Raw genomic sequence first — 114963 nt, forward strand, 5'->3', positions numbered from 1 at the left:
CGGGGCGAGATCCTCCCGCAGCTGGGCCAGCTCGGCGTGCAGCGCGTCGTCGGCGGCGACGTCGGTGGGGGAGAACATCTCCGCGAGCTGCCGCCGGCTCGCCGCCACGTCGCTGCCGGCCAGCAGGTACGGCGAGCCGAGCCCGCCCGGCGTGGGCAGGAAGTAGTGCGGGTCGCGGCGCAGCACCGGGATGGTCACGTCGAGCGTGGCCAGCAGCTCCGGCGGCATCAGCCCGAGCAGGTACGACCCGGTGGAGTGACGCAGCCCCGGCACCTTCGGGAACGGGTTCTCGGTGCGGGTCGCCCCGCCGATCACGCCTGACGCCTCCAGCACCAGCACGTCCAGGCCGGCGCGGGCCAGCAGGATCGCCGAGACCAGGCCGTTGTGCCCGGCGCCGACCACCACGACGTCGGCGCGGGACGGCAGCTCACTCGCGTCGCTCATGGCGTGCCGGCTGGGCATGCGCTCACGGCCCTCGCTTCGCTCGGTGCGTTCGCTCATGCCGCGGAGCGTAGCGGCGACGGGTCCCGCGCGGGAGGGTTCGCGGCGGGGCGCTACCGTTCCCGGCATGTCCCCGGCTGTCCAGATCGCGCTCGCGGTGGCGCTCGTCGTGGTGGTGCTCCTCCTCCTGCTCGTGCTGCGGCGCGACCGTCCCCGGGACCTGGTCGCCCCGGACCGCCGGGCCGGCGACGGGCAGGCCGAGGTGCTCCGGCTGGCCCGCGCGGGGCGTACGGTCGAGGCGGTCAAGGTGCTGCGCGAGCAGACCGGGCTGTCGCTGCTGGACGCGAAGCGGGCGGTGGACGCGCTGGCGGCCGGCGGATCCTGGTCGCCCGGCCCCCCGGCGCCCGGAAAGGGCGTCGACGAGGCAGTGCGGGCCGAGGCCGCGCGGCTGCTGTACCGGGGCAAGAAGATCCAGGCGATCAAGGTGGTGCGCGAGCACACGCACATGTCGCTCGCCGACGCCAAGCGGTACGTCGAAGGGCTCTGACGCCGGACGGCCGTCACCCCGCGTTCACTCTATAGTGGCGGTGGTCGATGCATTTCTCGTCCTACCGTCGACGGGACACCCACCGCCTCCGGGAAGGTCACCCCCGATGGATCGTCGTACCGTGCTGCGTGCCACCGCCGTCGGTGGCGCCGCCGCTTTCGCCGGTGGCCTCTGGGCCGCCGCTGCCGCCCCGGCCCAGCCCGCCCAGCCCGGTCCCGGCCCGTACGGCGACCTGCTGGCCGCCGACGCCAACGCCCTCCAGTTGCCGGCCGGCTTCACCAGCCGGGTGATCGCGCGGTCCGGGCAGCGGGTCGTCGGCACCTCGTACACCTGGCACCCGGCGCCCGACGGCGGCGCCTGCTTCCCGGCCGGCGACGGCTGGATCTACGTCTCCAACTCGGAGGTGCCGCTCGTCGGCGGCGCCTCGGCGGTGCGGTTCGCCGCCGACGGCGCGATCGCCGCCGCGTACCGGATCCTCGGCGGCACGAACGTCAACTGCGCGGGCGGGCCGACCTCGTGGGGGACGTGGCTGTCCTGCGAGGAGGTGCCGCTGGGCCGGGTCTTCGAGACCTGGCCCGAGGGTGGCCGGTCCGGCGAGGAGCGGACCCGGATGGGCCGCTTCAAGCACGAGGCGGCGGCCTGCGACCCGGTGCGGCGGGTGGTCTACCTGACCGAGGACGAGGGCGACGGCTGCTTCTACCGGTTCGTCCCGGACACCTGGGGCGACCTGCGCACCGGCCGGGTGCAGGTGCTCTGCGCCCCGGACGGCCAGGTGACCGGGCCGGTGACCTGGCGGGACCTGCCGGACCGCGACGGGTTCCCGGTGCCCACCCGCTACCAGGTCGGCGCCGCGCAGACGTTCGACGGCGGCGAGGGCTGCTGGTACGCCGACGACACCTGCTGGTTCACCACGAAGGGCGACAACCGGGTGTGGGCGTACGACGCGGTGAACCAGCGGCTCGACCTCGCGTACGACGACTCGCTGGTGCCGACCGGTGCCGCGCCGCTGACCGGCGTCGACAACATCACCGGCACCGCCGGAGGCGACCTCTACGTGGCCGAGGACGGCGGCAACATGGAGATCAACGTGATCACGCCGGCCGGTGTGGTGACCCCGTTCCTGCGGCTGCTCGGGCAGTCCGAGTCGGAGATCACCGGGCCGGCGTTCTCCCCGGACGGCAGTCGCCTCTACTTCTCCTCGCAGCGCGGCACCAGCGGTGCCCGGGCCGGGACCGGCGGCATCACGTACGAGGTACGGGGCCCGTTCCGGCGCTGACCGCAGCCGTCAGGCGCGGGCCGCCACCCGGGCGGCCCGCCACCGGCTCGCCGCCAGTGTCGCCGAGTAGCCGGACAGCACGATCACGTGGAACAGATAGAGCCACAGCAGCACCGCCACGCCGCCGCCGATCTCGTCGAACCCGCCGAACGGCACGCCCAGGTCCAGCGGCAGCGAGCAGAACAGCACGAACCCGTGCAGGAAACCGGACAGGTTCGCCGCCGTGAACGAGCCCAGGGCCACCGTGACGAGCCAGTCCGGGGAGGCCGGGCCGACCACCCGGAACACCCAGATCAGCACCGGCGTGAGCACCAGCCACACCGCCAGGAACGACAGCACCACGCCGAGCGCGCCGACCCAGCCGCCCTGGCGTACCAGGCGGGTGGTCAGCGGCAGCCCCAGCAGGATCGACAGCAGCAGGACCGGGGCCGGCGCCAGCAGCGGGAGCAGCAGCAGGCGGCCCCGCCAGCCGACGAGCGCACCGGACTCGGCGCGCGGCTCGGCCACCGAGACGAACGCGCGGCGCAGCCCTTCCCCGTAGAGCGAGGCAGGCAGCAGCGACGCCAGCGCCAGCAGCGGGGTCAGCCCCAGCCCGGCCTCGACGAGCGCGGCCGCCGCCCGGTGCGCGCCGATCTCGGTGGGCAAGGTGTCGATCGCGTACCCGGTCAACCGCCGCACCCGGTCCGCCCCGGCGAGCAGCCCGGTCAGCCAGATCGCCAGCAGCGCCACCGGCACCACGGCGATCGCGCCGTAGAAGGTGATCGCGGCGGCGTGCAGCGACAGGTCCCGGCCGCGGACCGGCTGGAACGCCGCAGCCGTGATCCGCCTGGTCCGTTCCCACCCGTCGCCCATCGCCCTGTCGTTCCCCGTACGACCCCGCGCCACGCATTACGATCCGGCGGCATGACGATCGCCACGACCGACCGGCTGGTGCTCCGCGACTGGACCGAGTCGCCGGACGACCTGGCCCGGGTCTACGACATCTACTCCCGGGACGAGGTGATGCGCTGGCTGGGCGGCGGCAAGGGGCGGATGACCGACCCGTCCGAGGCGCGCGAGCGGGTCCGGATGTGGCACGAACGCTGGGCTCCGTACGGCGGCCGGTGGGGCCTGTGGGCGATCGAGCCGCGCGACGGCGGGCCGGTGGCGGGGAGCATCCTGCTCAAACCGCTGCCGGGACGCGACGGCGTCACCCTGACCGACGACATCGAGGTCGGCTGGCACCTGCACCCCGACGCCCAGGGCCGCGGCTACGCCACGGAGGCGGCCCGCGCGGTGCTGGAACGCGAGTTCGCCACCGGCACCCCGAGGGTGTACGCGGTGGTGATGGCCGGGAACGACCCGTCGATGGCGGTGGCCCGGCGCCTCGGCATGACGCACGCGGGCGTGCGCACCGACTGGTACGGCGGGGTCGAACTGGAGACCTTCGTCCTGGAGCGCCCCGCCTGAGCCGTGCCGTTGGCAGTTCGCCCTCGGCCTCCTACGGTGGTGGGGACACGGGGGAGGCACGGATGGTCGACGGTGGCGACGCAGCGCGTTGGCTGCACCTCCACGCCGCCCGGGGCGGCCCGGACGACCTGTCGCTCCTGGTGAACCGGGTCGCGCCCGCCATCGGGGCCACCGACATCGTGATCTACCTGGCCGACTACACGCAGTCCTCGCTCGTACCCCTGGTCGGCGCGGGCGCGCCTCGGGACGAGCTCACGATCGAGACGACGCTGGCCGGCCGGGCGTTCACCGGCCTCCAGGTGCAGCGCGCTCCCGACCGCCCGGACCGGCTCTGGGTGCCCCTGCTGCTCGGCTGCGAACGGCTGGGGGCGCTGGAGATCGTGTCGTCGCGCGCCGGCGACCCCGCGCTGGACCGGCCGGCCTGGGAGGTGGCGGTCGCCGTCGCTCAGGTCCTGGTGAACCGCCGGCTCTACGGCGACGTCGTGGAACGGATCCGCCGTCGCCTGCCGATGCAGGTCGCCGCCGAGACCGTGTGGGGGCTGCTGCCGCCGCTGACCTTCGCGACGGACGAACTGGTGATCACCGCCATCCTCGAACCGTGTTACGACGTCGGCGGGGACATCTTCGACTACGCGCTCAACGGTGACGTGCTCAGCGTCGGGCTCTTCGACACCTGCGGGCACGGGATCAAGGCGAGCGCGATGGCCTCGCTCGTGGTCAGTGCGTACCGCAACGCCCGGCGCACCGGTCTCGACCTGGTCGACACGGCGATCAGCATCGACAGGTGGGTCCGCTCCGAACACCCCGGCCTGTTCGCGACCGCGCTGCTCGCCGAACTCGACCGGCGGACCGGCGTGCTGCGGATCATCAACGCCGGCCACCCCGGCGCCATGCTGCTGCGGGACGGCAAGGCCGTCCGGGCACTGCCCGGACCGACCGCGCTGCCGCTCGGGCTGGGCAACCTGTCGACGCGGCGCCCGCGGGCGCACGAGGAGGCGCTGCATCCGGGCGACCGCATCCTCGCCTACACCGACGGCATCACCGACGCCCGGGGCGACGACGGGGAACGGTTCGGGCTGGACCGGCTCGTCGACTTCGTCGAGCGTTCCCTCAACGAGCGGCTGCCCAGCCCGGAGACGATGCGCCGGCTGGTGCGCGCCGTCCTCGCCTACCAGCAGGACCAGCTCGACGACGACGCCACCGCGCTGTTCCTGGAGTGGCAGCCCTCGCATCTGCCCTTGGGGCACCTGGAGCACCTCACCGCGCCCGACGGAACGATCGCGCCCTCGTAGCCTCACGAGGAGGCGCCGCAGGCGTGATCGACACCGGTTCGCCGAAGTGGTGGCATCGCGGCAACCCTGATGCCGCCACCTCGGGGAAGTGGAGTGGATCATGTCGCCGGGCACTCCGGGACGAACGGGGTGAGGCGCTGGGGAACAATGGTCCGGTGACCACTCCCCGAGATCTCGTGCTGCTCGGCTCGACCGGCTCGATCGGCACCCAGGCCATCGACATCGTCAAGCGCAACCCGGACCGCTTCCGGGTGGTGGCCCTCGGCGCGGGTGGCGGCAACGTGGAGTTGCTCGCCGCGCAGGCGCTGGAGCTGGGCGTGGAGGCGGTCGGTGTGGCCCGCGCGTCCGCCGCGCAGGATCTTCAGCTCGCGTTCTACGCCGAGGCGAGCCGGCGTGGCTGGGCCACCGGCGACTTCAAACTGCCGAAGATCGTGGCCGGGCCGGACGCGATGACCGAGCTGGCGCAGTGGCCGTGCGACGTGGTGCTCAACGGGGTGGTCGGCTCGCTGGGCCTGCCGCCGACGCTGGCCGCGCTGCACGCCGGTCGTACCCTCGCGCTTGCCAACAAGGAGTCCCTGGTGGCCGGCGGCCCGCTGGTCAAGGCCGCCGTCTCGCGACCGGGGCAGATCGTTCCGGTGGATTCCGAGCACTCGGCGCTGGCGCAGTGCCTGCGCGGCGGCGCCCGGGGCGAGGTACGGCGGCTGGTGGTCACCGCCAGCGGCGGCCCGTTCCGGGGGCGGCGGCGTGACGAGCTGACCGCCGTGACGCCGGAGCAGGCGCTGGCGCACCCGACCTGGAACATGGGCCCGGTCGTCACGATCAACTCCGCCACGATGGTCAACAAGGCGTTGGAGGTGATCGAGGCGCACGAGTTGTTCGACGTGCCCTACGCCGACATCGAGGTGATGGTCCACCCGCAGTCGGTGATCCACTCGATGGTCGAGTTCACCGACGGGTCCACGCTCGCCCAGGCCAGCCCGCCGGACATGCGACTGCCCATCGCGCTGGGTATCGGCTGGCCGGACCGCGTACCCGGCGCCGCCGCGGCCGTCGACTGGACCACGGCCCACACCTGGGAGTTCTTCCCGCTCGACGACGCGGCGTTCCCGGCTGTCGCGCTGGCCAAGGCGGCGGGCGAGGCCGGGCGCTGCCGCCCGGCGATCTACAACGCGGCGAACGAGGAGTGCGTGGCGGCGTTCGTCGCGGGCCGGCTGCCGTTCCTCGGCATCGTCGACACCCTCCAGCGGGTGCTGGAGGACGCTCCCGATTTCGACGAACCAGGTACCGTCGAGGACGTGCTCGCCGCCGAGTCGTGGGCACGGGCGCACGCCCAGGAGATCATCGTCGGGTCGGTGGAAGGAGCTCGATGAGCTATCTGCTCGGGGTGGTGCTGTTCGCCCTGGCGATCCTCATCTCGGTGAGCCTGCACGAGGCGGGGCACATGCTCACCGCCAAGGCGTTCGGGATGAAGGTCACCCGCTACTTCGTCGGCTTCGGCCCGACGCTCTGGTCGTTCAAGCGGGGCGAGACCGAGTACGGCATCAAGGGCATCCCGCTCGGCGGCTTCTGCAAGATCGTCGGCATGACCCCGCAGGACGACGACGTCGAGCCGGGGGACGAGAAGCGCGCCATGTGGCGCTATCCGGTGTGGAAGCGGACGATCGTGATGTCCGCGGGCTCGATCACCCACTTCGCCCTGGCCCTGATCGCGCTCTGGATCATCGCGGTGTCGGTGGGGCTGCCGAACCCGAAGTTCCCCAGCACCGAGGCCGGCTTCCGGGCCGAGCCGGCGGTGATCGCCATCGCGCCGTGCGTGGTGGTGGAGAACGCGGCCCGCGCCTGCGAGTCCGGCGACCCGGCCAGCCCGGCCGAGAAGGCCCAGCTCAAGGACGGCGACCGGATCACCGCGGTGAACGGCAAGCCGGTCTCGACCTGGGGCGACATGCTCGACGTGGTCCGGGCCACCCCGCCCGGCACGGCCACCGTCGCCTACGTGCGCGACGGCAAGCCGGCCGAGGCGCGGGTCGACCTGGCCTCGGTGCAGCGTCCGCCGCTGGGCGACCCGAAGGGCGCCGCCTCGGCGGTCTCCGCGCTCGGCGTGGCGCTCTCGCCCAGCACCCCGACCCGGGTCGAGTACGGCCCGGTCGCCGCGTTCGGCGCCACCGCCGACTTCACCGGCACCATGGCCGTGCAGACCGCGCACGCCATGCAGCGCATCCCGCAGAAGGTGCCCGCGTTGTGGAACGCGATCACCGGCGGCGAGCGTGACGTGGACACCCCGATCAGCGTGGTCGGCGCCAGCCGGCTCGGCGGCGAGGCCGTGGAGAACAACGCCTGGCTGGTGTTCTTCATGCTCTTCGTGTCGCTGAACTTCTTCATCGGCGTGTTCAACCTGCTGCCGCTGCTCCCGCTGGACGGCGGCCACATCGCCATCGCCTGGTTCGAACGGGCGCGGTCCTGGCTCTACGCGCGCATCGGCCGCGCCGATCCGGGGCGCGTCGACTACCTCAAACTCATGCCGTTCACGTACGCGGTGATCCTGATCGGTGGCGCGTTCACGCTGCTGACGGTCACTGCTGATGTCATCAACCCCATCACGCTCTTCTCAAGGTGAGTGCCTGAAGTGACCGCTGTCAGTCTCGGTATGCCCCCCGTACCGCCGCCGCCGCTGGCCCCGCGCCGGGCCAGCCGCCAGATCATGGTCGGTTCGGTGCCGGTCGGTGGTGGCGCGCCGGTCTCGGTGCAGTCCATGACCACCACCCTCACCGCCGACGTCAACGCCACGCTCCAGCAGATCGCCGAGCTGACCGCGTCCGGCTGCCAGATCGTCCGGGTCGCCGTGCCGTCGCAGGACGACGTGGAGGCGCTGCCGGCGATCGCCAAGAAGTCGCAGATTCCGGTGATCGCCGACATCCACTTCCAGCCGAAGTACGTCTTCGCGGCGATCGACGCCGGCTGCGCCGCGGTCCGGGTGAACCCGGGCAACATCCGGCAGTTCGACGACAAGGTCAAGGAGATCGCGCGGGCCGCCGGCGACGCGGGCGTGCCGATCCGGATCGGCGTCAACGCGGGCTCGCTGGACAAGCGCCTGCTGGCCAAGTACGGCAAGGCCACCGCCGAGGCGCTGGTGGAGTCGGCGCTGTGGGAGTGCTCGCTGTTCGAGGAGCACGGCTTCCGGGACATCAAGATCTCGGTCAAGCACAACGACCCGGTGGTGATGATCCGCGCGTACCGGCTGCTGGCCGAGAAGTGCGACTACCCGCTGCACCTCGGCGTCACCGAGGCGGGCCCGGCGTTCCAGGGCACCATCAAGTCGGCGGTGGCGTTCGGCGCGCTGCTGGCCGAGGGGATCGGCGACACCATCCGGGTCTCGCTGTCCGCCCCGCCGGTCGAGGAGATCAAGGTCGGCAACGCGATCCTGGAGTCGCTGGGCCTGCGCGAGCGTGGCCTGGAGATCGTCTCCTGCCCGTCCTGCGGCCGGGCGCAGGTCGACGTCTACAAGCTGGCCGAGGAGGTCACCGCCGGGCTGGAGGGCCTGCCGGTGCCGCTGCGCGTCGCGGTCATGGGCTGCGTGGTGAACGGTCCGGGTGAGGCCCGCGAGGCCGACCTGGGTGTGGCCTCCGGCAACGGCAAGGGCCAGATCTTCGTCAAGGGCAAGGTGGTCAAGACCGTGCCCGAGGCGCAGATCGTGGAGACGCTGATCGAGGAGGCGCTGCGGATCGCCGACGAGATGGGCGCCGAGATCCCCGAGGAGCTGCGCGACCTGGTGCCGGGCGGCGCCACAGTCACCGTGCACTGATCTGTTCTCCGCGTCGTCGTGCGGCCGTCCCCGTCGGGGGCGGCCGCACGCGCCGTCTCAGGGCCGGGGCACGGCGGCGAAGGGGGAGAGGGTGAACCAGCCGGGCGCGGCGCGCCGCAGCGCCTCCGGCCCGGCCACCTCCACCGCGCCGCCGCGCAGCGCCGCGGCCCACTCCAGGTCGCCCATCCAGACCTGGACCAGCGCGCGCAGGTCCGCCGTGACGGTCACCGCCACGTCGTGCCCGGGGTCGATGTCGCAGACGTCGGCTTCGCCCGCGGCGATCACCATCCACCAGTCGCGCTGCGTCGTGGGCACGTCCCGGAAGCAGAACCGCACGACGGTACGCCCCGGCGGAACAGCGTCGTGGTCGACGTGCCGGTGCATGTCCCACAGCAGCAGCTTCGGGTCGAGGTCGGCGTCGCCCAGTTCGCCGATCCAGCGCACGCCCCAGGCGCCGAGCGCCTCCAGCACGGGCCGCAGTTCGCGTCCGGCGGCGGTCGGGACGTAGCGCACGTCCGCGCCGTCGACCCGCCGCTCCACCACCCCGGCGCGGACGAGCTGGTGCAGCCGGCGGGACAGCAGGGTCGGTGACATCCGGGGCAGGCCCCGGCGCAGCTCGTTGAAGCGTTCCGAGCCGCTGACCAACTCCCGGACCACGAGCAGCGTCCACCGCTCGTCGAGCAGTTCCATGGCCTTCGCCACGGGGCAGAACTGGTGGTAGGAGGCCCCCATGGCGGGCACGCTACGCCCGGCTCGCCACCCCGGCCAGCGGCCTGTCGGGAGCGGTACAGATCTCGTACTGGGGGCCGGGTCGTCCGCTGCCTAGCGTCCTGTGCAGGGACGACTGTGAGGAGCGACTGATGATCGAGGAACGGGAACAGGACGCCGCGGTGAAGGCCCGGCACCGCGCGATGTGGGCGATGGGCGACTACGCCGCCGTGGCCGCGCAGGTGATCCCGCAGCTGGGGGCGACGCTGGTCCGGGCCGCCGGGGTGGCGCCGGGCATGCGGGTGCTGGACGTGGCGGCCGGAACCGGCAACGCGGCTCTGCCGGCGGCCCGGGCCGGTGCGGAGGTGGTGGCCGGCGACCTCACCCCGGAGTTGCTGGCGATCGGGCGGGCGGAGGCCGAGCGGGAGGGCTTGACGCTGACCTGGGAGGAGGCGGACGCGGAGGCGCTGCCGTACGCGGACGCCGCGTTCGACGCGGTGCTGTCGTGTGTGGGCGTGATGTTCGCGCCCCGGCACCGGGCCGCAGCCGACGAGGTGCTGCGGGTGTGCCGGCCGGGCGGGACGATCGGCCTGGTCAACTGGACTCCGCAGGGCTTCGTGGGCCAGTTGTTCGCGGCCATGCGGCCGTACGCGCCGCCACCGCCGCCGGGTGCGCAGCCGCCCCCGCTCTGGGGCGACGAGGAGCACGTCCGGGAGTTGTTCGGTGACCGGGTCGACGCGCTCACGCTGAGGCGCGACGCCGTGGTGGTGGACCGGTTCGCCACGCCGGGGGAGTTCCGGGACTTCTTCGCCACCCATTACGGGCCCACAGTGGCGGTCTACCGGGCGAACGCGGGCGACCCGGAGCGTACGGCCGGGCTCGACCGCGCGCTGACCGACCTGGCGGCCCGGCACCTGGACGGCGGCGTGATGCGCTGGGAGTACCTGCTCGTCACCGCGCGCCGCGCCTGACGGCACGCCGGTCGTCGTCCGGCCGGCGTGCCGTCGCGGCGGCGGTGCTCACTCGGACTCGGCGAGGATGGCGTAGAGCTTGCGCCGGGTCTCGTCGAGCACCTGGGCGGCCCGGGCGCGCTGGTCGTCGGTGCCGGTGGTCATGACCTGCCGCAGCGCCTGCATGGCCTGCGCCCCGGCGTCGCGGATGTCGTGCCAGCTGTTGACGGTCTGCTCGGCGAACTCCGCCCAGGGCGGGGTCTGCGCCGCGTCCGCCGCCTCGGCCTGCCCCTGCTCGGTCAGCGCGAACCGCTTGCGCCCGCCCTCGGAGTCGGCGGCCGTGGCGATGACGCCCTCGTCCTCCAGCAGTTGCAGCGTCGGGTAGATCGAGCCGGGGCTGGGCCGCCAGGCCCCGCCGGTGCGGGAGTCGATCTCCTGGATCATCTCGTAGCCGTGCATCGGCCGCTCGGTGAGCAGAGCCAGCACCGCGCCGCGCACGTTCGGCCGCCGTCCGCGGCCCCGGCCGCCGCGGCCCCGCCCGCGACCGTGCGGTCCGGGGGAGAAGGGCGGCGGACCCGGGGGTACGGGCGGGAAGCCGAAGCCGCCGTGGCGGCGCATCTCGTCGTGCATGGCGTGCATGCGTCGATGGAAACTCATCAGTGGTTCTCCTTCTGTCGTCGTATCACTGATGCATCAACGATATATCGGCAATGCATCGCCGACAAGACGTCACGTAAGCCGGGCTGAAAACCGTACGTACGTACTGTTAGGCTGTCGGCGTGCGCCTGCTTCCCGAACCGGGCCCATCCCGGACGCTCGCCCTCTCCACGCTCGTCAACACCGTCGGGCGGGGCACGTGGCTCACCGCCAGCGCGCTGTTCCTCACCCGGTCGGTCGGGCTGACGGTGGCCCAGGTCGGGGTGGCGCTCACGCTCACCGCGCTGGTCAGCCTGGTGGCGAGCACCCCGATGGGCTACCTCGCCGACCGCCTCGGCCCGCGCGGACTCCAGATGGCCGCGCTGCTCGCCTCGGCCGCGTGCACGGCCGCCCTGGTCACGGTGCGCTCGTTCACCGGCTTCCTGGTCGTCGGCATGCTGATGGCGGTCGCCGACGCGGGCACCCGGGGCGCCCGCGGAGCCCTGATCGCCGGCGCCGTCCCGCCCGACCAGCGGGTCCGCACCCGTGCCTACCTGCGCGCTGTCACCAACGTGGGGATCTCGGTGGGCACCGTGCTGGCCGGGTTCGCGCTCGCCGCCGACACCCGCGGCGCGTACGTCACGCTGATCCTGCTCGACGCCGCCACGTACGTGCTGGCGGCGGCGGTGCTGCTGCGGCTCCCGCCGGTGCCGCCGGTGCCCGCCCCGGCGCACGGGCCACGGCTGATCGCGCTGCGGGACCGCCCGTTCCTCGCCTTCACCGTGCTGGACGGGCTCATGTCCATGCACTTCTCGCTGATCAACATCGCCCTGCCGCTGTGGATCGCCGGGCACACCAGCGCGCCGAACTGGCTGATCTCCGTCTGCCTGCTCGTGAACACGGTGGTGGTGATCCTGTTCCAGGTCCGCGCCTCGCGGGGCACCGAGGACCTGACCGGCGCGGGCCGGGCCGCCCGCCGGGCCGGTGTCCTGCTCGCTGCCGCCTGCGCGCTGTTCGCCGCAGGGGGCGGCGTACCGGTGGCGGTGGCGGTGCCGCTGCTGCTGGCCGGCGCGCTGGTGCACGTCGTGGGGGAGCTGTGGCACGCGGCGGCCGGCTGGGGCATCTCCTTCGGCCTGGCCCCGGCGCACGCGCACGGGCAGTACCAGGGCGCGTACGGGATGGGCATGCAACTCGGCTCGATGGTCGCCCCGGTGGTGGTGACCACGCTCGCGATCGGCTGGGGCGTACCCGGCTGGCTGGTGCTCGGCGTGGTGTTCCTGCTGCTCGGCGCGCTGGTGCCGCCGGTGGTGCGGTGGGCCGCCCGGACCCGGCCGGCCGCGCCCGAACCGGTGCCGGTGGCGGCGGGCTGAGGGCCGTGCGGCAGGTGCCCGGTCGGCCCGCGCGCGCCGGGGTGGATCTGGCAGGCTGGTAGCCGTGCTCACCATGCCGGTACGCCAACTGGGGGAGTCGGAGCGCCGCGCGGTCGAGCGGCTGCTCGACCTCGACCCGTACGCCGGCGCGCAGGTCGCCGAGCGGGTGGCGGCACGCGGGCTGGCCTGGTGGCGGGCCGAGGCGCGGATCCTCGGGTACGGCTCCCGCCGGCACCTGGAGTCGATCTGCTGGCTGGGCGGCAACCTGACCCCGGTGCTCGCGTCCGAGTCGGCGGTGACCGCGTTCGCCGACCAGTTGAGCGCCGAGGAGCGGCTCTGCTCCTCGATCGTGGGCCGGGCCGACGCGGTGCTCGGGCTCTGGGACCGCCTCTCCGCGCACTGGGGGCCGGCTCGGGACGTACGCCCGAACCAGCCGCTGCTGGCGACGGACGCGCTGCCCGCCGTGGCGCCCGACCCGCACGTGCGGCGGGTGCGCGGCAACGAGGTCGACCGGCTGTTCCCGGCGGCGGTGGCGATGTACACCGAGGAGGTCGGGGTGTCGCCGCTGGCCGAGGACGCCGGGCGCGGCTACCGGCGGCGGGTGACCGAGCTGGTGCGCGCCGGCCGCGCCTACGCCCGCTTCGTCGACGGGCGGGTGGTCTTCAAGGCGGAGCTCGCCGTGGTGACCCGCCGGACCGCGCAGGTGCAGGGCGTCTGGGTGGCGCCCGAGTGGCGCGGCAGGGGCATCGCCACCGCCGCGATGGCGGCAGTGGTCCGCGACGCGCTGGAACGGGTCGCGCCCACGGTGAGCCTCTACGTCAACGACTTCAACCTGCCCGCCCGCCGGGTCTACGAGCGCTGCGGCTTCCGCCCGGTCGGCACGCTCGCCACAGTGCTGTTCTGAGCATCACTCCCGCCAGACGTCCCGAACCGGACACCCAACGCTATGCTGGGCATGTTTTTAGACTGACTAGTCAGTTCGGAATTCGGGAGCGGAATGAACATCGTCGAGGCCGTCGGCCTGGGCCTGCGCACCCGCCGCGGCTGGGTCTACCGGGACGTCGACCTCACCGCCGCGAGCGGTGAGCTGCACGCCGTCACCGGCCCACCCGGCAGCGGACGCACCTCGCTGCTGCTCGCGCTGGCCGGGCGCTTCCCGCACAACCACGGCGAGCTGCGCCGCCGCGGCCCGGCCGCGCTCGGCCAGGTGGCCGGCGTGCACGAACCCGACCCGACGCTCACCGTCGCCGAGCACATCACCGAACGCCTGCTGCTGCTCGGCCCGGTGCCACGCCGCCGGCGCCGCCTCGTGCCGGTGGCAGCGGTCCGGGCCCGCCGGGCCTACCGCCGCGACGCCTACGCCGCCGCCATCGCCGGCGCCGGACTCACCGACGCGCCCCTGGACCCCGACCGGTACGGCCGCGACCTCACCCCGGTCGAACGCCAGGTGCTCGGGCTGGTGCTCGCCAGCCTCGGCGGCCCCAGCCTGATCGTCGCCGACGACGTGGACGCCGGCGCCGACCGCCCCGAGCGGGAGTGGATGTGGGGCGCGCTGGAACGCCTCGCCGACCAGGGGTACGCCGTGGTCGCCAGCGCCCGCGCCGTCGAACCCGGAGTGGCCGCCACCGTGCACCGCATCGGCGACCCGGTCCCGCCCGTCCCCGCCCTGACCGTCCCCACCGAGCCCGCCGAGGTGCCCGCATGAGCGTCCTGCGACTGGCCCTGTTCGAGCTGCGCCGGATGACCCGGGGCCGGCTGCCGCGCGCCGCGCTCGCCGTGCTCACCATCGTCCCGCTGCTCTACGGCGCCCTCTACCTGTACGCGTTCTGGGATCCCTACGGGAAGATGGACCGGATCCCGGTCGCCCTTGTCAACGCCGACCGCCCGGCCACCGCCGGTGACGGCAGCGAGGTGCACGCCGGCCGCGACCTCACCGAGAAGCTGCTCGACCGCAAGGTGTTCGGCTGGACCGTCACCGACCAGGCCGACGCCACCAAGGGGCTGCGCGACGGGCGCTACCACCTGGTCTTCTCCATCCCGGAGGACTTCTCCGCCACGCTCGCCGCCGGTCCGGAACCGGACCGCCCGGCCCGGCAGGGCGAGCTGAAGGTCGTCAACGACGACGCCACCAACTACCTCTCCGGCCTGCTCGCCCGCTCGGCGTTCAGCGAGATCCGGGCCGCAGCCGCGCAGAGCACCGCCGCCACGTACTTCGACAAGATGCTGATCGGCTTCACCGACGCCAAGGCCGAGACCGGACGCGCCGCCGACGGCGCCGGGAAGATCGCCGACGGGCTCGGCAGCTCCCAGCAGGGCGCGGGAAGGATCGCCGACGGGCTCGGTGACGCCGAGGACGGCGCCGGGCAGCTCGCCGGTGGGCTCAACCAGTCCGTCCAGGGCGCGGACAAGCTCGCCAAGGGCCTCGACCAGCTGCGGACCGGTGCCGCCCAGCTCGCCGACGGCGCCGGCCGCGCCGCCACCGAGACCAAGGCCGCCGCGGCCACCGTGAACGCCGCCGCCGACAAGTACGAGCCGGTGCTGCGCCGCAACGCCGACAAGATCGAGAAGGCGGCCACGCTCGTCGCGGACGGCGCGCAGCAGCTCGCCGCCGGGCTGGACGCGCTGCCGGGCAAGGCCGCCGAGGTGGTCGCTACCGCCGAGGAGATCCGCGACCGGCTCGACGCGGTCGCGAAGGAACACCCCGAGCTGGCCGACAACCCCGACTTCGCCGCCGCCCGCAAGGCCGCCGACCGGGCCGTCACGCAGGCCCGCTCCGTGGTGGCCGCGCTGGACAAGACCGACATGGCCACGCTGCGCAAGCAGATGACCGACGTGTCGAAGACCGCCCGCGAGGTGGCCTCCGCCGCGCCGCACCTGGCCGACGACGTCGCCTCCGCCCGTGCGAAGGTCAACGAGCTGGCCGGCGGGCTCGCCACACTGGCCCAGGGCAGCGCCAAGCTCCGCGACGGGCTGGGCGACGCGTCGACCGGCGCGAACGAGCTGCGCGGCGGCCTCTACCGGCTCGCCACCGGCGCCCGCCAGCTCGACGGCGGCCTGGCCCAGCTCGGCAGCGGCAGCAACCGCCTGGTCGACGGGCTGACCCGGCTGGAGGGCGGCGCCGGCGACCTCGCCGACGGGCTCGCCGCCGGGGAGCGGAAACTACCCGGGTACGACGACGCGGCCACTCGCGCCGGCGTCCTCGGTGACCCGGTCGGCCTGATCCGCGACTCGCAGAACCCGGCCGGCTCGTACGGCGTGGGCTTCGCCCCGTACTTCCTGTCGCTGGCGCTCTGGGTCGGCGCGATGATCACGTACATGCTGTTGCGGCCGGTCAACCGCCGACACGTGATGTCCGGCGCGCCCGGCTGGCGGGTCGTGCTCGCCGGGTGGCTCCCGGCCGCCGGCATCGGCCTGGCCCAGGTCACTGTGCTCTACACGGTGGTGACGCTCGGGCTCGGGCTCGACCCGAGGCACGGCCCGGCCACGTTCGGGCTGCTCGCCCTCACCTCGCTGGCGTTCACCGCGATCATGCAACTGCTGGGCGTGGCGCTCGGCCCGGCCGGCCGGCTGGCCGCGTTGGCGCTGCTGATGCTCCAGCTCACCTCGTCCGGCGGCACCTACCCGGTGCAGACCTCGCCCGGCTTCTTCCAGGCCATCCACCCCTGGCTGCCGATGACGTACGTGGTGGACGGCCTGCGGCACACCATCAACGGCGGTACGACCGCCCCGGTGGTCACCGCCGCGCTGGTGCTGCTCGCGTTCGGGCTGGGCGCGATGGCGCTGACCGTCGGCGCGGCCCGCCGGTCCCGCCGGCTGACCCCGTCGAGGCTGCACCCCGAACTGACCATGTGAGGATGAGCCGGTGACGGACGGACGGACGCGCCGGCGCGAGGACACCCGCCAGCGCCTCTTCGTGGCGGCGGTGGACCTCATCGCCGAGCAGGGCTTCTCGGCGACCACTGTGGACGACATCGCGGCCCGCGCCGGCGTGGCGAAGGGGACCGTCTACTACAACTTCCAGTCCAAGACCGTCCTGTTCGAGGAGCTGCTGCGGCACGGCATCGGCCTGCTCACCGCCGAGTTCCGGGCCGCCGTCGACGGGCTGCCGCCGCTGGAGGCGCTCGGCGCGCTGGTCCGCGCCCAGCTGGAGTACATCCGCCGCTACCGCGCCTTCGCCCAGCTCCTGCTCTCGGAGATGTGGCGGACCAACAGGGAGTGGCAGCAGACGCTGCGGCTGCTGCGCGGCGAGGCCATCGCGGTGATCGCCGACACCGTGAAGGCCGGCGTGGACAGCGGCGACCTGCCCGCCGACCTGGACGTGCGTACCGCCAGTTCGGCGCTGTTCGGCGTCGGGCTGGTGGTGGCCGTGGACTGGCTGGTCTTCTCGCCGGAGCGGCCGATCGACGAGGTGCAGGAGTCGCTGCTCGGCATCGTCCGGCGGGTCGCCCGGACCTGACCAGCGGCCGGTAATTCGGTTGATTCCGGGCCGCCGGAAGGGTGAGGGTGAGGGCACCGCCCCCACCGATCCGAGTCCGGAGGACCTTCCATGCGCCTGCTCCGAGATCTCTGGGCCACGGCGCCCCGGCGGATGACGGCGGTCCTGCTGCTGATCGTGCTCGGCGCCGCCGGCCAGGCGGCCGCCTCCGCGCTGGCCGGGCCGGTGCTGGTGCACCGCTCGTCCGGCTGGTTCGTCGCGCTCGCGGTGGCGCTCGTCGCCGCTGTCGTCACCGACCTGCTGATCGGCCTGATCATGGCCCGGCTCACCGCCGACTGGTCGGCCGACGTGCGGCGGCGGCTCTGCCGGGTCGCGCTCGGCCAGGACCTGCCCACCCTGGAGACCACGCCGGTCGGCGAACTGCTCGACCGGATCGACAACGACGTCTACCAGGTCGCCGCCGAGATGCGGAACACCGGCGTACGGCTGGCGCAGGGCCTCGCGGTCTGCGTCCTCGCGACGGTGAGCGCGCTGATCGTCTGGTGGCCCGCCGGTGTCGGCATGATCGTGGTCACCTCCCTGCTCGCGGTGACGCTGCGCCGCCCGACCGCCCGGATCGCCCCGGCCCGGATGGCCGAGGAGGAGGCGTGGTCCGACCTCGCCGCCGTGATGGAGGAGGCGGTGCACGGGCAGGACGACGTGCGCACCAGCCTCGCCCGGCCGTACGTGCTGCGTCTCTACGCCCGCCGCGCGGCCGAGGTGATCGCCCGGTGCGTCCGGGTGTTCCGGCTCTCCGCGCGGGTCACCGCGATCGCCGCCGGCGCGGTCGGGCTCGGCGTCGCGGGCGTGGTGCTGGGCGGCGCGTGGGCGCTGGCCACCGGCCGGGTGGACGCCGCGCGGCTCACCGCGATCTGGCTGCTGGCCGTCGCGTTCGGCGCGACTGTCGAGCAGATCGCCCGCTGGGTGCCGCACCTGCAACAGGCGTTCGGCGCCTGGGGCCGGGTGCAACTGCTCGCCGGATCGCCGCAGGAGCCGGACGGCGGCGACGCCCCGGTCGACGGCGACCTGACCGTGCGCGGGCTCACCTACCGCTACCCGTCCGGCGGGGACGACCGCGGTCCGGCGCTGCGCGACGTCCACCTCGACTTCATCCGCGGGCGCTCGTACGCGCTCGTCGGGCGTACCGGCTCGGGCAAGTCGACACTGGCCAAGGTGCTCACCCGGGCGGTCGACGTGCCGCGCGGCACGGTGTTCCTCGGCGGCGCCGACCTGGTCGACCTGGACGTGGAGGAACTGCGCCGGTGGATCGCCGTGGTGCCGCAGCGCACCGAGATCCTGGCCGGCACGCTCGCCGAGAACGTGGCGCTGTTCGACCCGGAGCTGCTGGACGCCGCCGAGCGGGCGCTGGCCGAACTGGGCCTGGCCGGCTGGATCACCGAGCTGCCCGACGGCGTGCACACCCGGCTCGGCGACGGCGGCTACGTGCTCTCCGCAGGGCAGGAACAACTCGTCGCGTTCGCCCGCATCCTGGTCCGCGACCCGCACGTGGTGATCCTCGACGAGGCCACCGCGCGGCTCGACCCGGTCACCGAGAACCGGGTACGCGAGGCCACCGAACGGCTGCTCACCGACCGGATCGGCATCGTCATCGCGCACCGGCTCTCCTCGGTGCGCCGCTGCGACGAGGTGGTCGTGATGGCCGACGGCGCGGTGCTGGAGGCCGGTCCGCTGCGCGAGTCGGCCCGCTTCGCCGAGCTGCTCGCCACCAGCCACGCCGGGGCGTACGCCGGAGTGGGCGCCCGGCGCGGCGGCGGGGACCTGCTCGACGCGCCCGCCTGGGACGACGCGCCCGCCACGCCGACCGCGCCCGCGACGCGGCCGGCCGCAGTGCCGCGCGCCGACCCGCCACCGGCGCCGCCCGCACCGCCCGCGCGGACCATGCGGGAGATCTTCCGGCTGGCCGTCAACGATCCTCGATTCGGCCTGCTCTCGGTCGGCCTGTTCGTCGTGATGACGGTGCTCGGCCTGGACGGCGCGGTCCTGCCCTGGCTCTGGGCCGACCTGGTCGGCGGCGGCGACCCGTGGCTGCCGGCGCTGGGCATCGTGGCCGCGCTGCTGGTGGTGCTGCCGCTGCCGTACCTGACGAACCTGTGGTTCCCGCAGTGGTGGATCCGGCAGATGCTGCGGATCAGCGCCCGGCTGGTGCACGGGCAGACCGGCGCGCGCCGGGTCAGCGGGCACACCCCGGCCGAGGTGGTGGCCCAGGGCGGCGACACCGACCGGGTGGTGCACCTGGCCGACAACCTGATGGACCAGTTCATCTCGCTGGTCATCGTGGTCGCCATGACGCTGGTGACCGGCAGTCTCGTACCGGCGATGTTCTTCGTCGGCACGATGGTGGTCTCCGGGCTGGCGGCGACGCTGTTCGGGCCCCGGCTGGAACGCACCGCGGCCGGCACGGTGAAGGCGCGCGCCGCGTTCGCCACCGCGCTGGTCTCCGCGCTGTCCGCCGCCCGTACGGTGAAGCTGGCCGGCGCGACCCGCCCGGTGCTGCGCCACCTCGCCCGGCTGGACGAGGTCCGCAGCGAGCGGCAGCGACGCGAGATCGCCATGCAGGTGTGGGCCCGGTCCACTCCGTCGGTCGCCAGCGGCCTGCTGCCGATCGGCGCGTGGGCGCTCTACCTGGCCGGTGAGCTGTCGGCGGGTGCCACGCTGGTGGCCGTGTCCACCCTGGGCGCGGCCCGCTGGTTCGCGTGGACCACCGCGTCGCTGGTGTCGCAGTACCCGTCGGCGCGCGTGTGGACCAAGCGGACGGTGGCGATGACCGGCGAGGCCGTGTACGCGGCGCCGGTGCCCGGCCTGGACCTGGTCGCCGGCACCGCGCCCGCGCCCGAGCCGCCGCCCCGGCACCCGCTGCGCCGCCTGGAGCTGGCCGGCTTCGGCGCGCTGCACTCCGACGGCACGCTCGCCGTCCGCGACGTCGACCTGGTGGTCGAGCGCGGGCAACTGGTGCTCGTCGTCGGCCCGGTGGGGTCCGGCAAGTCGTCGCTGTTGCGCGCGCTCGCCGGGATCGTGCACCACGTCGGCGAGCTGCGCTGGAACGGCGACCCGGTCACCGAGCCGGAGATGTTCCTGCGTCCCAACCAGGTCGGGTATGTGGGCCAGCTACCCCGGGTGCTCTCCGGCACGGTGGCCGACAACATCGCGCTCGGCCACCAGGTGGACGCCGCCGGGGCGGTCACTACCGCCCAGCTCGAACACGACCTGGCCGCCGCCGGGGGCGGGCTCGGGCTGCTGATCGGGCACAAGGGCACCCGGCTGTCAGGCGGTCAGCTCCAGCGGCTGGCACTGGCCCGGGCGCTCGCCCCGCGTACCGAGCTGCTGGTGGCCGACGACGTGTCGTCGGCGCTGGACGTCAGCACGGAGCTGGCGCTGTGGGCGGCGTTGCGCGAGCACGGGGTGACTGTGGTCGGCTCGACCGCGAAGCGGGCCGCGCTGGTCCGGGCCGACCACGTGGTGGTGCTGATCGACGGCACCGTGGCCGACCAGGGCACCTGGACCGACCTGGAACCCCGCTGGAATCACCTGGCCGGCTGACCGCCCCCGCCCCACCGGGCGGGGGCGGGACCGGTCAGAAGGCTCGGGTGTACTGGTCGGGCCAGGCGGGGGTGGCGCCGAGCTTGGCGGCGGCGCGGCGCGGCCAGTACGGGTCGCGCAGCAGCTCGCGGCCCAGCAGCACCAGGTCCGCCTCGCCGCCGGCCACGATCTGCTCGGCCTGCTCGGGCTCGACGATCAGGCCCACGGCGCCGGTCGGCACCCCGGCGTCGCGGCGGATCCGGGCGGCCAGCGGCACCTGGTAGCCGGGTCCGACCGGGATGGACGCCTGGACGGCCGCACCGCCGGAAGAGGTGTCGATCAGGTCGACTCCGGCGGCGGCCAGTTCCCCGGCGAGCACCACGCTGTCCTCGACGGTCCAGCCGCCGTCGGTCCAGTCGGTGGCGGAGATCCGGGTCAGCACCGGCACGGCCTCGCCGACGGCGGCGCGTACCGCGCGGGCCACCTCCAGGGTGAGCCGCATCCGGGCGGCCCGGTCGCCGCCGTAGCCGTCGGTGCGCCGGTTGGTCAGCGGGGACAGGAACTCGTGCAGCAGGTAGCCGTGCGCGGCGTGGATCTCCACGGCGGCGAACCCGGCGTCCAGCGCCCGCCCGGCGGCGGTGGCGAAGGCGTCCACCACCGCGGCGATGCCCGCCTCGTCCAGCGCTGTCGGTGTGCGGTACTCCGGCACGAACGGCTGGTCGCCCGGGCCGACAGGGGTCCAGCCGCCCTCGGCGTCCGGCACGCCGCCGCGTGCCGGTGCCCACGGCCGGTACGTGGACGCCTTGAACCCGGCGTGCGCGAGCTGCACGGCCGGGACCGCGCCGTGGGCGGCGACGAACGCGGTGATCGGCCGCCACGCGTCGACGTGCGCGCCGGACCAGAGCCCGGTGTCCTGCGGGCTGATCCGGCCCTCGGGCACCACCGCCGTCGCCTCGGTGATGACGAGCCCGGCCCCGCCGACCGCGCGGGAGCCGAGATGGACCCGGTGCCAGTCGGTGGGCAGGCCGTCCGGCCCGGCGCTGTACTGGCACATGGGTGCCAGCGCGATCCGGTTGGGCAGCGTGACGCCGCGCAGGGCGAGCGGGGTGAACAGGACGCTCATTCTCGGATCCTCCGGTCATGGCAACGGGTGCGCCCCGTTTCGAGGGACGCACCCGAAGAGGTGTGGATCAGGCGGGTACGGGGTCGAGCCGCTCGGTCTCGGCGGGCTCGATCAGGTCGCGCTTGCCGGCCGAGTCGTACGCGGCCCGGTCGAGCGTGCCCTCCCGGGCGGCCACGATGGTCGGCACCACTGCCTGCCCGGCCACGTTCGTGGCGGTACGGATCATGTCCAGGATCGGGTCGATGGCCAGCAGCAGACCGGCCCCGGCCAGCGGCAGGCCCAGCGTGCTCAGGGTCAGCGTCAGCATGACGATCGCGCCGGTCAGGCCGGCGGTGGCGGCCGAGCCGACCACCGAGACGAACGCGATCAGCAGGTAGTCGGTGACGCCCAGGTTCACGCCGAACACCTGCGCCACGAAGATCGCGGCGAGCGCCGGGTAGATGGCGGCGCAGCCGTCCATCTTCGTGGTGGCGCCGAACGGCACCGCGAAGGAGGCGTACTCGCGGGGGACGCCGAGGCGCTCGACCGAGCGCTGGGTCACCGGCATGGTGCCCACCGAGGAGCGGGAGACGAACGCCAGCTCGATGGCGGGCCAGGCGCCGGCGAAGAAGCGCAGCGGGTTGAGCTTGCCGGCCACCGCGAGCAGCACCGGGTAGACCACGAACAGCACCAGCGCGCAGCCGACGTAGACGGCGGTGGTGAACTTCGCGAGCGGGGCGAGCAGGTCCCAGCCGTACGAGGCGACGGCGTTGCCGATCAGGCCGAGCGTGCCGATCGGGGCGAGCCGGATGACCCACCAGAGCGCCTTCTGCACGATCGACAGCAGCGAGCGGTTGAGCGCCACGAACGGTTCGGCGGCGTCGCCGACCAGCAGCGCGGCGGCGCCCACCACCAGGGCGAGGAAGACGATCTGCAGGACGTTGCCCTCGACGAACGCGCCGACCGGGTTGGTCGGGACGATGCCGGTGAGGAAGTCGATCCAGGAGCCGGTGGTCTTCGGCGCGGTGGCGCCGGCCGGGTCCAGGTTGACGCCCCGGCCGGGGTCGGTGAGCAGGCCGATGCCGATGCCGATGCTCACCGCGATGAGCGCGGTGACGCCGAACCAGAGCAGCGTCTTGACGGCGAGCCGGGCGGCGTTGGCGACGCCGCGCAGGCTCACCACGCTGACCACGATGGCGGTGAAGACCAGCGGCGGCACGGCGAGCTTGAGGAGCTGGACGAAGAGGCCGCCGACGGTGTCGAGCGTGCTGGTCAGCCAGGCGAGGTCGGCGGCGCGGGCGAGGAAACCGAGCGCCACGCCGAGCACGAGGCCGAGCAGGATCTGGACGGAGAAGGGGATTCTGCGCAGGGCGGAGGTCATGAGGACGAATCCAAGGTCTGGAGAGGGAAGGCGGGCGTCGGGGCGTGGAGCTACGCCGGACAGACGCCGCTGGCCTGCCGTCGCAGATCGACGTACAGGCGCTCGGTGAGGCACCAGACATTGGTCATCGTCGCGACACGTTACTCCCGCCCCGGGCCGGAACGGAAGGACCGTCGCCGGTGAGGCTCCTTACAGCCAGGTAGCCGGAGGTGACCAGTCCCCAGGCGGCGACCACGACCAGCAGCACCCGCTCCGACACCCCGAGCAGCGCGCTGCGCCCGACCAGCAGCAGCGCCGCCGCTACTACGGCGGCCACCGGCAGCGCCACCGCCGCGCCGACCGCGGCGATCCGCCGCAGCCCCTGGTCCGCGGCCGGGGAGAACAGCAGTACGAGCATGGCGAGCACCACAGCGGCGGTCGCCGCGATGCTGGCCCCGCCGTGCACCAGGTCGGCCACCGTTGTCGCCTCGAACGGCGGCAGCGGGCAGCCCTCGCTGCACGTGACGGCGCCGGAGAGCACCGTGGCGACCGCGCCGACGCCGAGCAGCCCGGCCGCCGCGCGCACCCCCGGCGGCAGCGCCCCGGCGAGCAGCAGCAGCGACGCGGCCACCGAGAAGATCCCGATCCGGTACGCCCCGGCGTACCCGCTGTCGGTGATGCCCGCCTCACTCACGTACGCGATGGGTCCGGGACCCGGACCGGCGATCACCGCGACAGTCACCGCTGCCGCGCCGGCGGCCAGGCAGACGGTGGCGAACGCGGCGGCGATCCGGCGGGCTGTGTCCTCAGCCACGTCCGTGCGGGGTGGTCCAGCCGGACAGATCCGGCCCCAGCGGCACGATCCGGGTCGGGTTGATCATGTCGTGGGTGGCGTAGTAGTGCCGCTTGATGTGGTCGAAGTCCACCGTCTCGCCGAAGCCCGGCGTCTGGAACAGGTCCCGCGCGTACGCCCACAGCACCGGCATCTCGGTGAGCTTGCGCTGGTTGCACTTGAAGTGGCCGTGGTACGCCACGTCGAAGCGCACCAACGTGGTGAACAGGCGCACGTCCGCCTCGGTGATCGCGTCGCCCATCAGGTAGCGCCGCCCGGCCAGCCGCTCGCTCAGCGCGTCCAGGCGGGCGAACAGCGCGGTGAACGCCTCGTCGTACGCCTCCTGCGAGGTGGCGAAGCCGCACCGGTAGACGCCGTTGTTGACGTCCCGGTGGATCTCCGCCATCAGCGCGTCCATCTCCGGGCGCAGCTCGACCGGGTAGAGATCCGGGGCGTCCGGCGCGTGGAACCGTCGCCACTCGGTCGAGAAGTCCAGCGTGAGCTGCGGATAGTCGTTCGTCACGACCCGTCCGGTGAGCGTGTCCACGAGCGCCGGCACCGTCACCCGGCCGGTGTAGTCCCTGTCGGTGGACAGGTACGCCTCGGACAGGAAGCCGATGCCGAGCACCGGGTCGAAGCCGTCCGGGTCGAGCGCGAACCGCCAGCCCCGCTCGTCCCGGATCGGGTCGACGGTGCCCAGCGAGATCACCTCGTCCAGCCCGAGCAGGCCGCGCACGATCCGGGCCCGGTGCGCCCACGGGCAGGCCCGGCACCAGATCAGCCGGTAGCGGCCCGCCTCCAGCGGCCAGCGTCCCTGCTCGTCCGGCCCGCCGCCCTCGGCTGATGTGGAGTGCGGGGTGACCCGGCCGGTGAACCGGTTGGGCTGGCGGACGAACGCGCCGCCGCCGCTGGTCTCTGCGCTGAACTGGGCCCCGGACATGCGGCAAACCTATCCGCTCCGGTCACGGATATCCTGGCGCCGGGTACCCCCGCGACCCGCCGACCGACCCCTTCCCACCCCCGAAGGACGTACGCGCGATGACAGTGGCCTATCTCGTTGCCGGAGTCCGCACCCCGATCGGCCGGTACGCCGGCGCCCTGGCCGGGGTCCGCCCCGACGACCTGGCCGCGCACGTCGTCCGCGAGCTGGTGGCCCGCCACCCGTCTGTCGACTGGGCCCGCACCGACGACGTGATCCTGGGCTGCGCCAACCAGGCCGGCGAGGACAACCGCAACGTGGCCCGGATGGCCGCGCTGCTCGGCGGCCTGCCGGTGGAGGTGCCGGGCAGCACCGTCAACCGGCTCTGCGGCTCCGGCCTGGACGCGCTCGCGTCCGCCGCCCGCGCGATCGTCGCCGGTGAGGCCGACCTGGTGGTGGCCGGCGGCGTGGAGAGCATGAGCCGGGCGCCGTTCGTCATGCCGAAGGCGGCCACGCCGTTCGCCCGCACCGCCGAGGTGTACGACACCACGATCGGCTGGCGGCTGGTCAATCCGCTGATGCGCAAGGGCTGGGGCATCGACTCGATGCCGGAGACGGCCGAGAACGTGGCAGCCGAGTTCGGCGTGGACCGGGCCGCGCAGGACGCCTTCGCGTACCGGTCGCAGCAGCGGGCCGCCAAGGCGCAGGCCGACGGCCGGCTGGCCGAGGAGATCGTCCCGGTGACGGTGCCCGCCGGCAAGCGCGAGACGAAGCTGGTCGAGGCCGACGAGCACCCGCGCGAGACGTCGCTGGAGAAGCTCGCCGCGCTGCCCACCCCGTTCCGCGAGGGCGGCACTGTGACCGCCGGCAACTCGTCCGGCGTCAACGACGGCGCCGTCGCGCTGCTCGTCGCCTCCGCGGCCGCCGTCGAACGCTACGGCCTCACCCCGCTGGCCCGGGTACGCGGCGCCGCGTCCGCAGGCGTACCGCCACGGATCATGGGCATCGGCCCGGTCCCGGCGACCCGCAAGCTGCTCGACCGGACGGGCCTGTCGCTCACCGACGTGGACGTGATCGAGCTGAACGAGGCGTTCGCCGCGCAGTCCGTCGCGGTGCTGCGCGAGCTGGGCCTGCCGGAGGACGCCGAGCACGTCAACCCCGGCGGCGGGGCCATCGCGCTGGGTCACCCGCTCGGCGCCAGCGGCGCCCGGCTGGCGTTGACCGCCGCGCTGGAACTGCGCCGGCGGGGTGGCCGGCGGGCGCTCGCCACCATGTGCATCGGCGTCGGCCAGGGCATCTCGCTGCTGCTGGAATCGGCCGACTGAACCGGGCCGGCGGCATCGCCTCCAGTGGATCTCCCGAACCCGGCCGTACCGGCCTAGAGTGGTCTGGACCACATGATCCGCCATCGACGGCGGACGACGACCTGGGGGACCGAGCGATGCAGACGCCGGAGAGCCTGCCCACCGAGATCGACCTGAGCCGGCCGAGCGCCGCCCGGGTCTACGACTACTTCCTCGGTGGGGCGCACAACTTCGAGATCGACCGGCAGCTCGCCGAACAGATCGCGGCCATGACGCCGAACCTGGCCGCCACCATGCGCTCCGGGCGGGAGTTCCTGCGCCGGGCCGTACGGGTGCTGCTCGACGCCGGCATCGACCAGTTCCTCGACATCGGCTCCGGCATCCCCACCGTCGGCAACGTGCACGAGGTCGCCCAGGCGGCCGACCCGGACGCCCGCATCGTGTACGTCGACATCGACCCGGTCGCCGTGGCGCACAGCCACGAACTGCTCGCCGGCAACGACCGGGCCACCGCGGTCCTGGCCGACCTGCGCGAGCCGAAGCTGATCCTGGACCACGCCCGCGCCAGCGGCCTGATCGACTTCGACCGGCCGCTGGGCATCCTGCTCGCCGGTGTGGTGCACTTCGTGCCCGACGCCGACCGCCCGGCCGACATCCTGGCCACGCTGCGCGCCGCCGCCGCGCCCGGCAGCTACCTCGTCATCTCCCACTCCACGTTCGAGGACCAGCCGCAGGAGATGCTGGACGCGCAGCGGCTGTCGGCGCGTACCGCCACCGAGATCACGCTGCGCTCGCGGGCCGAGATCACCGGATTCTTCGGTGACTGGACGATCCTCGAACCGGGCGTGGTGCACATGCCGCTGTGGCGGCCCGAATCCCCGTCGGACGTGGACGAGCACCCGGAGCGGTTCGGGGCCTTCGGCGGCGTTGCCCGGCACGACCGCGCAGCCGGCTGAGCCCATGCGCGCCCCGGACAGCGACGGGGGAGACGTCAGCCGGCCCGGCGCCGCCGCGTACGCCGCCGAGTGGGCTCGCGCGGTGCGCCGCATCGGGTTCGTGCCGCTGAGCGCGGCCGAGACCGAGCGCCTGCTGGTGCCGCTCACCGAGCGGCTCGGCGAGGCCCTGCTCGCCCCCACCTTCTCCGCCCGTCCCGCGGAGGAGGTGGGGCGTGCCCTGGTGCAGGCGCACCTCACCGAGCCGGGCGTGCTCGACTGGTCGGTGCAGGCGCTCGGTGACCGGTTCCTGCCCTGGGTGCTGCCGTCGCGGACGGAGTCGCCGGAGCTGCGCGAGCGGGTCGCGCTGCTCCAGGGCGCGTTCGCCGCCGGGTTCGCCCGCGCGCTGCGCGACCGGGTCTTCAGCCAGCAGGAGCGGATCGCCCGGTCCGCGTGGCAGGCCCGGGACACCGTCGAGCAGGCGCTGCGGGACAGCGAGGCGCGTTTCCGGGCGGTCTTCACCGGCGCCGCCATCGGCATCGGCATCGCCGGCGTGGACGGGCAGATCATCGAGGTCAACCAGTCGTTCGCGGACATGCTCGGCTACGCCGTCGCGGAGATGCGGCGGATGAACGTGTCGGCGTTGTTCCACCCCGACGACGCGGCCGGGATGTGGGAGCTGTACCAGGAGCTGATCGAGGGCAAGCGGGACAGCGCGCGGGTGGAGAAGCGCTACTACCGCAAGGACGGCAGCGTGGTCTGGACCGACCTCGCGGTCTCGCTGATCCGGCACGACGACGGCCGGCCCCGGTTCACCGTCGCCATGGTGGAGGACATCACCCAGCGGTACGAGTTGCAGCAGCGGCTGCGTTTCCAGGCGCTGCACGACCCGCTGACCGGCCTGCCCAACCGCACGCTGTTCTTCGAGAAGCTCGGTGACGTCTTCGACGGCGCCGGCCCGGAGCAGCGCGTCGGGCTGTGCTTCATCGACCTGGACGGCTTCAAGGCGGTGAACGACAGCCTCGGGCACGACCTGGGCGACCGGCTGCTCAAGGTGATCGCCCGCCGGCTGAGCGACTGCGTGGCCGGGCGCGGCCACCTGGTGGCCCGGATGGGCGGCGACGAGTTCGTCATCCTGGTCGACTCCGACGGCGGCATCGACGACGCGGTGGAGGTCGCCGAGCTGGCCCTGGCCGCGGTGTCCGCGCCGGTGCACGTCGGCGACCAGCAGCTCGCCGTGTCGGCGAGTATCGGCATCGTGGAGTGCCCGGCGGCGGAGACGAGCGTCGGTGACCTGATGAAGGCCGCCGACACCACGCTCTACTGGGCCAAGGCGGAGGGCCGGGGCCGCTGGGCGGTGTACGACCCGGAGCGCAGCGCCGCCGACATCGCCCGGTCCGCGCTTGCCGCGAATCTGCCCGCCGCGCTGGACCGGGGCGAGTTCGTGCTGCACTACCAGCCGATCGTGTCGCTGCTGGACGGCACGATGGTGGCGGTCGAGGCGCTGGTGCGCTGGCAGCACCCGGAGCTGGGACTCATCGGGCCGGACCGGTTCATCGGGCTGGCCGAGGAGACCGGCCTGATCGTCCGGCTCGGCGCCTGGGTGCTGCGTCAGGCGTGCCGCGACGCCGAGTCGTGGCGGCGCGCGTACCCGGACACCACGCCGGTGGTCAGCGTCAACCTGGCCGCCCGGCAGGCCGACGACCCGGCCATCGTGGAGACGGTGGCGGAGGCGTTGCAGCACACCGGCCTGCCGGCCGAGCTGTTGCAGCTGGAACTGACCGAGAGCGCCGTGATGGGCAGCGCCGGCGAGCCGCTGCGGACGCTGCACCAGCTCGCCGGACTCGGGCTGCGGCTGGCCATCGACGACTTCGGCACCGGCTACTCGAACCTGGCGTACCTGCGGCGGCTGCCGATCCACTGCGTGAAGCTGGCCGGCCCGTTCGTCGAGGGGATAAAGGGTGACGGCGGGGACGTGGTCGCCGACCACCGGGACGAGCGGATCGTGGACGCGCTGGTCCGGCTGGCGCACGCGCTGGAGCTGTCGGTGACGGCCGAGGCGGTGGAGACCGAGGTGCAGGCCGAACGGCTGCGCGCGCTGCGCTGCGACACCGGGCAGGGCCGGCTGTTCGGCGCCCCCATGCCCGCCGACGGCATCCGCGCCCGCCTGGGCGGGTAAGGAAGGGCCCCTCTCAACGCCTCCGGTAGAGGAGGGGCCCCGCTTGACACCTCCCGCGTACGCGGCAGGCGAGGAAGGGAGAACCGGTGAGCCTCACCGATTCGCAGGCCGTGGTGTCGGTGGTCGCCGCGCTGGCGATCGTCGCCGGCCTGGCCGGGGTGGTGGTGCCCGGGTTGCCGGCGCTGCCGCTGTGCTGGGGCGGCGTACTGGTGTGGACGCTGTTCGGCGACGCCGGACCGGGCCGCTGGGCGGTGCTTGCCGCCGCCACGGCGATCGCCGCCGGCGGCACCGTGCTCAAGTACCTCTGGCCGGGGCGCAACCTGAAGCGGACCGGCGTGCCCACCACCTCGCTGCTGGCGGGCGGGCTGCTCGGCTTGGTCGGGTTCTTCGTGATTCCGGTGATCGGGCTGCCGATCGGCTTCGTCGGCGGCATCTTCGGCGCCGAGCGGCTGCGGCTCGGCGACACCCGGCTCGCCTGGCCGGCCACGGTGCAGGCGCTCAAGGCGGCCGGGCTGTCGATGGTCCTGGAGTTCACCGCCGGCCTGATGATCGCCGCGCTGTGGGTCGCGGGGCTGCTGTTCGTCTGACCGTCGCCGGGCCACCCGGCGGCCACCTCACCGGTACGGTCGACCGGATGCGGACAACCGTCCTGGGCGGCCTCGGCGCCTACCCCACCGCCCACCAGCCCTGCGCCGGCTTCCTCGTCGAACACGACGGCTTCCGGCTGCTGATCGACCCCGGCTACGCGACGCTGCAACCGTTGCTGGCACTCACGAGGGCGGAGCACGTCGACGCCGTCTACGTCAGCCACGGCCACCCCGACCACTGCGCGGACCTGCAACCGCTGATCCGCGCCCGGGTGCTCGCGAACCGGTCCGGGCCGCCCCTGCCGGTGTACGCCCCCACGGGCAGCCTGGCCGGACTGCTAGCGATCGACGAGCCGGGCCTGCTCGAACCCGGGTACCGGCTGACCGGGTTCACCCCGGGGGAGATGCTGCGTCTGGGGCCGTACGAGGTGCGGACGTTCGCGTTGCCGCACTGGGTGCCGAACGCCGGCGCCCGGTTCTCGGCGGCGGGCCTGGTGCTCGCCTACACCGGGGACACCGGACCCAGCCCGGCGCTGGTGGAGCTGGCCCGCGACGCGGACCTGCTGATCGCGGAGGCGACCTATCCGGACGACATCCCGCAGCGGCACGAGGGCAACCTGTCCAGCGCCGTCGAGGTCGGCCGGTACGCCGCCGAGGCCGGGGTGCGGCGCCTGCTGCTCACCCATCTGTGGCCGGGGACGGAGCCGCGGGAGGCGCTGGCCGCCGTACGGCGCGGGTTCGCCGGACCGGTGGAGGTGGCCGCGCCCGGGCTGACGGTGACCGTCGGCCGGTAGGGAGCGGCGGCGCGGGGCGTCCGGAGGGTACGGCCGATCACCGTACTTCAGTGAGAGAGAGGTGGACGCCGCGCGCCGCCGCGGACCGGGCGTTGCCGAGCGCCCGGTGCCGGCCCGTCGGGTCGGGCCTGGTCACGCCCACAATGATGCCCCGGGTGGGACCGGGCGACAACGCAATTACCGGGGTACGTATTGACCGCCTTGATCGGCCGGGAGCACACTGCGAGCACTCGCACGAGCATCGCCTCGAGGAGGTGTGCAGTGGCCACGACGCCCGCGCCGACCGCCGAGCAGCCGATGGACGACGACGCCCGACGACTCGCCGAACTCGGCTACAAGCAGGAGCTGCGCCGCAAGTGGAGCGGCTTCTCCAACTTCGCGATCTCGTTCTCCATCATCTCGATCCTGGCCGGCTGCTTCACCACGTTCGGCCAGGCGTGGAACAACGGCGGCCCGGTGGCGATCTCCTGGGGCTGGCCGCTGATCTCGCTGTTCATCCTGATCATCGGCTTCTGCCTGGCCGAGCTGGTGTCGGCGTACCCGACAGCGGGCGGGATCTACTGGTGGGCGGCGACGATGGGCCGGCCGGTGCACGGCTGGTTCACCGGCTGGCTCAACCTGATCGGGCTGGTCGCGGTGACCGCGTCTGTCGACTACGGCTGCGCCACGTTCCTCAACCTGACGCTGTCGGCGCTGTTCGACGGCTGGGCCGGCACCGGGCACCAGACGTTCGGGCTGTTCGTGGTGATCCTCGCGCTGCACGGGCTGATCAACATCTACGGGCACCGGATCATCGACGTACTCCAGAACGTCTCGGTCTGGTGGCACGTCGCCGGCGCGGCCGCCGTGGTGCTGATCCTGGTCCTGGTCCCGGACAACCACCAGAGCTTCCAGTTCGTGTTCACCGAGCGGTTCAACAACTCCGGCTTCGGTGACGGCGACACCGGCGGGCTGGCGTTCTGGTTCTACGTGCTGCCGCTGGGCTTCCTGCTCACGCAGTACACGATCACCGGCTTCGACGCCTGCGCGCACGTCTCCGAGGAGACCCGGGGCGCGTCCAAGGCCGCCGCGCAGGGACTGTGGCGGTCGATCTTCTACTCGGCGGTGGGCGGCTGGATCCTGCTGCTGGCGTTCCTGTTCGCGGCCACCGACGTGGACGCCATAAACGAGGCGGGCGGCTTCTCCGGGGCGATCTTCGAGAGCGCGCTGACGCCGTTCTTCTTCAAGGCCGTCATCATCATCTCCACCATCGGGCAGTTCTTCTGCGGCATGAGCTGCGTGACGTCGATGTCGCGGATGGCGTACGCGTTCAGCCGGGACCGCGCGGTGCCCGGCTGGAAACTCTGGTCGAAGGTGAACCGCAACGGCACGCCGGTGAACGCCATCATCGGCGCGACGCTGGCCGGGCTGGTGCTCACGCTGCCCGCGCTCTACCAGCGCGGCGGCATCCCGGTCGCGTTCTACGCGGTGGTGTCGGTCGCGGTGATCGGGCTGTACCTGTCCTTCATCATCCCGATCTTCCTGCGGCTGCGGATGGGCGACCGGTTCACCCCGGGCCCGTGGACGCTCGGCCGCCGCTACAAGCTGCTCGGCTGGATCGCGGTGGTCGAGATCGCCGTCATCTCGGTCTACTTCGTGCTGCCGATCGTCCCGGCCGGTGTGCCAGGCAACCCCGACTTCAGCTGGACGGCGGTGAACTACGCGCCGATAGCGATCGGTGGCGTGCTGCTCGGCGTCGCGATCTGGTGGTACGCCTCGGCCCGCAAGTGGTTCACCGGCCCGCGCCGCACCGTCGACCAGGCCGAAGCCGAACCCGAGCCCGCCGAGCCGTCGTAGCTGTCGGTGGGTCCTGCCATCATCCGGCCATGGACTCGGAAGCGGTGGTACGCGCGTTGTGGGATCGCATGCAGGCCCGGGACTGGGCCGGCGTCGGCGACCTGCTGGCCGACGACGTGGTCGTCGAGTGGCCGGTCAGCGCCGAGCGGATCGTGGGCCGCGACAACTACGTGAAGGTCAACGCCGAGTACCCGGAGGGCTGGTCGATCCGGGTGCTGCGGGTGGTGGCGTCGGGCGACACTGTGGTGTCCGAGGTGGAGGTGCCGCACGAGGGGATGGGCGTGCACCGGGTCGCGTCGTTCTGGACCGTGCGCGACGGGCGGATCATCGACGGCCGGGAGTACTGGACCGCCCTCGGCCAGGACCCGTCCCCGCAGTGGCGAGCGGCCTGGGTCCAGCCGATGTGAGCGCCGGGCCGTCCGGCGACCTTGGCGATGGCTCGTCGGTCAGATCGCAGGACCGATCTGCTTGGCCAATGCGAGGAAGGACCGCCACGAAGACGGCGTGACGTGGAGGGTGCCGCCGTCGCGGTTCTTGCTGTCGCGCACCAGCACCACTCCCGGCAGGTTGTCGGCCACCTCGACGCAGTCGGTGTTGCCGCTCCGGGTCGCCTTTCGCCAGGTCGCGCCGCTCAGATCCATGACGTCTCCACCTCTTTCAGAAGCTCGAGAGACTGCCGGCGGGGCAAAGCTTCACTCCGGATCATCTCCCATCTCGACTGAAGCGTAGCCACGTCGGCGTCGCCGTCGATCACGCTCGTGGTGAGCTGGCATTCCATGCTGGCGACCCAGCCACCCTCCGCGCCTCTCGCCAGAGTGAACGGACCGGACAAGCCGATGTGCAGCCCGACCTGTAGTGGAAGCACGTGGATACTGATGTGCGGGCGCTCGGCACAGACGACCAGGTGCTCGATCTGCTGAGCCATCAGGCCGCGGAAGCTCTCTTCGCGGCGGTGCAGCATTCCCTCGTCGAGTACAGCGATGAGCTGGGGCGGAGATGGCTGCCGCAGGACTTCCTGGCGATCCATGCGGGCTGCCACGCGGCTCTCCACGTCGGCGTCGCTGAGTAGGTCGTCACAGCGAATCACCGCTCGGGCGTAGTTCTCCGTCTGGAGCAGGGCTGGAATGAGAGTCGGGTGGAAGCACCGGAGCTGGCGAGCGTTGCGTTCGGCATCGAGCCATGGTCTAAGCCAGGACGGCAAGCCCTCGCGTTCGGCCATCTTGAGCAGGGACACGAGCAGGCCGCCGGAGTTCAGCACCTCGTCGGCACGAGCCAAGAAGAGCCGGTCGTACGGACGGCTGCCGGTTTCGACGGCGGACACCATTGACGGGGAGTAGTGGACCAGCCGGCCGAATTCCTCCTGATTGAGACCGGCAACGTTCCGTAGTCGGCGGAGCTGCGCACGGATCAACTCTGCTGTCTGTTCCTCCACAGTTCCTCCACAGTCCGTGCGTGAATTTCATTCGACATCTGCCGGCGGTGCCGGTACTTCACTGGTGCGCCGTGACCAGGCTCGATGCCTTCCGACCGTAGTGGTGTCCTCACCAGACTGTCACGCAAGCGGATCCGCTCGTCGCAGGCGAGCACGGGCGGATTCCAGCCCGGGGCCGCCCGGTCCCGACGATGCCGGGCGGTCCCCTCCATCAACGAGGAGGCCGATATGCGTGTCCGATGGTTCCGGTGCCGTACCCGCGAGCTGCCCACCCTGCCGAAGCGCGAACCCGGCGGCAATCTGCCGGCCTGGATGCGTGAACCGACCCGGCCGTTCCCCACGGTTCGCCCAGGCAGCCCGGGGCGTCTGACGCCGGCGCAGGAGTGGCGGGCGAACGGGGGCCGTTGGTGACGGCCCTGGTCGGTGTGCTCAGCGCCATCGGGCACGTCGGGTACCAGCCGGACTGGGTATGCGAGCGCTGTCAGGAGCCGTGGCCGTGTCCCGCCCTGCGACGCATTCCGCGTGATCAGCTCGATCCGGCAGCGCTCATCCGAATGATGGCGTTCCTCGTGCGCGGCGCGATCCGGGATCTGCGTGGCCGAGTCGAGGGGCCGGAACCGCCCGAGATCGTCCGGCGGTTCTTCTGGTTCCTTCCGCTCAGCGACGACGAGGCTCGTGCAATCGCTCGAAGGCTGCGGTGATGGGCCGGCGCGTGGTTCCGCACCTGCCTGTGCGCCCGCTCTGGCGGTGCCGCAACTGCGGGGCGGAGTGGCCCTGCCAGCCGGCCCGGCTGTCGCTGCTCGTCGAGTACCGGGAGGACCGCACCGCGCTGCTGCTCTATCTCGGCGGGCTGATGACCGAGGCGCGGGAACAACTCGCCCGCTTGAATCCCGACCACGCGCCGGACCTGCACCGCCGTTTCCTGGCCTGGGCGCGGGTTCGTGGCTGACGCGGGGTGGGCTGTCCGCGTACCGAAGGGGTCAGATCGTGGGGCGGCGGTGGGTGAGCGGGAAGCGGAGGATGCGGTCGTCGCCGGCCGCCGGGGTGCCGCGGCCGTCGCGGTTGCTGGTCGCCACCCAGAGCGCGCCGTCCGGCGCGACCTCGACGGTACGCAGGCGGCCGTACGTGCCGACCAGCTCCGCCACCGGTACGCCGACGCGGCCGGCGGCGTCGACGGGCACCGCCCAGAGCCGGGCGCCGCGCAGCGCGGCGACGTAGAGCGTGCCCCTGGCGAACGCGGCGCCGCTCGGGGACGCCTGCGCGGGCGGCCAGACGACGACCGGGTCGCGGTACCGGGGATCACCGGCGACGCCCTCGACGATCGGCCAGCCGTAGTTGCCGCCGGGCACGATCCGGTTCACCTCGTCCCAGGTGCTCTGCCCGAACTCGGTGGCGAACAGCCGCCCCTGCCGGTCCCAGGCGAGGCCCTGCACGTTGCGGTGGCCGTAGCTGTAGACGAGTGAGCCGGGGAACGGGTTGCCGGCCGGCACGCCGCCGTCCGGGCGGATCCGCAGGATCTTGCCGTTTCGGCTGGTCAGATCCTGCGCGCGGGCGGACACCCCGGCGTCGCCGATTCCGGCGTAGAGCATGCCGTCGGGGCCGAACGCGATCCGGCCGCCGTCGTGGACCGCGCTGCGGGCGATGCCGCTCACCAGCACCTGCGGTGGCTGGGACGAGCCGAGGCGGAACCGGACGATCCGGATGTCGGCAGCGGTGGTGTAGGCGGCGTAGACCCACCTGTCGCGGCGGTACCGGGGGAGACCGCGAGCCCGAGCAGGCCCGCCTCGCCGCCCGCGGCCACGTCGGCGATCCGGGCCACCTGCCGGGCCGGGCGACCCGGGCGTACGCGCAGGATCGTGCCCTGGTCCCGCTGCGCGACCAGGGCGCTGCCGTCGGGCAGGAAGGCCAGCCCCCACGGCGCCTCCAGCCCGGTCGCGACGACGCGAGGGCGGGTCAGGTCGTAGCCGGACCAGCCGGCGCGCAGGTCGAGCGCGACCGGGCGCTGGTGCGCGTCGGCGGGGACCGGCAGGTCCGGGCCGTCCGCGGCCGGGCGGCCGGTGGGCCGGTTGCCGGCGTGGGCGTCGGTCGCGGCCAGCACGATCGCGAGGACGGCGGCGACGACCGCGACGGTACGACGGCGCATGTGCACTCCCCGGTTTCGCACCCGGCCTCGCCGGGGCATTGACGGTGATCCGGTTTGCCAGTAGACCTTGGTGATGGAGGCCCCTGATGAAACCAACGCCGCTCTCGCTGGAACAGTTGCGGGTCGCCGTCACCGAGGGTGAGATCGACACGGTGGTGCTCGCGCTCACCGACATGCAGGGCCGCCTGCAGGGCAAGCGGTTCCACGCGCCCTACTTCCTCGACCAGGTGGTCACGCACGGCAGCGAGGGCTGCAACTACCTGCTCGCCGTGGACGTCGACATGAACACCGTCGACGGGTACGCGATGTCGAGCTGGGAACGCGGCTACGGCGACCTCGCCATGCGCCCCGACCTGGACACGCTGCGCCGGACGCCCTGGCAGCCCGGGTCCGCGCTGCTGCTGGCCGACCTGGAGTGGCTGGACGGCTCCGGCCCGGTCGTCGCCTCACCCCGGCAGATCCTGCGCAAGCAGCTCGACCGGCTGGCCGCGCACGGGCTGACCGCGTACGCCGGCACCGAACTGGAGTTCGTGCTCTACCGCGACTCGTACGAGGAGGCGTGGCGGCGCGGCTACCGCGACCTGACCCCCGCCAACCAGTACAACGTGGACTATTCGCTGCTCGGCACCGCCCGGGTCGAGCCGCTGCTGCGCCGTATCCGCACCGAGATGGCCGGCGCCGGGCTCACCCCGGAGAGCGCGAAGGGCGAGTGCAACCTCGGCCAGCACGAGATCGCCTTCCGGTACGACGAGGCGGTGCGCTGCGCCGACCACCACGTCATCTACAAGAACGGCGCGAAGGAGATCGCCGCCCAGGAGGGTATGGCGATCACCTTCATGGCGAAGCCGAACGAGCGGGAGGGCAACTCCTGCCACATCCACTTCTCGCTGCGCGACGCCTCCGGCTCGTCGGCGATGCTGGGGGACGGACCGGCGCACCTGAGCGTCACCGGGCAGCGGGTGCTGGCCGGGCTGCTCGCCACCATGCGCGAGTTCAGCCTGTTCTTCGCGCCGAACATCAACTCGTACAAGCGCTACCAGCCCGGCTCGTTCGCGCCGACCGCGCTGCGCTGGGGCACCGACAACCGCACCTGTGCGCTGCGGCTGGTCGGGCACGGGCAGGGGATGCGGGTGGAGAACCGGGTGCCGGGGGCCGACGTCAACCCGTACCTGGCGATCGCCGCGCTGGTGGCCGGGGCGGTGCACGGCATCGAGAACGAACTGGAGCTGGCGGACGAGTGCACCGGCAACGCGTACGACGACCCGGACGCCGAGCGGGTGCCCACCACGTTGCGTGACGCGCTGGACCTGTGGCAGCGCTCGGAGGTGGCCCGGGAGGCGTTCGGCGACGAGGTGGCCGCCCACTACGCCAACCAGGCGAAGGTCGAGCTGACCGCTTTCGACGCCGCGGTGACCGACTGGGAGCTGACCCGTGGCTTCGAACGCCTCTGACCCCGCCCCCTCCCCCTCCCCCTCCCTCGCCCTCGCGCCCTCCCTCGCCCCCGCGATCTTGCACTTGCGGCCCCCGTGGAGGGCGTTATGCGGCTTTCGTCGGGGCAGCAACTGCAAGATCGCCGAGGTGAGAGGGAGGGGGACGCGTGGGTGAGGTGATCTCGCCTGTTGACGGGGCGGGGATCGGGGTTGTTCCGGGGTGCTCCGTTGAGGACGTGGATGCGGCTGTCGCGCGGGCTTCCGCCGCGTTCGAGACGTGGCGTCGGGTGGCGCCGGGGGATCGGGGGCGGCTGCTGCGGCGGTTCGCCGCCCAGGTCGACGCCCATCTCGAGGAGCTGGCTCTCCTGGAGGTACGCAACGCCGGGCACACCATCGGCAACGCCCGCTGGGAGGCGGGCAACGTCCGCGACGTGCTCGACTACTACGCGGGCGCGCCGGAACGGCTGACCGGCCACCAGATCCCGGTGCCCGGCGGGCTCGACGTCACGTTCCACGAGCCGCTGGGCGTGGTCGGCGTGATCGTGCCGTGGAACTTCCCGATGCCGATCGCCGGCTGGGGATTCGCCCCGGCGCTCGCCGCCGGCAACACGGTGGTGCTGAAGCCGGCCGAGCTGACCCCGCTCACCGCGCTGCGCCTGGCCGACCTGGCCCGCGACGCCGGCCTGCCCGACGGCGTGTTCACCGTGCTGCCCGGCCAGGGCAGCGTGGTCGGCGAACGGTTCGTCACCCACCCGGCGGTCCGCAAGATCTGCTTCACCGGTTCGACCGAGGTCGGCACCCGGATCATGGCCGGCTGCGCGGCCCAGGTGAAGCGGGTGACGCTGGAGCTGGGCGGCAAGTCGGCCAACATCGTGTTCGCCGACGCGGACCTGGAGAAGGCGGCTGCGACCGCGCCGTACGCCGTCTTCGACAACGCCGGCCAGGACTGCTGCGCCCGCTCCCGGATCCTGGTCCAGCGCCAGGCGTACGACCGCTTCCTCGAACTGCTCGAACCGGCCGTACGGGCGGTGCGGGTGGAGGACCCGGGCCTGGACACGGCCGAGATGGGCCCGCTGATCTCCGCCGCGCACCGGGACCGGGTCGCCGGGTACGTCGACGGGGCGGACGTGGCCTTCACCGGCGCGTGCCCCGACGGCCCCGGATTCTGGTACGCCCCGACGGTGCTGCTCGCCGGCTCCCCGGCCGATCGGCACTGGCGGGAGGAGGTCTTCGGCCCGGTCGTCTCGGTGCTGCCGTTCGACGACGAGGCGGACGCGATCCGGCTCGCCAACGACACCGAGTACGGGCTCTCCGGCTCGATCTGGACCCGGGACGTCGGGCGGGCGGTGCGGGTGGCCCGCGCCGTCGACTCGGGCAACCTCAGCGTCAACTCGCACTCCTCGGTGCGCTACTGGACCCCGTTCGGCGGGATGAAGCGTTCCGGCCTGGGCCGGGAGCTGGGTCCGGACGCGCTGCACGCCTTCACCGACGTCAAGAACGTGTTCATCGGCACCGAGGAGTGATCACAGTGCAGGGACGGCTTTCCGACCGGGTGGCGGTCGTGACCGGCGCGGGCAGCGGCATCGGGCTGGCCACCGTACGGCGTTTCGCCGCCGAGGGCGCCCGGGTGGTGTGCGTGGACATCGACGCCGACGCCGGCACCCGGGCCGCCCAGGAGGTGGGCGGCGAGTTCGTCGCCGCCGACGTGGCCGACGAGACGGCGGTGCGCGACCTGTTCGACGGGGTGGTGCAGCGGCACGGCCGGGTGGACGTGTCGTTCCACAACGCGGGCATCTCGCCGCCGGACGACGACTCGATCCTGGAGACCGGCCTGGACGCCTGGGAACGGGTGCTGCGGGTCAACACGACGAGCGTGTACCTGTGCTGTAAGTACGTCATCCCGCACATGCGCCGGCAGGGCAAGGGCTCGATCATCAACACCGCCTCGTTCGTGGCGCTGATGGGCGCGGCGACGTCGCAGATCGCGTACACGGCGAGCAAGGGCGGCGTGCTGGCGATGACCCGGGAGCTGGGCGTGCAGTTCGCCCGCGAGGGCATCCGGGTCAACGCGCTGTGCCCCGGGCCGGTGGCGACGCCGCTGCTGCTGGAGCTGTTCGCCAAGGACCCGGAGCGGGCGGCCCGGCGGCTGGTGCACGTGCCGATGGGCCGGTTCGGCGATCCGACCGAGATCGCCGCCGCGGTGGCGTTCCTCGCCAGCGACGACGCCTCGTTCATGACCGCCGCGCAGTTCGTCGTCGACGGCGGGATCACCGGCGCGTACGTCACCCCACTGTGAGCGCGAGAAGGCCGGTCATCGGCATCACCGCGTACGTCGAGCCGGCCGGCTGGGCGGTGTGGCGGGACGTGCCGGCGACGCTCGTGCCGCACGCGTACGTCCAGGCGGTCACCGCGGCGGGCGGCCGGGCCGTGGTGCTGCCCCCTGACGACGCCGACGCGGACGTGCTGGGGCTGCTGGACGGGCTGCTGCTGGCCGGCGGCGCGGACGTCGGCCCGGAGCGGTACGGCGAGCCGCCGGACCCGCGTACCGAGAGCCGGCCGGAGCGCGACGCCGGGGAGACGACGCTGCTGACCGCCGCGCTCGCCGCCGACCTGCCGGTGCTGGGCGTGTGCCGGGGCATGCAACTGCTGGCGGTGGCGTACGGCGGCCTGCTGCACCAGCACCTGCCGGACGTGGTCGGGCACGACGGGCACCGTCCCGCGCCGGGCGTCTACGGGTCGCATCCGGTGCGCTTCGCCGCCGGCAGCCGGACCGCCGAGGTGATGGCCGGGGTGGACCGGGTCAACTCGTACCACCATCAGGCGGTGGCCGACCCCGGCGGCCTGGCGGTGACCGGCTGGGCCGACGACGGGGTGGTCGAGGCGGTGGAGGATCCGGCGCGGCGCTTCGTGCTCGGGGTGCAGTGGCATCCGGAGAACGAGCCGGACCCGCGGCCGGTGGCCGCGCTGGTCAGGGCCGCGATGTCGGCCAGATCACACACCCGCGTTTCGTAGGTGCGCGGACAGCCGAATCGACGGTCCCGCCGACCCGGCGAGGGCCGCCCGAGTCGCCCCGGAGCGTCGGTTACGCCAGGATGACACGGAGGTAAGCAGCGTCGAACGGTACGGGTGCGTTACGTTGCTCGTCCGTCGGGGTAGTAGGCGGGGACGGTCGGCGTGACAGCGCCGACCGTCGTGATCATGGCCGGAGCGGGAGGCTGCATGGGCTCGGCCCAGGGGGGCGGGGGCGACAGTCGTTCGTCCCCGGCGGCCGGCGAGGCGTCACTGTCGCCGCTGCTCGCCGCGGCGTTCGCGGCCGGCGGCGAGATGGGCGAGCGGCTGCGCGCCTTCGACTGGCCCGCCACCCCGCTCGGCACCCCGGACCGCTGGCCCGCCGCGCTCAGCCACGCGATGAGCACCATGCTGTCGTCCCGCGCCCAGATGGTGGTGTTCTGGGGCGAGCAGCACCTGGCCTTCTACAACGACGCCTACCGGCCCACCATCGGCGACAAGCATCCCGCCGTGATCGGGCAGGCCGCGCACCGGCACTGGGCCGAGACCTGGGACGTGCTCGGCCCGCTGCTGGATGGGGTGCGCCGCACGGGCGTGCCCTACCGGGGTGAGAACCACCCCTTCGTGCTGAACCGGCACGGCTTCCTGGAGGACGTCTACTTCGACGTCTCGTACGACCCGATCCGCGACGTCGACGGCACCGTCAGCGGGATCTTCTGCTTCGTCAACGAGACCACCGGGCGGGTACTCGGCGAGCGCCGGCTGCGGGCCCTGGCCGAGCTGGGCAACGAGCTGGGCGACGTGCCGAGCATGCGCCGACTGGGCCGGGCCGTCGCCCGGGTGCTCGACGCCCACCGCGCCGATGTGCCGTTCAGCGCGCTCTGGTTCCACGACGAGACCGGGACGCTCGTGCCGGCGGGCTGCGCAGGCGTCGATCCGGACACCGTCGCCGGCCCGCCGCCCGGGCTGCCCGACGGCGAGCCGCTGACCGCACCGCGCTGGGTCGCCACCGCCGACCTGCCCGGCGCGGTGCCCCCGGACGCCGCCGACCAGGCGCTCCTGCTGCCGCTGACCGCCACGAACGAGCCGGCCGGCGCGCTGCTGCTCGGGGTGTCCCGGCGGCTGCCGTTCACCGACGACTACCGCGACTTCGCCGACCTGGTCGCCGCGCAGGTGTCCCGGGCGGTGGGCAAGCAGCGGGCGTACGAGCAGGAACGCGCCCGCGCCGCCGAGCTGGCCGCGCTGGACCGCGCCAAGACCAGCTTCTTCGCCAACGTCAGCCACGAGTTCCGTACCCCGCTCACGCTGGTCCTCGGGCCGCTGGAGGAGATGCTCGCCGACCGGGAGCTGCCCGAGCGGTACCTCGACCGGCTCACCGTCATGCACCGCAACGGGCTGCGCCTGCTCAAGCTGGTCAACACGGTGCTCGACTTCTCCCGGCTGGAGTCCGGCCGGCTGGCCGCCCGCTACCAGCCCACCGACCTGTCCGACTACACCTCGCGGCTGGCCAGCACCTTCCGCTCGGCCACCGAGCGGGCCGGGCTGCGCCTGGTGGTGGACTGCCCGCCGCTGCCCGCGCCGGTCTACGTCGACCGGGACATGTGGGAGAAGATCGTCCTCAATCTGGTGTCGAACGCGGTCAAGTTCACCTTCGACGGCGAGATCCGGGTCCGGGTCCGCGCGACCGACGGCGCCGCCGTCCTGGAGGTGACCGACACCGGCGTCGGCATCGCGCCGGAGGAACTGCCGCAGGTCTTCGAGCGGTTCCACCGGGTGGCCGGCGCCCGCTCCCGTACCCATGAGGGGACCGGGATCGGGCTCGCCCTGGTCCGCGAGCTGGCCGAGATGCACGGCGGCACGGTGACCGCGGACAGCGTCGTCGACCGGGGCACCACCTTCACGGTGACCATGCCCTTCGGGTACGCGCACCTGCCCGCCGACCGGGTGGCCACCCTGTCGCCGGTGCCGCTGAGCGAACCGGAGCAGGCCCGCCTGTACGTCGCCGAGACGGCGCTCTGGACCGACGAGGTGGCCCGCCCCATCGGGCTGCCGGAGCCGTCCGGCTCACCCGGCGGGTCCGGCCGGATCCTGTTCGCCGACGACAACCCCGACCTGCGCGAGCACGTCGTCCGGCTGCTCTCCCCGGCGTACGAGGTGGTGGCCGTGCCGGACGGCGTGGAGGCGCTGCGGCTGGCCGTCGAGACCCCGTTCGACCTGGTGCTGACCGACGTGATGATGCCCCGGCTGGACGGCTTCGGGCTGGTCGCCGCGCTGCGCGCCGAACCGGCGACCCGGCACGTGCCGATCGTGCTGCTCTCCGCGCGGGCCGGCGCCGCCGAGGAGGTCGCCGGCCTGTCCACCGGCGCGGACGACTACCTGACCAAGCCCTTCTCCAGCCAGGAGCTGGTGGCCCGGGTGCGGGCCAACGTCGAGCTGGGCCAGTTGCGCGGGCAGATCATCCGCCGCCTGCGGGCCCTCGCCGACGCCGCCGTGGAGATCAACACCGCCCGGTCCACCGCCGAGGTGGTGCGGGTGGCCGCCCGGCACGCGCTGCGCCTGGCCGAGGCCGGCCGCGTCCGGGTCACCGCCACCGGGGCCCGCCACGAGGAGGACGCCGGCGGTGACCTGCCCGTCGAGCCGACCGTGGTGCTGCCGCTCACCGGCACCGCCGGCGAGCAGCTCGGCGAGCTGCGGGTGTGGCGTCGCGAGGGCGGCGGCACCGAGGAGGCGGCGCTGACCGGACTGGCCCGGCTGATCGGCGTACGGCTGGAGAACGCCCAGCTCTACGAGGCCGAGCACCACATCGCCACCACGCTCCAGCACAGCCTGCTGCCGCGTACGCTGCCGCAGTTGCCCGGCGCGGTGATCGCCAGCCGCTACCTGCCCGGCAGCGCGGACGTGGAGGTCGGCGGCGACTGGTACGACGTGATGGCCACCGCCGACGACGACCTGGTGCTGGTCATCGGCGACGTGGTGGGCAAGGGCGTGCGGGCCGCCGCGGCGATGGGCCAGCTCCGCAACGCGCTGCGGGCGTACGTCCTGGAGGGCTACGACCCGGGTGAGGCGCTGACCCGGCTCAACCGGCTGGTCCACTCCGCCGGCAGCGGCTCCTTCGCCACTGTGGTCTGCCTCGGCTTCTCCCCGCGCACGGGCAGGATCCGGTACGCGAGCGCGGGCCATCCCTCACCCCTGCTGATCCGAGGAGACGACGTGGCGTTCCTGCACGATCGGGCCCTCGGACCGCCGATCGGTGCGATCCCCGGCGCCGTCTACCCGGCCGCCGAAGGCGAACTCGCGCCGGGCAACCGGCTCCTGCTCTACACCGACGGCCTGATCGAGGACCGGTCCGCGGGCATCGACGCCGGGCTGGGCCAGTTGCGGGCCGACGCGACGGCGCGCGCCGGGCACGTGGCGGACCTCGTCGACGCCGTCATGGCCCGGGTGGCCGAGCGGTCCCGGCATGACGACGTGGCGGTGCTCGCGCTGGAGGCGGCCGAGCTGAACCGGTTCGCGCTGCGCCTGCCCGCCGACCCGACCCGGCTCAGCGTGCTGCGCAAGCGGCTGGAGGACTTCCTCGTCGCCCACCACGTCGGCGAGACCGACCTGTTCGACCTGACCGTGGCGGTCTCCGAGGCGGCGGCGAACGCGATCGAGCACCCGGTCGACCCGGTGGACCCGACGATCGAGGTCGAGGTGACGATCGCCGACCGTACGGTCACCGCGACCATCCGGGACAGCGGACGCTGGCGGGAGTCGAGCGGGTCGACCTTCCGGGGACGCGGGCTGGCGCTGATCCAGGCGCTGGGGGAGATGAACGTGACCCGTACCGCGAACGGCACCGAGCTGACGCTGCGCCGCCGGCTGGCCGACTGACACCGGCGCGGCGGCGCAGCGGCGCCTAGAGGGTGACCTCCGCGTCCTCCGCGAGTGTGAAGAGCCCGGCGTCGAACACCAGCTTCACGAGCTTCGTCCCCTTCGGTACGTCGAAGTAGACGTTCGCCTTCACGGCGTTCCCCGGGTTGATCTCGTCGAGGAAACCCTCGCCGCTCTCGTTGCCGTAGATCGCGGCTTCGCCGTCGGCCTCGTACTCCCGGCCGGTCGCGTCGAGGGCGCTGACGGTGCCGTCGGCGTGGAACAGCTTCGCCTTCTTGGTGACGTTCTTCGCGGTCAGAACGACCCGGCAGAAGCTGCCCTGGGCCTTCTTGTTCAGGAAGTCGCTGCCCACCTTGGCGATGCCGCACTTGATGCTGTGCGCGGTGAACTCGAAGTCGCCGCCGCGCACCGTGTCGCCGATCCGGTAGGCCTTCGGCGCGTCGGCGGGCTTCTCGCTCTTGGCGGGCGGGGGTGCGGCGGCCGAGGTGGGAGCGGAGGTCGTGGTCAGCCCGGCGCCCTCGGCGGCGGGGGCGACGGGAGCGCTGCTACCAGCCGCGTCCGGGCTCTTGTCGTCGCCGGTCAGGGCGAGCAGGGCCGGCCCACCGCAGCAGAACACCACCACGACGGCGACGCCGATGAGCACCGGCATGAGCCAGTTCTTCTTCTTCGGCGAAGGTCCGAAGCCGGGCTGGCCGGGCGGCGGCGGATACGCGCCGGGCGGACCGGGCGGCGGCGGGTAGGAGCCCGGAGGACCGGGCGGCGGGTACGAGCCAGGGTCATGTGGTGCGGTCATGGTGATGCGCTCCCAGGTGATGTGCCCCCGCGCCAGAATTCCACGGCAGTCGTACCGGTCCGGCCGGAACGGGCGAGTGCGCCTCCGGAATCCGGACAGCTTCCGCGCCGTCAGGGCCGGGCGAGCCAGTCCTGGTCGCCCAGGCCGGAGATGTCCAGCACGCGCCGGACCTGCGGCGACGGCAGCACGGTCAACGCGTCCGGGTACCGCTGGGCGAGCCGGACCACCGCGTGGATGGCTGCCGAGTCGAAGAAGGTGACCGCCCGCAGGTCGAGCGTGAGCTGCTTGGCGGGCTCGCGGAGCGCGGTCTGGAACATGGTGTCGGCGGTCGCCATGTCGACCTCGCCGGTCACCTGGACGCGCAGTTGGTCGCCGTCGACCTGCGCCGTCACGAAGAAGACGGGCGCCGCGCCCCCTTGATCCACGGAGCAACAATGGCACAGCGTTTGCGGCACGGCAACAACCTGCCCGGCGGGCCTGTGGCGGGGGGCACACCGGCCCCGGCGATAGGCTTGCGCCATGACCGTCCGTGCGCCGCTGACCCCCGGCACGCTCTCCCCGTGGCGAGCGGTCCCCGCCCACATCCCGCGCCCGGAGTACGTGGGTAAGAAGCGTCCCCAGGAGTGGCGCGGCTCGCACGTGCAGACGCCGGAGACCATCGAGAAGATGCGCGTGGCGGGGCGTCTCGCCGCCCAGGCCACCCAGCTCGCCGGGGAGCACTGCAAGCCCGGGGTGACCACCGACGAGATCGACAAGGTGGTGCACGAGTTCCTCTGCGACCACGGCGCCTACCCGTCGACGCTCGGCTACCGAGGCTTCCCCAAGTCGTGCTGCACCAGCCTCAACGAGGTGATCTGCCACGGCATCCCGGACACCACGGTGCTCCAGGACGGCGACATCATCAACGTCGACGTCACCGCGTACCTGAACGGCGTGCACGGCGACACCGACGCCACGTTCTGCGTGGGCGAGGTGAGCGAGGAGGCCCGCCTTCTGGTCGAGCGGACCCACACGGCGATGATGCGCGGCATCAAGGCCATCGCGCCGGGCCGGCAGATCAACGTCATCGGCCGGGTGATCGAGTCGTACGCCAAGCGCTTCGGCTACGGCGTGGTCCGCGACTTCACCGGGCACGGCATCGGCGAGGCGTTCCACAGTGGCCTCTACGTGCCGCACTACGACAGCCCGCGCCCCACCGACGTGATGGAGCCCGGCATGACGTTCACCGTCGAGCCGATGATCACGCTCGGCACCTACCAGTACGACATGTGGGACGACGGCTGGACGGTGGTCACCAAGGACCGCCGGTGGACGGCCCAGTTCGAGCACACCATCGTCGTGACCGACGACGGCTACGAGATCCTGACGCTGCCGTGACCGACACCCCTGCGGCACTGCGCGAGGCGCACCACGCGGACGTCTCCGGCGGCTGGCTGCGTCCGGCCGTCTTCGGCGCGATGGACGGGCTGGTCACGAACATCGCGCTGATCGCCGGTGTGGGCGGCGGCGGGGTGTCCCCGCGCAGCGTGGTGCTCACCGGCACGGCCGGCCTGGTGGCCGGCGCCATCTCGATGGGCCTGGGCGAGTACACGAGCGTCCGGTCCGCGAACGAGCAGGTCGCCGCCGAGGTGGCCAAGGAGCGGCGCGAGCTGGAACGCCACCCGGAGGCCGAGGCCCGGGAACTGGCCGACGCCTGGGTCGCCCGTGGACTGTCCCGCGAGCTGGCGACGCAGGTCGCCGAGGCGGTACGCGCCAACCCGGAGGAGGCGCTGCGGGTGCACGTACGGGAGGAACTGGGCGTCGACCCCGACGACCAGCCCAGCCCGTGGGCCGCCGCGATCTCGTCGTTCATCTGTTTCTCGATCGGCGCGCTGGTGCCGCTGCTGCCGTACCTGCTCGGCTTCACCAGCCTCTGGCTGGCGCTCGGCGTCGGCGGCGTCGGCCTCTTCGTCGCCGGTGCGATCGTGGCCCGGTTCACCAACCGCGCCTGGTGGCGTGCCGGTCTGCGGCAGTTGCTGCTCGGCGCGCTGGCGGCCGGCGCGACCTACCTGATCGGCGCGCTGATCGGCGTCGGCGGCGGCATCGGCTGACGGTCGGCCGTCGGCGGGCCGTCAGCCGGACAGCAGGTCGTCGATGGTGCCGTCGACCGGCCGCCCCCGGGCGGCCAGTTCCTCGGCCTGGCGGGTCAGTGCCGCGCCCACCTCGGTCATGTCCGCCCCGGCCAGCCCGGTACGCCGCACCGCGTCCCCGGGGTCGCGGAAGTAGGTGCGGCTGAACAGCCCCTGCACTGTCGCGGCGGCCAGACGCGCCTCGCCGAGCATGAGCAGCGCCTGGTCCGTCTCGTACCACTCGGCCAGCCGCAACGCGCGGGCGTGCGCCGCGCTGCCCCGGTACCACGCCTGCCGGGCGGCGCCGGTGAACTCCGCCGGCCGGGCCCGCGCCAGGCGCGCCAGGTGCTCGTCGCGCAGCTTCGGCAGCCAGCCGGTCGGATCGTGCAGGGCGCGGGTGGTGACGTACCGGTCCGCGGCCAGGGGCCAGCGGGACGTGATCGTTGTCGCCCGGCGCAGGTAGTCGTCCGCCCCGGCCACGGTCAGGTCGACGAGTACGCCGTCGACCCGCCGGGTGGCGGGCGGCGGTCCGGCGCCGGGCCGGTAGGTGACGACGAGCAGGCCGACCTCGCGGTCCCCGCCGCCGTCGTCGTCGCCGTGCGCGAGCGGACCGTGTACGGCGACCGCCAGCACGTCGGCCGGGAACCGCCGCAGGACGGCGTCACCGACCCGCTCGGCCACCTGCCATCGCGGGTCGTCCAGACGCCGCTCGGCGTTCACGTCGAGCGCCACGGTCCACCTCCGACAGATCGCCTGCGGCAACCCTAGCCAGATCGGGACCGGCAGCCCGGGCGACGCGGATGTCGGATTGTGCGCGGCTACGGCCGGCGAGGACGCTCAGGCGTTCGGGACCAGCCGGAACACGCGGATCTCGCGGCCACCGGCCCGCTCGACGTACGTGCGGTACGCGGGCCACTCCTGCACCAGCCGCTGGAACAGCCGTTCCCGTTCCTCGCCGGTGACCTGCTGGGCGGTGACCGGGATCCGGCGTCCCTTGACGTCCACCTCGGCGGCCGGGTCAGCCATCAGGTTGAACGTCCAGGACGGCTGGTGCTGCTGCCCCCAGTTCGAGCCGATCACCACGTAGGCGTCGCCGTCCGGGACGTACACCAGGGGGTTGCTGCGGGGCTTGCCGGAGCGGCGGCCGGTGGAGGTGAGCACCAGCGTGGGCACGAGCCCGAAGGCGACCACGCGGCCCTTCGTCATCCGGCCGACCAGCCGGTCGGCCGGGACGAGCAGGCGCATGGTGGCGCCGAACCAACGCTGGTGACCGAGACGGCGGGTGAGGGTTCCCAGGGCTGACATCCGACAAGTGTGCCGCCCGCGTCGTGCCCCGTCATCCCTCGGACGGTCAGTCAGTCGAGCCGGCGTTCGATCGGCAGGCGGGACCGGGTGAGCAGGGCCGCGCCGCCCATCGCCACCAGCGGCACCACGACCAGCACGGCGAGCGTCACGCCGGGCACCGTCACCGGGTACGGCGGCTGCACCGGCCAGGACTCGGCGTACCGCTGGTTGAGCGCGGCGAGGACGACCACGGCGGAGCCGAGCCCGGCGACGATGCCCAGCGCCGAGCCGAGCACCGCGATGACCCCGGCCTGGCAGAGCGACAGCAGGCGGCGTACCCGGGGATCGGCGCCGACCGCCGCGAGCGTGGACAGGTCCCGGCGGCCCTCGGCCGCGGCGAGGCCGGTGGCGACCGCGGCCGCGCCGAGCGTGATCACCCCGGAGGCCACCGCGAGCAGGAGCAGCATCGGGCGCTGGTCCGACGGCGGGTCGGCGGTCGCCACCTGCGCCGACATGGGTCCGATGTCGAACAGCTCGTCGGTCAGCATCTCCATCTGCCGGTCGGTGGGCGCGCCGGCGGTGTCCAGCAGGTAGCCCATCGGCACGGCGGTCAGGCCGAGCGCGTCCGCGGCGGCGGGGGAGAGCACCAGCCGGTCGACTGTGAGACCGCCGCGCAGCGCGTACGCGGGCAGGGCACGCCCGGTGGGCGGACCGCCGGAGTTGTAGTTGACCTCCACCCGGACCTGCCCGTCCACCACCCGCCGGGCGTCGGTGACCACGACGCCGCCGGCGGCGAGCGTCCGGCGCGCGGCGGCCAGCTCGTCGTCCGGCGCGCCGGTGAGCGCGGGCAGCGCGGTGCCGTCGTCCACGAGCGCCGGCAGGTAGACGTCGACGGGTTCCTGGAAGGGGCTCACGCAGCGCGGATCCCGCCGGGCCGAGTCGGGGATGACCGGGTCGGAGGAGCTGTACGGGCACTGCCGCGCCTGCGGCATGAGCGCGTAGGGGGTGCAGTCGTCCTTCTCCCGGACGTCGCCGGCGCAGCCGGGGATCGCGACGGACACCACTGTGGCGTCGGACAGGACCGAGCGGGCCCGGCCGGCCACGACCTCGGCCGAGGCGGGGTCCGCCGGGGTCTCACCGGAGTGGGTGAGCAGCACGTTCCCCGGCGGCAGGCCGGGTTGCCAGAGTTCCCGTGAGCGGGTCTCGTCGCTCGCCACGTAGACGCCGAGCGCGACGCTTCCGGCCACCGCCGCCATCACCGCCGAGATGGCGGGCGCGGCCGAGGACCGGTTGCGGCTGGCGTCGCGCAACGCGAGCCGGGGGGTCAGCGGCAGCAGCCGGCCGGCCCGGCCCAGCACGCCGACGAGCGACGGGGTGCAGAACACCAGCCCCAGCTCGCCCAGGGCGACCCCGGCCAGCACTCCGGTCTGCGAGGTGCGGCCCGCGGCGAACGCGGCGATCGCGGTCCCGGCGACGGTGAGCGCCACCCCGACCAGCAGCCAGCGGCGGCGTGGCCGGGTCGCGTCGCGCCGGCCGGCCAGGCCGGTCGCCACGTCCTGCCGGGCCGCCGCCCAGGCCGGCGCCATCGCCGCGAGTACCCCGGCCAGCACCGCGGTCGCGGCGATCGCCACCAGCGCGGCCGGGAAGATCCGGTACGCCCCGAGGCGCTCCCCGAGCAGGTACTGCTCGACGATCGGCCGGCCGGCGAACGCTGCCCCGATGCCGAGCAGCATGCCCAGGGCGGCCCCGCCGGCGCCGAGCACCACCCCGTCGGCGAGCACGATCCGGCGCAGGTGGGAGGCGTCGCCACCGGCCACCGCGACGAGTGCGAGGTCCCGCCGCCGGCGCCGGACGCTCACCGCGAAGGCCGGGCCGACCAGCAGCACCACCTCCAGCAGGCCCAGCCCGCCGACGACTCCGATGACGCCCGCCTCGTCGGCGTCCGGTACGGACATGCCGCGGGTGAACTCCTGCCGTCCCGGCAGCGGGCTGCGGGCGACGACCTGGACGCCCTGCGCGTTCAGCCGGTCCACGAGCCCCGGTTCCAGCGGGCCGGGCAGGTCCACCAGCCAGGTGTCGCTGCCGGCCATGCCCTCCGGGGTCACAGCGGGCAGCGTGATCACGTCCCGGAGGTTGTCCGGATACTCCACCACCCCGACCACGCGGTACGTGGCACCGTCGATGGTGCGTACCGGGTCGCCGATGCGGGTCTCCAGCCGGCGCAGCGCCGTCGGGCTGACCGCGATCTCGTCGGGGCGTACCGGCGGCCGGCCGTCGCGTACCCGGGCCAGCGGCCGGGTGAGCGGGTCGGTCAGGTCGACGGCGCGCGCCTCCAGCGACTCGACGTGCCGGTCGACCCGGGTCGAGAACGTCATCCACCAGCGGGTGCGGGCCAGCCGGCTGCCCTCGGGCAGCAGCGCGCGCACCTCCTCGGCGGTCGCCGGGCGGGTCCGGGACACCCAGTCGCCCTGGACCGGCCAGGCCGACTCGCCCCAGGCGTCCTGGGTCACCGGCGTCAGGCTGTCCCAGCGCAGGGCGACGTCGGCGCCGCCGAGCTGGCGCTCGATGCGCTCGGCGCGGGTCAGATCCCCCATGTCGTAGCTGACCGCGGCGAAGCTGAGGCCGAACACCGGCAGCGCGATCATCACCAGCACCAGCAGCGTGCGCCGCCGGGCCCGCCGGGCCTCCCGGCGGGCGATCCGCAGCGCGGTCCGCCACGACCCGCGTACGGCGGCGAGGCGGCCGCCGGTCACCGGCTGCTGCCGCTGAGCAGGTGGTCGACGCCGATCAGCGGGGCGGTCGAGTCGACCATCACCCCGTCGCGGAGGAAGACCACCCGGTCCGCCCAGCCGGCGTGCCGGGCCTCGTGGGTGACAAGCACCCCGGCCGCCCCGGCGTCCACCCGGCGGCGCAGCAGGTGCAGCACCGCCTCGCCGGTCTGCGAGTCCAGCGCGCCGGTCGGCTCGTCGGCGAGGACCAGGCGGCGTTCGCCGACGAGGGCCCTGGCGATCGCCACCCGCTGCTGCTGGCCGCCGGACATCTGGTCCGGGAAGCGGTCGGCCAGGTCCTCCAGGTCGACCTCGCGCAGCGCGGCCAGCGCCAGCTGGCGGGCCGCCCGTACGCCGGTGCCGTCCAGCTCCAGCGGGAGCGCCACGTTCTCCACGGCGGTCAGGCTGCCGAGCAGGTTCAGGTCCTGGAAGACGTACCCGATCCGGCGGCGCCGCAGCCGGGCCAGCTCGCGGGCGGACAGCCCGACCAGCGCCTCACCCACGACCACGACCTCGCCGCCGGTGGGCCGGTCCAGGCCGCCGGCGAGCGCCAGCAGCGTGGACTTGCCGGACCCGGAGGGGCCCATCACCGCCACGAGTTCACCGGCCCGCACGGTCAGGCTCACGCCGCGCAGCGCGTGCACGGCGGCCTCACCGGCGCCGTGGGTCCGGCGGACGTCACGCAGTTCCAGCACCCCGTCGATCGGGTCCATCAGCGCCTCCCGTGCCGGGTCACCGGCGGGCTTCGTCGCCGGCCCGGTCCACCGCCTCGGGGTGGTCGACCGCCCGGATCGGCGCCGGGCGGTGCCGGACCAGGCTCGTCTCGCAGTGGTCGAGCCACCGCACCTCGGCCTCGGTCTGGAAGATCATCGCGTCCAGCACCAGCCGCCAGGGTAGATCCTCCGGCTTGTCGCTCGTGTACTTCAACCGGGTGAACTCCTGGAGCGCGCGCATGGTCGCGGTGCGCTGGGTCTGCACCACCGACCGCACGTCGACGCCGGGGGTGGTCAGCGCCAGCGCCAGTTTGATGGACAGCTCGTCCCGGGGGCGGTCGGCGCGGCTGATCGGCGTGGCGAACCACAGTGCCAGGTCCGCCCGTCCGGCGTCGGTGATCTCGTACGGCCGCTGCCCGCTCTCGTTCTCCGGCAGCGGGCGGACCAGTCCGTCACGTTCCAGCCGGGCCAGCGTCGTGTAGACCTGTCCGATGTTCAGCGGCCAGGTCGACCCGGTCGACTCCTCGAACGCGGCGCGCAGTTGGTAGCCGTACATCTGGCCGCGTTCGAGCAGGGCGAGCAGGCCGTGACGGATGGACATGACCGCGAGTATGCATACCTGGTATGCGCAACGCAACCGGAGGGTTCCGCCGGGTGACCGGCGCCGCGCTCAGGCCGGGCGGCCCGGGAACGGAACGGTGACCGGCGTCACCCCCGCCGTACGCCGCCAGCGGGTGGCGCGCAACGCGCAGTCGGTGAGCGCGGCGAGCGCGGTGTTCCGGTCCGCGCCGGTGGTGTGCGGCAGCGCGGCCCGCCAGTGCCCGGCCGTCCGCTCCTCGATCTCCACCGCCAGGCGCAGCGCGCTCGCCCGGTCCGTCACCGGGTAGGGCAGCGCGTACCCGGCCCGGTCGGCGGGCACCTGCCCGGAGCCCTCGGCGAGTTGCAGCAGCAGCGCGTCGCGGCGGGACCGGTGGGCCGCCTCGGCGGCGCGGGCCGCCGTACGCGCCGCCTCGGTCAGGTGCACGCCGATCACCCCGTACGCCCAGATCGCCGCGTACTCGGCGGCGAGCGCGTCGGCGAGCGCGGTGGCCGGGCCGGTCGTCGGGTTCACGCTGAGCCAGCCGGGCATGAACTCACGGCCCTCGCTCCGCTCGGTGCGTTCGTTCACTTGAGCGCCTCCACGTGTGTGGCCCGCGCCGCGGCGATCGAGCCGAGCAGCGCGGCCCGCTCGGCCGGCGCTGCCGCGCACGCCTTGGCCGCGTTCGTCCGGCCCTCCTGCTCGGCCCGGCGCAGCTCGGTGAGCACGGCGTCGGGCGCGCTCGCCGAGCCGCCGGGCGCCGGTGTGCCGGAGGGCGCCGGCCGGCCGATCACGCGGCGTAGCTCCTCGGCGTGCGCCCGGTGCGCGTCGGCGATCGGGGTGAGCCGCCCGGCCAGCGCCGGGTCGGCGGTGGCGGCGGCCCGGTAGCGGGCCTCCAGCGCGAGCGCCTCGGCCACCAGCGGTTCCAGCGCGTCCGGCTCCGGTGGCGCCTCGTCGCGGTCGAAAAGATCACAGCCGGTCAGCGGCGCGGTCGCGCCGCCGATCGCCACGAGCCCGCCGGCGCGCAGCAGCCAGCGCCGGGAATGCCCCGCTCTGACCTGGTCGGATGGTGTTCTGCCGATCCCCACCTGACAGAGTCAACACCATTCGCGCCGTCTCGTGGGTCAGGGTCTCGGTGCGCCGCCGGGTCCGTCGGCGGTCGTTAGCGTTACGCTCTGCGCAACCACCGGGCGCGGACGCCCCGGTGGCGCGCCGGTATGGCGGGCCGATCGCCCGCACCGGCCAGGGACAACACGGCCCGCGGGTCGTGGCAACAGCAGGAGAGGTGCGCGCAATGACGCAGCGTGGCCGTGCCACCCGGTCGACGGGGCCCGCCGGGCGGCCCCGCCGCTCCGACGGGCCCCGCGGCACGGACCGGAGCGGCGCACCCCGCGGCGATCTCGCCGCCCGCCGCAACCGGCTGCGCGAGGTGATCGAACCGGTCGTCACGGCGGCCGGTTACGACCTGGAGGATCTCTCCGTCTCCCGCGCCGGCCGCCGGCACGTGGTCCGGGTGATCGTGGACGCCGACGGCGGGATCAACCTGGACGCCGTGGCGGACGTCTCCCGCGCGGTCTCGGCGGCGCTGGACGCGGCCGAGGAGGCCGGCGGCGACATCGTGGCCGGCGAGTACCAGCTGGAGGTCAGCTCGCCCGGCGTGGACCGCCCGCTCACCCTGCCCCGGCACTGGCGGCGCAACGCCGGGCGGCTGGTCAAGGTCACCGTCCGCGGCGACGCGGGGGACCGCCAGCTCACCGGCCGGATCACGGCCGCCGACGACGAACGCGTGGTGCTGGAGACCGACGCCGGCCCCGCCGAACACCCGTACGCCGAACTCGGGCCCGGCCGGGTCCAGGTGGAGTTCAACCGCCTGGACGACCTGGCCGACGAGGACTTCGGTGACGACACCGACGACGACGAAGATCTGGAGGACGAGGAGAGGTGAACATCGACCTCGCGGCGCTGCGCGCCCTGGAGCGCGAGCGGGAGATCCCGTTCGACACGATCCTCGCGGCGATCGAGACCGCGCTGCTGACCGCCTACCGGCACACCGACGGCGCCGAGCCGCACGCCCGGGTGGAGATCGACCGTAAGAGCGGGGCCGCCTCGGTCTACGCGCAGGAACTGGACGCCGACGGCACGGTGACCCGGGAGTGGGACGACACTCCGCACGACTTCGGGCGGATCGCCGCCATGACCGCCAAGCAGGTGATCCTCCAGCGGCTGCGGGAGGCCACCGACGAGGTGCACTTCGGCGAGTACGTCGGCCGCGACGGTGACCTGGTCACCGGCGTGGTGCAGGCGCACGAGACCCGCCGGGAGAAGGGCATCGTCAGCGTCGACCTGGGCAAGCTGGAGGGCGTCCTGCCGCAGTCCGAGCAGGTCCCCGGCGAGCGGTACGAGCACGGCGAGCGGATCCGCTGCGTGGTCGTGCACGTCGCCAAGGGCATGCGCGGCCCGCAGATCACGCTGTCCCGGTCGCATCCCGCGCTGGTGAAGAAGCTGTTCGCGCTGGAGGTGCCGGAGATCGCCGACGGCACCGTGGAGATCGGCGCGATCGCGCGTGAGGCAGGTCACCGTACGAAGATCGCCGTGCGCTCGACCACCTCCGGCGTCAACGCCAAGGGCGCCTGCATCGGCCCGATGGGCCAGCGGGTCCGGGCCGTGATGAGCGAGCTGCACGGCGAGAAGATCGACATCATCGACTGGTCGGACGACCCGGCCACCTTCGTCGGCAACGCGTTGTCGCCGGCCAAGGCGCTGCGGGTCGAGGTGGTCGACCTGGCCTCCCGTACCGCCCGGGTGACCGTGCCGGACTTCCAGCTCTCGCTCGCGATCGGCCGGGAAGGGCAGAACGCCCGCCTCGCGGCCCGTCTGACCGGTTGGCGCATCGACATCCGGTCCGACGCGGAGACCGCGGCCCCGCAGAGCCGGGGCGGAGCTGATCACGTCCCGGAGCCGGGCGGCGCGATCTCCGGCGGCTAGGGGTAGACTTACCCAGTGGCACGACGCGCGATTCCGGAGCGCACCTGTGTGGGCTGCCGGAAACGAGCGCCGGCCAGCGAGTTGTTGCGGGTCGTCGCGATCGGTGACGAGGCTGGTCACACCAGCCTCCGGCCCGATCCGGCCCGCAGACTGCCGGGTCGGGGAGCGAACATGCACCCTGATCCGGCCTGCTTCGCGCAGGCGGTGCGGCGCCGCGCCTTCGGGCGGGCACTGCGCCTCACCGGGGTCCCCGACCACGGTGCGCTTGCGGAGCACGTCGACGCGCAACCCCCGACGACCGGTCAAGCCCGACCGGTCGAGGGTCGCTAGCAAGGTAGGACGACCGACATGAGCACACGATGAAGTCCCTGAAATGACCAGGCTTCAAGTGCAGGAGTGAGGTCGCTGCGGGTGCTGCCCGCACGACCTCGGAGTGAGGAGTGCAGTGGCAGGAAAGGCCCGCGTACACGAGCTTGCCAAGGAGCTCGGGGTCGAAAGCAAGACCGTTCTCGCCAAGCTCAAGGAAATGGGCGAGTTCGTGAAGTCCGCGTCCAGCACCGTCGAGGCGCCTGTCGCCCGACGGCTGCGTAGCGCGTTCGTAGCCGGTTCGTCGGCGCCTGCCGGCCCGCCGGCTGCCGCGCCCAGTGGCCCGGCACCGACCCCGACGCCCACCCCGACCCCGGGTGCCCCCCGGGTCTCGGCCAAGCCGATGCCGCCCCGGCGTCCGGCCGCGCCGACCCCTGGACCGAAGCCCAAGGGCCCGGTCCCCGGCCCGCCGCAGCCGGCGACTCCGGTCGCCAAGCCGGCGAGCGCGCACGACATCGAAGTGGCGGCCGCCGAGGCGCGTGCCGCCGCACTCAAGGCTGAGCAGGAGGCCGCGGTCAAGGCCGCCCAGGCCGCCCGTCAGCAGCAGCGCGAGACCGTACGCCGGGAGCCTCCGGCCGAGGGCGGTGCTCGCCCGGGTCCGCGTCCCGGCCCGAACGCCATGCCGCCGCGTCCGGGTTCCCCGGCCGCCGGTCGTCCCGGCGGTCCGGGTCAGGGGCAGGGCCCCGGTGCCCGGCCCGGCGGTCGTCCGCCGGCGCGTGGCGCCGGTAACAACCCGTTCGGCATCCAGGGCGGCCAGCAGCAGCGGCCCCCGGCCGCCGGTGCGGGCGGTCCCCGTCCCAGCCCGGCCGGCATGCCGCCGCGGCCCAGCCCGGCGTCGATGCCGCCGCGGCCGAGCCCGGCCTCGATGCCGAGCCAGCGCCCGACCACCGGCCGCCCCGGCGGCCCCGGTGGCGGTCGTGGCGGACCCGGTGGAGGCGCCGGTCGTCCGGGCGGTCCCGGCGGCGGTGGCGGTGGCTACCGCGGCGGTCCCGGTGGTGGCGGCGGTGGCGGTGGCTACCGCGGCGGTCCCGGCGGTGGCGGCGGTGGCGGTGGCTACCGCGGCGGTCCCGGCGGCGGTGGCGGTGCTCCCGGCGGTGGTTTCCGTCCGGGTGGCCCGGTCGGCGGCGGTGGCCGTCCCGGCGGCGGTGGCCGTGGCCGTGGCGGTGGCGCGGCGGGTGCCTTCGGGCGTCCCGGCGGCCGGCCGACCCGCGGTCGCAAGTCCAAGAAGCAGCGCAGACAGGAGTTCGACAACCTGTCGGCCCCGACCATGTCCTCGGGTGCGCCCCGCGGTCAGGGTCAGGTCGTCCGGTTGTCCCGTGGCGCCTCGCTGTCGGACTTCGCCGACAAGATCAACGCCAACCCGGGTTCGCTGGTCCAGGAGATGTTCAACCTGGGCGAGATGGTGACGGCGACCCAGTCGTGCTCCGACGAGACCCTGCAGCTGCTGGGTGAGCACCTCGGCTTCGACGTGCAGATCGTCAGCCCGGAGGACGAGGACCGCGAGCTGCTCGCGCAGTTCAACATCGACCTCGACGCCGAGGTCGCGGCGGACCGTCTGGTCAGCCGTGCGCCGGTGGTGACCGTCATGGGTCACGTCGACCACGGTAAGACCAAGCTGCTCGACGCGATCCGCAAGGCGAACGTGGTGGCCGGCGAGGCGGGTGGCATCACCCAGCACATCGGCGCCTACCAGGTCCACGTCCCGCATGAGGGCGAGGACCGCGCGGTGACGTTCATCGACACCCCGGGTCACGAGGCGTTCACCGCCATGCGTGCCCGTGGTGCCCAGGTCACGGACATCGTGATCCTGGTGGTCGCGGCCGACGACGGCGTCATGCCGCAGACCATCGAGGCGCTCAACCACGCCAAGGCGGCGGACGTGCCGATCGTGGTCGCGGTCAACAAGGTCGACAAGCCCGAGGCGAACCCGGACAAGGTCCGCCAGCAGCTGACCGAGTACGGCCTGGTCGCCGAGGAGTACGGCGGCGACACCATGTTCGTCAACGTGGCGGCCAAGCCCGGCATCGGCATCGAGGAACTGCTCGAGGCCGTGCTGCTGACCGCCGACGCGTCGCTGGAGCTGACCGCTCCGATCGACGGGCCGGCGCAGGGTGTCGCGATCGAGGCGCACCTGGACAAGGGCCGTGGCGCGGTGGCGACCGTGCTGGTGCAGAAGGGCACCCTGCGTGCCGGTGACTCGATCGTCGCCGGTGGGGCGCACGGCCGGGTCCGGGCCATGCTCGACGAGAACGGCAAGCCGGTCGATTCGGCCGGTCCGGCCCGTCCGGTCATGGTGCTGGGTCTGACCACGGTGCCGGGTGCGGGTGACACCTTCCTGGCCGCCGAGGACGACCGCACCGTGCGGCAGATCGCCGAGCAGCGTCAGGCGCGGCGGCGGGCGGCGTCGTTCGCCAACTCCCGTGGCCGGGCCACTCTCGAGACGCTCATGGAGCAGCTCAAGGAGGGCGAGAAGACCTCGCTCAACCTGGTGCTCAAGGGCGACGTCTCCGGTTCCGTGGAGGCGCTCGAGGACGCGCTGTTCAACCTCGACATCCCGGAGGAGGTCCAGCTTCGGATCATCCACCGGGGCGTGGGCGCGATCACCGAGAGCGACGTCATGCTCGCGAGCGCCTCGTCCGAGGCGGTCACGATCATCGGCTTCAACGTGCGGGCCTCGAACAAGGTCCGTGAGATGGCCGACCGCGAGGGCGTGGAGATCCGGTACTACACCGTCATCTACCAGGCCATCGAGGAGATCGACGCCGCGCTCAAGGGTCTGCTCAAGCCGGAGTACGAGGAGGTCGAGCTGGGCACCGCGGAGATCCGCGACGTCTTCCGCTCGTCCAAGATCGGCAACATCTCCGGCTGTATCGTCCGGTCCGGCCTCATCCGCCGCAACGCCAAGGCGCGGCTGCTGCGGGACGGTGCGGTCGTGGCGGACAACCTCACGATCAGCTCCTTGAAGCGGTTCAAGGACGACGCGACCGAGGTCCGCGAGGGCTTCGAGTGTGGTCTGACGCTGGGCGGCTACAACAACGTCCAGGTCGGCGACGTCATCGAGACGTTCGAGATGCGCGAGAAGCCGCGCGCCTGACGATCACGCGTACGACCGGCCGGCGGCCGGGGCCTTCGGGCCCCGGCCGTCGCCGTTTCCGCAGGCTGCGACAATCTCCGGCGTGATCCGGTACGCGCTGCTCCTCGCCCCCTCCGCCAACCGCGTCTACGCCGACGCGGCGGCCCGGCTCGCGCGTGCCGAACTGGCCGTGTTCGCCGGTTCCGGCGTGCTGGACGTCGTACCGGCCGACGCGGAGGTGACGCGGATCGGCGGGGTGGAGTACCTGACGTTCACCACCGCCGGACCCGGGCTGGGCGAGCGGGACCTGGCCCACCTGGCGAACCTGTCGGCCGCGTACGCGTTGTTCGAACGGGTCGGCAACGACCTGCTGCGGCCGGTGGCGCTGCGCCCGCTGGCCCGGTACGACTCCGACCTGATCACCATCCCCAAGTACGCCGGCAAGACCAACGAGCAGTTCACCCGGCTGCTGCTCAACGTGACGGTGCTCGCCTCCGCCGCCGCGCCGCGGATGCTGGGCGGTCCGGTGGTGGTGCTGGACCCGCTCTGCGGCCGGGGCACCACGCTCAACCAGGCGCTGATGTACGGCTACGACGGCATCGGCATCGAGCGTGACAGTCAGGACGTGGAGGCGTACGCCGCGTTCCTGCGCACCTGGCTGCGCCGCAAGCGGCTCAAGCACACCGCCGAGTCGACGTCGGTGCGCCGGGACCGCAAGCTGGTCGCCCGCCGCTTCGAGGCAGTCGTCGCACCGTCGCGGGACGAGCACCGGGCCGGGGCCACCCAGCGCGTCACCGTGCTGAACACCGACACCACCCGGGCCCGCGAGGCGTTGCGTGCCCGCTGCGCGGACGTGATCGTCACCGACGCGCCGTACGGGGTGGCGCACGGCAGCCGTACCGATCAGGGGTTGTCCCGCAGCCCGCTGGAGCTGCTCACCGCCGCCGTGCCGGTGTGGCGGGAGCTGCTGCGCCCCGGCGGTGCGATCGGGCTGTCCTGGAACACCCACGTGGCGCCGCGGGCGCAGGCCGAGGCGGTGCTGGCCGCCGCCGGGCTGCGCGTGCTCGACGGCCCCGGCTTCGGTGACTTCGCGCACCGCGTCGACCAGGCGATCGAGCGGGACGTGCTGGTGGCTGTCGCGCCTTAATCGCGTGCCGGGCCGGGCCGCCCGGCGTACCGTTGCTCGCCGTGTATACCGGAACCGCACTGTTCGACCTGTTGCTCCCGGGTGACTCCCGGTCCCTGAAGGCCAAGCGGTCCTACGTCCGGCCGATCGTCGCCGCGCTGCGCAAGTTCGAGGTCTCCGCCGCCGAGGTGGGGGCGCTGGACCTGCACGGCCGGGCCGAGATCGGGGTGGCGGTGGTGGCCGCCGAGCCGGCCCACGTCCGCGAGGTGCTCGACTCCTGTGAGCGGCTGATCGCCGCCCGCCCGGAGACCGAGCTGCTGTCGGTGCGCCGTCGCCTGCACGGCGAGGACGACTGACGGCGCGTCGCGCCGCACTCCGGCCGTGCCGCGCGACGGCCGGCGGCGCGCGGGTAGTGTTCTTCAGCGTTGGGCGGTCGGACCCGGCGGCGCCCACGCGCTCGCCGTCTCCGGCCGACGGCCCGGGTCGTACGGTGACCCGGCGTCGTCATGGGTACAGGTGATCCCGGAGGTGGGGGACATGACGGATCAGGCAAAGGTTCGCCGGCACGCGGAGCGCATCCGGGAACTCGTCGCGTCGGTGGTGCGCAGCCAGATCAAGGACCCACGGCTCGGTATGATCACGATCACCGACGCCCGGATCACCGCCGACCTGCGCGACGCCACTGTCTTCTACACGGTGCTCGGCGACGCGGCGGCCCAGGCGAGCACCGCCGCCGCGCTGGAGAGCGCCAAGGGCATGCTGCGCAGCACCGTCGGCAAGGCGCTCGGGCTGCGGCACTCGCCGACGCTGACCTTCGTCCTGGACGACGTGCAGGACCAGGTCAAGCACATCGACGACCTGCTGGCCGCCGCGCGTACCGCCGACGCCGAGGTGCAGCGGCTCGCAGCGAAGTCCTCGTACGCGGGCGACGCCCAGCCGTACCGGGTCGAGGACGACGAGGACGCCGACGACGACTCGGCCGAGGACGAGGACGACGACGAGCCGCGCGCCGGCGAGAGCCGGTGACCGAGGCGGCCGGGCCCACCGAGACCGCGTGGGCGGCCGCCGTCGCGGCGGTACGCGACCTCCCCGCTGACGCGCGGGTGCTGCTGATCTGCCACGTGAACCCGGACGGGGACGCGCTGGGCAGCATGCTCGGCTTCGGGCTGGGTCTGCGCCGGCTCGGCGTACGCGATCTCCAGGCCACCTTCCCCGGCCCGCCGGAGGTGCCGGAGCCGTTCCGCTGGATGCCCGGCACGGACCTGCTGGTGCCGCAGGACGACGCGTACCCCGCGCCGGACCTGGTGATCTGCTTCGACGCGGCGAGCGAGTCCCGGCTGGGTGACCTGGCCGACCGGCTGGACACGGCGGGCGCCTCGCTGGTGCTCGACCACCACGCCTCGAACACCGGCTTCGGCCGGATCAGCCTGGTCGACCCGCACGCCGCCGCCACCTCAGTGGTCGCGCTGGAGTTGCTCGACCGGCTCGGTGTGACGCTGGACGCGGAGATCGCGACCGGGCTGTACGTCGCGCTCACCACCGACACCGGCTCATTCCGCTTCGAGGCGACCACCCCTGCGGTGCACGAGACGGCCGCGCGCCTGATCGCCACCGGCATCCGGCCCGGCGACATCTCCCGGCGGATCTTCGACACCCGCCCGTTCGGCGCCGTCCGCCTCTTCGGCGAGGTGCTGGGCCGGGCCACGCTGGAACCGGCGGCCGCCGACGGGCACGGGCTCGTCTGGACGTACGCCACCCGCGACGACCTGGTCCGCCACGACCAGCCCGCGTACGTGCTGGAGGCGCTGATCGACTCGGTGCGCTGCACCGCCGAGGCGGACGTGAGTTGTGTGGTCAAGCAGGCGGGCGAGGCCGAGTGGGCGGTGTCGCTGCGCAGCAAGGGCGCGGTGGACGTGAGCCGGGTGGCGGTGGCGCTCGGCGGCGGCGGGCACCGGTTCGCCGCCGGCTTCACCGGCCGGGGATCGCTCGACGAGGTGGTCGGCCGGATCCGCGCCGAACTGGCCGCCGGCACGCCGTAGTCGTTAGGGGTGAATTGTCCCGGGATTCCTGCCGTGCCGAGGTGCGGCGGCGATCCGAGGTGTGAGCTGATCGGCGGCTTTTCCGGGGATTACGAGGCGTGCCAGCCTTTCCGCCGTGCGTGACGCTGGGGACAATCGGGTGATGGATCATCCCCGTGAGCTCACCGTCGAGGCGCCCCGGGCCTGGGACCGGCCGGTCGTCGCCGTGTCGGTGCTGATCTGCCTGTCCCTGGTCGGCGGCCAGCTGCCGTCCTTCTCGACCGCGGCGAACCTCTACATCCTCACCACCGGCGGGGGGTTGATCTGGGTCGGCCTGAGCAACCGGGTGCCCCGGCGTCCGGCGCCGCGCCGGCTGCCGTCGGTGGCGCTGTGGTGGCTGGTGCCGGTGACCGTCTTCGGGGTCTTCGAGGGGGCCACGTTCGTGATGGCGGCCGGTGACGACTTCCCCACCTTCTCCCGGCTGGCCGACCCGCTGCTGGAGGACAATCTGGCCCGGTCGGCGGCCTGGTTCGCGTGGCTGTCCGCGTTCTGGGGACTGGTGCGCCGATGATGCGCGCACTGGCGATCGGCGGGTTCGGAGTCTCGATCGTGCTGTTCGCGGTGGTCGAGTGGGCCGCGCGCCGGGAGGGGTCGCGGATCCCGTCGCTGGCCGACGTCTGCGCGTTCGTCATGCGGTACGAGGTGGGCCCGGTGCCGGTCGGCCGGATCGGGCTGTTCGGTTTCTGGTGGTGGCTGGGCTGGCACTTCCTGGCCCGCTGACCGCCCTCGCCGGAGCGGGACGACGAGGTTGATCTTTCCGCATTTCGGGAACTGTGGGCAGCATCTGGAAAGTGAACGTTAATTTGGGTGCGGGACCGGCGCTTCGCGGCGCTGGTCACGGGCGGTGGTGCCGCACCCGGCCTCGCCTCCCTCCAGGGTCAGACCGACCCGGGCTCCCGCTGCCAGGCGAGCCGCTCCGGTGATCCCGGACCGCCGCCGGGCGCTCAGCCGCCGACGACTTCCGGTCGCGGCGCGATTCGCCGTCGCGCCGTTCCGGAACGCCGGGCGCCCGTAGGACCGCCACGTCCCGGCGGTCCGCACCCTGGAAGGACCTCAGATGCCCAGCAAGCGCAAGCCGCAGACCGAGACCACCACCGACGAGGCGCGCGAGCAGATGCGCCGCGCGCTGCAGACCTCGATGGACACCCGTCAGTGACGTACGCCGTCCGGCGGTGACGCCGGCCGGGCCCGCGGACCACACCCCGGCCCGACGCCGACGTCACCGCCGCTCGGGGCACATCGCCGCCCCGCACGCCGCTACCGTCGCCCGGTGCGACGCATCCTCGTGGTCGGCAGCTCCGGCGCCGGCAAGAGCACGCTTGCCGGTGAACTGGCCCGGCGACTCGACCTTCCCCTGATCCACCTCGACCGGCACTACTGGCGCCCCGGCTGGACCGCGTCCGCCCCGGCTGACTTCCGCGCCGAGGTCGCAGCGCTCGCCGCCCGCCCGGCCTGGGTGATGGACGGCAACTACGCGAGCACGCTCGACCTGCGGCTGCCCCGCGCCGACCTGCTGGTGCTCTGCGACACCTCCCGGTTGCGCTGCCTGGTCCGGATCGTCCGCCGCCGGTGGGCACATCGCGCCGCGTCCCGCCCCGACCGGCCCGAGGGCTGTCCGGAGCGGCTCGATCTCGACTTCCTGCCCTACGTCTGGCGCTACCCCCGCGACTCCCGGCCCCGGGTGCTGGCCGCGCTGTCCGAGCACGCCCCCGGGCTGCCGGTGCGCCGTCTGCGCGGGCGCCGTGACACGGCCCGGTTCCTGGCCGACGTGAGTAAGTAGCCCCTCGCCTTGCGGACCTTACCGGGCGCGTGCCAGGATCGGCGGCGATGAGCACCACCGCCACCCCCGTCACCGCCTCGCCGCGGCGGATCGCCGCGCTCGCGCTGCCCGCCCTCGTGGTGCTGGCCGCCGAGCCGCTCTACGTCCTCGTCGACACCGCAGTGGTCGGTCACCTCGGCCGGGTGCCGCTGGCCGCGCTGGCCGTCGGCGGCACGGTCATGACGCTCACCGCCTGGGTCGGCACCGTCGTCGCGTACGGCACCACCGGCCGCTCGGCCCGCCGCTTCGGCGCGGGGGACCGGGCCGCCGCGGTGGCCGAGGGCGTCCAGGCGTCCTGGCTCGCGCTCGCCACCGGAGTGCTGGTGGCGGTCGCCATCGGCATCGGCGGGGGCGCGCTGGCGCGTACCCTCGTGGGCGGCCCCGGCGAGGTGGCCGACGCCGCCGCCGGATGGCTGCGGATCGCGGCGCTCGGCGCGCCCGGCCTGCTGCTCGCCGCCGCCGGCAACGGCTGGCTGCGCGGCATCCAGGACACCCGCCGCCCGCTGCTGTTCGTGCTCGGCCCGAACCTGCTCTCCGCGGTGCTCTGCCCGCTGCTCGTCTACCCGGCCGGGCTCGGCCTGGTCGGCTCGGCGGTGGCGAACGCGATCGCGCAGACGCTGTCCGGGGTGCTGTTCGCGGCGGCGCTCGTGCGGGAGCGGGTCTCGCTGCGCCCCCGGCCCCGGGTGATCGGTCAGCAGCTCGTGCTCAGCCGGGACCTGCTCGTGCGGGGCGTCGCCTTCCAGGCCAGCTTTCTGTCCGCGACAGCCGTCGCGGCCCGCTTCGGGGCCGCAGCGGTCGGCGCGCACCAGATCGCCGTACAGCTGTGGTTCTTCACCGCGCTGGTGCTCGACGCGCTGGCCATCGCCGCGCAGTCGCTTGTCGGCGCCGCGCTCGGCGGCGGCGACGCGGCGGCCGCGCGGTTCCTGGCCCGCCGCATCGCGCTGCTCGGCGGGCTGTGCGGCGTGGCCTTCGCGGTGCTCATCGCCGCCGGCGCCGGCGTGGTGCCGTCGTGGTTCAGCTCCGATCCGCAGGTACGCGAGCAGGCCATGACGGCCTGGCCCTGGTTCGTCGCGCTCCAGCCGATCGGCGGCGTGGTGTTCGCGCTCGACGGGGTGCTGATCGGCGCCGGCGACGTGCGCTACCTGCGCAACCTCACCATCGTGTGTGCGTTCGGCGGGTTCCTGCCGGCGATCTGGCTGGCCTACGGGTTCGACCTCGGGCTGGGCGGGATCTGGGCCGGGCTGACGCTGTTCGTGGTGCTGCGGCTGGCCGGCCTGCTGCTGCGGATGCGCTCGGGCGCGTGGGCGGTGGTCGGCGCGGTCCGCTGACGCGGATCAGCAGGTGTCCGGCAGGTCGACGGTCTTGTCCGGGTCGAACACCGCGTCCGGGTCCGGGTCGGCCGGACCGCCGAACGACGGCTTGCCGAGCGCGAGCAGCCCCTTGTCCAGCGCGGCGCAGTCGATGTTGGAGGCGTACGAGTCGGCCCGCTCGATCCACAGCCCGGCGGAGGCGGTGGTCACGTCGGCCGGATGCGGGGTGCTCCACTTCACCGTGTCGTGGACCACCACGACGCCGTCGCCCGGCGTGGGGCTGGTGGTGGGGAACGCGTACGCCCAGACGAAGTTCGTGGTCACCTCCAGGATGCGGATGCCGTCCCGGTCCTTCGTCGCCCGGTAGCTGATCCGGCCCTTGACCCGGGGCTGGTCGGCGGTGAGCCGGGCGCCGGGGGCGAGCCGGGTCGCGTAGGTGCCCGCCTCGCCGGTGGGGAAGTCGTCGCGCACACCGGCCCGCGCGTCCGGGGCGAACTGGCGGACCAGCCGCTCCGGGCTCTTCGCGGTGAAGAACGCGCGGTCCAGCCGGGCGGTGATCAGCGCCTTGCGTACCTTGGCCAGCGTGTCGGCCACCTGCTTCTCGCTGAACGCGCCGGTCCGCTTGGCCCGGGGCAGCGCGATCCCCGCCGCGCCCTCCGGGAAGGCGGCCGCCGGGGTGCCGTCGAACGGGCCGGCGGCCGGTGGCGGGGACGCCGACGAGGACGCCTGCTCACCGACCGGCAGGCTGACCGTGGGGTGTTCGGCGGCCGGCTCACGCCAGCGCTGGAAACCCTGGTAGCCGAGGCCGCCGACGAGCCCGAAGAACGCGAGCAGCACCAGCACGAGTCCGCCGCCGAGCAGCTTGCCGGAGTGCCCGCCGAGCGCGATCCGCAGCCGGTCCGCCCGGCCGGGCGGCACCTCGGGCTCGGGCCGGCGCAGCCACTCGGGCACCCGTCCCAGCTCGTCCTCCGGCGCGCCGCCGGCGGGGTGGGGGGCGGGAGTGGAGCGGTGATCGGTCATCGGACTTCCCGGGCAGACGGGGCGGTGGCGCACGATCTTGACACCCGGCCGAAGCTGGGCGGTATCCCCCGCAGGGCCGATCACCGACGTCTGGCAGGCTTGGCGGTCGTGAGCACAGACGGTCTGATCGTGGTCGACAAGCCCGGCGGCATGACGTCGCACGACGTGGTGGCCCGCATCCGGCGGCTGGCCCGTACCCGCCGCGTCGGGCACGGCGGCACGCTCGACCCGATGGCCACCGGCGTCCTCGTGATCGGGGTGGGCCGGGCGACCCGGCTGCTCACGTACGTGATCGGCGCCGGCAAGAGCTACGCCGCGACGATCCGGCTGGGACAGGTCACGGTCACCGACGACGCCGAGGGCGAGGTGGTCGCGACCACCCCGGCCGGCGCGGTCACCGACGACGGGGTACGCGCCGCGCTGGCCGCCCTCACCGGCGAGATCGACCAGGTGCCGAGCGCGGTCAGCGCCATCAAGATCAACGGTCAGCGGGCGTACAAGCGGGTCCGCGACGGCGAGGCGGTCGAGCTGCCCGCCCGCCGGGTCACCGTGTCGCGGCTGGACGTGCTGGCGATTCGCCGGGACGTCCCGGACGTGGTGGACGTGGACGTGGACGTGACCTGCTCGTCCGGGACGTACATCAGGGCGCTGGCCCGCGACGCGGGCGCGGCGCTCGGCGTCGGCGGTCACCTCACCGCGCTGCGCCGGACCGCGGTGGGCGGCTTCACGCTCGCCGAGGCGGCCACGCTCGACCAGCTCGAGGAGCGCGCGCCGGACGTGGTGAACCTGCCGCTGGACGCCGCCGCCGCGCGGTTCTTCCCGCGCCGGGACGCCACCGCCGACGAGACCCGGGTGCTGTCCCACGGCGGGCCGCTGGCGCCCGCCGGGATCACCGGGCCGTACGCCGTCTTCGACCCGGCGGGCGGGCTGATCGCTATCGTCAGCGAGCGGGATGGTCGGGCCCGCGCGGAGATCGTGCTGGCCCCGGCCTGAACGGCGCGCGGGCGGACAGGGGGAGGAACGGCATGCAGCGGTGGCGGGGGTACGAGGCGGCGCCCGGCGGCTGGGGACGCTCGGTGGTCACCATCGGCGTCTTCGACGGCGTGCACCGGGGGCACCAGGCCACCATCGGTCACGCCGTGGCGCGCGCCCGGGAGCTGGGCGTCAAGTCGGTGGTGGTGACGTTCGACCCGCACCCGGCCGAGGTGGTACGCCCCGGCTCGCACCCGGCGGTGCTGACCGAGCCGGCCCGCAAGGCCGAGCTGATCGAGGCGCTCGGCGTGGACGTGCTCTGCGTGGTGCCGTTCACCGTCGAGTTCTCCCGGCTGCCGCCCGAGGCGTTCGTGCACGACGTGCTGGTCGCGCACCTGCACGCCGCGCTGGTGGTGGTCGGCGACAACTTCCGGTTCGGGCACCGGGCCGCCGGTGACGTGCCGCTGCTGGAGCGGCTGGGCCGTACCTTCGGGTTTGCGGTCGAGGGCGCGCCGCTGGTCGCCGAGGCGGGGACGGTCTTCTCCTCCACGTACATCAGGTCCTGCGTCGACGCGGGCGACGTGGGCGCGGCGGCCGCGGCGCTGGGCCGCCCGCACCGGGTCGAGGGCGTGGTGGTCCGCGGCGACCAGCGCGGACGTGAGCTGGGTTACCCCACCGCCAACCTGCTGACCCACAGGTACGCGGCGGTGCCGGCCGACGGCGTGTACGCGGCCCGCCTGGTGCGCCGAGACGGCGAACCGCTGGCCGCGGCGGTGTCGATCGGCACCAACCCGACGTTCTCCGGCCGGGAGCGGCGGGTGGAGGCGTACGCGCTGGACTTCAGCGGCGACCTGTACGGCGAGCGGCTGGCCCTGGACTTCGTGGCGCACCTGCGTGAGCAGCGGACATACGACGCGATCGAACCGCTGGTGGCCCAGATCGCCGAGGACGTGGAACGCACCCGCCGGGCGGTGCTCTGACCGGCGCGGGGCCACCTTGACCGGCCGTCCGTCCCGAGGGCTGGTAGGCTGACGGAGACGTCGGCTGACCGACGGGGGCCTCGCGTGCCTGCACGACGCCGCGGGTGCGAGGAACCGGTCCGTTGCACCGGTCACCACGACCGCTCCGGACCTCATCGAATGACCCACGAAACAGGGAGAACATGGCGCTCGACCAGGAAGCCAAGGCCAAGATCCGCCAGGAGTACGCCACCGCCGAGGGCGACACCGGCTCGCCCGAGGTGCAGGTCGCGGTCCTGACCAAGCGGATCGCGGAGCTCACCGAGCACCTGAAGGTGCACAAGCACGACCACCACAGCCGCCGTGGGCTGCTGCTGCTGGTCGGCCGGCGCCGCCGGCTGCTGAACTACGTCCAGAAGAAGGACATCAACCGCTACCGGTCGCTCATCGAGCGGCTCGGCCTGCGCCGATGACCTGACGGGGGAGTGGCCGCCTGGCCGCTCCCCCGTTTCCGGTACCACCGAAGAACCCGGCCGCGCGACACCCGAGAGGGAGCCGGTCAGCACCGGTCTCCGGTAGTGGCCCCCGGGAATCCCGGCACGACGCCGGCCGTCCCGGGCGCTTCGATCGAAGACCGGCCGCCTGAGCAGTTCCCGTGTCGTCGGCCGACGACGCGAAGGAGCACCACAGCACATGACCGAGACCAACCTCGGCACCGAATCCCGCACCGCGGTGATCGACAACGGGGCCTTCGGCACCCGCGAGATCACCTTCTCCACCGGCCGTCTGGCCCGCCAGGCCGCCGGCTCCGTCGTCGCCCAGCTCGGCGAGACGGTCGTCCTCTCCGCCACCACGGCCGGCAAGCAGCCGCGCGAGTCGTTCGACTTCTTCCCGCTGACGGTGGACGTCGAGGAGCGGATGTACGCCGCGGGCCGCATCCCCGGCTCGTTCTTCCGCCGCGAGGGCCGGCCCAGCGAGGACGCCATCCTCACCTGCCGGCTGATCGACCGGCCGCTGCGCCCGTCGTTCGTCAAGGGCCTGCGCAACGAGGTCCAGGTCGTCGAGACCGTGCTGGCACTCGACCCGCAGCACCCGTACGACGTGGTGGCGATCAACGCCGCCTCGATGTCGACCAAGCTCTCCGGCCTGCCGTTCTCCGGCCCGATCGGTGCGACCCGGGTCGCGCACGTCGACGGCCAGTGGGTCGCCTTCCCGACCCTGGAGGAGCTCGAGCGGGCCACCTTCGACATGGTCGTGGCCGGCCGCACCCTGGCGGACGGCGAGGTCGCGATCATGATGGTCGAGGCCGAGGCCACCCCGAACGCCGTGACCCTGATCTCGGGTGGCGCGACCGCGCCGACCGAGGAGATCGTGGCCAGCGGCCTGGAGGCCGCCAAGCCGGCCATCCGCGAGCTGTGCCGGGCGCAGAGCGAGCTGGCCGAGGTGGCCGCCAAGCCGGTCGCCGAGTTCCCGATCTTCCTGGACTACCAGGACGACGCGTACGACGCGGTGGCCGAGGTGGCCCGCGCCGACGTCGCCGAGGCGCTGAAGATCGCCGGCAAGGCCGACCGCGAGGAGGCCCTGGACCGGATCAAGGCCAAGGTCGCCGAGGAGCTGACCGGCCGGTTCGAGGGTCGCGAGAAGGAGCTGTCCGCCGCGTTCCGTTCGCTGACCAAGTCCGAGGTCCGCAACCGGGTGCTGCGCGAGCAGGTCCGCATCGACGGCCGCGGCCCACGTGACATCCGCCCGCTGACCGCCGAGGTCGGCGTGCTGCCGCGGGTGCACGGCTCGGCGCTGTTCGAGCGCGGCGAGACCCAGATCCTGGGCGTCACCACGCTGAACATGCTGCGCATGGAGCAGATGGTGGACACGCTGTCCCCGGAGAACCGCAAGCGCTACATGCACAACTACAACTTCCCGCCGTACTCGACCGGTGAGACCGGCCGGGTCGGCTCGCCGAAGCGGCGCGAGATCGGCCACGGCGCGCTCGCCGAGCGGGCGCTGATCCCGGTGCTGCCCTCGCGCGAGGAGTTCCCGTACGCCATCCGGCAGGTCTCCGAGGCGCTCGGCTCCAACGGCTCCACCTCGATGGGTTCGGTCTGCGCCTCGACGCTGGGCCTGCTCTCGGCCGGTGTGCCGCTGAAGGCGCCGGTCGCCGGCATCGCCATGGGCCTCATCTCCGACGAGGTCGACGGCAAGACCCAGTACGTGACGCTGACCGACATCCTCGGCGCCGAGGACGCGTTCGGCGACATGGACTTCAAGGTCGCCGGCACCCGTGACTTCGTCACCGCGCTCCAGCTCGACACCAAGCTGGACGGCATCCCGTCGGACGTGCTGGCCGCCGCGCTCCAGCAGGCGCACGAGGCCCGGCAGACCATCCTCGACGTGATGCAGCGGGCCATCGAGGCGCCGGCCGAGATGTCGGACTACGCCCCGCGGGTCACCACCGTCAAGATCCCGGTCGACAAGATCGGCATGGTGATCGGCCCGAAGGGCCAGACCATCAACGCGATCCAGGACGAGACCGGCGCCGAGATCTCCATCGAGGACGACGGCACGATCTACGTCGGCGCCACAAACGGCCCGTCCGCCCAGGCCGCAGTCGACCGGATCAACGGGATCGCCAACCCGACGCTGCCCAAGGCCGGCGAGCGGTTCCTCGGCACCGTGGTGAAGACCGCCGCGTTCGGCGCCTTCATCTCGCTGCTGCCGGGCCGCGACGGCCTGCTGCACATCTCCAAGGTGGGCGACGGCAAGCGGGTCGAGAAGGTCGAGGACTTCCTCAACGTCGGCGACAAGGTCGAGGTGGAGATCGCGGACATCGACGCCCGCGGCAAGATCTACCTGGACAAGGTCCGCCCGGAGGGCGCCGAGGCGCCGGCCGCCGCCGAGGGTGGCGACCGTCCGTCCGGCCGGGACCGCGGCGGCGACCGCGGCCCGCGTGACCGGGGTGACCGCGAGCGTCGTTCCGAGGGTGGCGAGCGCCGCTCCGAGGGTGGCGAGGGCGGCGGCGAGTCCCGTCCGCGCCGCCGGACCCGGCACAGCTGATCCACCGACCGGCCCGGGTGACGTCCGCGTCACCCGGGCCGGCCCACGGCTCCAGGTCGCCTGCGCGAGCTGGAGCCGTCGTACGTCCCGCCGTTCCTCGTCATCCGGAGAGCAGGTTCTCGTGAGTTCGTCAGGCGCCTCGACGGGACGGGGGGTGGCGCCGGCCGGCTCGGCGGCCCGCGCGGTCACCCGTACGCTCAGCGACGACCCGCTCGGCGGCACCGTCCGCCGTACCGTGCTGCCCAGCGGGCTGCGGGTGCTCACCGAGGCGATCCCGGCGATGCGCAGCGTGTCGTTCGGCATCTGGGTGGCGGTCGGCTCGCGCGACGAGACCGGCACGCAGGCCGGCGCCGCGCACTTCCTGGAGCACCTGCTGTTCAAGGGCACCAACAAGCGCAGCGCGCTGGAGATCTCGGCGCAGATCGAGGCCGTGGGCGGCGAGACCAACGCCTTCACCACGAAGGAATACACCTGCTACTACGCGCGGGTGCTGGACGAGGACCTGCCGCTGGCCATCGACGTCATGTGCGACCTGGTCGCCGACTCGGTGCTGGCCCCGGCCGACGTGGAGACCGAACGCGGCGTCATCCTCGAAGAGATCGCCATGCACGACGACGAGCCCGGCGACGAGGTGCACGACCTGTTCGCCCGCGCCGTCTACGGCGACCACCCGCTGGGCCGGCTCATCTCCGGCACCGAGGAGACGGTCACGCCGATGACCCGGCGGCAGATCCAGGGCTTCTACCGCCGCCGCTACACCGCGCCGCAGATCGTGATCGCCGCCGCCGGGAACCTCGACCACGCCGCGGTGGTCAAGCTGGTCCGGCAGGCGCTGCGCGGCACCCCGCTGGACACCGACCCGGCGTCGCCGGCGCCGCACCGGTCGGCCACCCCGACGGTACGCACCAGGCCGGCCACCACGCTCGTCGAGCCGAAGGAGACTGAGCAGGCGCACGTCATCCTCGGCTGCCCGGGGATCGACCGCACCGACGACCGGCGGTTCGCCCTCGGCGTGCTGAACAACGTGCTCGGCGGCGGCATGTCCAGCCGGCTGTTCCAGGAGATCCGGGAGCAGCGCGGCCTGGCGTACTCGGTGTACTCGTACGCCAGCCAGTACGCCGACAGCGGCGTGTTCGCCGTCTACGCCGGTTGCGCGCCGGGCAAGGTGGACGAGGTGCTGGACCTGACCCGCGCGGAGATGGCGCGGGTGGCCGCCGAGGGGATCACCGAGGCGGAGCTGGCCCGGGGCAAGGGGATGAGCAAGGGCTCGTTCGTGCTCGGGCTGGAGGACACCGGCTCGCGGATGAGCCGGCTCGCCAAGGGCGAGCTGCTCTACGGCAACCTGATGCCGGTGGACGACCTGCTGTCCCGGGTGGACGCGGTGACGCTCGACGACGTGAACGCGCTCGCCGCCGACCTGCTCGGCCGGCCGATGTCCCTCGCGGTGGTCGGCCCGTTCGACTCCGGCAGTTTCGCGGCCACGAGCTGAGCGCCGCGCCGGTCCGCCGGATCCGGTGCCGGGCGCTGGGATAGGTTGTGGGCCGTGACTGAGCAGCAGAAGACGGCGGCCCGGGTCGGTGTGCTGGGCGCACGGGGCCGGATGGGCATGGAGGTCTGCAAGGCGGTCGACTCCGCCGCCGACCTGGAGCTGGTCGCGGCCGTCGACCAGGGCGACGACCTGGACGCGGTGGCCCGGGCGGCCGCCGGGGTGGTCGTCGACTTCACCACCCCCGACGCGGTCATGGACAACCTGCGCTGGTGCGTCGAGAACGGCGTGCACGCGGTGGTCGGCACCACCGGCTTCACCGAGCAGCGGCTCGCCGAGGTGCGCGGCTGGCTCGCGGACCGGCCCGGTGTGGGCGTGGTGATCGCCCCCAACTTCGGCATCGGCGCGGTGCTGATGATGCAGTTCGCGGCGCGCGCCGCCCGCTACTTCGAGTCGGTCGAGATCGTCGAGCAGCACCACCCGCGCAAGCTGGACGCGCCGAGCGGCACCGCCACCCACACGGCCCGGTTGATCGCCGCGGCCCGCGCCGAGGCCGGTCTGGGGCCCGCGCCGGACGCCACCCGCGACGAGGTGGCCGGCGCCCGCGGCGCCGACATCGACGGGGTACGCGTGCACGCGGTACGCGCCACCGGCCTGGTCGCCCACCAGGAGGTGCTGTTCGGCACCACGGGTGAGACGCTCACCATCCGGCACGACTCGTACGACCGGGTGTCGTTCATGCCCGGCGTGCTGCTCGCGGTCCGCGAGGTGGGTCGTCGCCCCGGGCTGACGGTCGGCCTGGACGCCCTGCTCGACTGACCTGCCGCGGTGTGCCCCCGGCCCGCTGCGGGAAACCGTTTTGCCTGGTCGGGGGCGTCGACCTAGGCTGCTTTCCATGATCGATTCCGGACACTCCGACCGCACCGGCCGCCGGGTGACGCTGCGCCCGGTGGACGACGGCAACTGGCGGGCCGTGGCGGACGTCGCGCCGCACGACGACCAGCGGGCCTTCGTGGCCGCACTCGCCGCCCGCTACCTGCTCCTCACCGAGCGCTCGGACGTCTGGAACTCGCTGGCCGTGTACGCCGACGAGACTGTCGTCGGCCACGTCATGTGGGGCGTGGACGACGACGAGTCGCGCTGGATCGGCGGCATGGTGATCGACGCCGCCGAGCAGGGCCGGGGCCTGGGCCGCGCCACGGTGCGGACGCTCACCGACTGGCTCGCCGAGGCGGGCGAACCGATCCGCCTGAGCTACCACCCCGACAACAGGCCCGCCGCCGCCCTCTACACGTCCCTGGGCTTCCACCCCACAGGCGCGATGGAGGACGCCGAACTGGTAGCCGAACTCCCCCCAGCCTGACCCGCGTCGAGGGCCGGCGGTGCGGCGGGTGGGGTGGCGGTCCTGCCCCGTGCCGGGACCGCCGGCCCACCCACGCGAGGGTGGACCGGCGGCCGGGCGGAAACTCATCGGTCGGCTGAGGAATTTTCCTCCGCGGTCTCCGGGACCGCCACGTGGAAGCGGAGCTGGGGGACGAGCATGTCGTCCACGTCCAGCGCGCGGGTCGCGCCGTCCGGCTCCCAGCCGGTCGAACCGAGGAACTTCCGGGTCGCCGCGTCGGCGTCGAACGTCCACGCCACCGCCCGGGTCAGCCCGTCGGACCGCCAGTGGTCGACAGCCGCGGCGAGCAGCCGGCTGCCGTGCCCGCGCCGCCCCCACCGGGGCTCGACCAGCAGGTCCGTCACCGCCGCGACGCCTGAACGGAGCGCCTCGGCCGGCTCGTCCGGGGCGAGCGCGTCGGCGTCGGCCGGACCGGAGGCGACGAACCCCACCAGATAGGATTGCGCCGCCTGTTCGACGGCGACCAGCACCCGGTGCGCGCCCGAGGGCGGCTCCTGCACCGCCGCACTCCACCGCCGCGCGAGGTACGCCTCGTCGAGGTTGTCGAGCACGTGCCGGGGCAGGATCCGGCGGTACGCGACCCGCCAGGTCGCGAGCTGGATGCGTGCGATCTCGCCGGCGTCCTCGGGACGCGCGGGCCGGACGTAGCCTGCAGCCATGGCACGTGAGCCTACGCAGGGCGAGGAGGGTGACGGTGGCGCAGGGTGCCGGGCGGACGATCACGCAGGTCGTCGCCGTGGTGGCGCTCGCCGCGGCGGTCACCGTGTTCCTCTCCGTGGCGGCGGTGCGGCACGGCTTCTTCGACCTGCAGGTCTACTACGGCGCGCTGACGTACTGGGCGCGTGACGGCGGGGAGATCTACGACTTCCTGCGCCCCGGCACGCAGTACGGCTTCACCTACCCGCCGTTCGCCGCCCTGGTCATGCTGCCGATGGCGTACCTGCCGTGGAGCGCGGCGATCGTGGTGAGCGTGACCGCGACGGTGCTGGCGAGCGCCGTGGTCATCTGGCGGCTGCTGGACCCGGTGGCCCGCCGGTCCGGCTGGACCCGCTGGTTCGCGCTCGCTGTCGCGCTCTGCCTGGCCGCCGCGTACGAGCCGATGCGCGAGACGGTCAACTTCGGCCAGGTCAACATGCTGCTGCTGTTCCTGGTGGCGGTGGACCTGCTGTGGCTGCTGCCGGCACGCAGCCGCTGGGCGGGCGTGGGCATCGGCCTGGCCACCGCGATCAAGCTGACGCCCGGCATCTTCATCGTCTACCTGCTGGTCACCGGCCGCTGGCGGGCCGCGCTGACCACAGTCGGCACGGCCGCCGTCGCCACGCTGGTGGCCGCCGGTCTCTTCCCCGACGCCTCCCGGGAGTTCTGGACCGAGGCGCTGTGGAACACCGACCGGGTCGGTGAGCTGGCGTTCGTCTCCAACCAGTCGCTGCGCGGGGTGGTGGCCCGGCTCGACCCGCAGCACCCGAGCACCATCGCCTGGCTGGCGCTCGTACTCCTGACGCTCGTGGTGTGGGCGTGGCGTTCGCGGGCGGCGGTGGCCGCCGGCGACGAGGCCACCGGCCTGGCCCTCACCGGCGCCGTGATGTGCCTGGTCAGCCCGGTTACCTGGGTGCACCACCTGGTCTGGCTGCTGCCCGGGCTGATCCTGCTCGTGGACAACGGCATGGCGGTGCCCGCCCGCAGCCGCCGGCGCCGTCTGCTGCTGGCCGCCGCGTTGATCGGGTACGCGCTGCTGTGCAGCCGGATCGTCTGGTCCTGGGAGAAGGACTTCAGCGGCGTGGACGGGTTCCTCGGCAGCAACACGTACGTGTGGATCAGCCTGGCGCTGCTGCTCGGACTGCCGATCCGGCGCTGGCTCACGCCGGCCGGCGGCGGGCGCCCCGGCGACGGCGTCCCGGCCGGGTCAGCCTCCGGTGGTGTACCGCAGCTCGCGGAGCAGGATCGGGGTGCGCCCGCCGGAGAGCGGCACCGGGTAGGTGGACTCCTCGCCGTCCGGTGAGTGCCCGGTCCGCTCGTAGAAGCGGCGGGCGCGGGCGTTGTCGGCGAGCACCCAGAGCCGGTACCCGGTCCAGCCCCGCTCGGCCAGGCCGTCGCGGGCCGCCGCGAGCAGTGTCCGGGCGGCGCCCGAGCCCCAGTGCGCCGGCTCCAGGTAGATCGCCAGCAGCTCGCCGTGCGCCGGGTCGAGGTCGCCGCGGTCCTGGTTGTTCCGGTACGGCCCGAACGTGGTGAACCCGACGATCGTGCCGCCGTCCTCGGCGACGAGCGTGGTGAACGGGTGCTCCGGGTCGGCGGTGCCGAGGTCGCGGCGGCGCTGCGCCCAGGCGCGCGGGTTCAGCCGGCTCAGCACCTCCTCGGGCATGATCCCGGCGTACCCGGCCTGCCAGCCGTGGACGTGTACCCGGGCGATCGCCTCGGCGTCGTCCGGTTCCTCCCGGCGAATGGTGAGCACCTGTCCGTTCTATGCCCCGGCGGGCGATGGGTCCAGCCGCCGCTCCCGATGTCGTACCGCTGGATTAGGGTCGCCGCGATGGCCGTACCGGAATCGCTCTCCCTCGCCCAGGCCCGCCGGATCGCCCTGGCCGCCCAGGGCTTCGCCGACCCGGCGCCCACCGGCGTGCCCACCCGCCGCCACCTGCGCCGGGTGCTCGACCGGGTCGGGCTGATCCAGATGGACTCGGTGAACGTGCTCCAGCGGGCGCACTACCTGCCGCTCTACAGCCGGCTCGGGCCCTACCCGACCGCCCTGCTCGACACCGCCGCCTACCGCCGCCCGCGTGAGCTGTTCGAATACTGGGCGCACGAGGCGTCGCTGGTGCCGGTGGGGCTGCACCCGGCGTTGCGCTGGCGGATGGCCAAGGCCCGCGACGAGGCGTGGGGCGGGATGCGCCGGATCGCCGAGGAGCAGCCCGAGCTGGTCGCCTGGGTCCGTGACGAGGTGGCCGCCCGGGGGCCGCTGACCGCGGCCGAGATCGAGCACGACGCCCCCCGGGAGACCGGCAACTGGGGCTGGAACTGGTCGGCCGTGAAGCGGGCTCTCGAGTTCCTGTTCTGGGCCGGCGAGGTCACCGCCGCCGACCGCACCAACTCGTTCGCCCGCCGCTACGACCTGCCCGAACGGGTGCTCCCGGCCGCCGTGCTGGACGCGCCCACCCCGAGCGACGCCGAGGCGCACCGGTCGCTCGTGTCGATCGCTGCCCGCGCGCTCGGCGTCGCCGCCGAGACGGACCTGCGCGACTACTTCCGGCTGCCGGTCGCCGGGGCGCGGCGGGCGGTGGCCGAGCTGGTCGAGGCCGGCGAGCTGACCCCGGTCACCGTGCAGGGCTGGCGGCAGCCCGCCTACCTGCACACCGACGCGCGGCTGCCCCGCTGGGTCCGCGGCAACACGCTTGTCAGCCCGTTCGACCCGCTGGTCTGGGAGCGGGCACGCACCGAGCGTCTGTTCGGCTTCACCTACCGGATCGAGATCTACGTGCCGGCGCCCCAGCGGGTCTACGGCTACTACGTGCTGCCCTTCCGCCAGGGCGAGCGCTTCACCGCCCGGGTCGACCTGAAGGCCGACCGGAAGGCCGGGGCGCTGCTGGTGCCCGCCGCCTGGGTCGAGCCGGGCGCCGACCCTGGAGAGACCGCAGTGGCGCTCGCCGCCGAGCTGTACCGGCTCGCCGGCTGGCTCGGCCTGGACGCGGTCGCCCCGCCCGCCGCGGGCGACCTCGCGGGGCCGCTGGCCGCCGCGCTGGTGGGCGTGGCCGGTGTACGGTGAGCGCGTGACGAGCGTTGACCGGCCTGCCACCGCGCCCGACCCGCACACCGAGCCGCACCCGCACCCGCACCCGCACCCGCACGGGCACGCGCAGCCGGAGTCCGGATCGCCCGCGCATGCCGGTCCGCCTGCTCCCGCCGGAGCGCCGGGGGAGCCGTGGCCGGGTTACCCGGTGGCGTATCAGCCGGTCGAGGCCGACCGGTTCACCCGGATGGTGATGCGCCTGCACGCCCGCGCCCCGCGCTGGGCGGTGCCGCTCGCCGCGCTCGGCTGCGTCGGCCTCGGCGTCGCGTACGCGCTGATCAGCGACCCGACCCGCAGCGACCCGGACGCCGCACCGACCTGCCTGCTCAAGCTGACCACCGGCCTGGACTGCCCGGGCTGCGGCGGCACCCGCGCGCTCTGGTACGTGCTGCACGGCGACCTGCCCGCCGCCGCCCGCCACCACTTCCTGTTCGTCTTCGCGCTGCCGTTCCTGACCTGGCTCTTCGTGGCCTGGGCCGGCAACCGGGCGTTCGGCTGGAAGCTGCCCGAGGCCCAGTTCAGCCCCAAGGTCATCGGCGTGTTCCTAGCCGCGTGGGGGGTCTTCTCGGTGGTCCGCAACCTACCCTGGGCCCCCTTCACCTCGCTCTACGTCTAGCCCTCTCCGCCCTCTCCGCCGGAGGGCCGGGAGATCTTGGACACCTGGGCGGAGCGCCCGCTGGTCGGCCGCGTGCCCGATTTCCACGCCGGGCGCGGGCCAACTACAGTCGCAGGAATGCCGGAGATGGTTCAGCCCCAGGTCAAGTTGATCGCGTGGACCCAGTTCCAGGCGCCCGAAGAGGTGCCCTGGTCCACCGACGCCGACGGTGGGCAGGCGCTCGCCGAGTTCGCCGGCCGGGCCTGCTACCAGAGCTGGAAGAAGCCGAACCCGGCCACCGCCACCAACGCCGGCTACCTGGCGCACATCCTGGAGGTCGGCCACCTGAGCGTGCTGGAGCACGGCTCGGTGAGCTTCTACTTCAGCGGCGTCTCCCGCTCGTTCACGCACGAGCTGATCCGGCACCGGCACTTCTCCTACTCGCAGCTCTCCCAGCGCTACGTGCCCGAGCGGGACGCCGCGATGGTCGAGCCGTCGGTGATCGCCGACGACCCGGAGCTGCACAAGAAGTTCGTCGAGGCCACCGACGCGGCGGTGCGGGCGTACACCGAGTTGCTGGAGGGGCTGGAGGCCCGCTTCACCGACGAGCCCAACCCGACGCTGCGCCGCAAGCAGGCCCGCCAGGCGGCCCGGGCGGTGCTGCCCAACGCCACCGAGACGCGGATCGTGGTGACCGGCAACTACCGGGCCTGGCGCCACTTCGTGAAGATGCGCGCCACCGAGCACGCCGACGTGGAGATCCGCGAGCTGGCGGTGGAGTGCCTGCGCCAGCTCAAGGGTGTCGCGCCGAACGTCTTCGCCGACTTCGAGATCTCCACCCTGCCCGACGGCACCGAGGTGGCAGCGTCGCCGCACGCCGAGTGACTCGTCGCCCTTCGCCGCCGGGCCACCGGCGGCCGTCCGCTAGGTTGTGAGCATGACGCACGACCACTCCGCCGCCCCGAGCCGGGGCGCGTCGCGCCCGTTCGGGCGAGTGTTGACGGCCATGGTGACCCCGTTCACGCCGGACGGCGGCCTGGATCTCGACGGCGCCGCCCGGCTGGCCGAATACCTCGTCGACGAGCAGGGCAACGACGCGCTGGTCCTCAACGGCACCACCGGCGAGTCCCCGACCACCACGGAGGCGGAGAAGGAGTCGCTGATCCGCACCGTGGTCGAGGCGGTCGGCGACCGGGCCCGCATCGTCGCCGGGGTGGGCACCAACGACACCCGGCACACCGTCGAGCTGGCCGCGCAGGCCGAGAAGGCCGGTGCGCACGGCCTGCTGGTGGTCACGCCGTACTACAACAAGCCGCCGCAGGCCGGGCTGCTGCGTCACTTCACCACCGTCGCGGACGCCACCGGCCTGCCGGTCATGCTCTACGACATCCCGCACCGCACGGGCGTGGCGATCGCCACCGAGACGCTCGTGAAGCTGGCCGAGCACGGCCGGATCGTCGCGGTGAAGGACGCCAAGGGCGACCTGCTCGCCACCGCGGAGGTGCTCAGCCGCACCGACCTGGCCTACTACAGCGGCGAGGACGCGCTCACCCTGCCGATGCTGTCGATCGGCGCGGTCGGCGTGGTCGGCACCTCCACCCACTTCACCGGCGCGCTGACCACGCAGATGATCGAGGCGTTCGAGGCGGGCGACAACGCCCGGGCGCTCGCCCTGCACCGGCGGTTGCTGCCGCTCTACACCGGCATCTTCCGCACCCAGGGCACGATCCTGGTCAAGGCCGGCCTGGGGACGCAGGGTCGCCCGGCCGGTCCGGTGCGGCCGCCGCTCGTCGACGCCACCGGTGACGAACTGGCCCAGCTGCGCGCCGACTGCGCCGCGGCGGGCCTGCCCCTGCCCGAATGAATCAACGACACGACGGACGCCGCGCGACGGCGTCGCAGAATGAGGTGACGCGTGACCGAGGCGCACATCGAGGGTGAACTGCCCCCGCCGCTGCCCGAGGGCGGCCTGCGGATCATCCCGCTCGGCGGACTCGGCGCCATCGGCCGGAACATGACCGTCTTCGAGTACGACGGCAAGCTGCTGATCGTCGACTGCGGGGTGCTGTTCCCCGACGTCGAGCAGCCGGGCGTGGACCTGATCCTGCCCGACTTCGGCCCGATCCTGGACCGGCTGGCCGACGTGCAGGCGATCGTGCTCACGCACGGCCACGAGGACCACATCGGCGCGGTGCCGTACCTGCTCGCGCACAAGCCGGACATTCCGCTCGTCGGCTCGCAGTTCACGCTCGCGCTCGTCGAGGCGAAGCTGGCCGAGCGGCGGATCCAGCCGTACACGCTGACCGTGCGGGAGGGCGGCCGGGAACGGCTGGGCCCGTTCGAGTGTGAGTTCTTCGCGGTGAACCACTCGATCCCGGACGCGCTGGCGGTGGCCATCCGTACGCCGGCCGGCCTGGTGCTGCACACCGGCGACTTCAAGATGGACCAGCTTCCGCTCGACGGGCGGATCACCGACCTGGCCGGGTTCGCCCGGCTCGGCGCCGAGGGTGTCGACCTGCTGCTCTCGGACTCGACGAACGCGGAGATTCCCGGGTTCGTCACGCCGGAGAAGGAGATCGGCCCGGTCCTCGACTCGATCTTCGCGAAGGCCAAGGGGCGGATCATCGTCGCCTCGTTCGCCTCGCACGTGCACCGGGTGCAGCAGGTCTTCGACTCGGCCGTCGAGCACGGCCGCAAGGTGGCGCTGATCGGCCGGTCCATGGTCCGCAACATGGGCATCGCCCGCGACCTGGGCCTGCTCAACATCCCGGCCGGCCTGGTGGTCGGGATCGAGGAGGCCACGAACCTGCCGCCCGAGCAGATCGTGCTGATGTCCACCGGTTCGCAGGGCGAGCCGATGAGCGCGCTGGGCCGGATGGCCAGCGGCGACCACCGGCACATCACCATCGCGCCGGGCGACACCGTGGTGCTGGCGTCCTCGCTGGTACCCGGCAACGAGACCTCGGTCTACCGGGTGATCAACCGGCTGGCCCGGGCCGGCGCCGTGGTGGTGCACAAGGACGTCGCGAAGGTGCACGTCTCCGGCCACGCCCCGGCCGGCGAGCTGCTCTACCTGCTCAACGTCGTACGCCCGAGCAACCTGATGCCGGTGCACGGCGAGTGGCGGCACCTGCGGGCGCACGCCCGGCTCGGCATCGAGTCCGGCGTCGCGCCGGACCGGGTCGTGCTCTGCGAGGACGGCGACGTGGTCGACCTGGTCGAGGGCCGCGCCAGCCTGGTCGGGCGGGTCAAGAGCCGGTACGTCTACGTCGACGGCCTCGCCGTCGGTGACGTCAGCGAGTCGCTGCTCACCGAGCGCCGCATCCTGGGCGACGGCGGGTTCATCGCCGCGACTGTCGTCGTCGACTCGGTCACCGGCAAGGTGGTCGCCGGGCCGACCGTCTCGGCGAAGGGCTTCTCCGAGGACCCGGAGGCGTTCAACCCGGTGGTCCCGCTGGTCACCGAGGCGCTGAACCGGGCCGCCGCGGACGGCATCACCGACCCGCACCAGCTCCAGCAGATCGTCCGCCGCACGGTGGGCCGCTGGGTCAACGACGCGTACCGCCGTCGGCCCATGATCGTCCCGACCGTCGTCGAGGTCTGACCCGACCGCGCCGCGCGCCGGTCCACCGTCCGCGGTGGGCCGGCGCCGTCGCTTTCCGGGTACGCCCCGACACGGCGCGTCGAAACGTGCCGCCGGTACTCATCCGATCGGCGTCCGTCTCCGTACCTCCCGATGGCCGGCGTGCCCCTGCGCCGGTCGGGAGGAGCGTGGCGGATGGACCGCAGACGGATGACAGTCATCGGCGTACTGGTGGCGGCGGCCGGGTTGACGGCGGCGGTGACCGTACCGTCGTTCGCCGGTGAGGAGCCCCGGCGGGCCGCGCCGGCGGCCGACGGCGTCGCGCCGGAGGTCCTCGACGCGATGGGCCGCGACCTCTCGCTGACCCGCGACCAGGCGGCGAAGCGGCTGCGGACCGAGCGATGGGCGGCCGGTACCGTCACCCGGCTGCGCGGCGAACTCGGCGCCGGCTACGGGGGAAGCTGGCTCAGCGCGGACGGCGCCACGCTCACCGTGGCGGTGGCCGACCCGGCCGGCGAGGCGCGGGTACGTGCGGCGGGCGCGGTGCCCAAGCGGGTCGCCCGGGGCGTCGCCGAGCTGGACGCGGTCAAGAGCCGGCTGGACGCGGCGGGCGCCGACGCCAGCCCGGACGTGGCCGGCTGGTACGTCGACGTGGCAGACAACGCGGTGGTCGTGATCGCCCGTCCGGGCGCGGAGGCCGACGGCCGCCGGCTCGCCGCCGCCGCCGGGTCGAAGGCCGGGATGGTCCGGGTGCGGACCGCCGACGAGGCCCCGCGTCCGCTGTTCGACGTGCGGGGCGGCGACGCCTACCTGATCAACAACGCGGGCCGCTGCTCGGTCGGCTTCTCCGTGGTCGGCGGGTTCGTCACCGCCGGGCACTGCGGCCGGCCGGGGGACCGCACCACCGGATCGAACCGGGTCGCCCAGGGCACGTTCGCCGCGTCCTCGTTCCCGGGCGACGACTGGGCGTTCGTACGGGTGAACGCCGACTGGACGCCGCAGGGCGTGGTGACCGACTTCGCCGACGGCGGCACGGTGGCGGTGAACGGCTCCACCGAGGCACCGGTGGGCGCGTCGATCTGCCGGTCCGGCTCCACCACCGGCACCCGCTGCGGCCTGATCCAGGCGAAGAACGCCACAGTCAACTACCCGGAGGGCACCGTCACCGGGCTGACCCGGACGAACGTCTGCGCCGAGCCGGGTGACTCCGGCGGCGCGTGGCTCTCCGGCGACCAGGCGCAGGGCGTCACCTCCGGCGGATCCGGCGACTGCACCCGGGGCGGCACCACGTTCTTCCAGCCGGTGAACGAGATCCTCCAGCGCAACAACCTGACGCTCGTCACCGCCGGCGACCAGCCCGCGCCCACGCAGCCGCCTGCGGGCGGCGGCGAGACCACCCCGCCCGCGACCGCCGAGCCCACCCCGCCGGCGGGCGACACCGAGTGCTCCGGCCAGGTGAGCCGGACCGGCCGGATCGCCGCCGGACGGACCCAGATCCAGCCGGACGGGCGCTTCTACCGGGTGCCCGACGGCACCCAGGAGGCGTGCCTGTCCGCGCCCGACGGCGCCCGGGTGGTGCTGGAGCTGCAACGCTTCACCGGCGGCGCGTTCCGCACCGTGGCCCGCGCGGCCACCGCCGACGGCACGGCCCGCCTGACCGCCGACACGTCGGCCGGCGCCTACCGGTACCGCGTCGTCGGGTTGTCCGGCTCCGGCGAGTACACGCTGGCGTTCTCCGCCCGCTGACCGCCGCACCCAGACCGCGGCCCCCGATCACCACCGCCCGGTGGTCGGGGGCCGCGCCGCGTCGGCGGCACGGTTCCTCCGGGAATCACCACCGCCCGGTGGTCGGGGGCCGCGCCGCGTCCGGGCGCTGTCGGTCGGTGCGGCTCAGGGCAGCGCGGCGACCGCTTCGGCGTACGCGGTGCCGGTGCGGACCGCGGCGGCCACCAGCACCGCGAGCTGCGCCGGGGCCACCCCGCAGGACAGGTCGGTGGAGACGCCCGCGGCCAGCACCAGCGTCCCGTCGCCGGGCTCGTGCACGTATGCGGCGGGCAGCAGCCGGTCGTGGTTCCAGGCGTTGCAGAACGCGTACGCCTCGGCGCGCCGCCCGGCCGGCAGCCGCCGCTCCGCCACCACCCGGGCGTGCAGCACGTCGCCGTCTCGGCCGAGCAGGCGGAACTGGATCGTGGCCTCGCCCCACCGCCCGGCGAGCGTGCCGTCCGGCTCCGCCGTGTACGGCTCCCCCCGGGCGTCGAGCGCGGCGGCGAGCAGCGCCGCGTCCAGCGGTGCCGGTTCCTCCGGCCCGGGCAGCAGGGGTTCGGCCGGATCATCGGCGTCCGGCTCCTCGTCGAACTCGCTCTCGGCAGCCAGCGACACCGGCGCGGCGAGCGGCCGCTCGGCCAGCCAGGAGGCGATCCGGCCGGACTGGTGCCCGGTGCCGTTGCGGGCGTCGAAGCTGCCGGCGAGCGCCGTCGCCAGCGCCTGCAACTGCGTACCGAGCGTCGCCACGTCCACCTCGGCCGCCGGCCGGGAACCGTGCCCCGGGCGGTGGATGCGCCGCCCGCCCAGCCCGGCCTCGGCGGCCAGTCCGCACAGCAGCGCCCCCGCCGCCGCGAACTCCATCGCGGACAGGTCGTCGGCCGGGCGGTCCAGCTCGGGCAGCTGCTCGGTGAGGATCTCCAGCCCACGATGCGGGTAGCCGCCCAGCGCGCAGAAGCGCAGATGCGCGGCGAGCAGCGGGAACGCCGCCTTCTCGCTGCGGTGCCGGCGGTACGCGCGCACGTGCGCCCGGGCCGCCCGGGTCACCGCGCCGGTACGCAGCCACGGCAGCAGCCCCACGGCGAGCGCCCGTTCCGGCTGGTCGGTGCAGGCCGTCGCGCCGGCCGCTGCCGCCTGCCGCTCGCCCCGCCGGGTCGGTGGCGCCTGCGGCTCGGCCCAGCCGGTCAGCGCCGGTGCCAGCGCCGCCAGTGCCGCGTCCGGCTCGCCCCAGCCGGCCAGCAGGTCGGCCCGCCGCGCCGGGGCGCACCCCGCACAGCCACCCACCGGGTCGTCTTCGTCCGCCGCCGACCAGCGCTCGTACGCCCGCCGGGCCGCCGGCTCGTCGCCGAGGTGGTCGGCGAGCCGGCAGCGCAGCTCCGCCACCGGCGCCGCGTCCTCGCCCAGTTCCCCGGCGAGCGCGTCCAACAGGGACCGGGCCTGGTCCAGACCCACCCGGGGAGTGCCGAACGACGCCTCCACCGCCTGCCGCTGATGCCGGCGCAACCGGGTCAGCTCGTCCGGGCGGGCGTCCAGCAGCCCGGGGTGCCCGTCCAGCGTGGCCCTCATCCGCCGGACCGGCTCCACCGCCCGCCACCGCTCGCCCCGGTGCAGGTACGCCTCGACCAGCGCGAACCGCGCCGACAGGGCGGTACGCGGATCGCCGGTGGCGTCCGCCCGCGACGCGATCCGCTCCAGCTCGGCGCAGCGCTCCGCGCCGTCGGGCCGGTCCCGGGCGTCGGCGAGCGCGGCGGCCAGCCCTCTGTCGCGTGCCGTGGTCACCGGAGCGTCCCGCCGGCCAGCTCGTCGACGGCGGCGGCGAGCTGGCACCCGGTGGTCACGCCACAGTCGACGAGCCGGTCGAGCTGGTGCGGCGTCACCCCGCGCTCCAGGTCGGTGGTGACCTCGCCGCACACCTGGGCCGACCCGTCGTCGGCGACGTGCACGTACGCCTTCGGCCAGAGCCGGTCGTGGTTCCACGTGTTGCAGAACGCGTGCAGCTCGGGCACGCGCTCGATGCCGAAGTGGTCCGCGACGACGGTGCGGACCTGGAGCAGCTCACCTGCCGCGCCCCGGCGGTGGAACCAGATCAGGTTCCGCTCCCAGCGGCCCACCAGCGCGCCGTCGGGTTCCTCGACCACCGCGTACCCCCGGTGGCCGAGCACGGCGGCGATCAGCTCGCCGGTCAGCGGGCGCAGTTCCTGCGGGTATCCGGCCAGCGGACCGTCCGGACCGTCCTCGATCTCCGGCGACGCCATCGGGCATCCCTTCTGAGGCGAATAACACAAACGACGGTCCGACCCGTGCTGCGACGCGCGGACACGACCCGGAAAAGCGGCGATCCACCGGGTGCCGCCGTTACCGTGACTCTATGGCGGGCCGTACCTCTCAGGCGAGCCGGCGGCGCGGCGCGTCGCCGCGTGGCACCACGAACAACCGCGCCCGGCAACCGGCGAAGAAGGCGGCGGCGCGGAAGCCGGCGCGGCGGCGACCGGCTCCCGGGCCGAGCCCGGCCGCGTTCGTCGGCCGGGCGGTCGGCGCCGTCTGGATGGGACTTGCCCACACGGTCGGCTGGACGTTCCGGGCGGCCGGGCGGCAGGCCGCGTCCACCCGGGAGCTGGATCCGGAGCACCGCCGCGACGGCGCCGGGCTGCTGCTGTTCGGCCTGGCCATCCTCAGCGCGGTGGGCATCTGGGGCGGCGGCGCCGGGCCGGTGGGCCGGCACCTGGCCGACACCGTACGGCTGTTCATCGGTGCCATCTCGATAATCCTTCCGGTGCTGTTCATGGTCGGGGCGTGGCGGCTGATGCGGACCCCGGCCGATCCCGAGCACCGCGGTCGCGGCCTGGTCGGCTGGGGCTCGATGATGCTGGCGACCGCCGCGATGCTGCACATCGGGCAGAACCCGGTCGACGAGGTCCAGCGTGACTTCGCGGGTGGCCTGATCGGCGCGGGCGTGGGTGACCTGCTGAAGTCGGCGGTGACCGCCTGGGTGGCCATGCCGCTGCTGCTCCTGCTGCTGGTGTTCGGCCTGCTCGTGGTCACCGCGACGCCGATCAACAAGATCCCGGAGCGGCTCGGCCTGCGCGCCGACCCGGCCGGGGCGGACGCCGACGAGGAGTTCGCCGAGGACGAGGCGCCGGCGAAGCCGGCCCGCAAGCGCCCGGCGAAGCGGATGCCGCCGCCGCTGGAGCCGCTGGACCCGGACGACGAGCTGGCGGGCGTCGACCTCCAGGAGACGCTGGTGCTGCCGCGCAAGCCGCCGAAGGTGCCGGCGAACCGCAAGCCGGTCGAGCCGCCGGAGCACTCGCCGCTGCCCACCCGGGCCGAGCAGCTCGCGCTGACCGGGCTCGCCGGCGACTACACGCTGCCGCCGGCGAACCTGCTCGGCAGCGGCGCCAAGCCGAAGAGCCGCAGCAAGGCCAACGACGAGGTGATCGCGGCGCTCACAGGCGTCTTCGAGCAGTTCGACGTGGACGCCGCCGTCACCGGCTTCACCCGCGGCCCGACAGTCACCCGGTACGAGGTGGAGCTGGGCCCGGGCGTCAAGGTCGAGCGGATCACCCAGCTGTCCCGCAACATCGCGTACGCGGTGAAGTCGCCGGACGTGCGGATCCTCAGCCCGATCCCGGGCAAGAGCGCGGTCGGCGTGGAGATCCCGAACACCGACCCGGAGAACGTGTCGCTCGGTGACGTGCTGCGCTCCCGCGAGGCGACGAGCGACCACCACCCGATGGTGGTGGCGCTCGGCAAGGACATCGAGGGCGGCTACGTGGTCGCAAACCTCGCGAAGATGCCGCACATCCTGATCGCGGGCGCCACCGGCGCGGGCAAGTCGTCCTGCCTCAACTCGCTGCTGGTGTCCGTCCTGACCCGGGCCACGCCGGACGAGGTGCGGCTGCTGCTGATCGACCCGAAGCGCGTCGAGATGACCGGCTACGAGGGCATCCCGCACCTGGTCACGCCGATCGTGACCAATCCGAAGAAGGCGGCCGACTCGCTGGAGTGGGTCGTCCGCGAAATGGACATGCGCTACGACGACCTCGCCGCCAACGGGGTCCGGCACATCGACGACTTCAACCGCAAGGTGCGCAACGGCGAGATCAAGGCGCCGCCGGGCAGCGAGCGGGAGATGCGGCCGTACCCGTACCTGCTGGTGATCGTGGACGAGCTGGCCGACCTGATGATGGTCGCGCCGCGCGACGTGGAGGACTCCATCGTCCGGATCACCCAGCTCGCCCGGGCCGCCGGTATCCACCTGGTGCTCGCGACCCAGCGGCCCTCGGTGGACGTGGTCACCGGCCTGATCAAGGCGAACGTGCCGTCCCGGCTCGCGTTCGCCACGTCCTCGCTCGCCGACTCCCGGGTCATCCTGGACCAGCCGGGCGCGGAGAAGCTGCTGGGCCGTGGCGACGGCCTGTTCCTGCCGATGGGCGCGTCGAAGCCGCAGCGCATCCAGGGCGCCTGGGTCACCGAGCGCGAGATCGCCGACGTGGTGAAGTTCTGCAAGGACCAGCGCGAGCCGGAGTTCCGCCCGGACGTGCTCGCCCCGGCGCAGGACAGCAAGAAGAAGATCGACGAGGACATCGGCGACGACCTGGACCTGCTCGTGCAGGCGGTCGAGCTGGTGGTCACCTCGCAGTTCGGGTCGACCTCGATGCTTCAGCGCAAGCTGCGGGTCGGCTTCGCGAAGGCGGGCCGGCTGATGGACCTGATGGAGACCCGGGGCGTGGTCGGCCCGTCCGAGGGCTCCAAGGCCCGCGACGTGCTGGTCAAGCCGGACGAGCTGGAGGAGGTCCTGGCCGGCCTGCGCGGCGGCGAGGACTGACGACTGCACACGTGAACAGGCCCGCCGGTCGTCCCGGCGGGCCCGTCGCGGTTCGTCCGGCTCAGCTGTTGAGGACCGCGTAGCTGATGATCATGCCGATCACGGCGCCGGCGACGCTCGCGGCGGCGGCGTACCAGCCGAGCGGCTTGTCTCCGAGGACCGCGCCGACGATGCCGAGCACGAGGCCGACCAGGCCGAACAGCGGCGGCAGGATGAAGATCGCGATGGCCGCGAAGACGAACGCGATGATCGTGCAGATCCGGGCGGCGCTGCTGCGCGGACGGGCGGTGGCGTGGATGTCGGCCATGGTTTCCTCCGTGGGTGATCTCGCTACGTGTCGACGGGAGATCGGGTACCCCGGGCGCCGCACCGTCCAAACCGGAGGCGGCATCGATCAGGCGAACAGCTTCAGTCCGATCACACCGGCCACCACCAGCAGCAGGCAGGCCACGCGCGGCAGGTTGACCGGTTCGCCGAGCGCGAGCATGCCGACCAGCGCGGTACCCACGGCGCCGATGCCGACCCACACCGCGTAGCCGGTGCCGACCGGGATGTCGCGCAGCGCGTACGCCAGGCCGGCCATGCTCGCCACCAGCGTGACGGCGAAGACGGCGGAGGGGAGGGGACGGGTGAAGCCGGCGCTGCGATCAAGCGCGATCGCCCACGCGGTCTCCAGCAGTCCGGAGATCACCAGCACGATCCAGGCCATGGGTATCACCTCTGACGGACGGGCCCGGCGCGGGAGCGGGCCGGGCGACGGTCGGGTCACGCGGGGCGTCTTGGCCTGACCGGGTACGCCCACCACTCGTCCGGGACGGCCCGTGGGCCGTCGTGGCCGACGGTAGCACCGGGCGGGCCGGACCGGCGGCGGGGTGAGAAAGGCCACCATGGGTGGAGTTGACGTCAACTTCAGGTTGCACGATGGAACGCATGACCGTGCTCTTCTCCGACGACGACGTCGCGGCCGCCGTGGACGCCCCGCTCACCGTCGCGGCCATGCGCGACGCGCTGCTGGCCGCGCACGCCGGGCGGCTCATCGCCCCGCCCCGGGCGTCCGCGCCGCTGGGCGGGGGCCGGATGGTGCTCACCGCCGGGCACCTCACCGGGCAGTGGTACGGCTTCCGCTCGTACGACACGTTCGGCCACCCGGAGAGCGGTCAGCTCGTCGTGCTGCACGACGCGACCACCGGCGCGGTACGCGCCATCGCCGTCGGCGAGGAACTCGGCTCCCGGCGTACCGGAGGACTCGGCGGCGTGGCGATGGACGCCCTGGCCCGCGCGGACGCCGCCACGGTCGGCGTGGTGGGGTCCGGCCGGCAGGCGTGGACCCAGGTCTGGGCCGCGGCGGCGGTCCGGCCGCTGCGCGAGGTGACGGTGTTCAGCCGCTCGGCGGCCCGGCGGGACGCGTTCGCCGCGCGGGTCCGCGCCGAGCTGGGCGTGCCGGCCCGCGCCGTCGGCTCGGCCGCCGCCGCGGTACGCGACCGGGACGTCGTGGTGCTCGCCACCACCAGCACCGTCCCGGTGATCGACGCCGCCGACCTGGCCCCCGGCACCCACGTCAACACGGTCGGCTTCAAGCAGGTCGACAGGCACGAGTTCGGCCCCGACCTGCTCGACGCCGCCGACCTGCTGGTCACCGACTCACCCGGGCAGGCAGCCGCGTACGTGCCGCCGATGCTCGCGGCCGTCGAGCCGTACGCCGGGCGGCTGCGCGACCTGGGCGCGGTGCTGGCCGGCGCGGCTCCCGGCCGGACCACCGCGGACCAGGTCTCGGTCTTCTGCTCCACCGGCCTGGCCGGCACGGAGGTGTTCCTCCTCGATCGGCTGGCCCGGGTGGCCGTGTCCGCGCGCTGACCCTGGCCGGACGGGTGCGCGGCGCACCGGAACCGGCCCGGTACCCTCGGATGGTGTCTGCCTCCTCCTCCACCCCGCGATCCGACGGGCGCCGCGTCGCCCTGCTGACCCTCGGCTGCGCCCGTAACGAGGTCGACTCGGAGGAGCTGGCCGCCCGGCTGCACGCCGACGGATGGCAGGTCACCACCGACGGCGAGGGTGCCGACGTGGTGGTGGTGAACACCTGCGGGTTCGTCGAGAAGGCCAAGCAGGACTCGATCCAGACGCTGCTGGCCGCCGCCGACACCGGCGCGAAGGTCGTCGCCGCCGGGTGCATGGCCGAGCGGTACGGCCGTGAGCTGGCCGACAGTCTCCCCGAGGCGCAGGCCGTGCTCAGCTTCGACGACTACCCGGACATCGCCGCCCGCCTCGACTCGGTGCTCGCCGGTGAGGCGCTCGGCGCCCACACCCCCCGCGACCGGCGGGAACTGCTGCCGCTGACCCCGGTGAAGCGCCGCGACGCGGCGGTGTCGCTACCCGGGCACGGCACCCCGGCCCGGGTCGCACCGGAGACCGACGCGCACACCCCGGCCCACCTGCGGCAGGTGCTGCGGCACCGGCTCGACACCGGCCCGGTGGCCTCGCTGAAGCTCGCCAGCGGCTGCGACCGGCGCTGCGCGTTCTGCGCCATCCCGGCGTTCCGTGGCGCGTTCGTCTCGCGTACCCCGGACGAGCTGCTCGCCGAGGCCGAGTGGCTGGCCAAGACCGGCGTCCGGGAGCTGGTGCTGGTCAGCGAGAACTCCACCTCGTACGGCAAGGACCTGGGCGACCCCCGCGCACTGGAGAAGCTGCTGCCGCAGCTCGCCGCGATCGACGGGATCGTGCGGGTCCGCGCCAGCTACCTCCAGCCCGCCGAGACCCGGCCCGGACTGGTCGAGGTGATCGCCACCACGCCCGGCGTGGCCGCGTACTTCGACCTGTCGTTCCAGCACTCCAGCGAGCCGGTGCTGCGCCGGATGCGGCGCTTCGGCTCCACCGACCGGTTCCTGGAGCTGCTCGCCTCCGCCCGCGCGCTGGCGCCGGACGCGGGCGCGCGCAGCAACTTCATCGTCGGCTTCCCCGGCGAGACGAAGCAGGACGTGGCCGAGCTGGTCCGGTTCCTCACCGAGGCGCGGCTGGACGCGATCGGCATGTTCGACTACAGCGACGAGGACGGCACCGAGGCCGCCGGCCTGACCGGCAAGGTCTCCGCCGCCACGATCAAGCGGCGGTACGACAAGCTCAGCGCGCTGGCCGACGAACTCTGCTCGCAGCGCGCCGAGGAACGCCTCGGCGCGACGGTGGAGGTGCTCGTGGACTCGACCGCCGACGGCGTGGTGGAGGGGCGGGCCGCCCACCAGGCGCCCGAGGTCGACGGCTCGACCACCCTCGTCGCGCCCGTCGGCGGCGGCGTGGATCTGGCCGCGCTGCGCCCCGGCGACCTGGTCCGGGCCACTGTGACCGCGACCGAGGGTGTCGACCTGGTCGCCGTACCGGATGAGATGATCTCGGCGGCGCCCGGCGCGGTACGGTGACGGCGGGCCCTGATGGAGCGGGGAAGCCACGTGGGGCGATGCGGGACATGACGGGAGCGGAGTCGACGGCCGCTGCCCCCGTACCGCTGCTCAACGCGGCGAACGTGCTCACCGGCGCGCGCCTGATGCTGGTGCCGGTCTTCGTGGCCACCGTGATCGCCTCCGGGATGAGCCACGCGGGCTGGCGGATGACGGCCTGCCTGATCTTCGTGGTGGCCTCCGCGACCGACCTGGTCGACGGCTGGATCGCCCGCCGGTACGAACTGGTCACCTCGCTGGGCAAGGTCGCCGACCCGATCGCCGACAAGGCGCTCACCGGCGCCGCCCTGCTGCTGCTCTCCGTCTACGACCTGCTGCCCTGGTGGGTGACGGTGGTGATCCTGGCCCGCGAGCTGGGCATCACCGGGCTGCGCTTCTGGGTGATCCGGCACGGGGTGATCGCGGCCAGCCGGGGCGGCAAGGTCAAGACGGCGCTGCAGATCCTGGCCATCACCTGGTACCTCTGGCCGATGCCGGAGGCGCTCGCCGCGATCGGCCCGTGGATCATGGGCGCGGCCGTGGTGGTCACCGTGGTCACCGGATTCGACTACATCGCCCAGGCGTTGCGGCTGCGCCGCCCGGTCCGTTGAGCCGGTCGGCGGGCCCGTCGGTCCGGGCGGCCGGTCCGTCGGTCCGGGTCGCGGGTCCGTCGGCTCGGGCGGCTCGGGCGGCGGACGAGTAAGCCGGCGTGGGGCGGGAAATGGGGGCGGGCATGGACACCGACGCGAGTAACCAGCGGCCCGCCGGCAGCCCGGCGGCCGCCGTGGTGCACCGCCTGCACGAGTGCGGCGAGACGCTGGCCACCGTCGAGTCGCTGACCGGCGGCCTGCTCGCCGCCGCGATCGTGGAGATCGCCGGGGTCAGCTCCATCTACCGGGGCGGCATGGTGGTCTACGCCACCGAACTCAAGGCGACGCTCGCCGGCGTACCGGAGGACCTGCTGGCCGACCGCGGCCCGGTCGACCCGGACGTGGCGGCGGCGCTGGCCGAGGGCGGACGGCAGCGCTGCGGCGCGGACTGGGGCCTGGCCACCACCGGTGTGGCCGGTCCGGAGCCGCAGGACGACAAGCCGGTCGGTCTGGTCTACGTGGCGGTCGCCGGACCGGACGGCACCGAGGTGCGCCGGCTCGACCTCGAGGGCGGTCGCGACCACATCCGCTCGGCCGCGGTGATCGAGGCACTGCGGCTGCTCGCCGACCGCATCCAGCTCCCCGCCGACGCCGACGCCGCCGCCGAGGCGGCCGGGGCCGGCCGCCGGTGAGCCCGCGCGGCGCCGACACGCCCGGCGGCGGGATCGCCGGACCTGTCGATCCGCCCGGATTTTCAGAGGCGGGGTGGGATGTCGTCGTGGCGACCAACGGGTACGGTTGCGGGAAGGCTCCGGCGGTCACCGTCGGCGCCGGAGCGGTCCACCGCGTCCGGCGCGACGCGGTCCGGCCGGAGATGGTGGTCCCGTTCAGGGGGAGGTGCGATGGTCCTGCTACGCCGGGTGATCGGTGACGCGCTGCGAGCACGCAGGCAAGGGCAGCACCGCACCCTCCGCGAGGTCTCCTCCGCCGCCAACGTCAGCCTCGGCTACCTCTCCGAGATCGAACGCGGCCAGAAGGAACCCTCCAGCGAACTGCTGGCCGCGATCTGCGACGCGCTCGGCGCCCGCCTGTCCGAGCTGCTCCGCGAGGTGAGCGACACCGTCGCCCTGGCCGAGCAGATGCCCGGCGTGCTGGTTCCGGTGACCGACGAGCGGGTCGAGCCGGCCCCGGTGGCCGTGCGCAAGGCCACCAACCGCGGTGTCCGGCAGGTCACCTCCGACGGCGCTGTCGCCGTCCAGGTCCGGCAGGACTCGCCGCTCAAGGCCACGCTGCGCAGCACCCGCGTACGCCCCGCCGAGCGGGATGTGGTCTGCGCCGCCTGACCCCGGCCACCGCGTCGTGGGCAGTGCTGGCGTTCGCGTCGTACTGTTGATCAGGAGCGTACGGGTGCCGGAGTGGCGTCCGGCTGGGACGATGTAGGCGCGACGCTACTGAGGGGACGAGGCGGAGATGGCGAACCCGTTCGTCAAGGGTTGGAAGTACCTGATGGCGCTCTTCGGCGCGAAGATCGACGAGCACGCCGATCCGAAGGTGCAGATCCAGCAGGCCGTCGAGGAGGCACAGCGCCAGCACCAGGCGCTGGTGCAGCAGGCGGCCGCGGTGATCGGCAACCAGCGCCAGCTGGAGATGAAGCTGTCCCGGCAGATGACCGAGGTGGAACAGCTCCAGGGCAACGCGCGGCAGGCGCTCGCAGTGGCCGACCAGGCCCGGGGCCGGGGCGACGAGGCCGAGGCCGGGCGCTACGAGCAGACCGCCCAGATGCTGGCCACCCAGCTGGTCTCCGCCGAGCAGGCGCTGGAAGACCTCAAGACGCTGCACGACCAGGCGCTCGGCGCGGCCGCGCAGGCCCGCAAGGCGGTCGAGAACAACTCGATGATCCTCCAGCAGAAGCTGGCCGAGCGCACCAAGCTGCTCAGCCAGCTGGAGCAGGCCAAGATGCAGGAGAGCGTGGCCCGCTCGCTGGAGTCGATGTCGTCGCTCACCGCGCCCGCCAACACCCCCTCGCTGGACGAGGTCCGCGACCGGATCGAACGCCGCTACGCCACCGCCATGGGCCGGGCCGAGCTGGCCGGCAACTCGGTCGAGGGCCGGATGCTGGAGATCCAGAAGGCCACGCTCGACTCGGCCGGATCGGCGAGACTGGAACAGATCCGGTCGAGCATGGCCGGCGAGCAGCTCGGCAGCCGGTCCGAGACCCCCGCCGTGGGGCAGCCGGCCGACCCGGCCGCCGCCGCCCGGCTCGACGAGATCCGGGCCAGCATGAGCCGGGAGCGTGGCACCGGGGAGACCACGACCGGCTGACGGAGGGGCGGACACGATGGCGGACGAACGGGCCCGGCACTTCCGCAGGCTGCGCAGACTACGCAACTCGGCGCGGCGGTGGAGCGTACTGGCCGGAGGGCTCGGCGGCGCCGCCGCGGTGCTGACCCCGTACGCCGGACTGGGTTTGGCGGACGCGGCCTGGGCCGGCGCCGCGGGCAGCGCGATCGCGGTGGCCGCCTGGCGCTGGGTCGACCATCGGGCGCTGGCCGCCGTACCGCCACCGCCCGCCCTGGACCCGGCCGAGGCCGCCGCCCGCTCCCGCGCCCGGCTGGTCGCCGCCGTCGAGCGGCTGCCCGTCGGCCCGGGCGTCGTGGCCGAAGTACGTCGGGTCCGCTCCCGCCTCGCACTGCGCGGCACCGCCGCGGCCGAGCCGTGGGCCCGGCTGGACCGGGCCGCGCTCACCCTGGCCGGGCTGGCCGGACGGCTGACCGGGCTGGCCGAGCCGGCGGTCCGGGAGGCGGCCGAGGCCGACCGGTCCCTGCGTGAGCTGGCGAACCGGGTGGCGAGCGTGGAGCGTGCGGCGAAGCTGACGCCGCAGAGCACCCTGAGCGAGGTGCACGCGACGCTGGTGGCGCAGTTGGAGGACGGGGTGGCCGCGTACGAGCGGCTGGTGGTGGCCGCCGCCGGTTACGTGGCCGAGGACGCCCGCCCGAACACCGAGCACCCGTCCGCCGCGCGCCTGACCGAGGCCACCGACCTGCTGCACGGCGTAGCCTCCGCCCTGGCCGAACTCCGCACCCCTCTCCGCGCCCCCTGACGGCCCCCTTCCGTCCCGCCTCGCCCGCCGGCCCTCGCCCCGTTGATCAAGGAGTTCGTGTCCTCCCCACAGCCGGATCCGGACACAAACTCCTTGATCACGGGGGAGGGAGGGGGCGGGAGGGGGCGGCGGCGGGCGGGCTGACCCACGGGCGCGATCATGAAGGTGGCGGTGATGTTGATTTCTGGAACTGCCGTTAACTTCATGATCAACGGGGAGGGAAGGGGCGCATGGGGCGGGGTCAGGTGGGGGTTGTGGTGCGGGCTGAGGGGGTCCAGGGGGACGTGCCTACGACGTTTGTCGCGCGTACCCGGTAGTGGTAGGTCATGCCTCGGGCCAGGCCGGTGTTGGTGAAGCCTCGGCCGGTCACGTGGAACGTCGCCGGTTCGCGGGTGAAGGCGGCGTCGGTGCCGCGCTGCACGACGAAACCGGCGCCCGGTCCGGCCGGCGTCGGCGCCGACCAGGTCACCGTCACGCTGGCCGTGTCCGGCCCGGACACGCTCGCGGTGAGGCTCACCCCTGTCGGTGCGACCGGCCGGGCCGGTGTGGTCACCGTCGCCACAGTCGACCAGGGTGAGGCGGCGCCCAGGTACGTCGTGCGTACCCGGTAGTAGTACGTGGTGTCCGGCGCGACCGCCGGGTCCACGTGGGACTCGCCCACGGCGATGGCCGTGGTGCCCGGACCGCTGGTGAACGTCGGGTTCGTGGCCCGCTGCACGTCCACGCCTGTCGCGAAGGAGTGGTTGGCCCAGCGCAGCGCCACCCGCAGCGGCCCGGTCGGTGGCAGCACCGCCGTCACCCGGGTCGGCGCGGACAGGTGCACCGCCGCCGGTACGGCATTGGACCAGGACGAGCAGCTCACCGCGTTCTCGGCGCGGATCCGGTAGTGGTAGGTGACGCCGGGCGTGACGGTGGCGTCGGTGTACCGGGTGGCGGTGGCGGCCACCGTGATCTCGGTCAGGCCGGTGGTGAAGGTGCTGTCGGTGGCGCGTTGCAGCCGGTGACTGGTGGGTACGGGACGGCTGCCGTTTCCGGTCCAGGTCAGCGCGATGGCGGGGAGCGCGGTGGCGCTGCCTGGTGCCGGGGTGGCGGTGAGCCCGGTCGGCGCCTTGGGTGCCACGCGTAGCACCAGCGGTCGGCTCATGCCCTGGTCGCGTAGTCCGGCCGAGCGGGTCTGCCAGCGGTACTCCCAGCCGAGGTTGACCAGCTGGTTGACCACGACCGCGGGGCGGCCGTCGACCGGGCTGACCGGGCCGGCGTCCAGCCGTGCGCCGGCCGGGCGGGTCGGGTCGAGCAGCCGTACGCTGTCGCCGATCTTGAACGGCAGGGCTGGTGGGACGGGACGCAGCGCCACCACGACGTCCTCCCGGGGGTTGACCCGGACGGTGTCCTTCCAGCCCAGCTCGCCCGGGTCGGGCGGGCGGACCGTGCCGTCCCAGCCGACCCGGTTGACGAGCTGGACGTCGCAGCCCTCGATGTGGACGGGATGGGTACGCGGGGCGTCGCCGACGATCCGCCAGAGCTGTGTGCCGTCGCCGAGCGCGCCGACCGCCACCGCCGGGTCGGTGGCGTGCAGCACCTCGGTGGCCGGGTCGGCCGGGCCCAGCGGCAGGGTGGCCGGGGCGAGTGGTCCGGCCACCGGGTGGCCGACGCCGAGCCGTCCCACGGCGCGGCCGTGCCGGGCCTCGAAGACCTGCCCGACCGACTTCACGGCCAGCGGCAACGTGACCGGGGTGGTCGCGCCCGCCGGGGTGAACGTGACCGAGGTGGCCCGCGCGGGAACCAGCGTCGGGCGCGGGGTGGAGGTGCCGATCGCGGTGTCGTACGCGGGTTGCGGCACGATCGGCGGCGGCTGGCTGCGGGCGTACGCCCCGGGCAGCCGCTCGGCGAGCCGCCGGGTGTCGTACGGCTGCGCGGGGGTGCCGGTGACCCGGATCTGGAGCAGGGTACGGGTGTTCGGGCCGTACCCGGGGCGGGTCGGCGGCAGGCCACCGGCGGCGGTCCGGTCGGGTGCGCCGGTGTGGTGGTCGTAGCGGGTGTCGAACCGGGGCAGCGGCGCGGGGCAGTCGTTGTAGAGGATGAGCGTGCTGCCCGGCGACACTGTGGAGAAGTCCACCACCACGTCGGCCCGTTCGCCGGGGGCGAGCAGCAGCGCGTGCCCGTCCACGTTGAGCACTGTCGGGTCCTGCCTGTCGTACCGGTAGTCCACCGGCCGGTTGGTGAGCACGACCGGGGCGGGGAGCAGGCCGCCCTCGTTGCCGATCTGGATCATCTCGGGTCCGGCGGCGGCCGGGTCGGGCACGCCACCGTCGCGTCCGTCCGCGGGCCAGTACGAGGGCCGTCCGGGGGCGCGTACCGCCTCGACCATCGGCACCTCACCGGCGTCCGGGTCGGCCAGGGCACCGTCCTCGGCCCACATCGGCGCGTCGGAGGCGGCCCGGTAGAGCTGGAGGTTGAGCGCGCGGTCCGCGCAGGCGTTGAGGATCCGGAACCGGTACGCCCGCGGGGCGACCTCCAGGTACGGGTAGGCCACGCCGTTGACCAGCGGGCTGTCCCCGTACGCGTCGGGGACCGCCGACGGGTGCGGTACGCCCGGTACCAGCGGCGGCTCGTCCGGGTCGGTGTCGGGGTCGTGATGCGGGTTCGGCACCGGGGCGACCCACGGGCTGGCGCCGCCGTCCGGGTCGTGGGTCCACGGCCCGTAGTCCCAGCGCCCGGTCGGGTTGGTGCCGGTGAGCCGGTAGGGGTTCTGCCGCGGCTGGTAGACGTGCGGGTGCCACAGGCTGCCCTTGGCGCCCCAGCGGTCCCGGTCCCAGGTGGGGTCCTGGGCGGCGAGCTGCGCGTCGTCGGGGACGAACGTCTTGTCCTCGATCACCAGCGGGAGCTGGTCGGCGGGCAGCACGCCGTCGTCGACGAGCCGTTCCTCGGCCGGGTCGGTGAGCAGGTAGAGCGCGATCTGCCCGGAGTAGACGGTGAGCCGGGACAGGCCGAGCGTGTTGTCGTGCAGCCACATGAGCCGGCCGCTCTGGTCGTTCGGGAAGTACAGGGTGGTGGCGCCCGCGCCGGGTGGCGGCATGTCCGGCACCGGCGTCACACAGGCACCCGTCGGGTACGGCGTGATCTCGCCGGCCGGGGTCACCCACTGCCACGGGTTGCCGGCGCTGATCCACCCGGTCTGCGCGCCGGACAGGTGCGGTACGGCGCGGTTCTGCGGGTACGGGGCGGGACCGTCGAGCGGTCCGGCTCCGGCGCCGTCGACCGTCTCGTCCACGGGCAGGAACAGCTCGCCGGCTCGTCCGGTGGGGAGCTGGTTGATGAACTTGATCCGTACCGGGCGGCCCCGCCGGGCCACGATCATCGGGCCGAGGTGCCAGGGGCGGTCGGGCGGGCTGACCGTGTTGTGCCCGGAGGCGTCGGTGCCCAGGTTGAGCTGCCGGTAGCCGCGCAGCCGGGTGGCGGGCAGGTCGCGGTGCAGGCGCTGCGCGTACTCCTGGAGGCCGATCTCGTAGTAGTCGCAGCCCGGCCAGGTGACGGTGTCCGGGACGGCGACGGGCAGGCGGGCGCCGAGCCCGGCGGTGGCCGGCTGCCCGGGCAGCGGCAGCGGGTCGACGAACTTGCGGATGCCGGTGCCGGGTACCGGGCGGCCGTCCGGGTCGAGCGTGGGCAGCGGGCTGGCGGCGGTGTTGGGCACCGGGCCGAACAGGCGCGGGACGGCGTCCGGGTCCAGGCTCGCAGGCGCCGGGCCGCCGCCGGGTTCCTCGTCGCCGCCGCGAGCGGCCGGAACGGCGGGCGCGACGGAACCGGGCGGCGTCGGGTCACCCGTGGGCGTGGTCTCGATGGCGACGACGGCGGCGCGGTCCGGGCGTCCGGGCCGGCTGCGGCGGAACAGCACCATGGCTCTCCCCGGGGTCGGGGCGCGCCGGCCGACACCCCGGCGTGGCGGGCGTACGCGCTGCTGACGATCCGTGAGCGGTCCACCGCAGCATGCGACGTCACAGGGGTGAGGCGGAAGTACCCAATCGTCCCTATCTCGGCCGATCTTGGGCGTTTCGTGGAAGTTCCACGCCGGGCTGGCAGGCCGGGCACCAGTAGGTGACCCGTTCGCCCAGTTCCTCCTTGCGGATGGCGGTCCCGCAGCGACGGCACGGCTGGGCCCGGCGGCCGTACACGTAGCTGGTGCCGCCCCGGTGCAGCACCCCCGTGGTGCTCTGGGTCCAGCGGCCCCGGTTGGCCGCGAGCAGCCGCTGGGCCAGCGCGACGGTGCCCGGTAGGTCCGGCACCGCGCCCACCGGCGTCCACGGCGACACGCCGCGCAGGAACAGCACCTCGCACTTGTAGAGGTTGCCCACCCCGGCCAGGTTGCGCTGGTCGAGCAGCGCCTCGCCGATGGTCCGGTCCGGGTCGGCGGCGAGCCGGCGGACCGCCTCGTCGGCGTCCCAGTCCGGGCCGAGCAGGTCCGGGCCGAGGTGGCCGACGAGCGACTCCTCCTCAGCCGTCGGCACCAGCGCCAGCTCGTGCAGGTGGTAGCCGACGGCGACGGCGGCGGGGGAGCGCAGCACCACGCGGATCAGGTGCGCCGGCCGTCCGCTCCAGCGCTCACCCGGGGCGTACGCCCGCCAGGCGCCGTCCATCCGCAGGTGCGAGTGCAGCGTCCACGGCGCGGCGTCGGTGCCGGTGAGGCGCAGCAGCAGGTGCTTGCCCCGGCTCGCCGACTCGCGCACCGTCCAGCCGGTCAGGTCGGTGGTGGCGAGCTGCGGCACGCGGAAGTCGGACCCGGTGAGCCGGGCCCCGGCCAGCGCGCGTTGCAGGACGCGCGCGGTGTTCCAGACGGTGTCGCCTTCGGGCACCCCGCCATTGTGCCCCGCGAGTGAAATTCGCATGTGTCGCTATTTGTACTGAGGTTCCACTTGATCTGCGGAAACGCCACGATCAGGGGGTTCTGAGGAGATGCCCATGGCTCATTCACGACGTCGTACCGTCGTCGCCCTGACCGCCCTGCTCACCGTGGCCGCCGGACTGCCCGGCACGCCCGCGCCGGCCGCGCCCCCGCCCACGGCCGCACCCGCCCGCGCGGCCGCGCCGGGCCCCGAACGCTGGTCCGTCGACCTCGCCGTCGCCGGCGGCGACGACGTCAACGTCGCCTGGCGGTCCGGCCGCCTGCGGCTGGCCGACCCCCGGCCCACCGCCCGCACCCGCCCGGCCGCCGTCGGCGGACCGGTCGCCGAGGGCATCCTGCTCTCCGCGCCGCGCACCCTGGACCGGCCCGCGACCCGGGTACGCGCACAGTTCGCCGCCCGCACCGGCGACGGGGGTGCGGCGGTGGCCCAGGTACGCGGCTGGCGTGGCCGAGGCTGGACCGAGTGGCGCGACGCCACCGAGGCGGTGTTCGACGCACCGGTCAGCCGGGTGCAGGCGCGCGTCGTGCTCACCACCAGCGGCAGCGCGTCGGAGGCCACCGTCACCGGCCTGACCCTGGCCGCCGACCGGGTCGCCACCACGGCGGTCCAGCCGGCCGCCGCGCTCACGTACCGGGTGTACGCGACCCGGATCGGCCTGGTCGGCGGCATCACCGCCAACGGGCACACGGTGCGTACCCGGGACCACTTCGCGGCGCTGCCCACCCGGCGCGGCCTGTCCCCGCGCAACACCGGCGACTACACCGTCAAGGTCTGCACGACGAACGGCAGCCGCTGCGAGTACGCCCCGGTGTGGGACGTCGGGCCGTGGAACACCCGCGACGACTGGTGGAACCCGGCGTCGGTCCGGGAGAACTGGAAGGACCTGCCGCGCGGGTTGCCGGAGGCGCAGGCGGCGTACCAGAACGGCTACAACGGCGGGCGCGACCAGTTCGGCCGTACCGTCCGCAACCCGGCCGGGATGGACCTGGCTGACGGGACGTTCTGGGACGGGCTGCGGCTCACCGACAACGCGTGGGTGGACGTGACGCTGCTGTGGACCGGTGGCGGGGCGCGGGCCGTGGTCGGGTCCGGGCCGCTGAACCTGCGCGCCGGGGCGAGCACCTCGTACGCGAGCCGGGGGCTGGCCGCCACGTACGCCCACGTGCCGGTGCAGTGCTACGTGACCGGGCAGCGGATCGCCGGCACGTACCGCACGACGACGAGGTGGTACCGCCTGGTGGGCGGCAACTACGTCAGCCACGCGTACCTGTCCTCGATCTACGGCGGCACAGTCCCCCGCTGCTGAGCGCCGTCCCCGTCCCTCCCCGCTCTCCTCCGCGATCTTGCAGTTTCGGCCCTGTCCCGGGGGCATTCGCCCGTTATGCCAGGGCACCAACTGCAAGATCGCGGGGGAGAGGCGGGGAGGCGGGGAGGCGGGGAGGCGGGGAGGGGGTCAGGGGTGGGTGATTGTTACTACGTCGCCTGGGGTGGTTTGGAGGGTGTCGGCGGCTCGGCCGGTGTTCACCGCTACGGCGACCTGGGCGGCGGAGTCGACGTAGACCACCAGGGCGCCGGGTTCCGCGTCGCCGAAGGTGCGGCCGTGGACCGCCTCGTGGCCGTTCACCAGTAGCCGGGACGGCAGGCCGTCGAGCAGCGTGCCCGGCGCGGCGAGCTGGACGTTGCCGAAGTGGTCGACGGTCAGCACCTCGGCGCTGAGGCCGCCGGGCTCCGCGCGTACCACCGGTTCCGGCAGCCGGACCAGCGTGCCCGGGTCGACTGCCGGTCCCGCCTGGGCCGGCGGCGCGCCGAGCGCCAGCCGGGCGGCCACCGGCGCGAACACGTCCCGCCCGTGGAACGTGCGGGAGACGACCGGGCCGAGCCAGTCGGGGTTGGTCAGCTCCACCGCGTCGGTCACCCCGCCGAGCGCCTCCGCAGCCGGGATCAGCAGCCCGTTGTCCGGCCCGACCAGCAGGCCGCCGGGCGCGGCGAGCGCGATGCCGCGCCGCGTCGTGCCGACGCCCGGGTCGACCACCGCGACGTGCACGCCCCACGGCAGGTACGGCACCGTCTGCGCGAGCACCGCCGCGCCCCGGCGTACGTCGGCCGGCGGGATCAGGTGCGTCACGTCGATCACCCGGACGGCCGGGGCGAGCCGGGCCAGCACGCCGTGGCACGCCGCCACGAACCCGTCGGACAGCCCGTAGTCGGTGGTCAGCGAGACACACAGCGGGGTGCCGTTCACTTGTCGCCCGTCCCGGTCAGGTGCCGCGCCAGGCGCAGCTCGTCGTGCAGCGGGATCCCGTCCGCGCCGACCTGGGGAATCGTCGGCTTGACCGCGCGGGCCCGGTCCACGGCGCCTGCGTCCACCGCCTCGATGCGCAGTCCCCGGCGCTGGTAGAAGCGCAGCGCGTCCAGGTTGTCGTTCGTGGTGACCAGCCAGATCCGGTCCGCCCCGGCTGCGCGTGCCACCTCCTCGGCGGCGGCCAGCAGGGCGGTGCCGGCGCCGTTGCCCGGTGCCGACGCGACCAGGCTCACCACTTCCAGCCCGTCGGCGTCGACCCGGTACACCAGCGCCCCGGCGAACGCGCCGTCGTCGTCGACAGCCACCAGCGCGGGTAGATCACGCAGGTCGTAGCGGGTGTCGTGGACCACCACGATCGGGCCGCCCCACTCCCGCTCGTGCAACGCCGTCAGCGCGGCACGGTCCCCGTCGCGCGCCTGGCGTACCCGGATCGAGGCCACCGGCCCACCCTAACCGGGACTTCGAGCGGTCAGCCGCGCAGGCGCAGGCCGCGCGGGGTGGCGCGGAAACCGGCGGCGGTCAGCGCGTCGCGCAGCGGGGACGCGTGCACGGCCTCGCCGTCGGCGCGTTCCACCGAGATCGCGCCGAGCGCACCGGAGTGCACCGCGTCGGCGAGCGCCTTGCCGGCCGCGCCGAGCGTGTCGGTGTCGTCGGTGAACGACAGGATCGTCCGGCCGCCCCGCTCGACGTAGAGCACCAGGTCGCCGCCGACGAGCACGACAAGCGCGCCCGCCTTGCGCCCGGCCCGGTGGCCGGTGGCCGGTGCCGCGCCGTCGCCGGAGTCGACGACGCGTTCCGGCCAGGGCAGTGCCGCGCCGTACGGGTTCGCCGGATCGGTGGCCGCGAGCACTACCGTCGGCCCGCCCCGGCCCTGGGAGTCGTCGGCGAGCGCCCGGATCCGGTCCACCGCGCCCGGCACCGCGAACTGCGCCGCGCCGAGCCCTTCGACGAAGTAGCCGCGCCGGGCCGCCCCGCGTTCCTCCATCGCGGACAGCACCGGGTAGACCCCGGCGAAGCCGCCGGTGACCTGCTCGGCCACGACCGCGCCCCGGGTCACCACGCCGTGCCGTTCCAGCAGCAGATCGGCCAGGGCGGCGGCCCGGCGGGTGGGGTCGCTGTCGCGTTCGGGCAGCCGGGACCACCGACCGGCCATGGTGGGCGGACCACCCCGGCTGGGCAGCGCCACCCGCCCCGGACGGCGGTAGCGGGTGCGGGGCGCCGACGGCCGGGACCGGTGCGCCCCGCCCGCGCCGAGCGCCGCCCGCAGCGGCGCGAGCGTGTCATTGGTGAGGTGACCGGCCCACACCAGATCCCACACCGCGCCGGACAGGGCGGCGTCGTCGGTGGCGCCGACCCGGTCGGACAGCGAGCGGAAGAACAGCGCCTGCCCGTCGGCGAGCGCGTCGAGCACGGACTCGTGCAGCGGGGTCAGCGTCAGTGCCTCGTCCGGCGGCGGGAGCAGGAGCGGCGCCACGTCGGCGTACGCGAGTGTCACCCACCCGTCGCCGCCGGAGATCGCGCCCGCGCCGGCCCACACCACCTCGCCGCCGGCGCACAGCTCGTCGAGCTGGGCGGGGGAGTAGTCGGCGACCCGGGCGGGCAGCACCAGGCGTTCCAGCGCGGACGCCGGCACGCTCACGCCCTGCAACTGCTCGACCGCGGCGGCGACCGCCTCGACGCCCCGGGCCGACGAGCCGACCTGCTGCCAGCGGGGCAGGAACGCGGCGAGCGCGCGCGGCGGCACCGGCTCGATCTCCCGGCGCAGGGCGGCCAGCGAACGGCGGCGCAGCATGCGCAGCACCTCCGCGTCGCACCACTGGGTGCCCACCGTGTCCGGGGCGAACTCCCCGGAGACCACCCGGCCGCCCGAGGCGAGCCGCCGCAGCGCCTGCTCCACCACGAACACGCCGAGCCCGAACCGGGCCGCGCAGGTGGCGGCCGCGAACGGGCCGTGCGTGCGGGCGTACCGGGCGACCAGGTCGGCGAGCGGATCGGCCACCGGCGCGAGGTACGCCTCGGCGACCCCGACGGGCAGCGCCACCCCGAGCGCATCACGCAGCCGGGCGGCGTCCTCGACGACCACCCAGCGGTCCTCGCCGGCGATGCGGACCCGCAGCACCCGCCGGGCCGCGGCCAGCTCCTCCGGCCAGGACTCCGGCACACCCCGCTCGGCCAGCTCGGCGCTGCTCAGGTCACCGACCACGCGCAGCAGCTCGACCACGTCCTCCGGGTCGCGGGGACGTCGCTGCTCGGTGAGCCAGCGCAGTTGCCTGGCGGTCTCGGCGAGCACCTCCGGGTCGAGCAGCTCCCGCAGGTCGACCCGGCCCAGCAGCTCGCCGAGCAGCCCGGAGTCGAGCGCCAGCGCGGCGGCCCGCCGCTCGGCCAGCGGGGCGTCGCCCTCGTAGAGGAACGCGCCGACGTACCCGAACAGCAGCGACCTGGCGAACGGCGACGGTCGTTCGGACTCCACCTCGACCAGGCGTACCTTGCGGGCGGCCAGGTCGCGCATCAGCTCGCCGAGGGCGGGCTGGTCGAAGACGTCCTGGAGGCACTCGCGGGCCGCTTCCAGCGTGACCGGGAAGTCGGCGTACTCGCGGGCCACGTCGAGCAGTTGCGCGGCGCGCTGGCGTTGCTGCCACAGCGGCTGCCGCCGCCGGGGGTCACGCCGGGGCAGCAGCAGCGACCGGGCCGCGCACTCGCGGAACCGGGACGCGAACAGCGCCGACGTGCCCACCGACTCCTCGACGAGCTGCGCGATCTCGTCCGGCTCGAAGACGACCACGTCGGCGCCGGGCGGCGTCTCGGCGGTGTCCGGCAGGCGCACCACGATGCCGTCGTCGGAGGGCATGACCTGGGCGTCCACGCCGTACCGCTCGGCCAGCCGGCGCCCGATCGCCAGCGCCCACGGCCCGTTGACCCGCGCGCCGAGCACCGAGTGCACGGCGAGCCGCCAGTCACCCAGCTCGTCGCGGAACCGTTCGACCACCACCGTCCGGTCGTCCGGCAGCGACCGGGTGGCCGCCTTCTGCTCGCGCAGGTAGTTCATCAGGTTGCCGGCCGCCCAGTCGTCCAGCCCGCCGGCCCGCAGCGCCGCCACCGCGTCGGCGTCGGACTGCCGCAGCAGCGCCCGGACCCGGGCGCCGATCGCCCGCCCCAGCTCGACCGGGCGGCCGAGCTGGTCGCCCTTCCAGAACGGCATCCGGGCGGCCTGACCCGGCGCGGGGGAGACAAGCACCCGGTCCGGGGTGATCTCCTCGATCCGCCAGGACGACGAGCCGAGCAGGAACACGTCACCCACCCGGGACTCGTAGACCATCTCCTCGTCCAGTTCGCCCACCCGGGCGGCCCGCTCCGCGCCGGCCAGGAAGACCCCGAACAGGCCCCGGTCGGGGATGGTGCCGCCGCTGGTCACGGCGAGCCGCTGGGCGCCGGGGCGGCCGGTCAGCACGTCGGTGGCGCGGTCCCACACGAGCCGGGGACGCAGCTCGGCGAACGCGGTGGACGGGTAGCGGCCGGAGAGCATGTCGAGCACCGCGTGCAGTGCCGAGTCCGGCAGCTCCGCGAAAGGCGCCGCCCGCCGGACCAGCACCGCGAGGTCGCCGAGCCGCCACGGCTCCAGCGCCACCATCGCGACGATCTGCTGGGCCAGCACGTCGAGCGGGTTGCGCGGGTAGTGCAGCTCCTCGATCGCCCCGGCGCCCATCCGCTCGGCCACCACCGTGCAGGACAGCAGGTCGCCCCGGTGCTTGGGGAAGACGACGCCGCGCGAGACCGCGCCGACCTGGTGCCCGGCCCGCCCGACCCGTTGCAGCCCGGCCGCCACGCTCGGCGGCGCCTCGATCTGCACCACCAGGTCGACGGCGCCCATGTCGATGCCCAGCTCCAGGCTGGACGTGGCGACCACGGCGGGCAGCCGGCCGGACTTGAGCGCCTCCTCGATCTGCTTGCGCTCCTCCCGGGACACGCTGCCGTGGTGCGCCCGCGCGATCACCGCCGGCGCCCCGGCCGCCGCGCCGGACTGCGCCATCACCTCCGCCGGCTGCCGAGGCGCGCGCACCGGCCCGGCCCCGTCGCCGGCCGGCGGGCCGTCGGCGCCGGGCAGCAGATCGGATACGCGCACCGGCTCACCGCCCCGGGCCACGCGACCGCCCTCCGGGGCGGAGGCCGCCTCCACCTCCTCGGCGGCCAGCTCGTTGAGGCGGGCGCAGAGGCGTTCGGCGCTGCGCCGGGAGTTGGTGAACACGATCGTGGACCGGTGCGCCCGGATCAGCGCGAACACGCGTTCCTCGACCGCCGGCCAGATCGAGGGGCGGCGGGGCGCGAGGCCGCCGAGATCGTCCTCGGGTGGCTCCTGCTCGTCGAGGCGGGTCATGTCCTCCACCGGGACCTGGACGCTGACCTCGATGGTCTTGTTCGACGGTGGCTGCACCACGTCGACCGGGCGCGCCCCGCCGAGGAAGCGGGCGCACACGTCGATGGGCCGGACGGTGGCGGACAGCCCGATCCGTTGCGCGGGACGCTCCAGCAACGCGTCGAGCCGTTCCATGGACAGCGCCAGGTGGGCGCCGCGCTTGGTGCCGGCGACCGCGTGCACCTCGTCCACGATGACCGTGTCGACGCCGCGCAGCGAGTCGCGGGCGGCGGAGGTGAGCAGCAGGAACAGCGATTCGGGTGTGGTGATGAGGATGTCCGGCGGGGTGCGGGCGAAGGTCCGGCGTTCGTCGGCCGGGGTGTCGCCGGTACGCATCCCGACGGTGACGTCCGGCGGGACCAGGCCGAGCCGGGAGGCGGCCTGGCGGATGCCGGTGAGCGGGGCGCGCAGGTTGCGTTCCACGTCGACGGCGAGCGCCTTGAGCGGGCTGACGTAGAGCACCCGGCAGCGGCGCCGGGGGTCGGCCGGCGGCGGCTCCTTGGCGAGCCGGTCGAGCGACCAGAGGAACGCCGCGAGCGTCTTGCCGGAGCCGGTCGGTGCGACGACGAGCGCGTTGCGGGCGGCGGCGACCGAGCGCCAGGCGCCCTCCTGGGCCGGGGTGGGGGCGGCGAAGGCAGCGGTGAACCACTCCCGGGTCGCCGCGCCGAACTCCGCCAGCACCCCGCCCGACCTGCTTGCCCCGCCCGACCCGCCTGACCTGCCTGACCTGCCCGACCCGCCTGACGGGGCCACCTCGTCCGCCACGCACCCATCCTGCCGCGCGGGTGCGACATCCGGCCCGCCGCCGGACCGTTCCGTCCCGCGGGCGGCAGTCGAAGAATGGAATGGGCGATTATTCCGTTAAGTCTTACTTAACTGCTTGCTTGTGGGCTGCAACATAAAGTAACTTCACTCGCGATGCGGCGTGGGGTGGAGGCGTGGATGACCGTCGAGGAGCGAGGCCGGGGGTCCGGAACCGACGTGCTCATCCGCAAGGTCGACAGTCGACTGGCGGCGCTCCGCGCCGGGCTGCACGGTCCTGATCTGGAGCTGGCCGAGGAACTCGCCGCGCGGCTGCGCGAGATGATCCTGGCGACCGCCCGGTCCAGCGCTGCCGACCGCGCCCGGGTCCGGGCCGCCGTGCACTACTTCGTCCAGCGCCGGGAGAGCCGGGACGCCCGGCTGCCGCTGCGCTCCCTGGCCGCCGCCCAGCGCGCGGTAGACCGCGCCGCCCGCCAGCTGGCCACCCCCAACCCCACCCCCTGACGGCCCCCTCCCTCCTCACCCCCACCACCTCGGGTGATCAAGGAGTTTGCGGCGGGTTCCGGCGCGTCCCCGGACACGAACTCCTTGATCACCGGGCCACAGGGCGTGGCGCACGTCGGGTGGGCCGGTGGGGTAAGGGTGGGTTTTGGGGAAAACCGCCCGGTTCGGTGCCTCTGTGGCGTGTGATCGGTTGTGACACCAGCGTGTTCGCGCGCTGTCACCTCGACCGGGAGTACGCGTGCTCGTCCTGCTGATCGTGCACCTGGTGGCGGCGCTGCTCGCTCCGCTGCTGGTCCGCCGGTGGGGTCCGCGCGCCTGCCTGCTGCTCGCGCTCGCCCCGGCCGCCACAGCGGTGTGGGCGGCGGCGCACACCGGAGCGGTACGCGACGGCGGCGCGGTGGTCGAGACGTACCCCTGGATCTCGCAGCTCCAGCTCGACGTGGCGCTGCGCGTCACGACGCTGTCCTGGCTGATGCTGCTGCTCGTCGGTGGCGTCGGCGCGCTGGTGCTGGTCTACTCCGCCCGCTACTTCCCGCCCGGGTCCACCGGGCTGGCCCGCTTCGCCGCCGTCATGGTCGCCTTCGCCGGGGCGATGCTCGGCCTCGTCGTCTCCGACGACCTGCTGCTGCTCTACGTGTTCTGGGAACTGACCACCGTCTTCTCGTACCTGCTCATCGGGCACAGCACCGAGCGCCGGTCCAGCCGGTGGGCCGCCGCGCAGGCGCTCACAGTGACCACGCTGGGCGGGCTCGCCATGCTCGTCGGGTTCCTGCTGCTCGGCCACCACGCCGGCGGCTACCGGTGGTCGGCGGTGGCGGCGGCGCCGCTGCCCGGCGGCGGGTACCTGGTCGTCGCGGTGCTGCTGATCCTCGCCGGGGCGCTGGCGAAGTCCGCGGTGTTCCCGTTCAACGCCTGGCTGCCGGTGGCGATGGCCGCCCCGACGCCGGTGAGCGCGTACCTGCACGCGGCGGCGATGGTGAAGGCCGGCATCTTCCTCATCGGACTGCTCGGCCCGGTGCTCGCCCCGGTCGACGGGTGGCGGCCGGTCACCGTGGTCGCCGGACTGGTCACGCTCGTCATCGGCGGGTGGGCGGCGCTGCGGCAGACCGACCTGAAGCTGCTGCTGGCGTACGGGACGGTCAGCCAGCTCGGCCTGCTGACAGTGGTGTTCGGCGCGGGCACCCCGAAGGCGGCGCTGGCCGGGGTGGCGATGCTGGCGGCGCACGCCCTGTTCAAGGCGGCGCTGTTCCTGGTCGTCGGCATCCTCGACCACGAGGCCGGCACCCGTGACCTGCGGGAGCTGTCCGGGGTCAGGCGGACCGCGCCGGTGCTGGCCGTCGTCGCCACGCTGGCCGCCGCCTCGATGGCCGGGGTGCCGCCGCTGCTCGGGTTCGTCGGGAAGGAGGCGGCGCTCGCCGCGTTCACCGGTGATCCGCTGGTGCTGACCGTGCTGGTGGTGGGCAGCGCGCTCACCGTCGCGTACAGCATCCGGTTCCTCTGGGGCGCGTTCGGCACCCGGCCCGGCACGCCGGACACCGAGCTGGCCCGGCCGCCCGCCGCGATGCTCGTGCCCCCGGCGCTGCTCGCCGTGGCCGGGCTCGCCGCCGGTCCGGCGGCCGGGTGGCTGAGCGGCCTGTTCGAGCCGTACGCCGAGCTGTTCGGGCCGGTCGAGGAGCACCTGGCGCTCTGGCACGGAACCACGGCGGCGCTCGGCCTGTCCGCCCTCGTGCTGGCCGGCGGTGTGGTGCTGCACCTGGTCCGCGGCCCGCTGGCGCCCGCGCTGGCCCGGCTGCGCTCGCCGGTGGGCGGCAACCAGGGGTACGAGTGGGTGACGCACGCCTTCGACCGGCTCGCCATCGAGGTCACCGGCGCCACCCAGCGCGGGTCGTTGCCGCAGTACCTCGGCACCGTGCTGCTCGTGCTGGTGTTCGTGCCGGGCGGGGCGATGATCGCCACCACGCCGTGGCGGGTCGACCTGGCGCCCTGGGACAACCCGGCCCAGCTCGTGGTCTGCGTGGTGATCGCGGTCGCCGCGCTGCTCGCGGTCGGCGCGCGCCGCCGGCTCACCGCGATGCTGCTCGTCGGCGTGACCGGCTACGGCACCGCGATGATGTTCGTCCTCTACGGCGCGCCGGACGTGGCGCTGACCCAGTTCCTGGTGGAGACCGCGACGATCGCCGTGTTCGTGCTGGTGCTGCGGCGGCTGCCGGAGCGCTTCTCGGCCCGTCCGCTGCGCCGCAGCCGCTGGGTCCGGCGCGGCATCGGGATCGCCGCCGGTGTGGTGATGGCCGGTCTGGCGCTGGCCGCGGCCGGGGCGCGCCGGGCGCCGTCGATCTCCGCCGACTTCCCGGACCTGGCCCTGGTCGAGGGGTACGGCCGCAACGTCGTGAACGTGACGCTGGTCGACATCCGGGCCTGGGACACGATGGGGGAGATCTCGGTGCTCGTGGTCACCGCGACCGGCGTGGCCAGCCTGATCTACGAGCGGTCCCGCACCGGGCCGCGTCCCCGCCGTCCCCCACCGGCCGCGATGCGCGCCGGCGACCGGCGCACGGTGTGGCTGCGCGGCGGGCAGACGCTGCCGGAACGGCGGCGTTCGATCGTGTTCGAGGTGGTCACCCGGCTGATCTTCCACACCGTCCTGATCTTCTCGCTGTTCCTGCTCTTCTCCGGGCACAACGCCCCCGGCGGCGGCTTCGCCGGCGGGCTCGTCGCCGGCCTCGCGCTGGCCCTGCGGTACCTGGCCGGCGGCCGGTACGAGCTGGCCGAGGCGGCGCCGGTCGGGGCCGGCACGGTGCTCGGCGCGGGTCTGGGCATCTCGGTCGGCAGCGGCGTGCTCGGCCTGGCGCTCACCGGCGAGGTGCTCCAGAGCGTGAAGGTCAACCTGTGGCTGCCGGTGGTCGGTGACTTCTACCTGGTCACGTCGCTGTTCTTCGACATCGGCGTCTACCTGGTGGTGGTCGGGCTGGTGCTGGACATCCTGCGCAGCCTGGGCGCCGAGGTGGACCGGCACGTGGAGGCGGCGGGCGAGGCGGGTCGCGGTCTGGTGGTCCAGCGCGAGGGCCGACCATGATCCGCGGGGCGGCCGGGCCGACGCTGGTGCTGGTGCTGGCGGTCGGCGTGCTCGTCGCCGCCGGTGTCACGTTGCTGCTGGAACGCAGCCTGACCCGGATCCTGCTCGGCATCATCCTGCTCGGCAACGGCGTGAACCTGCTCATCCTGCTCGGCGGGCGGTCCGGCGCCGCCCCGCTCGTGGGGTCCGCGTCGCAGAGCGAGATGAGCGACGCGCTGCCGCAGGCCATGGTGCTCACCGCCGTGGTGATCACGTTCGGGCTGACCGCGTTCCTGCTCGCTGTCGCCTACCGGAGCTGGTACACCAGCGGCGACGACGAGGTACAGGACGACCTGGAGGACCGGCAGATCGTCCGCCTAGCCGAGAGCAACGAGGTGTCCACGGCGGACCTCGGCGGCGAGGGCCCGGACGAGGACCCGGAACAGGTCGACCCGGAGCCGGCGCGGCGGCGGCTGCACCGGGACGGGGAGAAACCATGAGTGCCCTCGTCCCGCTGCCGGTGGTGGTGCCGCTGCTCGGCGCGGCGCTCACCCTCGTGCTGTCCGGCCGGCCCCGGCTGCAGCGGTCGATCAGCGTGCTCTGCCTGTCCAGCGTCCTGGTGGTGGCGGCGGTGCTGCTGGTGCAGGCGTACCGGTTCGGGCCGGTGGTGGTGCAGGTGGGCGGCTGGCCGGCACCGGTGGGCATCGTGCTGGTGGCGGACCAGCTCGCGGCGCTGATGGTGCTCGTCTCCTCGGCGGTGACGCTGTGCGTGCTGCTCTACTCGATCGGCCAGGGCCGGGGGGAGACGAGCGAGACCGCGCCGGTGAGTATCTTCCACCCCACGTACCTGGTGCTCACCGCGGGCGTGACGAACGCCTTCCTGGCCGGGGACCTGTTCAACCTGTTCGTCGGCTTCGAGATCCTGCTGGCCGCGAGCTTCGTGCTGATCACGCTGGGCGGCACCGAGGTGCGGTTGCGGACCGGGTCGACGTACGTGGTGGTCAGCATCCTGTCCTCGCTGCTGTTCCTGTCCGCCGTGGGGCTGGTGTACGCGGCCACCGGCACGCTGAACATGGCGCAGCTCGCCGGCCGGCTGGACGCGCTGCCGTCGGGCGTACGCCTGACCCTGCAACTGACGCTGCTGCTCGCGTTCGGGATCAAGGCGGCGGTGTTCCCGCTGTCCGCGTGGTTGCCGGACAGCTACCCCACCGCGCCCGCGCCGGTGACGGCGGTCTTCGCCGGCCTGCTCACCAAGGTCGGCGTGTACGCGATCATCCGCACGGAGACGTTGCTGTTCCCCGGCGGCCAGGTCGCCACGCTGCTGATGGTGGTGGCCGGGCTGACCATGGTGGTCGGCATCCTCGGCGCGGTGGCCCAGTCGGACCTGAAGCGGCTGCTGTCGTTCACGCTGGTCAGCCACATCGGCTACATGATCTTCGGGGTGGCGCTGAGCAGCGTCGCCGGCCTGTCCGGGGCGATCTTCTACGTGGTGCACCACATCACCATCCAGACCACGCTGTTCCTGGTCGCCGGCCTGGTCGAGGAACGCGCCGGCAGCACCGACCTGCGCCGGATCGGCGGCCTGGCGCGGATCGCGCCGATGCTCGGCGTGCTCTTCTTCGTCCCCGCGATGAACCTCGCCGGCATCCCGCCGTTCTCCGGCTTCCTCGGCAAGCTCGGGCTGCTCCAGGCGGGCGTGGCGGCCGGCGGCGTGCTGCCCGCCGTGCTGGTCGCGGCGGGCACCCTGACCAGTCTGCTCACGCTCTACGCGGCCTCCCGGGTGTGGAACATCGCGTTCTGGCGGGAGCCCCGGCTGGCCACCACCACCCCGCCGGCCCGGCTGCCCGGACTGATGGTCGGGGCGACCACCGCCCTGGTGGCGCTGGGCGTGCTGTTCACGCTGGTGGCCGGGCCGCTGTTCCAGGTCACCGCCGACGCGGCCACCGACCTGCGCGAGCGCACCCCGTACGTGCGGGCGGTCCTGCCCCGGGACGTGCCGTGACCGACGACCTGCCCCCGGGCGCGGGCGCGACCGGTGGGCCGGCGGGCGTGCCCCGGGCCGCGCCCGCACCGGACGCGCCCGTGCGGCCCGTCGGCCGGGGTGGGCGGCGGCGGGACCAGGCGGTCGCGCTCGCCTGGCTGGTCGTCGCCTGGATGCTGCTGTGGGGCGACGTGTCCTGGGGCAACCTGGTCGCCGGCCTGGTGGTCGGCGTGGCCGTGCTGCTGTTCTTCCCGCTGCCGCCGGTCACGTTCGGCGGCCGGGTACGCCCCCGCGCGTTGCTGGTGTTCGCTGCCACGTTCGTCGCGGAGCTGGTCAGCGCCAGCCTGCACGTGGCCGCCGTGGCGCTGCGCTTCGGCTACCGCCCGCGCGGCGCGATCATCGCGGTGCCGCTGCGCGTGCGCACCGATCTCAACCTGGCGCTCACCGCCGAGGTGATCTCGCTGGTGCCGGGCACGCTGATCCTCGACGTCGACCGGGCCGAGGGCGTGCTCTACGTGCACCTGCTCGACGTGCGCGGACCCGAGGACATAGCCGGCAGCCGCGAGCGCGTGCTCGCCGTCGAACGGCGCATCGTGCGCGCCATCGGATCTCCCGACGAGGTACGCCGGCTCGACATCGAGCCCGTGGAACGGAGGAACCACCAGTGACAGTCCTGCTCGCCGTCGCGCTCACCGTGCTGCTCTCGGCCACCGCGCTGCTCGCCCTGGCCCGGATCTACCGCGGCCCGTCCCTGCTCGACCGGGTCGTCGGCGCCGACCTGCTGCTGTCGGCGATGCTCGCCGCGGTGGGGGCGGAGGCAGCGGTGAACCGGCACGCCACCACGCTGCCCGTCCTGGTGGTGCTCTCCCTGCTCGGCTTCATCGGGTCGGTGTCGCTGGTGCGCTTCGCGGTCCGGGCCGAATCGTGAGCGCGAGGGGTGAGCCGGTTCTGCGAGCCCCGCAGTCGCGAACGGAAGGAGGCTCAACATGAGCGCCGTCGCGGACTGGGTGGGTGGGGTGCTGCTGCTGGCCGGGGCGGCGCTGGCCCTGGTCGCCGGCATCGGGCTGGTGCGCTTCCCGGACGTCCTGGACCGGATGCACGCGGCCACCAAGCCCCAGGTGCTGGGCGTCCTGCTGCTGCTGGCCGGGCTGGCGCTGCGCCTGCGTACCCCCTCGGATCTGGGCATGCTGGTCCTGGTGGCGATCTTCCAGCTCTCCACCGCGCCGGTGGCCGCGCAGATGATCGGCCGGGCCGCGTACCGTTCCGGGCGGGTCGATCGGACGCTGCTGGAC

General features: G+C 73.9%; 100 protein-coding genes, 4 pseudogenes and 1 riboswitch (2 of these 105 cut by a window edge). Of the genes and pseudogenes, 72 read left to right on the top strand and 32 right to left on the bottom strand.

Annotation, left to right across the window (positions count from 1 at the left end; translation table 11 throughout):
• Positions 1-444: pseudogene (locus CLT75_RS31960) on the bottom strand (phytoene desaturase family protein); its annotated part reaches 243 nt to the left of the window's first position; the annotation flags it as partial.
• A 124-nt stretch (positions 445-568) separates the two neighbouring features.
• Between CLT75_RS31960 and CLT75_RS31965 the strand changes: the two are divergent.
• Both CLT75_RS31965 and CLT75_RS31970 read left to right on the top strand, forming a co-directional pair.
• Positions 569-988 (top strand): 50S ribosomal protein L7/L12, encoded by a 420-nt coding sequence (locus CLT75_RS31965; RefSeq protein ID WP_135243778.1) that lies wholly within the window; start codon positions 569-571, stop codon positions 986-988.
• A 106-nt stretch (positions 989-1094) separates the two neighbouring features.
• Complete coding sequence (locus tag CLT75_RS31970) at positions 1095-2264, top strand: alkaline phosphatase PhoX (protein ID WP_135243779.1); 1170 nt, start codon at positions 1095-1097, stop codon at positions 2262-2264.
• A gap of 9 nt (positions 2265-2273) precedes the next feature.
• On the opposite strand, the gene CLT75_RS31975 is transcribed toward CLT75_RS31970, so the two are convergent.
• A complete protein-coding gene (locus CLT75_RS31975; RefSeq protein WP_135243780.1) occupies positions 2274-3116 on the bottom strand; it encodes a YhjD/YihY/BrkB family envelope integrity protein in 843 nt (280 codons plus the stop codon).
• Positions 3117-3167: 51 nt separating this feature from the next.
• On the opposite strand from CLT75_RS31975, the gene CLT75_RS31980 reads away from it, so the two are divergent.
• The 5 genes from CLT75_RS31980 to ispG all read left to right on the top strand — a co-directional run bounded on the left by CLT75_RS31980 (position 3168) and on the right by ispG (position 8804).
• Entirely contained in the window at positions 3168-3713 is a 546-nt protein-coding gene (locus CLT75_RS31980) for a GNAT family N-acetyltransferase (RefSeq protein WP_135243781.1), read from the top strand.
• A gap of 62 nt (positions 3714-3775) precedes the next feature.
• Positions 3776-5005 carry a PP2C family protein-serine/threonine phosphatase gene (locus CLT75_RS31985; protein WP_135243782.1) on the top strand — a complete coding sequence of 410 codons (1230 nt, stop codon included), beginning with the start codon at positions 3776-3778 and terminating at the stop codon, positions 5003-5005.
• 155 nt (positions 5006-5160) lie between these two features.
• Positions 5161-6375 carry a 1-deoxy-D-xylulose-5-phosphate reductoisomerase gene (gene dxr, locus CLT75_RS31990; RefSeq protein ID WP_047894153.1) on the top strand — a complete coding sequence of 405 codons (1215 nt, stop codon included), beginning with the start codon at positions 5161-5163 and terminating at the stop codon, positions 6373-6375.
• Positions 6372-7619, top strand: a complete 1248-nt coding sequence (locus CLT75_RS31995; RefSeq protein ID WP_013284622.1) for a M50 family metallopeptidase — start codon at positions 6372-6374, stop codon at positions 7617-7619. The genes dxr and CLT75_RS31995 overlap by 4 nt, the downstream gene beginning before the upstream one ends.
• 9 nt (positions 7620-7628) lie before the next feature.
• The gene (ispG, locus tag CLT75_RS32000) at positions 7629-8804 is read left to right on the top strand and encodes a flavodoxin-dependent (E)-4-hydroxy-3-methylbut-2-enyl-diphosphate synthase (RefSeq protein ID WP_013474403.1); all 1176 of its coding nucleotides are present in this window, start codon (positions 7629-7631) and stop codon (positions 8802-8804) included.
• A 57-nt stretch (positions 8805-8861) separates the two neighbouring features.
• Here the strand turns inward: ispG and CLT75_RS32005 are convergent, their stop codons facing one another.
• Entirely contained in the window at positions 8862-9536 is a 675-nt protein-coding gene (locus tag CLT75_RS32005; RefSeq protein ID WP_135243783.1) for a winged helix-turn-helix transcriptional regulator, read from the bottom strand.
• Positions 9537-9664: 128 nt separating this feature from the next.
• Here CLT75_RS32005 and CLT75_RS32010 point away from each other — a divergent pair, with 128 nt between their 5' ends.
• Positions 9665-10483, top strand: a complete 819-nt coding sequence (locus tag CLT75_RS32010; RefSeq protein ID WP_135243784.1) for a class I SAM-dependent methyltransferase — start codon at positions 9665-9667, stop codon at positions 10481-10483.
• Between the two features lie 48 nt (positions 10484-10531).
• Here the strand turns inward: CLT75_RS32010 and CLT75_RS32015 are convergent, their stop codons facing one another.
• Entirely contained in the window at positions 10532-11119 is a 588-nt protein-coding gene (locus tag CLT75_RS32015; protein WP_135243785.1) for a PadR family transcriptional regulator, read from the bottom strand.
• 122 nt (positions 11120-11241) lie between these two features.
• On the opposite strand from CLT75_RS32015, the gene CLT75_RS32020 reads away from it, so the two are divergent.
• From CLT75_RS32020 to CLT75_RS32045, 6 genes are all read left to right on the top strand, one after another.
• Complete coding sequence (locus tag CLT75_RS32020) at positions 11242-12468, top strand: MFS transporter (RefSeq protein WP_135243786.1); 1227 nt, start codon at positions 11242-11244, stop codon at positions 12466-12468.
• A gap of 64 nt (positions 12469-12532) precedes the next feature.
• A complete protein-coding gene (locus tag CLT75_RS32025; RefSeq protein WP_135243787.1) occupies positions 12533-13372 on the top strand; it encodes a DUF4081 domain-containing GNAT family N-acetyltransferase in 840 nt (279 codons plus the stop codon).
• Between the two features lie 93 nt (positions 13373-13465).
• Positions 13466-14173, top strand: a complete 708-nt coding sequence (locus CLT75_RS32030; RefSeq protein WP_135243788.1) for an ATP-binding cassette domain-containing protein — start codon at positions 13466-13468, stop codon at positions 14171-14173.
• Positions 14170-16320, top strand: coding sequence for a YhgE/Pip domain-containing protein (locus tag CLT75_RS32035; protein ID WP_135243789.1), 2151 nt, complete (start codon positions 14170-14172; stop codon positions 16318-16320). Before CLT75_RS32030 ends, CLT75_RS32035 begins: the two co-directional genes overlap by 4 nt.
• Positions 16321-16330: 10 nt before the next feature.
• The gene (locus CLT75_RS32040) at positions 16331-16924 is read left to right on the top strand and encodes a TetR/AcrR family transcriptional regulator (protein ID WP_135243790.1); all 594 of its coding nucleotides are present in this window, start codon (positions 16331-16333) and stop codon (positions 16922-16924) included.
• Between the two features lie 90 nt (positions 16925-17014).
• Positions 17015-20500, top strand: coding sequence for an ABC transporter ATP-binding protein (locus CLT75_RS32045; protein ID WP_135243791.1), 3486 nt, complete (start codon positions 17015-17017; stop codon positions 20498-20500).
• A 34-nt stretch (positions 20501-20534) separates the two neighbouring features.
• On the opposite strand, the gene CLT75_RS32050 is transcribed toward CLT75_RS32045, so the two are convergent.
• The 4 genes from CLT75_RS32050 to CLT75_RS32065 form a co-directional block, all read right to left on the bottom strand.
• Positions 20535-21602: an NADH:flavin oxidoreductase/NADH oxidase gene (locus CLT75_RS32050; RefSeq protein WP_135243792.1), complete on the bottom strand. Its 1068-nt coding sequence runs from the start codon at positions 21600-21602 to the stop codon at positions 20535-20537.
• Positions 21603-21669: 67 nt separating this feature from the next.
• Positions 21670-22950 carry a dicarboxylate/amino acid:cation symporter gene (locus CLT75_RS32055; RefSeq protein ID WP_176739839.1) on the bottom strand — a complete coding sequence of 427 codons (1281 nt, stop codon included), beginning with the start codon at positions 22948-22950 and terminating at the stop codon, positions 21670-21672.
• A 136-nt stretch (positions 22951-23086) separates the two neighbouring features.
• A complete protein-coding gene (locus CLT75_RS32060) occupies positions 23087-23755 on the bottom strand; it encodes a DUF998 domain-containing protein (RefSeq protein ID WP_135243793.1) in 669 nt (222 codons plus the stop codon).
• Entirely contained in the window at positions 23748-24713 is a 966-nt protein-coding gene (locus CLT75_RS32065) for a glutathione S-transferase C-terminal domain-containing protein (RefSeq protein WP_135243794.1), read from the bottom strand. Before CLT75_RS32065 ends, CLT75_RS32060 begins: the two co-directional genes overlap by 8 nt.
• Before the next feature lie 98 nt (positions 24714-24811).
• Between CLT75_RS32065 and pcaF the strand changes: the two genes are divergently transcribed.
• The 7 genes from pcaF to CLT75_RS32100 all read left to right on the top strand — a co-directional run bounded on the left by pcaF (position 24812) and on the right by CLT75_RS32100 (position 32731).
• A complete protein-coding gene (gene pcaF, locus CLT75_RS32070; protein ID WP_135243795.1) occupies positions 24812-26017 on the top strand; it encodes a 3-oxoadipyl-CoA thiolase in 1206 nt (401 codons plus the stop codon).
• Between the two features lie 116 nt (positions 26018-26133).
• Entirely contained in the window at positions 26134-26952 is an 819-nt protein-coding gene (locus CLT75_RS32075) for an SAM-dependent methyltransferase (protein WP_135243796.1), read from the top strand.
• Positions 26953-26956: 4 nt separating this feature from the next.
• Positions 26957-29107, top strand: coding sequence for an EAL domain-containing protein (locus CLT75_RS32080; protein WP_135243797.1), 2151 nt, complete (start codon positions 26957-26959; stop codon positions 29105-29107).
• A gap of 86 nt (positions 29108-29193) precedes the next feature.
• On the top strand, positions 29194-29694 hold the full coding sequence (locus CLT75_RS32085; protein WP_135243798.1) for a DUF456 domain-containing protein: 501 nt from the start codon (positions 29194-29196) through the stop codon (positions 29692-29694).
• A gap of 47 nt (positions 29695-29741) precedes the next feature.
• A complete protein-coding gene (locus CLT75_RS32090) occupies positions 29742-30488 on the top strand; it encodes an MBL fold metallo-hydrolase (RefSeq protein ID WP_135243799.1) in 747 nt (248 codons plus the stop codon).
• Positions 30489-30749: 261 nt separating this feature from the next.
• On the top strand, positions 30750-32324 hold the full coding sequence (locus CLT75_RS32095) for an amino acid permease (RefSeq protein WP_135243800.1): 1575 nt from the start codon (positions 30750-30752) through the stop codon (positions 32322-32324).
• A 29-nt stretch (positions 32325-32353) separates the two neighbouring features.
• Positions 32354-32731, top strand: coding sequence for a nuclear transport factor 2 family protein (locus CLT75_RS32100; RefSeq protein WP_135243801.1), 378 nt, complete (start codon positions 32354-32356; stop codon positions 32729-32731).
• Between the two features lie 39 nt (positions 32732-32770).
• Here CLT75_RS32100 and CLT75_RS32105 read toward each other — a convergent pair whose 3' ends face one another.
• Both CLT75_RS32105 and CLT75_RS32110 read right to left on the bottom strand, forming a co-directional pair.
• Positions 32771-32965 (bottom strand): DUF397 domain-containing protein, encoded by a 195-nt coding sequence (locus CLT75_RS32105; RefSeq protein ID WP_135243802.1) that lies wholly within the window; start codon positions 32963-32965, stop codon positions 32771-32773.
• Positions 32956-33756 (bottom strand): Scr1 family TA system antitoxin-like transcriptional regulator, encoded by an 801-nt coding sequence (locus tag CLT75_RS32110; protein ID WP_135243803.1) that lies wholly within the window; start codon positions 33754-33756, stop codon positions 32956-32958. Before CLT75_RS32110 ends, CLT75_RS32105 begins: the two co-directional genes overlap by 10 nt.
• A 407-nt stretch (positions 33757-34163) precedes the next feature.
• Between CLT75_RS32110 and CLT75_RS32120 the strand changes: the two genes are divergently transcribed.
• Both CLT75_RS32120 and CLT75_RS32125 read left to right on the top strand, forming a co-directional pair.
• Complete coding sequence (locus tag CLT75_RS32120) at positions 34164-34457, top strand: hypothetical protein (RefSeq protein WP_486485317.1); 294 nt, start codon at positions 34164-34166, stop codon at positions 34455-34457.
• Positions 34457-34705 carry a flavin reductase gene (locus CLT75_RS32125; RefSeq protein ID WP_135243805.1) on the top strand — a complete coding sequence of 83 codons (249 nt, stop codon included), beginning with the start codon at positions 34457-34459 and terminating at the stop codon, positions 34703-34705. Before CLT75_RS32120 ends, CLT75_RS32125 begins: the two co-directional genes overlap by 1 nt.
• Before the next feature lie 31 nt (positions 34706-34736).
• On the opposite strand, the pseudogene CLT75_RS32130 reads toward CLT75_RS32125, so the two are convergent.
• Positions 34737-35899: pseudogene (locus tag CLT75_RS32130) on the bottom strand (PQQ-dependent sugar dehydrogenase).
• 86 nt (positions 35900-35985) lie between these two features.
• Between CLT75_RS32130 and CLT75_RS32135 the strand changes: the two are divergent.
• The 5 genes from CLT75_RS32135 (at position 35986) to CLT75_RS32155 (ending at position 44211) form a co-directional block, all read left to right on the top strand.
• Entirely contained in the window at positions 35986-37350 is a 1365-nt protein-coding gene (locus CLT75_RS32135) for a glutamine synthetase family protein (protein ID WP_135243806.1), read from the top strand.
• 146 nt (positions 37351-37496) lie between these two features.
• On the top strand, positions 37497-38852 hold the full coding sequence (locus CLT75_RS32140) for an aldehyde dehydrogenase family protein (protein ID WP_135243807.1): 1356 nt from the start codon (positions 37497-37499) through the stop codon (positions 38850-38852).
• Between the two features lie 5 nt (positions 38853-38857).
• Positions 38858-39625 carry a 3-oxoacyl-ACP reductase gene (locus CLT75_RS32145; protein WP_135243808.1) on the top strand — a complete coding sequence of 256 codons (768 nt, stop codon included), beginning with the start codon at positions 38858-38860 and terminating at the stop codon, positions 39623-39625.
• On the top strand, positions 39622-40341 hold the full coding sequence (locus tag CLT75_RS32150; RefSeq protein WP_135243809.1) for a gamma-glutamyl-gamma-aminobutyrate hydrolase family protein: 720 nt from the start codon (positions 39622-39624) through the stop codon (positions 40339-40341). Before CLT75_RS32145 ends, CLT75_RS32150 begins: the two co-directional genes overlap by 4 nt.
• A 207-nt stretch (positions 40342-40548) precedes the next feature.
• Positions 40549-44211: a SpoIIE family protein phosphatase gene (locus CLT75_RS32155; protein ID WP_135243810.1), complete on the top strand. Its 3663-nt coding sequence runs from the start codon at positions 40549-40551 to the stop codon at positions 44209-44211.
• A 25-nt stretch (positions 44212-44236) separates the two neighbouring features.
• On the opposite strand, the gene CLT75_RS32160 is transcribed toward CLT75_RS32155, so the two are convergent.
• Together CLT75_RS32160 and CLT75_RS32165 are read right to left on the bottom strand one after the other, a co-directional pair.
• Positions 44237-45004, bottom strand: coding sequence for a DUF4352 domain-containing protein (locus CLT75_RS32160; protein ID WP_486485318.1), 768 nt, complete (start codon positions 45002-45004; stop codon positions 44237-44239).
• 110 nt (positions 45005-45114) lie between these two features.
• The gene (locus CLT75_RS32165) at positions 45115-45429 is read right to left on the bottom strand and encodes an STAS domain-containing protein (RefSeq protein WP_486485319.1); all 315 of its coding nucleotides are present in this window, start codon (positions 45427-45429) and stop codon (positions 45115-45117) included.
• A gap of 94 nt (positions 45430-45523) precedes the next feature.
• Between CLT75_RS32165 and map the strand changes: the two genes are divergently transcribed.
• Both map and CLT75_RS32175 read left to right on the top strand, forming a co-directional pair.
• Positions 45524-46381, top strand: a complete 858-nt coding sequence (map, locus tag CLT75_RS32170) for a type I methionyl aminopeptidase (protein ID WP_013284652.1) — start codon at positions 45524-45526, stop codon at positions 46379-46381.
• Entirely contained in the window at positions 46378-47094 is a 717-nt protein-coding gene (locus tag CLT75_RS32175; protein WP_135243813.1) for a VIT1/CCC1 transporter family protein, read from the top strand. The genes map and CLT75_RS32175 overlap by 4 nt, the downstream gene beginning before the upstream one ends.
• Before the next feature lie 21 nt (positions 47095-47115).
• Here the strand turns inward: CLT75_RS32175 and CLT75_RS32180 are convergent, their stop codons facing one another.
• From CLT75_RS32180 to CLT75_RS32210, 7 genes are all read right to left on the bottom strand, one after another.
• Positions 47116-47844, bottom strand: a complete 729-nt coding sequence (locus tag CLT75_RS32180) for a nucleotidyltransferase domain-containing protein (RefSeq protein ID WP_135243814.1) — start codon at positions 47842-47844, stop codon at positions 47116-47118.
• Between the two features lie 105 nt (positions 47845-47949).
• Positions 47950-48417, bottom strand: a complete 468-nt coding sequence (locus CLT75_RS32185; protein ID WP_030503430.1) for a nitroreductase family deazaflavin-dependent oxidoreductase — start codon at positions 48415-48417, stop codon at positions 47950-47952.
• Between the two features lie 50 nt (positions 48418-48467).
• A complete protein-coding gene (locus CLT75_RS32190; protein ID WP_135243815.1) occupies positions 48468-51149 on the bottom strand; it encodes an FtsX-like permease family protein in 2682 nt (893 codons plus the stop codon).
• Positions 51146-51877, bottom strand: coding sequence for an ABC transporter ATP-binding protein (locus tag CLT75_RS32195; protein WP_135243816.1), 732 nt, complete (start codon positions 51875-51877; stop codon positions 51146-51148). Before CLT75_RS32195 ends, CLT75_RS32190 begins: the two co-directional genes overlap by 4 nt.
• Positions 51878-51896: 19 nt before the next feature.
• Positions 51897-52478 carry a PadR family transcriptional regulator gene (locus CLT75_RS32200; RefSeq protein WP_013284661.1) on the bottom strand — a complete coding sequence of 194 codons (582 nt, stop codon included), beginning with the start codon at positions 52476-52478 and terminating at the stop codon, positions 51897-51899.
• A 69-nt stretch (positions 52479-52547) separates the two neighbouring features.
• Positions 52548-53006 carry a ferritin-like domain-containing protein gene (locus tag CLT75_RS32205; protein ID WP_135244202.1) on the bottom strand — a complete coding sequence of 153 codons (459 nt, stop codon included), beginning with the start codon at positions 53004-53006 and terminating at the stop codon, positions 52548-52550.
• A gap of 35 nt (positions 53007-53041) precedes the next feature.
• Positions 53042-53485, bottom strand: coding sequence for a hypothetical protein (locus CLT75_RS32210; protein ID WP_209310514.1), 444 nt, complete (start codon positions 53483-53485; stop codon positions 53042-53044).
• 263 nt (positions 53486-53748) lie between these two features.
• Between CLT75_RS32210 and rimP the strand changes: the two genes are divergently transcribed.
• From rimP to CLT75_RS32270, 12 genes and pseudogenes are all read left to right on the top strand, one after another.
• Complete coding sequence (rimP, locus tag CLT75_RS32215; RefSeq protein WP_018785889.1) at positions 53749-54399, top strand: ribosome maturation factor RimP; 651 nt, start codon at positions 53749-53751, stop codon at positions 54397-54399.
• Positions 54396-55439, top strand: a complete 1044-nt coding sequence (gene nusA, locus CLT75_RS32220) for a transcription termination factor NusA (protein ID WP_013284665.1) — start codon at positions 54396-54398, stop codon at positions 55437-55439. Before rimP ends, nusA begins: the two co-directional genes overlap by 4 nt.
• A 15-nt stretch (positions 55440-55454) precedes the next feature.
• Positions 55455-55791, top strand: a pseudogene (locus tag CLT75_RS32225) (YlxR family protein).
• 93 nt (positions 55792-55884) lie between these two features.
• Positions 55885-58899 carry a translation initiation factor IF-2 gene (gene infB / locus CLT75_RS32230; RefSeq protein ID WP_030269840.1) on the top strand — a complete coding sequence of 1005 codons (3015 nt, stop codon included), beginning with the start codon at positions 55885-55887 and terminating at the stop codon, positions 58897-58899.
• An 82-nt stretch (positions 58900-58981) separates the two neighbouring features.
• A complete protein-coding gene (locus CLT75_RS32235; RefSeq protein ID WP_135243817.1) occupies positions 58982-60025 on the top strand; it encodes an SAM-dependent methyltransferase in 1044 nt (347 codons plus the stop codon).
• A gap of 41 nt (positions 60026-60066) precedes the next feature.
• Entirely contained in the window at positions 60067-60360 is a 294-nt protein-coding gene (locus CLT75_RS32240; RefSeq protein WP_030503420.1) for a DUF503 domain-containing protein, read from the top strand.
• Positions 60361-60541: 181 nt separating this feature from the next.
• Positions 60542-61030, top strand: coding sequence for a 30S ribosome-binding factor RbfA (gene rbfA / locus CLT75_RS32245; protein WP_135243818.1), 489 nt, complete (start codon positions 60542-60544; stop codon positions 61028-61030).
• Positions 61027-62043 (top strand): DHH family phosphoesterase, encoded by a 1017-nt coding sequence (locus CLT75_RS32250; RefSeq protein ID WP_135243819.1) that lies wholly within the window; start codon positions 61027-61029, stop codon positions 62041-62043. The genes rbfA and CLT75_RS32250 overlap by 4 nt, the downstream gene beginning before the upstream one ends.
• A 142-nt stretch (positions 62044-62185) precedes the next feature.
• Entirely contained in the window at positions 62186-62593 is a 408-nt protein-coding gene (locus CLT75_RS32255; RefSeq protein WP_135243820.1) for a hypothetical protein, read from the top strand.
• Positions 62593-62802 carry a DUF6186 family protein gene (locus tag CLT75_RS32260; protein ID WP_175438725.1) on the top strand — a complete coding sequence of 70 codons (210 nt, stop codon included), beginning with the start codon at positions 62593-62595 and terminating at the stop codon, positions 62800-62802. The genes CLT75_RS32255 and CLT75_RS32260 overlap by 1 nt, the downstream gene beginning before the upstream one ends.
• A 550-nt stretch (positions 62803-63352) precedes the next feature.
• Complete coding sequence (locus CLT75_RS32265; protein WP_486485320.1) at positions 63353-63862, top strand: GTPase domain-containing protein; 510 nt, start codon at positions 63353-63355, stop codon at positions 63860-63862.
• A gap of 47 nt (positions 63863-63909) precedes the next feature.
• The gene (locus CLT75_RS32270; RefSeq protein ID WP_013474439.1) at positions 63910-65229 is read left to right on the top strand and encodes an MATE family efflux transporter; all 1320 of its coding nucleotides are present in this window, start codon (positions 63910-63912) and stop codon (positions 65227-65229) included.
• Positions 65230-65235: 6 nt separating this feature from the next.
• Here the strand turns inward: CLT75_RS32270 and CLT75_RS32275 are convergent, their stop codons facing one another.
• Complete coding sequence (locus CLT75_RS32275; RefSeq protein ID WP_135243821.1) at positions 65236-66231, bottom strand: hypothetical protein; 996 nt, start codon at positions 66229-66231, stop codon at positions 65236-65238.
• Positions 66232-66339: 108 nt separating this feature from the next.
• Between CLT75_RS32275 and truB the strand changes: the two genes are divergently transcribed.
• The 7 genes from truB to CLT75_RS32310 all read left to right on the top strand — a co-directional run bounded on the left by truB (position 66340) and on the right by CLT75_RS32310 (position 74062).
• Positions 66340-67224 carry a tRNA pseudouridine(55) synthase TruB gene (gene truB, locus CLT75_RS32280; RefSeq protein WP_135243822.1) on the top strand — a complete coding sequence of 295 codons (885 nt, stop codon included), beginning with the start codon at positions 66340-66342 and terminating at the stop codon, positions 67222-67224.
• A 32-nt stretch (positions 67225-67256) separates the two neighbouring features.
• Positions 67257-68183 (top strand): bifunctional riboflavin kinase/FAD synthetase, encoded by a 927-nt coding sequence (locus CLT75_RS32285; protein WP_013284677.1) that lies wholly within the window; start codon positions 67257-67259, stop codon positions 68181-68183.
• Positions 68184-68365: 182 nt separating this feature from the next.
• Complete coding sequence (gene rpsO, locus CLT75_RS32290) at positions 68366-68635, top strand: 30S ribosomal protein S15 (protein ID WP_013284678.1); 270 nt, start codon at positions 68366-68368, stop codon at positions 68633-68635.
• Between the two features lie 220 nt (positions 68636-68855).
• Positions 68856-71213 (top strand): polyribonucleotide nucleotidyltransferase, encoded by a 2358-nt coding sequence (locus CLT75_RS32295; protein ID WP_135243823.1) that lies wholly within the window; start codon positions 68856-68858, stop codon positions 71211-71213.
• Between the two features lie 121 nt (positions 71214-71334).
• On the top strand, positions 71335-72702 hold the full coding sequence (locus CLT75_RS32300) for a M16 family metallopeptidase (RefSeq protein WP_135243824.1): 1368 nt from the start codon (positions 71335-71337) through the stop codon (positions 72700-72702).
• A gap of 54 nt (positions 72703-72756) precedes the next feature.
• Positions 72757-73518, top strand: coding sequence for a 4-hydroxy-tetrahydrodipicolinate reductase (dapB, locus tag CLT75_RS32305; RefSeq protein WP_135243825.1), 762 nt, complete (start codon positions 72757-72759; stop codon positions 73516-73518).
• A 76-nt stretch (positions 73519-73594) separates the two neighbouring features.
• Positions 73595-74062, top strand: coding sequence for a GNAT family N-acetyltransferase (locus CLT75_RS32310; RefSeq protein WP_135243826.1), 468 nt, complete (start codon positions 73595-73597; stop codon positions 74060-74062).
• Positions 74063-74166: 104 nt separating this feature from the next.
• On the opposite strand, the gene CLT75_RS32315 is transcribed toward CLT75_RS32310, so the two are convergent.
• The gene (locus CLT75_RS32315; RefSeq protein ID WP_135243827.1) at positions 74167-74760 is read right to left on the bottom strand and encodes a GNAT family N-acetyltransferase; all 594 of its coding nucleotides are present in this window, start codon (positions 74758-74760) and stop codon (positions 74167-74169) included.
• 35 nt (positions 74761-74795) lie between these two features.
• On the opposite strand from CLT75_RS32315, the gene CLT75_RS32320 reads away from it, so the two are divergent.
• Complete coding sequence (locus CLT75_RS32320) at positions 74796-76100, top strand: glycosyltransferase family 87 protein (protein ID WP_135243828.1); 1305 nt, start codon at positions 74796-74798, stop codon at positions 76098-76100.
• Here the strand turns inward: CLT75_RS32320 and CLT75_RS32325 are convergent.
• Complete coding sequence (locus tag CLT75_RS32325) at positions 76005-76550, bottom strand: GNAT family N-acetyltransferase (RefSeq protein ID WP_135243829.1); 546 nt, start codon at positions 76548-76550, stop codon at positions 76005-76007. The genes CLT75_RS32320 and CLT75_RS32325 overlap by 96 nt on opposite strands.
• Positions 76551-76628: 78 nt before the next feature.
• Between CLT75_RS32325 and CLT75_RS32330 the strand changes: the two genes are divergently transcribed.
• From CLT75_RS32330 to CLT75_RS32355, 6 genes are all read left to right on the top strand, one after another.
• Complete coding sequence (locus tag CLT75_RS32330; RefSeq protein ID WP_135243830.1) at positions 76629-77858, top strand: DNA glycosylase AlkZ-like family protein; 1230 nt, start codon at positions 76629-76631, stop codon at positions 77856-77858.
• Complete coding sequence (locus CLT75_RS32335) at positions 77848-78498, top strand: DUF2752 domain-containing protein (RefSeq protein ID WP_135243831.1); 651 nt, start codon at positions 77848-77850, stop codon at positions 78496-78498. The genes CLT75_RS32330 and CLT75_RS32335 overlap by 11 nt, the downstream gene beginning before the upstream one ends.
• A gap of 126 nt (positions 78499-78624) precedes the next feature.
• Positions 78625-79362, top strand: coding sequence for an FAD-dependent thymidylate synthase (thyX, locus tag CLT75_RS32340; RefSeq protein WP_026268015.1), 738 nt, complete (start codon positions 78625-78627; stop codon positions 79360-79362).
• Between the two features lie 52 nt (positions 79363-79414).
• On the top strand, positions 79415-80341 hold the full coding sequence (gene dapA / locus CLT75_RS32345) for a 4-hydroxy-tetrahydrodipicolinate synthase (protein ID WP_135243832.1): 927 nt from the start codon (positions 79415-79417) through the stop codon (positions 80339-80341).
• Between the two features lie 51 nt (positions 80342-80392).
• A complete protein-coding gene (locus CLT75_RS32350) occupies positions 80393-82081 on the top strand; it encodes a ribonuclease J (protein WP_135243833.1) in 1689 nt (562 codons plus the stop codon).
• A 174-nt stretch (positions 82082-82255) separates the two neighbouring features.
• Positions 82256-83806, top strand: coding sequence for an alpha-lytic protease prodomain-containing protein (locus tag CLT75_RS32355; RefSeq protein ID WP_135243834.1), 1551 nt, complete (start codon positions 82256-82258; stop codon positions 83804-83806).
• Positions 83807-83950: 144 nt separating this feature from the next.
• Here CLT75_RS32355 and CLT75_RS32360 read toward each other — a convergent pair whose 3' ends face one another.
• Both CLT75_RS32360 and CLT75_RS32365 read right to left on the bottom strand, forming a co-directional pair.
• Complete coding sequence (locus tag CLT75_RS32360) at positions 83951-85600, bottom strand: type III secretion system chaperone family protein (protein WP_135243835.1); 1650 nt, start codon at positions 85598-85600, stop codon at positions 83951-83953.
• On the bottom strand, positions 85597-86076 hold the full coding sequence (locus CLT75_RS32365; protein ID WP_135243836.1) for a type III secretion system chaperone family protein: 480 nt from the start codon (positions 86074-86076) through the stop codon (positions 85597-85599). The genes CLT75_RS32360 and CLT75_RS32365 overlap by 4 nt, the downstream gene beginning before the upstream one ends.
• Before the next feature lie 113 nt (positions 86077-86189).
• On the opposite strand from CLT75_RS32365, the gene CLT75_RS32370 reads away from it, so the two are divergent.
• On the top strand, positions 86190-88646 hold the full coding sequence (locus CLT75_RS32370; RefSeq protein ID WP_135243837.1) for an FtsK/SpoIIIE family DNA translocase: 2457 nt from the start codon (positions 86190-86192) through the stop codon (positions 88644-88646).
• 61 nt (positions 88647-88707) lie between these two features.
• Here CLT75_RS32370 and CLT75_RS32375 read toward each other — a convergent pair whose 3' ends face one another.
• Entirely contained in the window at positions 88708-88953 is a 246-nt protein-coding gene (locus tag CLT75_RS32375; RefSeq protein ID WP_135243838.1) for a hypothetical protein, read from the bottom strand.
• An 87-nt stretch (positions 88954-89040) separates the two neighbouring features.
• Positions 89041-89355 carry a DMT family transporter gene (locus CLT75_RS32380; RefSeq protein WP_091419776.1) on the bottom strand — a complete coding sequence of 105 codons (315 nt, stop codon included), beginning with the start codon at positions 89353-89355 and terminating at the stop codon, positions 89041-89043.
• Between the two features lie 59 nt (positions 89356-89414).
• Positions 89415-89480, bottom strand: a riboswitch (guanidine-III (ykkC-III) riboswitch).
• A 96-nt stretch (positions 89481-89576) separates the two neighbouring features.
• Here CLT75_RS32380 and CLT75_RS32385 point away from each other — a divergent pair.
• From CLT75_RS32385 to pspM, 7 genes are all read left to right on the top strand, one after another.
• On the top strand, positions 89577-90500 hold the full coding sequence (locus CLT75_RS32385; protein WP_209310413.1) for an ornithine cyclodeaminase family protein: 924 nt from the start codon (positions 89577-89579) through the stop codon (positions 90498-90500).
• A 50-nt stretch (positions 90501-90550) separates the two neighbouring features.
• Positions 90551-92053, top strand: a complete 1503-nt coding sequence (gene rimO / locus CLT75_RS32390) for a 30S ribosomal protein S12 methylthiotransferase RimO (RefSeq protein WP_135243840.1) — start codon at positions 90551-90553, stop codon at positions 92051-92053.
• A gap of 47 nt (positions 92054-92100) precedes the next feature.
• Positions 92101-92682, top strand: coding sequence for a CDP-diacylglycerol--glycerol-3-phosphate 3-phosphatidyltransferase (gene pgsA / locus CLT75_RS32395; protein WP_209310414.1), 582 nt, complete (start codon positions 92101-92103; stop codon positions 92680-92682).
• Positions 92683-92804: 122 nt separating this feature from the next.
• Positions 92805-93353 (top strand): CinA family protein, encoded by a 549-nt coding sequence (locus CLT75_RS32400; RefSeq protein ID WP_135243842.1) that lies wholly within the window; start codon positions 92805-92807, stop codon positions 93351-93353.
• Positions 93354-93563: 210 nt separating this feature from the next.
• Positions 93564-94004: a helix-turn-helix domain-containing protein gene (locus CLT75_RS32405; RefSeq protein WP_135243843.1), complete on the top strand. Its 441-nt coding sequence runs from the start codon at positions 93564-93566 to the stop codon at positions 94002-94004.
• A 127-nt stretch (positions 94005-94131) separates the two neighbouring features.
• Positions 94132-94983: a PspA/IM30 family protein gene (locus CLT75_RS32410; RefSeq protein WP_013284702.1), complete on the top strand. Its 852-nt coding sequence runs from the start codon at positions 94132-94134 to the stop codon at positions 94981-94983.
• Positions 94984-94999: 16 nt separating this feature from the next.
• On the top strand, positions 95000-95761 hold the full coding sequence (pspM, locus tag CLT75_RS32415) for a phage shock envelope stress response protein PspM (protein WP_135243844.1): 762 nt from the start codon (positions 95000-95002) through the stop codon (positions 95759-95761).
• A 241-nt stretch (positions 95762-96002) separates the two neighbouring features.
• Here the strand turns inward: pspM and CLT75_RS32420 are convergent, their stop codons facing one another.
• The gene (locus CLT75_RS32420; protein WP_135243845.1) at positions 96003-99656 is read right to left on the bottom strand and encodes a fibronectin type III domain-containing protein; all 3654 of its coding nucleotides are present in this window, start codon (positions 99654-99656) and stop codon (positions 96003-96005) included.
• A gap of 130 nt (positions 99657-99786) precedes the next feature.
• Positions 99787-100608 (bottom strand): DNA-formamidopyrimidine glycosylase family protein, encoded by an 822-nt coding sequence (locus CLT75_RS32425; RefSeq protein ID WP_135243846.1) that lies wholly within the window; start codon positions 100606-100608, stop codon positions 99787-99789.
• 106 nt (positions 100609-100714) lie between these two features.
• Between CLT75_RS32425 and CLT75_RS32430 the strand changes: the two genes are divergently transcribed.
• Positions 100715-101965: a hypothetical protein gene (locus CLT75_RS32430; RefSeq protein ID WP_135243847.1), complete on the top strand. Its 1251-nt coding sequence runs from the start codon at positions 100715-100717 to the stop codon at positions 101963-101965.
• A 147-nt stretch (positions 101966-102112) separates the two neighbouring features.
• Here CLT75_RS32430 and CLT75_RS32435 read toward each other — a convergent pair whose 3' ends face one another.
• From CLT75_RS32435 to CLT75_RS32445, 3 genes and pseudogenes are all read right to left on the bottom strand, one after another.
• Positions 102113-102901 carry an SAM-dependent chlorinase/fluorinase gene (locus CLT75_RS32435; RefSeq protein WP_135243848.1) on the bottom strand — a complete coding sequence of 263 codons (789 nt, stop codon included), beginning with the start codon at positions 102899-102901 and terminating at the stop codon, positions 102113-102115.
• A complete protein-coding gene (locus CLT75_RS32440; RefSeq protein WP_135243849.1) occupies positions 102898-103401 on the bottom strand; it encodes a GNAT family N-acetyltransferase in 504 nt (167 codons plus the stop codon). Before CLT75_RS32440 ends, CLT75_RS32435 begins: the two co-directional genes overlap by 4 nt.
• A gap of 29 nt (positions 103402-103430) precedes the next feature.
• Positions 103431-108050: pseudogene (locus tag CLT75_RS32445) on the bottom strand (Lhr family helicase); the annotation flags it as partial.
• Positions 108051-108314: 264 nt separating this feature from the next.
• Here CLT75_RS32445 and CLT75_RS32450 point away from each other — a divergent pair.
• The 7 genes from CLT75_RS32450 to mnhG form a co-directional block, all read left to right on the top strand.
• The gene (locus CLT75_RS32450) at positions 108315-108638 is read left to right on the top strand and encodes a hypothetical protein (protein WP_135243851.1); all 324 of its coding nucleotides are present in this window, start codon (positions 108315-108317) and stop codon (positions 108636-108638) included.
• 238 nt (positions 108639-108876) lie between these two features.
• A complete protein-coding gene (locus tag CLT75_RS32455; RefSeq protein WP_135243852.1) occupies positions 108877-111711 on the top strand; it encodes a Na+/H+ antiporter subunit A in 2835 nt (944 codons plus the stop codon).
• Positions 111708-112190, top strand: coding sequence for a Na(+)/H(+) antiporter subunit C (locus CLT75_RS32460; RefSeq protein WP_135243853.1), 483 nt, complete (start codon positions 111708-111710; stop codon positions 112188-112190). Before CLT75_RS32455 ends, CLT75_RS32460 begins: the two co-directional genes overlap by 4 nt.
• Positions 112187-113692, top strand: coding sequence for a Na+/H+ antiporter subunit D (locus tag CLT75_RS32465; RefSeq protein WP_135243854.1), 1506 nt, complete (start codon positions 112187-112189; stop codon positions 113690-113692). The genes CLT75_RS32460 and CLT75_RS32465 overlap by 4 nt, the downstream gene beginning before the upstream one ends.
• Complete coding sequence (locus CLT75_RS32470; RefSeq protein ID WP_135243855.1) at positions 113689-114339, top strand: Na+/H+ antiporter subunit E; 651 nt, start codon at positions 113689-113691, stop codon at positions 114337-114339. The genes CLT75_RS32465 and CLT75_RS32470 overlap by 4 nt, the downstream gene beginning before the upstream one ends.
• Positions 114336-114599 (top strand): MrpF/PhaF family protein, encoded by a 264-nt coding sequence (locus tag CLT75_RS32475; protein WP_120571077.1) that lies wholly within the window; start codon positions 114336-114338, stop codon positions 114597-114599. Before CLT75_RS32470 ends, CLT75_RS32475 begins: the two co-directional genes overlap by 4 nt.
• A 58-nt stretch (positions 114600-114657) precedes the next feature.
• Positions 114658-114963 carry the 5' portion of a monovalent cation/H(+) antiporter subunit G gene (gene mnhG, locus CLT75_RS32480; protein WP_135243856.1) on the top strand. The gene runs 24 nt beyond the window's last position, so only the first 306 of its 330 coding nucleotides appear in the window; it begins with the start codon at positions 114658-114660; its stop codon lies off the right edge, out of view.

This window comes from Micromonospora sp. CNZ285, assembly GCF_004637285.1.

What these genes read in the sequence shown, in the direction of transcription:
- CLT75_RS32105 (WP_135243802.1), bottom strand. Translation starts at nt 32,965, where the DNA reads ATGGATCTGAGCGGCGCGACCTGGCGAAAGGCGACCCGGAGCGGCAAC.
- CLT75_RS31995 (WP_013284622.1), top strand. Translation starts at nt 6,372, where the DNA reads ATGAGCTATCTGCTCGGGGTGGTGCTGTTCGCCCTGGCGATCCTCATC.
- CLT75_RS32255 (WP_135243820.1), top strand. Translation starts at nt 62,186, where the DNA reads ATGGATCATCCCCGTGAGCTCACCGTCGAGGCGCCCCGGGCCTGGGAC.
- CLT75_RS32400 (WP_135243842.1), top strand. Translation starts at nt 92,805, where the DNA reads ATGGACACCGACGCGAGTAACCAGCGGCCCGCCGGCAGCCCGGCGGCC.
- CLT75_RS32200 (WP_013284661.1), bottom strand. Translation starts at nt 52,478, where the DNA reads ATGTCCATCCGTCACGGCCTGCTCGCCCTGCTCGAACGCGGCCAGATG.
- dapA (WP_135243832.1), top strand. Translation starts at nt 79,415, where the DNA reads ATGACGCACGACCACTCCGCCGCCCCGAGCCGGGGCGCGTCGCGCCCG.
- CLT75_RS32460 (WP_135243853.1), top strand. Translation starts at nt 111,708, where the DNA reads ATGATCCGCGGGGCGGCCGGGCCGACGCTGGTGCTGGTGCTGGCGGTC.
- CLT75_RS31965 (WP_135243778.1), top strand. Translation starts at nt 569, where the DNA reads ATGTCCCCGGCTGTCCAGATCGCGCTCGCGGTGGCGCTCGTCGTGGTG.
- CLT75_RS32275 (WP_135243821.1), bottom strand. Translation starts at nt 66,231, where the DNA reads ATGACCGATCACCGCTCCACTCCCGCCCCCCACCCCGCCGGCGGCGCG.
- CLT75_RS31980 (WP_135243781.1), top strand. Translation starts at nt 3,168, where the DNA reads ATGACGATCGCCACGACCGACCGGCTGGTGCTCCGCGACTGGACCGAG.
- CLT75_RS32030 (WP_135243788.1), top strand. Translation starts at nt 13,466, where the DNA reads ATGAACATCGTCGAGGCCGTCGGCCTGGGCCTGCGCACCCGCCGCGGC.
- CLT75_RS32365 (WP_135243836.1), bottom strand. Translation starts at nt 86,076, where the DNA reads ATGGCGTCGCCGGAGATCGAGGACGGTCCGGACGGTCCGCTGGCCGGA.
- CLT75_RS32375 (WP_135243838.1), bottom strand. Translation starts at nt 88,953, where the DNA reads ATGGCCGACATCCACGCCACCGCCCGTCCGCGCAGCAGCGCCGCCCGG.
- CLT75_RS32185 (WP_030503430.1), bottom strand. Translation starts at nt 48,417, where the DNA reads ATGTCAGCCCTGGGAACCCTCACCCGCCGTCTCGGTCACCAGCGTTGG.
- CLT75_RS32160 (WP_486485318.1), bottom strand. Translation starts at nt 45,004, where the DNA reads ATGACCGCACCACATGACCCTGGCTCGTACCCGCCGCCCGGTCCTCCG.
- CLT75_RS32260 (WP_175438725.1), top strand. Translation starts at nt 62,593, where the DNA reads ATGCGCGCACTGGCGATCGGCGGGTTCGGAGTCTCGATCGTGCTGTTC.
- CLT75_RS32080 (WP_135243797.1), top strand. Translation starts at nt 26,957, where the DNA reads ATGCGCGCCCCGGACAGCGACGGGGGAGACGTCAGCCGGCCCGGCGCC.
- CLT75_RS32405 (WP_135243843.1), top strand. Translation starts at nt 93,564, where the DNA reads ATGGTCCTGCTACGCCGGGTGATCGGTGACGCGCTGCGAGCACGCAGG.
- CLT75_RS32065 (WP_135243794.1), bottom strand. Translation starts at nt 24,713, where the DNA reads ATGTCCGGGGCCCAGTTCAGCGCAGAGACCAGCGGCGGCGGCGCGTTC.
- rpsO (WP_013284678.1), top strand. Translation starts at nt 68,366, where the DNA reads ATGGCGCTCGACCAGGAAGCCAAGGCCAAGATCCGCCAGGAGTACGCC.
- CLT75_RS32205 (WP_135244202.1), bottom strand. Translation starts at nt 53,006, where the DNA reads ATGCCCGGCTGGCTCAGCGTGAACCCGACGACCGGCCCGGCCACCGCG.
- CLT75_RS32195 (WP_135243816.1), bottom strand. Translation starts at nt 51,877, where the DNA reads ATGGACCCGATCGACGGGGTGCTGGAACTGCGTGACGTCCGCCGGACC.
- CLT75_RS32155 (WP_135243810.1), top strand. Translation starts at nt 40,549, where the DNA reads ATGGGCTCGGCCCAGGGGGGCGGGGGCGACAGTCGTTCGTCCCCGGCG.
- CLT75_RS32315 (WP_135243827.1), bottom strand. Translation starts at nt 74,760, where the DNA reads ATGGCTGCAGGCTACGTCCGGCCCGCGCGTCCCGAGGACGCCGGCGAG.
- pcaF (WP_135243795.1), top strand. Translation starts at nt 24,812, where the DNA reads ATGACAGTGGCCTATCTCGTTGCCGGAGTCCGCACCCCGATCGGCCGG.
- CLT75_RS32075 (WP_135243796.1), top strand. Translation starts at nt 26,134, where the DNA reads ATGCAGACGCCGGAGAGCCTGCCCACCGAGATCGACCTGAGCCGGCCG.
- CLT75_RS32295 (WP_135243823.1), top strand. Translation starts at nt 68,856, where the DNA reads ATGACCGAGACCAACCTCGGCACCGAATCCCGCACCGCGGTGATCGAC.
- CLT75_RS32310 (WP_135243826.1), top strand. Translation starts at nt 73,595, where the DNA reads ATGATCGATTCCGGACACTCCGACCGCACCGGCCGCCGGGTGACGCTG.
- CLT75_RS32005 (WP_135243783.1), bottom strand. Translation starts at nt 9,536, where the DNA reads ATGGGGGCCTCCTACCACCAGTTCTGCCCCGTGGCGAAGGCCATGGAA.
- CLT75_RS32355 (WP_135243834.1), top strand. Translation starts at nt 82,256, where the DNA reads ATGGACCGCAGACGGATGACAGTCATCGGCGTACTGGTGGCGGCGGCC.
- CLT75_RS32420 (WP_135243845.1), bottom strand. Translation starts at nt 99,656, where the DNA reads ATGGTGCTGTTCCGCCGCAGCCGGCCCGGACGCCCGGACCGCGCCGCC.
- CLT75_RS32100 (WP_135243801.1), top strand. Translation starts at nt 32,354, where the DNA reads ATGGACTCGGAAGCGGTGGTACGCGCGTTGTGGGATCGCATGCAGGCC.
- pspM (WP_135243844.1), top strand. Translation starts at nt 95,000, where the DNA reads ATGGCGGACGAACGGGCCCGGCACTTCCGCAGGCTGCGCAGACTACGC.
- CLT75_RS32050 (WP_135243792.1), bottom strand. Translation starts at nt 21,602, where the DNA reads ATGAGCGTCCTGTTCACCCCGCTCGCCCTGCGCGGCGTCACGCTGCCC.
- map (WP_013284652.1), top strand. Translation starts at nt 45,524, where the DNA reads ATGACCGTCCGTGCGCCGCTGACCCCCGGCACGCTCTCCCCGTGGCGA.
- CLT75_RS31975 (WP_135243780.1), bottom strand. Translation starts at nt 3,116, where the DNA reads ATGGGCGACGGGTGGGAACGGACCAGGCGGATCACGGCTGCGGCGTTC.
- pgsA (WP_209310414.1), top strand. Translation starts at nt 92,101, where the DNA reads ATGACGGGAGCGGAGTCGACGGCCGCTGCCCCCGTACCGCTGCTCAAC.
- rimP (WP_018785889.1), top strand. Translation starts at nt 53,749, where the DNA reads ATGACGCAGCGTGGCCGTGCCACCCGGTCGACGGGGCCCGCCGGGCGG.
- CLT75_RS32045 (WP_135243791.1), top strand. Translation starts at nt 17,015, where the DNA reads ATGCGCCTGCTCCGAGATCTCTGGGCCACGGCGCCCCGGCGGATGACG.
- CLT75_RS32450 (WP_135243851.1), top strand. Translation starts at nt 108,315, where the DNA reads ATGACCGTCGAGGAGCGAGGCCGGGGGTCCGGAACCGACGTGCTCATC.
- CLT75_RS32270 (WP_013474439.1), top strand. Translation starts at nt 63,910, where the DNA reads ATGAGCACCACCGCCACCCCCGTCACCGCCTCGCCGCGGCGGATCGCC.
- rbfA (WP_135243818.1), top strand. Translation starts at nt 60,542, where the DNA reads ATGACGGATCAGGCAAAGGTTCGCCGGCACGCGGAGCGCATCCGGGAA.
- CLT75_RS31970 (WP_135243779.1), top strand. Translation starts at nt 1,095, where the DNA reads ATGGATCGTCGTACCGTGCTGCGTGCCACCGCCGTCGGTGGCGCCGCC.
- CLT75_RS32015 (WP_135243785.1), bottom strand. Translation starts at nt 11,119, where the DNA reads ATGAGTTTCCATCGACGCATGCACGCCATGCACGACGAGATGCGCCGC.
- CLT75_RS32090 (WP_135243799.1), top strand. Translation starts at nt 29,742, where the DNA reads ATGCGGACAACCGTCCTGGGCGGCCTCGGCGCCTACCCCACCGCCCAC.
- CLT75_RS32410 (WP_013284702.1), top strand. Translation starts at nt 94,132, where the DNA reads ATGGCGAACCCGTTCGTCAAGGGTTGGAAGTACCTGATGGCGCTCTTC.
- CLT75_RS32035 (WP_135243789.1), top strand. Translation starts at nt 14,170, where the DNA reads ATGAGCGTCCTGCGACTGGCCCTGTTCGAGCTGCGCCGGATGACCCGG.
- CLT75_RS32285 (WP_013284677.1), top strand. Translation starts at nt 67,257, where the DNA reads ATGCAGCGGTGGCGGGGGTACGAGGCGGCGCCCGGCGGCTGGGGACGC.
- CLT75_RS32385 (WP_209310413.1), top strand. Translation starts at nt 89,577, where the DNA reads ATGACCGTGCTCTTCTCCGACGACGACGTCGCGGCCGCCGTGGACGCC.
- CLT75_RS32125 (WP_135243805.1), top strand. Translation starts at nt 34,457, where the DNA reads ATGGGCCGGCGCGTGGTTCCGCACCTGCCTGTGCGCCCGCTCTGGCGG.
- CLT75_RS32370 (WP_135243837.1), top strand. Translation starts at nt 86,190, where the DNA reads ATGGCGGGCCGTACCTCTCAGGCGAGCCGGCGGCGCGGCGCGTCGCCG.
- CLT75_RS32465 (WP_135243854.1), top strand. Translation starts at nt 112,187, where the DNA reads ATGAGTGCCCTCGTCCCGCTGCCGGTGGTGGTGCCGCTGCTCGGCGCG.
- CLT75_RS31985 (WP_135243782.1), top strand. Translation starts at nt 3,776, where the DNA reads ATGGTCGACGGTGGCGACGCAGCGCGTTGGCTGCACCTCCACGCCGCC.
- CLT75_RS32380 (WP_091419776.1), bottom strand. Translation starts at nt 89,355, where the DNA reads ATGGCCTGGATCGTGCTGGTGATCTCCGGACTGCTGGAGACCGCGTGG.
- CLT75_RS32330 (WP_135243830.1), top strand. Translation starts at nt 76,629, where the DNA reads ATGGCCGTACCGGAATCGCTCTCCCTCGCCCAGGCCCGCCGGATCGCC.
- thyX (WP_026268015.1), top strand. Translation starts at nt 78,625, where the DNA reads ATGGTTCAGCCCCAGGTCAAGTTGATCGCGTGGACCCAGTTCCAGGCG.
- CLT75_RS32135 (WP_135243806.1), top strand. Translation starts at nt 35,986, where the DNA reads ATGAAACCAACGCCGCTCTCGCTGGAACAGTTGCGGGTCGCCGTCACC.
- CLT75_RS32010 (WP_135243784.1), top strand. Translation starts at nt 9,665, where the DNA reads ATGATCGAGGAACGGGAACAGGACGCCGCGGTGAAGGCCCGGCACCGC.
- rimO (WP_135243840.1), top strand. Translation starts at nt 90,551, where the DNA reads ATGGTGTCTGCCTCCTCCTCCACCCCGCGATCCGACGGGCGCCGCGTC.
- CLT75_RS32430 (WP_135243847.1), top strand. Translation starts at nt 100,715, where the DNA reads ATGGCTCATTCACGACGTCGTACCGTCGTCGCCCTGACCGCCCTGCTC.